Annotated in this window: 88 protein-coding genes and 1 pseudogene (1 of these 89 only partly in view); 42 read left to right on the top strand and 47 right to left on the bottom strand. The window is 74.0% G+C overall.

All coding sequences use genetic code 11. The features are described from left to right. Nucleotides 1-107: 107 nt before the first annotated feature. Together ACFVVU_RS01635 and ACFVVU_RS01630 are read right to left on the bottom strand one after the other, a co-directional pair. Complete coding sequence (locus ACFVVU_RS01635) at nt 108-1,889, bottom strand: sulfatase (RefSeq protein WP_387787633.1); 1,782 nt, start codon at nt 1,887-1,889, stop codon at nt 108-110. Next, the gene (locus ACFVVU_RS01630; RefSeq protein WP_387787631.1) at nt 1,886-2,524 is read right to left on the bottom strand and encodes a PadR family transcriptional regulator; all 639 of its coding nucleotides are present in this window, start codon (nt 2,522-2,524) and stop codon (nt 1,886-1,888) included. The genes ACFVVU_RS01635 and ACFVVU_RS01630 overlap by 4 nt, the downstream gene beginning before the upstream one ends. Before the next feature lie 86 nt (nt 2,525-2,610). Here ACFVVU_RS01630 and ACFVVU_RS01625 point away from each other — a divergent pair, with 86 nt between their 5' ends. Both ACFVVU_RS01625 and ACFVVU_RS01620 read left to right on the top strand, forming a co-directional pair. Then, nucleotides 2,611-3,582, top strand: a complete 972-nt coding sequence (locus ACFVVU_RS01625) for a formylglycine-generating enzyme family protein (RefSeq protein WP_387787629.1) — start codon at nt 2,611-2,613, stop codon at nt 3,580-3,582. A 302-nt stretch (nt 3,583-3,884) separates the two neighbouring features. Further along, entirely contained in the window at nt 3,885-4,187 is a 303-nt protein-coding gene (locus ACFVVU_RS01620) for a hypothetical protein (protein WP_387787627.1), read from the top strand. A 74-nt stretch (nt 4,188-4,261) separates the two neighbouring features. Here the strand turns inward: ACFVVU_RS01620 and ACFVVU_RS01615 are convergent, their stop codons facing one another. From ACFVVU_RS01615 to ACFVVU_RS01605, 3 genes are all read right to left on the bottom strand, one after another. Next, the gene (locus tag ACFVVU_RS01615; protein WP_380686035.1) at nt 4,262-5,302 is read right to left on the bottom strand and encodes a hypothetical protein; all 1,041 of its coding nucleotides are present in this window, start codon (nt 5,300-5,302) and stop codon (nt 4,262-4,264) included. Further along, nucleotides 5,302-5,817: an RNA polymerase sigma factor gene (locus ACFVVU_RS01610; RefSeq protein ID WP_380686045.1), complete on the bottom strand. Its 516-nt coding sequence runs from the start codon at nt 5,815-5,817 to the stop codon at nt 5,302-5,304. The genes ACFVVU_RS01615 and ACFVVU_RS01610 overlap by 1 nt, the downstream gene beginning before the upstream one ends. A 366-nt stretch (nt 5,818-6,183) precedes the next feature. Then, complete coding sequence (locus tag ACFVVU_RS01605) at nt 6,184-6,756, bottom strand: helix-turn-helix domain-containing protein (RefSeq protein WP_387787625.1); 573 nt, start codon at nt 6,754-6,756, stop codon at nt 6,184-6,186. A gap of 179 nt (nt 6,757-6,935) precedes the next feature. Here ACFVVU_RS01605 and ACFVVU_RS01600 point away from each other — a divergent pair, with 179 nt between their 5' ends. The 3 genes from ACFVVU_RS01600 (at nt 6,936) to secD (ending at nt 11,057) form a co-directional block, all read left to right on the top strand. Beyond that, entirely contained in the window at nt 6,936-7,925 is a 990-nt protein-coding gene (locus ACFVVU_RS01600) for an alpha/beta fold hydrolase (protein WP_387787623.1), read from the top strand. A 217-nt stretch (nt 7,926-8,142) separates the two neighbouring features. Next, nucleotides 8,143-8,547, top strand: a complete 405-nt coding sequence (locus ACFVVU_RS01595) for a hypothetical protein (protein ID WP_387787621.1) — start codon at nt 8,143-8,145, stop codon at nt 8,545-8,547. A gap of 149 nt (nt 8,548-8,696) precedes the next feature. Further along, entirely contained in the window at nt 8,697-11,057 is a 2,361-nt protein-coding gene (secD, locus tag ACFVVU_RS01590; RefSeq protein ID WP_387787619.1) for a protein translocase subunit SecD, read from the top strand. A 137-nt stretch (nt 11,058-11,194) separates the two neighbouring features. Here the strand turns inward: secD and ACFVVU_RS01585 are convergent, their stop codons facing one another. The 5 genes and pseudogenes from ACFVVU_RS01585 to ACFVVU_RS01565 form a co-directional block, all read right to left on the bottom strand. Next, on the bottom strand, nt 11,195-12,160 hold the full coding sequence (locus ACFVVU_RS01585; protein ID WP_387787616.1) for an alpha/beta fold hydrolase: 966 nt from the start codon (nt 12,158-12,160) through the stop codon (nt 11,195-11,197). Nucleotides 12,161-12,244: 84 nt separating this feature from the next. Then, the gene (locus ACFVVU_RS01580; protein WP_380684479.1) at nt 12,245-13,159 is read right to left on the bottom strand and encodes a DUF2797 domain-containing protein; all 915 of its coding nucleotides are present in this window, start codon (nt 13,157-13,159) and stop codon (nt 12,245-12,247) included. 188 nt (nt 13,160-13,347) lie between these two features. Continuing rightward, nucleotides 13,348-13,935: a rhodanese-like domain-containing protein gene (locus ACFVVU_RS01575; protein WP_380684480.1), complete on the bottom strand. Its 588-nt coding sequence runs from the start codon at nt 13,933-13,935 to the stop codon at nt 13,348-13,350. Nucleotides 13,936-13,983: 48 nt separating this feature from the next. Then, nucleotides 13,984-14,778, bottom strand: coding sequence for a TSUP family transporter (locus tag ACFVVU_RS01570; RefSeq protein WP_387787611.1), 795 nt, complete (start codon nt 14,776-14,778; stop codon nt 13,984-13,986). Nucleotides 14,779-14,937: 159 nt separating this feature from the next. After that, a pseudogene (locus tag ACFVVU_RS01565) lies at nt 14,938-15,141 on the bottom strand (MBL fold metallo-hydrolase); the annotation flags it as partial. 122 nt (nt 15,142-15,263) lie between these two features. Between ACFVVU_RS01565 and ACFVVU_RS01560 the strand changes: the two are divergent. The 4 genes from ACFVVU_RS01560 to ACFVVU_RS01545 all read left to right on the top strand — a co-directional run bounded on the left by ACFVVU_RS01560 (nt 15,264) and on the right by ACFVVU_RS01545 (nt 21,859). Continuing rightward, nucleotides 15,264-15,983: a hypothetical protein gene (locus ACFVVU_RS01560; protein WP_387787609.1), complete on the top strand. Its 720-nt coding sequence runs from the start codon at nt 15,264-15,266 to the stop codon at nt 15,981-15,983. A gap of 141 nt (nt 15,984-16,124) precedes the next feature. Beyond that, nucleotides 16,125-18,281, top strand: a complete 2,157-nt coding sequence (locus ACFVVU_RS01555; RefSeq protein ID WP_387787607.1) for a restriction endonuclease — start codon at nt 16,125-16,127, stop codon at nt 18,279-18,281. 202 nt (nt 18,282-18,483) lie between these two features. Next, the gene (locus tag ACFVVU_RS01550; RefSeq protein ID WP_387787605.1) at nt 18,484-19,254 is read left to right on the top strand and encodes an ABC transporter ATP-binding protein; all 771 of its coding nucleotides are present in this window, start codon (nt 18,484-18,486) and stop codon (nt 19,252-19,254) included. A 46-nt stretch (nt 19,255-19,300) separates the two neighbouring features. Next, the gene (locus tag ACFVVU_RS01545) at nt 19,301-21,859 is read left to right on the top strand and encodes an ABC transporter permease (RefSeq protein ID WP_387787602.1); all 2,559 of its coding nucleotides are present in this window, start codon (nt 19,301-19,303) and stop codon (nt 21,857-21,859) included. A 90-nt stretch (nt 21,860-21,949) separates the two neighbouring features. Here the strand turns inward: ACFVVU_RS01545 and ACFVVU_RS01540 are convergent, their stop codons facing one another. The 6 genes from ACFVVU_RS01540 to ACFVVU_RS01515 all read right to left on the bottom strand — a co-directional run bounded on the left by ACFVVU_RS01540 (nt 21,950) and on the right by ACFVVU_RS01515 (nt 28,253). Continuing rightward, nucleotides 21,950-22,597 (bottom strand): HNH endonuclease family protein, encoded by a 648-nt coding sequence (locus tag ACFVVU_RS01540; protein WP_380714803.1) that lies wholly within the window; start codon nt 22,595-22,597, stop codon nt 21,950-21,952. Between the two features lie 241 nt (nt 22,598-22,838). Further along, nucleotides 22,839-23,693: an iron uptake transporter permease EfeU gene (gene efeU, locus ACFVVU_RS01535; RefSeq protein ID WP_380689326.1), complete on the bottom strand. Its 855-nt coding sequence runs from the start codon at nt 23,691-23,693 to the stop codon at nt 22,839-22,841. 65 nt (nt 23,694-23,758) lie between these two features. Then, a complete protein-coding gene (efeB, locus tag ACFVVU_RS01530; protein WP_387787597.1) occupies nt 23,759-25,075 on the bottom strand; it encodes an iron uptake transporter deferrochelatase/peroxidase subunit in 1,317 nt (438 codons plus the stop codon). Between the two features lie 133 nt (nt 25,076-25,208). Beyond that, a complete protein-coding gene (gene efeO / locus ACFVVU_RS01525) occupies nt 25,209-26,348 on the bottom strand; it encodes an iron uptake system protein EfeO (RefSeq protein ID WP_387787594.1) in 1,140 nt (379 codons plus the stop codon). A 330-nt stretch (nt 26,349-26,678) separates the two neighbouring features. Beyond that, the gene (locus ACFVVU_RS01520) at nt 26,679-27,584 is read right to left on the bottom strand and encodes an ABC transporter ATP-binding protein (protein ID WP_387787592.1); all 906 of its coding nucleotides are present in this window, start codon (nt 27,582-27,584) and stop codon (nt 26,679-26,681) included. 231 nt (nt 27,585-27,815) lie between these two features. Next, on the bottom strand, nt 27,816-28,253 hold the full coding sequence (locus tag ACFVVU_RS01515; RefSeq protein ID WP_387787589.1) for a GNAT family N-acetyltransferase: 438 nt from the start codon (nt 28,251-28,253) through the stop codon (nt 27,816-27,818). A 163-nt stretch (nt 28,254-28,416) separates the two neighbouring features. Here ACFVVU_RS01515 and ACFVVU_RS01510 point away from each other — a divergent pair, with 163 nt between their 5' ends. Next, nucleotides 28,417-30,012, top strand: a complete 1,596-nt coding sequence (locus tag ACFVVU_RS01510; RefSeq protein WP_387787586.1) for a M4 family metallopeptidase — start codon at nt 28,417-28,419, stop codon at nt 30,010-30,012. A gap of 101 nt (nt 30,013-30,113) precedes the next feature. On the opposite strand, the gene ACFVVU_RS01505 is transcribed toward ACFVVU_RS01510, so the two are convergent. Then, nucleotides 30,114-31,076: a D-2-hydroxyacid dehydrogenase family protein gene (locus tag ACFVVU_RS01505; RefSeq protein ID WP_387787583.1), complete on the bottom strand. Its 963-nt coding sequence runs from the start codon at nt 31,074-31,076 to the stop codon at nt 30,114-30,116. A gap of 148 nt (nt 31,077-31,224) precedes the next feature. Here ACFVVU_RS01505 and ACFVVU_RS01500 point away from each other — a divergent pair, with 148 nt between their 5' ends. Next, complete coding sequence (locus ACFVVU_RS01500; RefSeq protein ID WP_380686961.1) at nt 31,225-31,851, top strand: dihydrofolate reductase family protein; 627 nt, start codon at nt 31,225-31,227, stop codon at nt 31,849-31,851. Between the two features lie 11 nt (nt 31,852-31,862). Here the strand turns inward: ACFVVU_RS01500 and ACFVVU_RS01495 are convergent, their stop codons facing one another. The 3 genes from ACFVVU_RS01495 to ACFVVU_RS01485 all read right to left on the bottom strand — a co-directional run bounded on the left by ACFVVU_RS01495 (nt 31,863) and on the right by ACFVVU_RS01485 (nt 34,652). Continuing rightward, on the bottom strand, nt 31,863-32,159 hold the full coding sequence (locus tag ACFVVU_RS01495; RefSeq protein WP_387787580.1) for a hypothetical protein: 297 nt from the start codon (nt 32,157-32,159) through the stop codon (nt 31,863-31,865). A 72-nt stretch (nt 32,160-32,231) separates the two neighbouring features. Beyond that, nucleotides 32,232-33,698 carry a glycerophosphodiester phosphodiesterase gene (locus tag ACFVVU_RS01490; protein ID WP_387787578.1) on the bottom strand — a complete coding sequence of 489 codons (1,467 nt, stop codon included), beginning with the start codon at nt 33,696-33,698 and terminating at the stop codon, nt 32,232-32,234. Between the two features lie 195 nt (nt 33,699-33,893). Next, the gene (locus ACFVVU_RS01485) at nt 33,894-34,652 is read right to left on the bottom strand and encodes a phosphotransferase family protein (protein ID WP_387787575.1); all 759 of its coding nucleotides are present in this window, start codon (nt 34,650-34,652) and stop codon (nt 33,894-33,896) included. Nucleotides 34,653-35,050: 398 nt separating this feature from the next. Between ACFVVU_RS01485 and ACFVVU_RS01480 the strand changes: the two genes are divergently transcribed. Next, a complete protein-coding gene (locus ACFVVU_RS01480; protein WP_387787572.1) occupies nt 35,051-35,839 on the top strand; it encodes an SDR family oxidoreductase in 789 nt (262 codons plus the stop codon). Here the strand turns inward: ACFVVU_RS01480 and ACFVVU_RS01475 are convergent. From ACFVVU_RS01475 to ACFVVU_RS01465, 3 genes are all read right to left on the bottom strand, one after another. Beyond that, nucleotides 35,796-36,482, bottom strand: coding sequence for a class I SAM-dependent methyltransferase (locus ACFVVU_RS01475; RefSeq protein ID WP_387787570.1), 687 nt, complete (start codon nt 36,480-36,482; stop codon nt 35,796-35,798). The two genes, ACFVVU_RS01480 and ACFVVU_RS01475, sit on opposite strands and share 44 nt — an antisense overlap. A gap of 92 nt (nt 36,483-36,574) precedes the next feature. Then, nucleotides 36,575-36,814, bottom strand: coding sequence for a hypothetical protein (locus ACFVVU_RS01470; protein ID WP_380686952.1), 240 nt, complete (start codon nt 36,812-36,814; stop codon nt 36,575-36,577). A gap of 153 nt (nt 36,815-36,967) precedes the next feature. After that, nucleotides 36,968-37,924, bottom strand: coding sequence for a hypothetical protein (locus tag ACFVVU_RS01465; protein ID WP_387787567.1), 957 nt, complete (start codon nt 37,922-37,924; stop codon nt 36,968-36,970). A 404-nt stretch (nt 37,925-38,328) separates the two neighbouring features. Between ACFVVU_RS01465 and ACFVVU_RS01460 the strand changes: the two genes are divergently transcribed. Further along, nucleotides 38,329-38,754 (top strand): NUDIX domain-containing protein, encoded by a 426-nt coding sequence (locus ACFVVU_RS01460; protein ID WP_387787564.1) that lies wholly within the window; start codon nt 38,329-38,331, stop codon nt 38,752-38,754. Nucleotides 38,755-38,882: 128 nt separating this feature from the next. Here ACFVVU_RS01460 and ACFVVU_RS01455 read toward each other — a convergent pair whose 3' ends face one another. Next, nucleotides 38,883-39,461, bottom strand: a complete 579-nt coding sequence (locus tag ACFVVU_RS01455) for a GNAT family N-acetyltransferase (protein WP_380685517.1) — start codon at nt 39,459-39,461, stop codon at nt 38,883-38,885. 265 nt (nt 39,462-39,726) lie between these two features. Between ACFVVU_RS01455 and aroA the strand changes: the two genes are divergently transcribed. From aroA to ACFVVU_RS01410, 9 genes are all read left to right on the top strand, one after another. Further along, nucleotides 39,727-40,971: a 3-phosphoshikimate 1-carboxyvinyltransferase gene (gene aroA, locus ACFVVU_RS01450; protein ID WP_387787561.1), complete on the top strand. Its 1,245-nt coding sequence runs from the start codon at nt 39,727-39,729 to the stop codon at nt 40,969-40,971. Between the two features lie 403 nt (nt 40,972-41,374). Then, a complete protein-coding gene (locus ACFVVU_RS01445) occupies nt 41,375-43,102 on the top strand; it encodes a hypothetical protein (protein WP_387787558.1) in 1,728 nt (575 codons plus the stop codon). 451 nt (nt 43,103-43,553) lie between these two features. Next, nucleotides 43,554-43,811, top strand: a complete 258-nt coding sequence (locus tag ACFVVU_RS01440) for a DUF6879 family protein (RefSeq protein ID WP_380685527.1) — start codon at nt 43,554-43,556, stop codon at nt 43,809-43,811. Between the two features lie 20 nt (nt 43,812-43,831). Beyond that, the gene (locus ACFVVU_RS01435) at nt 43,832-44,680 is read left to right on the top strand and encodes a helix-turn-helix domain-containing protein (RefSeq protein ID WP_380685529.1); all 849 of its coding nucleotides are present in this window, start codon (nt 43,832-43,834) and stop codon (nt 44,678-44,680) included. Nucleotides 44,681-44,777: 97 nt separating this feature from the next. After that, nucleotides 44,778-45,050: a hypothetical protein gene (locus ACFVVU_RS01430; protein WP_387787554.1), complete on the top strand. Its 273-nt coding sequence runs from the start codon at nt 44,778-44,780 to the stop codon at nt 45,048-45,050. 190 nt (nt 45,051-45,240) lie between these two features. Beyond that, nucleotides 45,241-45,666 carry a hypothetical protein gene (locus tag ACFVVU_RS01425; protein ID WP_380685531.1) on the top strand — a complete coding sequence of 142 codons (426 nt, stop codon included), beginning with the start codon at nt 45,241-45,243 and terminating at the stop codon, nt 45,664-45,666. After that, nucleotides 45,663-46,319: a hypothetical protein gene (locus ACFVVU_RS01420; protein ID WP_387787551.1), complete on the top strand. Its 657-nt coding sequence runs from the start codon at nt 45,663-45,665 to the stop codon at nt 46,317-46,319. Before ACFVVU_RS01425 ends, ACFVVU_RS01420 begins: the two co-directional genes overlap by 4 nt. Next, the gene (locus ACFVVU_RS01415) at nt 46,283-47,125 is read left to right on the top strand and encodes a hypothetical protein (protein ID WP_387787549.1); all 843 of its coding nucleotides are present in this window, start codon (nt 46,283-46,285) and stop codon (nt 47,123-47,125) included. The genes ACFVVU_RS01420 and ACFVVU_RS01415 overlap by 37 nt, the downstream gene beginning before the upstream one ends. Then, nucleotides 47,122-48,192, top strand: a complete 1,071-nt coding sequence (locus ACFVVU_RS01410; protein WP_387787546.1) for a GNAT family N-acetyltransferase — start codon at nt 47,122-47,124, stop codon at nt 48,190-48,192. Before ACFVVU_RS01415 ends, ACFVVU_RS01410 begins: the two co-directional genes overlap by 4 nt. A 71-nt stretch (nt 48,193-48,263) precedes the next feature. Here the strand turns inward: ACFVVU_RS01410 and ACFVVU_RS01405 are convergent, their stop codons facing one another. After that, on the bottom strand, nt 48,264-49,217 hold the full coding sequence (locus ACFVVU_RS01405; protein WP_387787543.1) for a GNAT family N-acetyltransferase: 954 nt from the start codon (nt 49,215-49,217) through the stop codon (nt 48,264-48,266). Between the two features lie 136 nt (nt 49,218-49,353). Between ACFVVU_RS01405 and ACFVVU_RS01400 the strand changes: the two genes are divergently transcribed. After that, nucleotides 49,354-50,718, top strand: a complete 1,365-nt coding sequence (locus ACFVVU_RS01400; protein WP_387787541.1) for a BTAD domain-containing putative transcriptional regulator — start codon at nt 49,354-49,356, stop codon at nt 50,716-50,718. A 73-nt stretch (nt 50,719-50,791) separates the two neighbouring features. Here the strand turns inward: ACFVVU_RS01400 and ACFVVU_RS01395 are convergent, their stop codons facing one another. The 3 genes from ACFVVU_RS01395 to ACFVVU_RS01385 all read right to left on the bottom strand — a co-directional run bounded on the left by ACFVVU_RS01395 (nt 50,792) and on the right by ACFVVU_RS01385 (nt 53,776). Then, nucleotides 50,792-51,586 (bottom strand): TetR family transcriptional regulator, encoded by a 795-nt coding sequence (locus ACFVVU_RS01395; RefSeq protein ID WP_387787538.1) that lies wholly within the window; start codon nt 51,584-51,586, stop codon nt 50,792-50,794. 79 nt (nt 51,587-51,665) lie between these two features. After that, nucleotides 51,666-52,814, bottom strand: coding sequence for an oxidoreductase (locus tag ACFVVU_RS01390; RefSeq protein WP_387787535.1), 1,149 nt, complete (start codon nt 52,812-52,814; stop codon nt 51,666-51,668). After that, nucleotides 52,808-53,776: a ScbA/BarX family gamma-butyrolactone biosynthesis protein gene (locus tag ACFVVU_RS01385; protein ID WP_387787532.1), complete on the bottom strand. Its 969-nt coding sequence runs from the start codon at nt 53,774-53,776 to the stop codon at nt 52,808-52,810. Before ACFVVU_RS01385 ends, ACFVVU_RS01390 begins: the two co-directional genes overlap by 7 nt. A 225-nt stretch (nt 53,777-54,001) precedes the next feature. Here ACFVVU_RS01385 and ACFVVU_RS01380 point away from each other — a divergent pair, with 225 nt between their 5' ends. Next, a complete protein-coding gene (locus ACFVVU_RS01380; RefSeq protein ID WP_387787530.1) occupies nt 54,002-54,733 on the top strand; it encodes a ScbR family autoregulator-binding transcription factor in 732 nt (243 codons plus the stop codon). Nucleotides 54,734-54,808: 75 nt separating this feature from the next. Here ACFVVU_RS01380 and ACFVVU_RS01375 read toward each other — a convergent pair whose 3' ends face one another. Next, nucleotides 54,809-56,014 (bottom strand): MFS transporter, encoded by a 1,206-nt coding sequence (locus ACFVVU_RS01375; protein WP_387787527.1) that lies wholly within the window; start codon nt 56,012-56,014, stop codon nt 54,809-54,811. A gap of 142 nt (nt 56,015-56,156) precedes the next feature. Here ACFVVU_RS01375 and ACFVVU_RS01370 point away from each other — a divergent pair, with 142 nt between their 5' ends. Then, a complete protein-coding gene (locus tag ACFVVU_RS01370; RefSeq protein WP_387787525.1) occupies nt 56,157-56,489 on the top strand; it encodes an ArsR/SmtB family transcription factor in 333 nt (110 codons plus the stop codon). Between the two features lie 83 nt (nt 56,490-56,572). Here the strand turns inward: ACFVVU_RS01370 and ACFVVU_RS01365 are convergent, their stop codons facing one another. Then, entirely contained in the window at nt 56,573-57,211 is a 639-nt protein-coding gene (locus ACFVVU_RS01365; RefSeq protein ID WP_387787522.1) for a TetR/AcrR family transcriptional regulator, read from the bottom strand. A gap of 195 nt (nt 57,212-57,406) precedes the next feature. Here ACFVVU_RS01365 and ACFVVU_RS01360 point away from each other — a divergent pair, with 195 nt between their 5' ends. Beyond that, nucleotides 57,407-58,165, top strand: coding sequence for an SDR family oxidoreductase (locus ACFVVU_RS01360; protein ID WP_387787519.1), 759 nt, complete (start codon nt 57,407-57,409; stop codon nt 58,163-58,165). A gap of 15 nt (nt 58,166-58,180) precedes the next feature. On the opposite strand, the gene ACFVVU_RS01355 is transcribed toward ACFVVU_RS01360, so the two are convergent. Next, nucleotides 58,181-59,047, bottom strand: coding sequence for an NAD(P)H-binding protein (locus ACFVVU_RS01355; RefSeq protein WP_387787516.1), 867 nt, complete (start codon nt 59,045-59,047; stop codon nt 58,181-58,183). A 109-nt stretch (nt 59,048-59,156) separates the two neighbouring features. On the opposite strand from ACFVVU_RS01355, the gene ACFVVU_RS01350 reads away from it, so the two are divergent. Beyond that, nucleotides 59,157-59,585 carry a winged helix-turn-helix transcriptional regulator gene (locus ACFVVU_RS01350; RefSeq protein WP_380684423.1) on the top strand — a complete coding sequence of 143 codons (429 nt, stop codon included), beginning with the start codon at nt 59,157-59,159 and terminating at the stop codon, nt 59,583-59,585. A gap of 7 nt (nt 59,586-59,592) precedes the next feature. Here ACFVVU_RS01350 and ACFVVU_RS01345 read toward each other — a convergent pair whose 3' ends face one another. The 3 genes from ACFVVU_RS01345 to ACFVVU_RS01335 form a co-directional block, all read right to left on the bottom strand. Then, on the bottom strand, nt 59,593-60,909 hold the full coding sequence (locus ACFVVU_RS01345) for an alpha/beta hydrolase family protein (RefSeq protein WP_387787514.1): 1,317 nt from the start codon (nt 60,907-60,909) through the stop codon (nt 59,593-59,595). Nucleotides 60,910-61,193: 284 nt separating this feature from the next. Further along, complete coding sequence (locus ACFVVU_RS01340) at nt 61,194-62,405, bottom strand: acyl-CoA dehydrogenase family protein (protein WP_387787512.1); 1,212 nt, start codon at nt 62,403-62,405, stop codon at nt 61,194-61,196. Nucleotides 62,406-62,408: 3 nt separating this feature from the next. After that, complete coding sequence (locus ACFVVU_RS01335) at nt 62,409-63,458, bottom strand: phosphotransferase family protein (protein WP_387787510.1); 1,050 nt, start codon at nt 63,456-63,458, stop codon at nt 62,409-62,411. A gap of 176 nt (nt 63,459-63,634) precedes the next feature. Here ACFVVU_RS01335 and ACFVVU_RS01330 point away from each other — a divergent pair, with 176 nt between their 5' ends. After that, entirely contained in the window at nt 63,635-64,732 is a 1,098-nt protein-coding gene (locus ACFVVU_RS01330; protein WP_380689122.1) for a hypothetical protein, read from the top strand. Between the two features lie 144 nt (nt 64,733-64,876). On the opposite strand, the gene ACFVVU_RS01325 is transcribed toward ACFVVU_RS01330, so the two are convergent. Beyond that, nucleotides 64,877-65,293, bottom strand: coding sequence for a VOC family protein (locus tag ACFVVU_RS01325; RefSeq protein WP_380683902.1), 417 nt, complete (start codon nt 65,291-65,293; stop codon nt 64,877-64,879). A gap of 10 nt (nt 65,294-65,303) precedes the next feature. Continuing rightward, nucleotides 65,304-65,753: a helix-turn-helix transcriptional regulator gene (locus tag ACFVVU_RS01320; RefSeq protein WP_380683914.1), complete on the bottom strand. Its 450-nt coding sequence runs from the start codon at nt 65,751-65,753 to the stop codon at nt 65,304-65,306. A gap of 61 nt (nt 65,754-65,814) precedes the next feature. Between ACFVVU_RS01320 and ACFVVU_RS01315 the strand changes: the two genes are divergently transcribed. Then, on the top strand, nt 65,815-66,324 hold the full coding sequence (locus ACFVVU_RS01315; protein ID WP_380683903.1) for a DUF2199 domain-containing protein: 510 nt from the start codon (nt 65,815-65,817) through the stop codon (nt 66,322-66,324). A gap of 36 nt (nt 66,325-66,360) precedes the next feature. Here the strand turns inward: ACFVVU_RS01315 and ACFVVU_RS01310 are convergent, their stop codons facing one another. Further along, complete coding sequence (locus ACFVVU_RS01310; protein ID WP_387787506.1) at nt 66,361-67,260, bottom strand: Gfo/Idh/MocA family protein; 900 nt, start codon at nt 67,258-67,260, stop codon at nt 66,361-66,363. Nucleotides 67,261-67,411: 151 nt separating this feature from the next. Next, nucleotides 67,412-68,119, bottom strand: coding sequence for a DedA family protein (locus ACFVVU_RS01305; RefSeq protein WP_387787731.1), 708 nt, complete (start codon nt 68,117-68,119; stop codon nt 67,412-67,414). Between the two features lie 619 nt (nt 68,120-68,738). Here ACFVVU_RS01305 and ACFVVU_RS01300 point away from each other — a divergent pair. Further along, nucleotides 68,739-73,721 (top strand): RHS repeat-associated core domain-containing protein, encoded by a 4,983-nt coding sequence (locus ACFVVU_RS01300; RefSeq protein WP_387787504.1) that lies wholly within the window; start codon nt 68,739-68,741, stop codon nt 73,719-73,721. A 30-nt stretch (nt 73,722-73,751) separates the two neighbouring features. Continuing rightward, entirely contained in the window at nt 73,752-73,928 is a 177-nt protein-coding gene (locus ACFVVU_RS01295) for a hypothetical protein (RefSeq protein WP_387787501.1), read from the top strand. Nucleotides 73,929-74,131: 203 nt separating this feature from the next. Here ACFVVU_RS01295 and ACFVVU_RS01290 read toward each other — a convergent pair whose 3' ends face one another. Both ACFVVU_RS01290 and ACFVVU_RS01285 read right to left on the bottom strand, forming a co-directional pair. Further along, entirely contained in the window at nt 74,132-74,968 is an 837-nt protein-coding gene (locus tag ACFVVU_RS01290) for a class I SAM-dependent methyltransferase (protein WP_387787499.1), read from the bottom strand. 123 nt (nt 74,969-75,091) lie between these two features. After that, nucleotides 75,092-75,985, bottom strand: coding sequence for a spermidine synthase (locus ACFVVU_RS01285; RefSeq protein ID WP_380687655.1), 894 nt, complete (start codon nt 75,983-75,985; stop codon nt 75,092-75,094). A 106-nt stretch (nt 75,986-76,091) separates the two neighbouring features. Between ACFVVU_RS01285 and ACFVVU_RS01280 the strand changes: the two genes are divergently transcribed. After that, nucleotides 76,092-77,051, top strand: a complete 960-nt coding sequence (locus ACFVVU_RS01280; protein ID WP_380687658.1) for an alpha/beta hydrolase — start codon at nt 76,092-76,094, stop codon at nt 77,049-77,051. A 150-nt stretch (nt 77,052-77,201) separates the two neighbouring features. Further along, nucleotides 77,202-78,635, top strand: a complete 1,434-nt coding sequence (locus ACFVVU_RS01275; RefSeq protein WP_387787495.1) for a selenium-binding protein SBP56-related protein — start codon at nt 77,202-77,204, stop codon at nt 78,633-78,635. A 48-nt stretch (nt 78,636-78,683) separates the two neighbouring features. On the opposite strand, the gene ACFVVU_RS01270 is transcribed toward ACFVVU_RS01275, so the two are convergent. The 4 genes from ACFVVU_RS01270 to ACFVVU_RS01255 all read right to left on the bottom strand — a co-directional run bounded on the left by ACFVVU_RS01270 (nt 78,684) and on the right by ACFVVU_RS01255 (nt 82,515). Beyond that, nucleotides 78,684-79,997, bottom strand: a complete 1,314-nt coding sequence (locus tag ACFVVU_RS01270; protein WP_387787493.1) for a globin domain-containing protein — start codon at nt 79,995-79,997, stop codon at nt 78,684-78,686. Nucleotides 79,998-80,361: 364 nt separating this feature from the next. Beyond that, nucleotides 80,362-80,916 (bottom strand): DUF6114 domain-containing protein, encoded by a 555-nt coding sequence (locus tag ACFVVU_RS01265; RefSeq protein ID WP_387787490.1) that lies wholly within the window; start codon nt 80,914-80,916, stop codon nt 80,362-80,364. Between the two features lie 2 nt (nt 80,917-80,918). Then, on the bottom strand, nt 80,919-81,572 hold the full coding sequence (locus ACFVVU_RS01260; RefSeq protein ID WP_380689610.1) for a DUF6230 family protein: 654 nt from the start codon (nt 81,570-81,572) through the stop codon (nt 80,919-80,921). A gap of 232 nt (nt 81,573-81,804) precedes the next feature. Further along, complete coding sequence (locus ACFVVU_RS01255) at nt 81,805-82,515, bottom strand: TetR/AcrR family transcriptional regulator (protein WP_387787487.1); 711 nt, start codon at nt 82,513-82,515, stop codon at nt 81,805-81,807. Nucleotides 82,516-82,991: 476 nt separating this feature from the next. Here ACFVVU_RS01255 and ACFVVU_RS01250 point away from each other — a divergent pair, with 476 nt between their 5' ends. The 5 genes from ACFVVU_RS01250 (at nt 82,992) to ACFVVU_RS01230 (ending at nt 87,942) form a co-directional block, all read left to right on the top strand. Next, complete coding sequence (locus ACFVVU_RS01250) at nt 82,992-83,684, top strand: Tat pathway signal sequence domain protein (RefSeq protein WP_380689614.1); 693 nt, start codon at nt 82,992-82,994, stop codon at nt 83,682-83,684. A 164-nt stretch (nt 83,685-83,848) separates the two neighbouring features. Then, complete coding sequence (locus tag ACFVVU_RS01245) at nt 83,849-84,721, top strand: AAA family ATPase (RefSeq protein WP_387787484.1); 873 nt, start codon at nt 83,849-83,851, stop codon at nt 84,719-84,721. Beyond that, complete coding sequence (locus ACFVVU_RS01240) at nt 84,718-86,274, top strand: VWA domain-containing protein (protein ID WP_387787481.1); 1,557 nt, start codon at nt 84,718-84,720, stop codon at nt 86,272-86,274. The genes ACFVVU_RS01245 and ACFVVU_RS01240 overlap by 4 nt, the downstream gene beginning before the upstream one ends. A gap of 68 nt (nt 86,275-86,342) precedes the next feature. After that, nucleotides 86,343-86,825, top strand: a complete 483-nt coding sequence (locus tag ACFVVU_RS01235; protein ID WP_380683735.1) for a hypothetical protein — start codon at nt 86,343-86,345, stop codon at nt 86,823-86,825. Nucleotides 86,826-87,042: 217 nt separating this feature from the next. Next, nucleotides 87,043-87,942, top strand: coding sequence for an aminoglycoside phosphotransferase family protein (locus ACFVVU_RS01230; protein ID WP_387787478.1), 900 nt, complete (start codon nt 87,043-87,045; stop codon nt 87,940-87,942). A gap of 33 nt (nt 87,943-87,975) precedes the next feature. Here the strand turns inward: ACFVVU_RS01230 and ACFVVU_RS01225 are convergent, their stop codons facing one another. The 3 genes from ACFVVU_RS01225 to ACFVVU_RS01215 form a co-directional block, all read right to left on the bottom strand. Then, nucleotides 87,976-88,971: an alpha/beta fold hydrolase gene (locus tag ACFVVU_RS01225; RefSeq protein ID WP_387787475.1), complete on the bottom strand. Its 996-nt coding sequence runs from the start codon at nt 88,969-88,971 to the stop codon at nt 87,976-87,978. 95 nt (nt 88,972-89,066) lie between these two features. Further along, nucleotides 89,067-89,285 carry a hypothetical protein gene (locus tag ACFVVU_RS01220; RefSeq protein WP_380683732.1) on the bottom strand — a complete coding sequence of 73 codons (219 nt, stop codon included), beginning with the start codon at nt 89,283-89,285 and terminating at the stop codon, nt 89,067-89,069. Nucleotides 89,286-89,295: 10 nt separating this feature from the next. Beyond that, nucleotides 89,296-90,600, bottom strand: a complete 1,305-nt coding sequence (locus ACFVVU_RS01215) for an MFS transporter (RefSeq protein ID WP_387787473.1) — start codon at nt 90,598-90,600, stop codon at nt 89,296-89,298. A 265-nt stretch (nt 90,601-90,865) separates the two neighbouring features. Here ACFVVU_RS01215 and ACFVVU_RS01210 point away from each other — a divergent pair, with 265 nt between their 5' ends. The 4 genes from ACFVVU_RS01210 to ACFVVU_RS01195 all read left to right on the top strand — a co-directional run. After that, a complete protein-coding gene (locus ACFVVU_RS01210; protein ID WP_380683730.1) occupies nt 90,866-92,350 on the top strand; it encodes a D-alanyl-D-alanine carboxypeptidase family protein in 1,485 nt (494 codons plus the stop codon). A 33-nt stretch (nt 92,351-92,383) separates the two neighbouring features. Next, nucleotides 92,384-92,827 carry a PPOX class F420-dependent oxidoreductase gene (locus tag ACFVVU_RS01205; RefSeq protein ID WP_380683729.1) on the top strand — a complete coding sequence of 148 codons (444 nt, stop codon included), beginning with the start codon at nt 92,384-92,386 and terminating at the stop codon, nt 92,825-92,827. A 316-nt stretch (nt 92,828-93,143) separates the two neighbouring features. Continuing rightward, nucleotides 93,144-95,441, top strand: a complete 2,298-nt coding sequence (locus tag ACFVVU_RS01200; RefSeq protein WP_387787470.1) for a lamin tail domain-containing protein — start codon at nt 93,144-93,146, stop codon at nt 95,439-95,441. 201 nt (nt 95,442-95,642) lie between these two features. Then, on the top strand, nt 95,643-97,497 hold the 5' portion of the coding sequence (locus ACFVVU_RS01195; RefSeq protein WP_387787728.1) for a TerD family protein. Its footprint extends 245 nt past the window's final position; only the first 1,855 of its 2,100 coding nucleotides appear in the window; the start codon lies at nt 95,643-95,645; the stop codon falls past the right edge of the window.

Genomic DNA, 97,497 nt, shown 5'->3' with positions numbered 1-97,497 from the left:
CCGCCGCTTTGACCGGGGTGTCCGTGCGCCGCTCGGGGGGGTGCCGCGGGACGGCCACCCGGGGGGCGCGCCCCCCCCCCCCGCCGGGGGGGGGCGCCGCTCCCCGGCTACGCGCCGCCCGCGCCCGGCAGCGCGGCCAGCGTTCCGGCCAGGGCGTGCAGGTCCGCCGCGCCCACCGAGGGGCCCATGGCGGCGAGCCGGAACGGGGACATCCCGCCCAGCATCGCCCGCAGGCCGGGGTTGGCCAGCATCGGCAGCCGTTCCAGGACGACCTCGCGCGCCCCCTCGTCCGCCAGCAGCGCGCGCAGCGGGGTGTGCACCGAGAGCGGGCCGGCGGGGAACTCCTCCGGCGCGGGCAGCGGCTCGCCGGCCGCGAGCGCCTGCGGCCGCTGGGCGCGGACCAGCAGGTGCTCGGCGGTGACCGGCCCCTCGGCGGGCAGGCCGAGCCGTTCGAACTGGTCGGCGGGCGCGTCGCTCTCCCGCAGCGCCTCGGTGAGCAGCGCCGCCATCCGCAGCTCCAGCTCGTCGTCGACCAGCGGGTGCTCCTGCTCCGGATCCGTCCCCAGGTCGAACAGCAGGGTGCCGAAGGCGTACGGGTTGCCCCAGGAGGTGGCCGGCATCCGCAGCACCGGCACGCCCTTGGTGAACGGCAGCGGACCGGCCAGGGTGGCGCCGGCCAGCTCCTGCGGGGTGAAGTGGCCGCGCATGTGGGTGGGCATCAGGGTGTGCTCGTACAGCGGCCGGTTGGACGCGTCCTTGCTGGCACGCATGTAGACGTGGCGGCCGTCGGTGATGCTGACGTGCCCGCCGAAGACGCCGAACAGGCCGTGCGGGCGGACCGGGGCGTCGCGGGCGACCGTGTCCACGAGCGGACGGCCCTGCATGTCGGCGGTGCGCGGCACGTCGAAGTACTCCAGCACGGTCGGCCCGAGGTCGACGGTCTGGACGAGGGAGTCGCGCCGACCGGTGGCCCGGCTGCGCGGGTCCCAGACGAACAGCGGGGTGTGGATGTTCTCGTCGTACCAGGGCTGGATGTTCTTGCCCCACCAGCCGCGCTCGCCGAGCAGCAGGCCGTGGTCGGTGCAGACGATCAGCAGGGTGTCTTCCCACAGGCCGTGCTCGTCGAAGGCGTCCAGGACGCGGCCGAGCGAGTCGTCGCACATGGTGAGCAGCGCGGCGTACTCGTTGCGGGCGTGCTCGACGGCCTCCGGGCTCTCGGTGACCCGCTTGTAGTCGGGCCAGTCGAAGTGCGGGCCGTCCCAGTCGTGCGGGTAGTGCTTCTTGTGCTCGGCGTAGGAGTAGAACGGCTCGTGCGGGTCGAAGCACTCGATCTGCAGGAACCAGCGGTCCTGCTCGCGGTTGGTGGCGATGAACTCCAGCCCGGCGTCGAAGGTGCGGGTCTGCGGGTGGTCGGCGACGTCGGCCAGGTACTGGCGGTTGACCCAGTCCTGGCGCCACATCGGACCCTCGCGCCAGGAGAGCGTGTCAGGGATCTCCGGGTCGGCGACGTGGCCCTTCCACTTGTCGCCCTCCTGGCCGCGGAAGAACTCGTAGCTGTCGTAGCGGTTGTGGTAGGTGGCGCCGCCGTCCTCCCAGTAGTGCTGGTGGTCGGTGACCAGGTGGGTGTAGACGCCCGCCTTGCTCAGCAGGTCGGGGACGGAGTCGTCGAAGGGCTCCAGCGGGCCCCAGGAGCGGTGCAGGAAGTTGTACCGGCCGGTGTGCATCTCGCGGCGGGCCGGCATGCAGGGCATGGAGCCGCCGTAGCAGTTGTCGAAGGTCGCGGCGCGGGCGGCGAGGCGGGCGAAGTTCGGTGCGACGGTCCAGTCGCAGCCGTAGGGCGGCAGGAACCGCCGGTTGAGGCTGTCGAACATGACCAGGACGGCTTTCACCGGGGCGTCTCCTCGGGAGCGGAGGGGTTGGTGGTGGGGCTGGTGGTGGGGTCGGCGGTGGGGTCGGCGGTGGGAATGGTTCCGTCGACGAGCAGCCCGCGGACGTGCTCCAGCCAGTCGAGCCAGGCGTCGACGGCGGAGGTGCCGTACGCGTGGGTGAGTTCGCGGATCATCCGCAGCCGCCGGACGTCCGTCTCCTGCGTGTCCTCCGGGAACTGCAGGGAGCGGTCCCGGGGGCGCATCACCGCCACCTGGCGGCGGCGGTATTCGAGCTCGGTGTCGATCAGCGGGACGAGCTGCTCCGGTGCCAGCTGGGCGGAGAAGTAGAACCGGGCCATGAAGTCGGGGTCCTGGAAGCGGCTGGTCGGTTCGTACGGCGAGCGGGCCTCGCGGACCAGCTCGGCCCGCCCGGCGTCGGTCAGCCGGTAGACCTTGGCGTCCGGACGGCCGTCGCGCGGGTCGGTCTCGTAGACCACCCAGCCCTGCTCGGCCATCCGCTTGAGCAGCCGGTAGATCTGGCTCGGGTGGGCGTTCGAGCGGACGAACTGCCCCTCCCCCGCCAGCCACTGCTTGAGGTCCCACCCGCTGCGCGGATGGATGGCCAGCAGGCCCAGCAGGACGTGGTCGAACTTCACCGGTGCCCTCTCCCCGGCTCCCGCCGGTTCCTCGAACGTCGCTAGGTGCATTCTCACCTAGGTGCAAAGTGCTATAGCTTGGGCCCATGAGTCAACCCCCCGCCGCACGCGCCTGCTGCATGCCGTCGGCCCCGGCCGGCCCCGGACCCGCCCCCGCGCCGCTCCTGCCGCCCCCGTCACGCCCGCCGGCCGGGCGCCCGGAGCACCCCGAAGTGGCGCTGCCCGGAGGGGTGTTCGCGATGGGGGACGCCTTCGGCGAGGGCTATCCGGCGGACGGCGAGACCCCCGTGCACGAGGTGGAGCTGGAGCCGTTCACCATCGACACCGCACCGGTCACCACCGCCCGCTTCGCCGCCTTCGTCGAGGCCACCGGCCACCGCACCGACGCCGAGCTGGCCGGCTCCTCCGCCGTCTTCCACCTGTTCGTCCTCGCCGACCCCGCCGACGTGCTCGGCCGCTCCGCCGCCGCACCCTGGTGGATCGAGGTGCGCGGCGCCGACTGGCGCCACCCGTTCGGCCCGCTCGGCGACGCCGAGGACCTCCTCGACCACCCCGTGGTGCACATCAGCCACCGCGACGCGCTCGCCTACTGCCACTGGGCCGGACGCCGGCTGCCCAGCGAGGCCGAGTGGGAGTACGCCGCCCGCGGACCGCTGACCGGCGCCCGCTACGCCTGGGGCGACGAGCTGCGCCCGGGCGGCGCGCACCGCTGCCGGATCTGGCAGGGCCGCTTCCCCGACCTGCCGACCGGCGAGGACGGCTGGTTCGCGACCGCACCGGTGGGCAGCTACCCGCCGAACGGCTTCGGCCTGGCGGACGTGGCCGGAAACGTCTGGGAGTGGTGCGCCGACCGCTTCGATCCCGGCTACTACGCCCGCTCGCCACGCTTCGACCCGCGCGGGCCGGACGAGGACCACAGCGGGACCCGGCGGGTGCTGCGCGGCGGGTCGTACCTGTGCCACGACTCCTACTGCAACCGCTACCGGGTGGCCGCGCGCACCGGCAACACCCCCGAGTCCACCAGCGGCAACTGCGGCTTCCGCACGGTGGCCTGCTGAACCGGAGGGCGCCTCCTCGAACGCCCGCACCCGGCGCGCGGGTTCGACACGCACGCCCCGCTCCTTCGACTCTTCGTCAGGATCGGTGCTGAGTCCCCGGATTTCGCGCTACCGTGGTCCCCGCCGAAAAGGAGTGTGCATATGCCCGAGGTCCAGGCCTGCTCCGGATGCGGTGGGTCCGGGGGGACCCAGAAGACCGAAGCCACGGTCGAACGGGACGAGGAAGGGAGCATGGTGCCGAAGATCCACGTCTTCTGGTCGCCGTGCGGTCGGTGCCACGGATCCGGGACGGTGATCGTCGGATGAGGTTGGTCTTCGAGTGCGTCGAGTGCGGCAGCCACTACCTGCCGCCGGAGGCGATGGCGTACCCGGACGGGCCCGCCTCGCCGGTCTGGTGCACCTGGTGCCAGGCCGCCAAGCACGCGGCAGGCGTCCGGGAGGACCCGCTACTGGCCCGCCTCGCCCTGGCGACCGCCCGGGCGGCACACGCCAGAACGGCCGCCGAGGAGCCCGCCGCCCCCCGCAGCGACGTCCGCCCCTCGCGCCCACCGGTGTCACGCCGTGCCCGCTCCGGCCCGGGCGCGCTGCGCAGCAAGCTGGCCTAGGCCGTTCCCGGGACCGCCGTCGTGCGGCTCCCCGGCCGGGGCCCTTCCGACGGGCCCCGGCCGCGTGCGCGCGGTCAGACCCTCGTCACGTCGCGCGTCCCGGTTCCCGGCCGGACGATGTAGATCCCGGACCCGGGCAGCGTCTCGCGCGAATCCTCCCTGAGCCGGTCGACGCTGATCTCGGCCGGCCATCGCGTGCGGAACTCCGACCAGCGCACTCCCGCGAGGTCGACCCTGGTGAGGTCGGCGGTGCTCAGATCAGCCGTGGTGAAATCGTCCAGGACTTCGGAAAGGAATTCCAGGTCGAGGTTCTCCGGTTCACCGATCCCGAGCAGTTCGCCGACGTGAACGGCCAGCGCCCGCGTGAGGTACTCCACCTCCCGCACGGCACGGGGCAGATCGCCGCCGCGCACCGCGTACATGAACACCTGGCAGGCCCGCAGGAACTCCGCGACAGCCGGGTGATCGGCGCTCCTCACCCGCTGGTCGATCGTCGCCGCCATTTCCCGGACGAGGATCTGCCCGATGACTCCCGCCTGGTCGATCGCGGGGTAGTGGGACTCCAGCAGCGCGACGATCTCGTGCGCCATGTCCCGCAGCTCCCACGCGAGAGCGGCCCGGCCGTCCAACTCGTGGGCGATTCCCCGGGCGATGCCCTGGGCGACAAACGCGGCCCGCTTCAACGGCATCCGGTGGTACCGGCCGAAGCCGAGACCGTGGGTGAGGTCCTGCGCCAGCACCACCGTGCGGATGAGCAGGTCGGCGAGGATCGCCGAGGTGACCAGCGGATGCTCCCGGAGCACGAGCCGCTGCTCGGGCCCGATCAGCTCGAACCGCTGGTGCATCAGACCGACGTCGTACAGGGGTGCGGCGGCCTCCTCGAAGTCGGTCCTGGCGGTGCTCCGGGAGGTGATGGACGCGAGCCCGGCTTCGACGTCCAGCACCGCGTCCAGGCTCTCGGTGAGGTCCTTGTGCTGGGCGCAGATCATCACCTCCCGCAGCCCGGCCTCCACGTCGAGATGATCGCCGAGCCCGTCCAGGAAGGTCTTCCGCAGATCCTTGAGCCGGCCCGAGAACTCACGGTTCGGGCGTCCAGGGACAGACTCCTCGCCCATCACTCCCCCTCCCTCTCGGTCATCCTTCTGGAGACGGTCAGGCGCGCTTTGAAGAGGCTGGCCCTGACCGCCGTCGGCTTCATTCCCAGCTCGGCCGCGATTTCCGTCGGGGAATATTCGTCCAGCGTCCAGGCCATGACCTGACGCTGGCGGGGAGGCAGACCGCTCAGCAGGTTCAGAATGTCCTGCTGCCGCTCCCATTCCATCGCTTCGTCCGGCGCCGGCAACAAGGAGGTCGGCTCGAAATCGAGGTCCTCGATGCTCTCCTCGACGCGGCTGAAGGCGCGCACCAGCTCGCGGGACGCGACCCTGCGGCACCATGCCTCCGGCGACTGGATGCGGTCCCACCGCGCGTACGCCTTGACCATCGTGTCCTGGGCCAGCTCTGCGGCCAGGGGTGCCGGAGCCCCCTGCCACATCAGGAACGCCACCAGTCTGCGGAGGCACGTACGGTAGAAGTACGCGAACTCCTCGCTCCGGGGGCTCGTTCCGCCACCGCTGTCGGGGGCCGGCAGACGTCCGAGGGACGCCGCCGAGACGGCCTCCCCGTCTGGGCCGGTCTCACTCACGCGCGCCGCGACCCCGCTTCTCCTTCGCCACCGGCAACCCCGGACCGCCGTCGTCGGCGTCGGCGTCGCACGTGCGAAGCGCGAGGACGACAACAACGGGAGGGGGCGGGGAGGAGCGGGGACCGCTCCGCCGACGAGGCCATAACCGCCCCACGAGGGTGATCGACGCCCCCACCAACCCCAGCACTGCCACCACGACCGAGCCCGTGACGGGATCCACCGGCACTCCTCCGCTGTCGTTCAACATTTCTACGACTAAGAGTCCAGGGACGGCAGAAGCGTTAACTACTCGGAGGATCCTTCTGCTCCGCGCTACCGGGCTCCGCGGCCGAGGGCCCGGGTGAGTGGGCGTAGGCGCTCTCCCTGCGGCCCGAACATGATCAGGTACTCGACCGGTCCGCCGGGTCCGGCGTTCGCGACTCCGTGGGCGGTGCGGGTGTCGAACTCGGCCACCTCCCCGGCGCTCAGGACGAGGTCCTGCTCACCGAGCGCCAGCCACAGCCGCCCGTACAGGACACACAGCCATTCGTACCCGTCGTGGGAGACCTGGCGCGGCCGTGCCGGCGGGGCGTCGACGGCGGGCAGGACGTGCTTGTGGGCGTGCAGGCCTCCCACGTACCGGGTCAACGGCAGCACCACCTTGCCGCCGTCGGGACGCTGCGGCATCGGGGTACGCGGTCCGGCCGCGGCGACGGGTGCGGTGCCGGCCAGCTCGTCCAGGGAGCTGCCGTACACCTTCGCGAGCCGCAGCAGCACCTCCAGGGTCGGCTTGCGCCGGCCGGTCTCGATCCGCGACAGCGTGCTGAGCGAGATGCCGGTCGTGCGGCTGACGTCGGTGAGCGTGGCGCCGCGCCGCTCGCGCGCGGTCCGCAGCCGAGGACCCATGGCCGCCAGTGTGTCGGCCGTGCCGTCGTCCGTCACCGTCGCCCCGCTCCCTCCGGCCGTGCCGCTTCCACCGCCCTGTCCTGCCAGTTTGCCAGAATGACAAAGCCCCTCGCGTCGGACGGTCGCGGCACCGCAGGATCGGTGCGTCACCGCGGCCGCCCGTGAACCGAGGAGAATCCATGCACCAGCCCACGCCGTCCGCCGATCTGCGCCACCGCACCGTCGAGGCCCCCGCCGGGCGCCTGCACCTGGTCGAACAGGGCACCGGACCGCTGGTCCTGCTCGTCCACGGCTTCCCCGAGTCCTGGTACTCCTGGCGCCGCCAGCTTCCGGCCCTCGCCGCGGCGGGGTACCGGGCGGTCGCACTCGACGTGCGCGGCTACGGCCGCTCCTCCAGGCCGGCCGCGACGGACGCCTACCGGATGCTCGACCTGGTGGCGGACAACGTCGCGCTGGTGCGCGCCCTGGGCGAGGAGCAGGCGGTGGTCGTCGGGCACGACTGGGGCTCCAACATCGCGGCGGCCTCCGTCCTGCTGCACCCCGAGGTCTTCCGCGCCGTCGCACTGCTGAGCGTCCCCTACGCGCCGCCCGGCGGCCCCCGCCCCACCGACCTCTTCGCGCGGATGGGCGGCGACCACGAGTTCTACGTCTCGTACTTCCAGGAGCCCGGCCGGGCCGAGGCGGAGATGGAGCCCGACCTCCGGGGCTGGCTCGCGGGTTTCTACGCGGCCATGTCCGCCGACACCATGCCCACCCCGGGCGAGCCCGACCCCCACTTCGTGACCCGCGACGGCGGCCGGCTGCGCGACCGCTTCCCCGGCGGCGGGCTGCCCGCCTGGCTGACCGAGGACGACCTCGACGTCTACGCCGGGGAGTTCGAGCGCACCGGCATGACCGGCGCCCTCAACCGCTACCGCGCCATGGACCGCGACTGGGAGGACCTCGCGCAGTACCGCGGCGCCCCGATCAAGCAGCCGTCCCTGTTCATCGGCGGCGCCCTGGACGCCTCCACCACCTGGATGGCCGACGCGATCGAGGCCTTCCCGACCACCCTCCCCGGCCTGACCTCCACCCACATCCTGGACGGCTGCGGCCACTGGATCCAGCAGGAGCGCCCCGAGGAGGTGAACCGCCTGCTGACCTCCTGGCTCGCCTCCCTCCAGCACTGAACCGTCTTCCCGTCCCGTTCGGCCGGCACCGGGAAGAGCGACCTGGCCTCCTCGGCAACGGCCATGGGCGGTGCGGCGGTGGCGGCCGGAGCGTGCCCCCGGACCCGGCCGGACCGCTCTTGCGGCCCGCACCTGCCCGCGCGGCGGTGGAGTCGCCTAGAGTGAGAGGTTCTTGCGGGCGGGGCCGGGTGACGGCGCGAGCGGGGAGGGGGCCGGAGTGGAGCGACGTGTGTGTCGGGCCGCGGCGGCCGCGCTGTCCTGCGCGTTCCTCGCGGCCTGGGCCGTCTGTCAGGTCCTCCTCGGTACGGCGACGGGCCCGGCGCAGCCGGCGCCTGACGCGCCGCCGGCCGTCGCCGCCGTGCGGCTGGGCCCGCCGGCTGCGGAGGTGCGGCGCGCCGCGGACCGTCCCGGCTTCGACGTCGCCCTGCGGCGGGCGGCCGCCGCCGAGCCCGGTGTCCGGCTGCCCGTGCTCCCGCCGGTCGCGCTCCCGCCCGCCCGGACGGACGTGCCCCGGCCCCGGCCCGGGGTGTACGCCCCGGGGCCGCGCCAGGAGCGGGCCCCGCCGTCCGGCCACTACGACCCCCGCCACACCCGCGGTCCCCCCTCCACCCGGTCCAGCTGACGTTCCACCGCGCCCGCCGACCCCGGGTGCCGCGGCCTGCCCGCGGCCCGGGGCGTTGCCGGCGGCGCGCCGTTCCCTTGCGTCCGCCCGTCCCGGGTGCGGCGTCCTCCGCGGACGCCCGGCTCCCGCGGACCGCCCGTGGAGTACCCATGTCTACTCGCCGTGCCACGTTCTGGCGCGCGCTCGTCGCGCTCGCCGTCGTCGGTGTCTCGCTCTACGTCGCCCTGACCACCCCGCCCCGCCTCGGTCTCGACCTGCGCGGCGGCACCCGGATCGTCCTGGAGACCCAGGACTCGCCCACCGTCCGCGCCGACGCGGACGCCACCGACCGCGCGCTGGAGGTGCTGCGCCGCCGGGTCGACGGCCTCGGCGTCGCCGAACCCTCGCTCGCCCGCGCCGGGGAGCGGCGCATCGTCGTCGAACTCCCCGGCGTCCAGGACCCCCGCGAGGCCGCCGGGGTCATCGGCCGCACCGCGCAGCTCACCTTCCACCCCGTCACCGCGACCGCCGACGGCCCGGCCGGGCCCCCCGCGGCCGACGGCTCCCGGGTCCTCGCCGATCCCGGCCTGCCCGGCGGCCACCTGCGGCTGGGCCCGCCGGCGCTGACCGGTGACGGCGTCAAGGACGCCTCGGCCGTCCTCGACACCCGGACGGGAGCCGGCTGGAGCATCGACCTCTCCTTCCGCGGCTCGGCCGGCGACGCCTGGGCCCGGCTCACCGGGGAGGCGGCGTGCGCCTCCCCGGCCGACCCCGCCCGCCGGGTCGCCATCGTGCTCGACGACCGCGTCCTGTCCGCCCCCGGCGTCCAGAACAGCGTGCCCTGCGGGCAGGGGATCACCGGCGGTTCGACGCAGATCACCGGCGGCTTCTCGGCCGACGAGGCCCGCGACCTCGCCGCCCTGGTGAAGGGCGGCGCGCTGCCCGTCCCGGTGACGGTGATCGAGCAGAGCACCGTCGGCCCCACCCTCGGCGCCGAGGCGATCCGGGCCAGCGCCCTGGCCGCGGCCATCGGCCTGCTCTGCACCGCGGCCTTCATCATCGCCGTGTACCGCCTGCTCGGGGCGCTGGCCACCGTCGCGCTCGCCCTCTACGGACTGATCTCGTACGCCGCCGTGGTCGCACTCGGCGCGACTCTCACCCTGCCCGGGCTGGCCGGCTTCGTGCTCGCCATCGGCATGGCGGTGGACGCCAACGTGCTGGTCTTCGAGCGGGCCAGGGAGGAGTACACCGCGCCCCGGGCGGCCGGCCGCGGCCGGGAACGCGACCTGCGGCGCCCGCTCCGCGTCGGGTTCGCGAAGGCCTGGAGCGCGGTGGCCGACTCCAATGTGACGACGCTGCTCGCCGCCGGGCTGCTCTTCGTATTCGCCACCGGCCCGGTCAAGGGCTTCGGGGTGACGCTCTCGATCGGCGTGCTGGCCTCGATGTTCTCGGCCATGCTGATCACCCGGCTGCTCGCCGAGTGGGCGGTGCGCCGGCCGGCCGTCACCCGACGGCCCACCCTCACCGGCATGGCCACCGTCGGCCGGCTCCGGACCCGGCTGACCCGGCGCCCGCCCCGGCTGATGCGCCACCGCCGGCGCTGGCTGGGCGCCTGCGCCGGCCTGCTGCTGCTCGCCCTGGCCGGGATCGGCGGACGCGGCCTGGACTTCGGCGTCGAGTTCACCGGCGGCCGGGTGGCGCAGTACACCGCCGCGCAGCGGGTCGACGCGGACGCCGCCCGCGCGGCGGTGGTCGGCGCCGGGTTCCCCCAGGCCGTGGTGCAGACCACCGGCGACACCGGCGTGTCCGTCCGCACCAAGGAGACCGGCGACGACCAGCAGCAGCGCATCCGTCAGGCGCTCACCGGCGTCACCGGCGAACTGTCCGTGGAGCGCGACGAGCTGATCGGGCCGAGCCTCGGCAACGAGCTGCGCGGCTACGCGCTGGCCGCGCTCGGGCTCGCGGTCGCAGCCCAGCTGCTCTACCTCACGATCCGCTTCCGGTGGACCTTCGCGGCCGCCGCGGTGATCGCAATGACGCAGGACCTGCTGCTCGTCCTCGGCCTCTTCGCCTGGCTGGGCAGGCCGGTGGACAGCGTCTTCCTCGCCGCGCTGCTCACCATCGTCGGGTACTCGGTCAACGACACGGTGGTCGTCCTGGACCGGCTGCGCGAGCTGCGCCGCACCGGGACGAAGGCGAGCTGGGCGGAGCTCGCGGACCGCGCCGTGGCACAGACCCTCCCCCGCACGGTGAACACCGGCATGGGGGCGCTGTTCGTCCTGGTGGCCCTGGCGGTGCTCGGCGGCGACTCGCTCGCCGACTTCTCGGTGGCGCTGCTGGCCGGGATCCTGGTGGGAACGGCGTCGACGGTGTTCACCGCGATGCCGGTGGTCGTGCTGCTCCAGGGACGGTTCCCGGACCGGCCGCGGGAAGGCCGGCAGACCCGCGAGGCCGGGGAGACGCGGGAGGCGCGGACGCCGCACACGGTCGGCGCGGCAGGGGCGCGCGACCACAACGGCGCGGTGGTCTGAGCGACACGCGATCCGCTCCCGGGCTCCGGTCCGGGAGCGGTGCCGCGGCCGGTCCGACTCCTGGGCGGCCGGGGCCTCCCCGCGAGCGTGGGGGCAGCCGTCGAGGGTCTCCCGTGGGGGCGTACCGCGGCCCCCGCTCAGGCGGCCGCCGCGTCCGCGGTGTCGGCGAGGAAACGGGCGAGGTGGTCGGCGACGGCCTCCGGGGCGTCCTCCGGGCTGTAGTGGCCGGCGCCCGGGAGTTCGACCACCCGGCCGGCCGGGAAGGCCTCCCGGAACAGCGGCAGGAAGTGGCGGGCGTTCAGTGTCCGGTCGGCGGCGCCCCACAGGGCCAGCGCCGGGACGGCCGCCAGCGCGGCGCGGGCCGCCGCGTCGGGCTGCTCGAAGCGGTGGGCGCCGGTGGCGAAGCCCTTCGCCCAGCCGATCGCGCCGATGCTCTCGGCCGCGGTCGGGAACGGCGCGCCGTACGCGCGCAGCCAGGTGTCGGTGGCGAGGGCGGGGTTCTCGAAGCCGTTGAGCCTGAGCGTGCTCAGGATGGTGACGTCGAGGGAGCCGAGCACCGGGTCCAGCGTGCCGTCGGCGTGCGCCCTGGCGATCCAGCGGAACCACGGGGAGTCGGCGGCGTTGGCGGCCAGCGCGTCGCCGAGGCCGGGCTGCCCGAACGGGGTGGGCCCGTTGACACTGACCACCCGGGCGATCAGCTCGGGCCGGCGGGCCGCGAGGCCCATGCCGACGGGCCCGCCGAAGTCGTGCCCGACGAGGGTGATCCGGCGCAGACCGAGGTCCAGGACGAGCGCCTCCAGGTTGTCGACGTGGTTCTGCAGCCAGTAGCCGCGGTCGGCGGGCGTCGCGCTCTTGCCGAACCCCATGTGGTCCGGGACGACGACCCGGTGGGCCGGTGCGAGGCGGCGCACGACGTCCCGGAAGAGGTAGCCCCAGGTGGGCTCGCCGTGCAGGCAGAGGACGACCGGGCCGGCGCCCTCGTCGACGTAGTGCATCGGGAAGCCCGGGGCGGTGCTGAAGTGCGGGCGGTAGGGGAACGTGCCGTCGAAGGTCTCGTGGGCGTCGATCACGGCGGGCCTCTCGCGCGGGCAGTGGAAAGCCATGCGGTAGCGAAGTGCAACCAGGCAGGGTCGAGCCTAGGCGCGCCGGTTTTCATACGCAACTACCGAGGTCGACGGCCCGCCGGCTCAGAACAGCGCCTCCTGGGTGTCCGGCTCGGCCGGGCGGACCCGCTCGCTCAGCGTCAGGCCCGAGGCCGGCCGCCCGGGCGCCGGGGCGAGCGTCCAGCCGGTCAGCAGCCGGCTGTCCAGGAGCAGCGGCGCGGCGCCGGCCGGCTGGTCGAGCAGCAGGTGCCGGCCGATCGGCGGGCGCAGCCGCCCGGCCAGCACCGCGCCGTCCGCCAGTCCCTCGACCGCGTGGTAGACGTCGGGGGCGCCGCCGGTCAGCCCGAAGACCCCGACGTGGTCGGTGACCGGGTGGTCCGCCAGCAGTTCGACGCCGTGCCCGCGCAGCAGCTCGTGCGCCCGGTCCCGGGCGGCGGTGAGCAGCGCGCGGCGGTGGTCCGCGTCACCGTGGTCCCACCAGTGGTCCACCTTCACCCGGCTCTTGAACCGCTCCCGGGCCAACCCCGAGGCGGCCACGGTCAGTTCGGCCCGGCGGACGGCAGGCAGCGCGCCCCGGGCGGCGAACGTCCAGGCGAGCGCGCCCTGTTCGAGCAGACGGCTGGTACCGCGCTGCTCGGCGGTCAGCCCGACCTTGAGCAGCCCCTCGCCGAACCAGGCGAGGTACAGCCGGTAGGTGCGGCCGTCGTCGAGGATCTGGTCCCGGGCCAGCGCCAGCCCGCGGTCCACGCTCTGACAGGAGGCGCACTGCACGGCGGCGCCGTCGGGCGCGATCACGGAGTGGTGCGGGCAGGGCGTGCGCTCGTCCTGCCCCTCCAGCCACGCTCCGATGCAACGGCGCGGGCCGCCGACCAGCCAGCCGACCTCCACCCCGGGCACCACCTCGCGCTCGTGCACCCGCCGCCCGTGCACCGCGCTCAGCACGGCCCGCCCGTCCCGCCAGCCCAACCCGGTGGACATCCAGCCGCCCGCCACGCTCACCCGCCACCTCACCGCACACCGTCCGAACCCCCGAGGCTACCCTCGGCCACCGACAGCCGGGAAAGTCCTGCCTCCGCCGGCGGGTGGGTGCGCGGGACGGGCAGGCCGGGACGGGCCGGGAACGGCTCCGCCGCCGACGGGGGGTCGGCGGCGGAGCGACGGAGCAGCGGCGCGGGGCGCGGGTGCGGTCAGCGGGCCCCGGTGAGGGTGGCGAGGGTCGCTTCGAGGTCCGCCACCTGGCCGGGGCGGGGGCGGTTGTACGGGAGGCGGGAGAGCAGGGAGCCCATCGCGCAGGTGTTGGTCACGGCCGAGAAGACCAGGCCCGCGCCGACCGCCGCCGAGACCCAGCGGGCACCGGGCCGGACGAGGTCGACGACCACACCGGCCAGCACCAGCCCGCCGGCCGCGAAGCGGACCTGCCGGTCCATCGCCCACGGCGCCCGCACCGGGGCGCCCTCGGGCCGCTGCACCTCGTGTCCGGCGGCCGCCCAGGCGCTGGTGCCGCCGACCAGCGTGGCAGCCGGGATGCCGGCCGCGGCCAGTGCCTCGCAGGCCCGGCCCGAACGGTTGCCGGAGGCGCAGACGACGAGCAGTTCGCCGCGCTCGGCGACCGTGCGCAGGGCCGGGAGGGCGAGGTCGAGCTGGTCGAGCGGGATGTTCAGGGCGCCGGGGACGTGACCGGCGGCGTACTCGCCCGGGCTGCGGACGTCGACGACGGTGAGGGCGGCCAGGCGGGGGTGCGCCTGGGCCGGGGTGAGCTCGGTGAGGGCGGCCATGGAGGCTCCTTGCGGTAGGGGAAAAAGGGGGAAGGAGGTGGTCGGGGGTCAGAGCAGGGCGTCGGCGCCCATCACGGCCGCGACGCCGAGCAGCAGGACGGCGAAGGTCCGCTGGAGGACGGCCCCGGAGAGGCGGGCGGCGAGCCGCTTGCCGTCCCAGGCGCCGAGTACCGCGGCGGCGGTGAACGGGGCGATCACCGCCCAGTCGAGTCCGGCCGCGCCGCCGCCGCGGGTGACGAGCGAGGCGGAGGCGTTGACGGCGATCACCGGGAGGCTGGTGCCGACGGCGGCCTCCATCGAGAGCCCGACCGCGCCGACCAGTGCCGGCACGGCCAGGAAGCCGCCGCCCACGCCGAGCAGGCCGGTCAGCGCGCCGAGTCCGGCCCCGGAGGCGGCCGCCCGCCCGGGGCGGGCACCAGCGGGCACCGGTCCGGGCGACGCAGCCGGTCCGTCGCCCGTCGCCGGTCCGTCGGACGCAGCCGGACGGGGCGGGCGCAGCATGCGGACGGCGGCGAGCGCCGCGACCAGGGCGAAGGCCGCGGTGAGCAGGCTCTGCGGCAGCCTGGCGGCGGCCGCGCCGGTGAGGGCGGCCGGCAGCAGACCGGCGGCGGCGAACGCGAGGGCGGTGCGCCAGCGGATGGTGCCGGCCCGCGTGTGGGCAACGATCGCCGAGATCGAGGTGGCGAGCACGATCAGCAGGGCGGCGGTGGTGGCGGCGGCCGGGGAGAGTCCGAGCAGGTAGATCAGTGCGGGGACGGCCAGGATGCCGCCACCTCCGCCGAGCCCGCCGAGGACCAGTCCGACGACCGCGCCGGCGGCGAGTGCCAGCAGCAGGGTGGTCATCGGCACCACCCCGGGAGGTGGGGGCGGGCCGGGCGGGGGGCGGCCGGTATTCGGGCGGCCGGGGCGGGGCGGGGGTGGTGGTGCATGGTGGTGCTCCTGCGAGGGGGTATTGCCGTGCCGGGAGGGCGGTGCCGTGCCGTGCCGGGAGGGCGGTCAGGCGGTGGCGACGGCCCGCAGGGTGAGACCGGCGACGCGGTCGACGTCGAAGTCGTCGCCGTCGTGGACCAGCACCCGCCGGTGGGAGACGGCGGCGTCGGCGGGGACGAGGTGGTGCGCGCCGGTGATCCGGGCGAGTTCGAGGCCGCCGGTGACGTAGCCGCGGTTGCCGAGGCCCTCGATCTCCAGGGTGTCGACGAAGAACACGTGCCTCTCCTTCTCTGGGCTTTTTACCCCCAGGGGTATCCACCGGACACTGTCGACTGTAGCAGAGATACCCCCAGGGGCATCGCTGGGAGAAGTCCGCCCGACCGGCTACCGTCCTGCGCATGACCACCACGGACCCCACCACGCCGCCCGGCGACCCGACCCCCGACGACCTGGCCGACGTGCTCCGGCTCGCCGTGGACACCCTGCGCGCGGCCCCCGCCGACGCCGACTGGTCCCGCCCGGCCGGCGGCGTCGACTGGGACTGCTGGACCACCGTCGAACACCTCGCGGACGACCTGCTCGCCTACGCCGCCCAGCTCGGCCCGGCCGAGCCGCCGCGCGACCGCTACGTGCCCTTCGTCGCCCGGCGCCCCTTCCCCGGCGGGCCGAACAGCTTCGCCTTCGCCCGTCGCGAGGACGGCCCGGACGGACTGCTGGAGGTCCTGGAGGCGAGCGGCGGGCTGATGGTCGCGATCGCCCGGGCCAGGACCCCCGAGGTCCGCGCCTTCCACCCCTGGGGGCTCGCCGACCCGGCGGGGTTCGTCGCGATGAGCCTGGTGGAGACGCTGGTGCACGTGCACGACGTCGCGGAGGGACTCGGCCTGCCCTGGGAGCCGCCGGCCGACGTCTGCCGCCGCACCCTCGCCCGGCTCTTCCCCGACGTGGCGCCGGACGTGGCGCCCGGCGCCGCATCCGCCCCCGCCACCCCCGCCGCCCCCTGCGCCGAGCCCTGGCCGGCCCTGCTCTGGGCCACCGGCCGCACCGCGGCGCCCGGCCGCCCGCGCCGCACCGAGTGGCGCTGGTACGCGGACGCGCGGGAGCCGGCCACCGCCCCCTGACGCCCGCTCACCCCCGCCGACGCCGCAGGTCGCCGGGGCTTTGCGCACGCCCCCGGTACACGTTCTATTGTGGCGGGCGCGGCGGCGGCGCGGCCGGGAGCCGGGCGCCGCGGCGGACCGGTGTGGAACGAAGGGGTGGACGTGGCGGGGCGGCGGAACAACGGGGTGCTGGCGGTCTGGGCGGAGACGCAGCGGCAGGAGCAGCGCCGGGAGGAGGCCCGGTGGCGCGCCCAGGCCGCCGAGCAGAACCGGCGGGAGCGGGAGCAGCGCGAGGCTCAGAAGGCCGCGGCCCGCACCGAGCGCGAGGCGCAGAAGGCGTACCAGCAGGACCGGGAGGCCCAGGCGGCCCGGCGGACGGCCGAACTGGACGCCCGGGTGGAGGAGTTGCGCGGCCTGCTGACGACCGGCGCGGGCGCGGCGGCGTTCCGGGCGCAGAGCCTGCTGGCCCCGCGCCCGGTGCCGCCGTTCGAGCCGGGCCGGCTCGGCGAGCCGGTGCCGATGCCGGACCAGGCCCGCTACCAGGTGCCGCCGCCGGACCCGGTGCAGGCCCGCAACCCCGGGGTGTGGCAGCAGTACGAGCAGTACGTGGCGCAGGCGCGGGCCCGGTTCGAGCAGGACTGGTACGCGGCGCAGGCGGCGGAGGCGGACCGGCAGCGGCGGTTGGCCGAGTACCACGGGCAGTACCTGGAGTGGGTGGCCCGGTTCCGCCGGGAGGACGAGCAACGGGCCGCCCGGACCGAGGAGTTGCTGCGCCGGCTGCGGTCCGGCGAGGCGGAGGCGGTGCAGGAGTACTTCACCGCCGTGCTGTACGCCTCGGCGGGCTGGCCGGAGGGCTTCCCGCGACAGCTGGTGGCGGCCTGGGAGGCGTCCAGCCGCCAGCTGGTGGTGAACTGGGAGCTGCCGGGCCCGGACGTGGTCCCGGCGACCGCCCGGGTGCGGTACGTGAAGTCCGACGACCGGGAGGCCGAGGTGGCCCGCCCGGCGACGGAGCGCAAGGCGCTGTACCGGGAGGTGCTGGCGCAGACCGCGCTGCGGGTGGTGGCCGAGCTGTACCGGGCGGACGGGGACGGGCTGCTGGCCTCGGTGGTGCTGAACGGCTTCGTGCGCGGCATCGACCCGGCCACCGGCCGGGAGGCGGAGCGGTTCCTCACCACGGTGACGGTCGACCGGGGCGAGTTCGCCGGGCTGGCGCTGGACCGGGTGGCGGCCGTGGAGTGCTTCCAGGGCCTGGGCGGCGTGCTGTCGGCGCGCCCCGAGCGACTGGACGAGGTGCGGCCGGACCGGCTGCCGGAGACGGTCGGCGGCAGTGTGGCCGGGCAGGGCGGCGAGGACGACCCGGACCTCTTCGAGATGGACCCGATCGAGTTCGAGGAGCTGATCGCCGAGCTGTTCCGGCTGCGCGGCTTCCGGGTGATGACCACGGCGCGCAGCGGTGACGTCGGGGTGGACGTGGTCGCCGAGGACCTCGATCCGGTGACCGGCGGACGGATCGTCATCCAGGCCAAGCGCTACCGCTCGACGGTCTCCCCCACCGCGGTGCGCGACCTCGACTCGACTGTGCGCCACCACGGCGCGATCAAGGGCATCCTGGTGACCACCGCGGGCTTCGGGCCGGGCTCCTACGAGTACATCCGCAACAAGCCGCTGAGCCTGGTGAGCGGGCCGGAGCTGGTGGAGCTGCTGGCGGAGCAGGGCCTGCGCGGACGCCTGGGCGAGCGGACGAACGGCGCCGGTCACCGCGTGCCGGGGGCCTCGCCCGCCGGGGACCCGCCCGAGCAGGGCGCGGCCACCGCACTGGCGCTGTCCTGGCGCAGCCGCACGGCCGGCGGGGACGCCGTCGAGCTGGACGTCTCGGCGTTCCTGTGCGCCAACGGCCGGGTGCTGGACGACGAGCACTTCGTGTTCTTCAACAACCCGCAGGACCCGGCCGGCGCGGTGCGGCTGCACCCCACCCGCTCGGTGCCGGGCGAGCCGGTGCGCCGCGCCGAGCTCACCCTGGAGCCGGGGCGGCTGGCGCCGGGCGTGGACGAGGTGGTGGTGGCGGTGTCCACCGAGGAGGAGGAGCCGCCGGTGCTGCCGCTCGGGTACGTGCACGGGCTGACGGTGGCAGGCGCGTTCGGCCCGGACACCGACGGCCCCGCCGAGTGGGCGGCCGAGACCGGCGGGGTGTCGCAGAGCGCGATGGTCCTCGGCTCCTTCCAACGGCGCGGTGGCGTCTGGCGGTTCACGCCGGGCGGGACGCCGGTGGAGGACGGGCTGGCCGGACTCGCGGTGCGCTGGGGCGTCGCGATCGAGTAGTTGCCGCACGGTGCCTCAGGGTCGGAGGTCATACCTGAGGATGAGAAGCACCCCCGCCGGACCGCCGGTACGGCGGGGGGAGGCCGTACCCGGGGGCGACAAAACGGGCACGGGCCGGTTGGAAGAATGTAAAGGGAAGGCAATCTTCCGATATTCCTACTCGCGCCTCGTGCCTCGTACCTCGCACCTCCAAGGAGCCCTCGTGACGATGTCCGCAACCGCCGTCCGTACCGGCCGGGCGGCCGCCCGCGCCACCGGCCTGAACAAGGTCTACGGGGAGGGCGAGACCCGCGTCGTCGCCCTCGACAACGTCAGCGTCACCTTCCCCCAGGGCGAGTTCACCGCGATCATGGGCCCCTCCGGCTCCGGCAAGTCCACCCTCATGCACTGCATGGCCGGCCTGGACACCGTCTCCTCCGGCTCCTCCACCATCGGCGACACCGAACTCGTCGGCCTCAAGGACAAGCAGCTCACCCAGCTGCGCCGGGACCACATCGGCTTCATCTTCCAGGCCTTCAACCTGCTGCCCACCCTCACCGCCCTGGAGAACATCACCCTCCCGATGGACATCGCCGGCCGCAAGGCCGACAAGCAGTGGCTCGACCGGGTCGTGGAGACCGTCGGCCTCTCCGGCCGCCTCTCGCACCGCCCCAGCCAGCTCTCCGGCGGCCAGCAGCAGCGCGTCGCCTGCGCCCGCGCCCTCGCCGGAAAGCCCGACATCATCTTCGCCGACGAACCGACCGGCAACCTCGACTCCCGCTCCGGCGCCGAGATCCTCTCCTTCCTGCGCAACTCCGTACGCGAACTCGGCCAGACCGTCGTCATGGTCACCCACGACCCCGTCGCCGCCTCCTACGCCGACCGCGTCGTCTTCCTCGCCGACGGCCGCATCGTCGACGAACTGGCGAACCCCACCGCCGACACCGTCCTGGACCGCATGCGCCGCTTCGACGCCAAGGGCCGCACCAGCTGACGCCCCGCGTCCGCCACCCGACCCTCCGCACACTCCAGGACACCCCATGTACCGCACCGCACTGCGCAATGTGCTGGCCCACAAGGGCCGACTGCTGATGACGGCGCTCGCCGTGCTCCTCGGCACCGCCTTCGTGGCCGGCACCCTCGTCTTCACCGACACCTTCGGCAACGCCATGCGCTCCCAGAGCGCCAAGAGCTACTCCGACATCGCCGTCACCGTCAACGACCGCGCCGCGGTCAGCAAGGGCTACGACCACGGCACCAAGGCCTCCGACGGCCCCTCCCTCACCGAGGACACCCGCAAGGCGATCGCCGCGCTGCCCGGCGCCGCCGAGGCCCGCGGCGTGGTCAGCGGCTTCGCCGGGATCGCCGACCGCAAGGGCGCGCTGATCGGCAACGGCTTCTCCACCACCGGCACCAACTACGTCCCGGGCGCCGACGGCACCGACCCCCGCTTCCCGCTGGTCGACGGCCGGGGCCCGCGCACCGCCGACGAGGTGGCGCTGGACGCCAAGACCGCCGAGAAGGGCGGCTTCAAGGTCGGCGACACCGTGCGCGTCGCCGTCAACGGCCCGGTCATGGAGCTGAAGCTCACCGGCACCGTGACCACCAACGACCCGCGGGTGATCTCCGGCGGCTCGCTCGCCGCCTTCGACACCGCCACCGCCCAGCAGCTCTACCTGGCCCCGGGCCGGTTCGCCGAGATCGACGTCAAGGGCAAGCCGGGCGCGGACGACACCGCGCTGCTCGCCGCCGTCAAGCAGGCCCTGCCCGCCTCCGAGGACGTCGAGGCCCGCACCGGCCGGGAGCTGGCCGACGAGCAGGACCGGATGATCGAGGCGGGCACCAAGGGCATGTCCACCGCGCTGCTGATGTTCGCCGCCATCGCGCTCTTCGTCGGCATCTTCATCATCGCCAACACCTTCACCATGCTCGTCGCCCAGCGCACCAAGGAACTCGCCCTGCTGCGCGCCGTCGGTGCCAGCCGCAAGCAGATCACCCTCTCCGTCCTGGCCGAGGCCCTGCTGGTCGGCCTGACCGCCTCGATCGGCGGTCTGCTCGCCGGCATCGGCATCGCCGCCGGTCTGCAGGCCGTGATCGGCTCGCTGGACACCGGTATGCCCACCGGCCCGCTGGTGATCGCCCCGTCCACGGTGATCGCCTCGCTCCTCGTCGGCACCCTGGTCACCGTGCTGGCCGCCTGGCTGCCCTCGCTGCGCGCCTCCCGGATCGCCCCGATCGCCGCGATGAGCTCGGCCGAGCAGCCCGCCACCCAGAAGTCCCTGCTGGTGCGGAACATCATCGGTCTGTTCTTCGCCGCGATCGGCGTCGCCGGACTGCTCGGCGGCGCCGCCGCCAAGTCGGTCAACGTGGTGGGGCTCGGCTCGGGCGCGCTGATGATCGGCGTCTTCGTGCTCACCCCGCTGCTGTCCCGCCCGGTGATCGCGCTGTTCGCCCCGGTGCTGCGCAAGCTGTTCGGCACGCCCGGCAAGCTGGCCCGCGAGAACGCCGTGCGCAACCCGCGCCGCACCGCCGCCACCGCCTCCGCCCTCACCATCGGCGTCACCCTGATCACCGCGCTGACCGTGGTCGGCGCCTCGGTGAACAAGGCCGTCGACGAGGCCACCGCGAGCGACCTCAAGGCCGACTACGCGGTCGCCATGGAGAACTTCTCCATGCTCTCCCCCGAGGTCGCCGACCAGATCGCCAAGGTCCCCGGCGTCACCGCGACGAGCGTCCTGCGCGAGGTCTCCGTGAAGGCCGTCGCCGACGGCGACACCTCCCTGCTCACCGCCGTCGACGCCGCGACCTTCGACCAGCTGGTCGACCTCAAGGTCACCGCCGGTGCGGCCGACGCCCTCAAGCAGGGCAAGCTGATCTCCACCACCGGCTATGCCGAGCGCAACGACCTCACGGTCGGCTCGACCCTCGACATCACCTACCCCGACGGCGCCCGCGGCACCCTGACGGTCGGCGCCCTGATCGAGAGCAACAGCCTGGTCGCCGGGCTGGTCGCTCCGAACCAGCTGGTCGGCCCGCACGCCGCCGCCGGCTCCGGCCTGGAGAAGGTCCTGGTCAAGGGCTCCGACGGCGCGACCCCCGAGCTGAAGCAGGCGCTGCGCGACGCGACCGGTGGCAACCCGCTGATCACCGTCAAGGGCGAGAAGGACATCAAGGCCGAGAACAGCCAGATGGTGACGGCCGTGCTGAACATCATGTACGGACTGCTGGGCATGTCCGTGGTGGTCGCGGTCCTGGGCGTCATCAACACCATGGCGATGTCGGTCTTCGAACGCCGCCGGGAGATCGGCATGCTGCGGGCGGTCGGCCTCGACCGGCGCGGCATCGGCCGGATGGTCCGGCTGGAGTCGCTGATGATCGCGCTGTTCGGCGGTGTGGTGGGCGTGCTCCTGGGCATCGTCACCGCGTGGGCCGGCACCCGGACCCTGGCGGACACGTTCAAGAACATCACCATGGTGGTGCCGCCGGGGAAGATCGCCTTCTTCCTGGCCACCGCCGCGGTGATCGGCCTGCTGGCCGCGCTCTGGCCGGCCCGCCGGGCCGCCCGGATGGACATCCTGGGCGCGATCAAGAGCCAGTAGCGCCCGCCCCGCCCCCGTCACACCGCACCGCCCGCCGGGATCGCTCCCGGCGGGCGGTGCGGTCGTTCCAGGCCGTGGACGAACGTTTCCTCAGCAGCCGTTGAGGATCGAGGAGAGGGCGTTCTTCTCCGCGCTGTCGACGGAGAGGCCGTAGTAGTACTTGACCTGCACCCAGGCACGGGCGTAGGTGCAGCGGTAGGAGGCCTGCGGCAGCCAGTTGGCCGGGTCCTGGTCGCCCTTGGAGCGGTTGGAGCTCGCCGAGACGGCGACCAGCTGCGGGCGGGTCAGGTCGTTGGCGAAGGCCTGGCGCTGGGCGGTGGTCCAGGCCCAGGCGCCGGAGCGCCAGGCCTCGGCGAGCGGCACCAGGTGGTCGATGTCGAAGCCCGACGCGCCCGTGGTGGTCACGTTGTCGTAGACCGAGACCCAACTGCCGCTGACAGCAGCACAGTTGGCGTCGGTAACGACGTTGCTGCCGTCGCGCTTGAGGACCGTCTCACGGGTGTTGCAGGTGCCTGAGATGGTGATCCAGTGCGGGAAGAGCGCGCGGTCGTAGGTGGTGGTGTGGGACTCCGCGGCCACCGCGATCGCGGCGAGGTAGCCGCGGGCGGTGGCGGCGGAGATCGGCGTCGGCAGGGCGGCCTGGGCGGTGCCCGCGCCGGTCAGCAGGGTGGTGAGGGCGAGCAGCAGGGCACCGAAGGCGGCGGCCAGGGCGCGGCGGGGCGCGGCTATCGCGGACATGCGGGGACTCCTGGGTCGAGGAGGGCAGGGGAAAGCCCCCGGGCGGGAACCTGCCCGGGCTGCCCACCAGGATGGGGGCGGCCGGGTTTACGCGGGTAGATCCAGGAGGTGAACTTCTTGACCGGCTGCCAGGTACAGCGGCTGCCGACACGCCGGGAACGCCGAACGCCCCGTCCGGCGGGTGGCCGGACGGGGCGCTCTGGGGTCCTACGCGGGTGCGCCGATGGCGCGAAGTGTTCGCTCAGGCGGCCGACTTCGCCGCACTGGGCTTCGGGGCGGCCGGCTTGGCCGGGCCGCCGCCCGCGGTGCCGACCAGGAAGGCGGTCAGCACCGGGCCCAGGTACGCCTCCCAGACGGCCAGCTGGAAGACCGTCGGATCCGGCTGGAAGTTGAACACGCCCTTGAGCAGGGTGCCGTACCAGCTGTCCTTCGGGATGGTGCTGCTGATGTCGAAGGCCACCTTGTCCAGGCCGCCGAGCCAGCCGGCCTCCTGGAGGTCGTGCACGCCGTAGGCGAGCACACCGGCGGCGACCACGACCAGCATGGCGCCGGTCCAGGTGAAGAACTTGGCCAGGTTGATCTTCAGCGCGCCGCGGTAGAAGAGCCAGCCCAGCACCACCGAGGTCAGCAGACCGAGCGCCGCACCGATGATCGGGTTGTAGCCGTCCGAGGTGGCCTGCACCGCGGTCCAGATGAACAGCGCGGTCTCCAGGCCTTCCCGGCCCACCGCCAGGAAGGCGGTCAGCACCAGGGCGCCGGTGCCCATCGCGAGCGCCGCGTCCAGCTTGCCGTGCAGCTCGGTCTTCAGGTGCCGCGCCGTGCGGCGCATCCAGAACACCATCCAGGTGACCAGACCGACGGCGATGACCGACAGCGTGCCGCCCAGAGCCTCCTGGGCCTCGAAGCTGAGCTGGGTGGAGCCGAACTGCAGCACGGCGCCGAAGGCCAGGCTGAGCGCGATGGCCACACCGATGCCGGCCCAGACCGGGGGCAGCCGGTCCTTGCGGCCGGTCTTGACCAGATAGGCGATGAGGATGCAGACGACCAGGCTGGCTTCGAGTCCTTCGCGCAGGCCGATCAGGTAGTTGGCGAACACGCTGGCTCCCTGGGAGGTGAAGAGGGTGATACGGGCGAGACGGGTGGGGGGTCGGCCTCGGGGCCTCAGCCGAAGAGGGCCTGGCCCCACCACTCGCCGGGCTTGCGGACGCCCGCGGGGCAGGCGAAGTGGGCCGAACCGACGTGCTGGATGTACTCGTTCAGCGCGTCGGAGGCCGCGAGCCGCTGCTGGAGCGGGACGAACGCCTTGCGGGAGTCCCGCTGGTAGGCCAGGAAGAACAGGCCCGCGTCCAGCCGGCCGAGGCCGTCGGTGCCATCGGTGAAGGAGAAGCCGCGGCGCAGGATCATCAGGCCGTCGTTGGAGTCCGGGTGGGCCAGCCGGACGTGCGAGTCCTGCGGCATGGCCTTGAGGTCCGGGGCGTCGTGCTCCTTGGTCCGCCCGTACGGCGCGCCCTCGCCCTTGGTGCGGCCGAAGACGTCCTCCTGCTCCTTGAGCGGGGCGCGGTCCCAGGTCTCGATGTGCATCCGGATCCGGCGGGCGACCAGGTAGGAACCGCCGGTCATCCACTCCGGGCCCTCGCCGGGGGCGACCCAGACGTGGTCGGCCAGCTTGGCCGTGTCGGTGCCGGCGATGTTGTGGGTGCCGTCCTTGAACCCCATCATGTTGCGCGGGGTCTGGGCGTCCGGGGTGGTCGAGGAGGTCTTGCCGAACCCCAGCTGCGACCAGCGGATGTTGACGGTGCCCATGCCGATCCGGGCCAGGTTGCGGATCGCGTGCACGGCGACCTGGGGGTCGTCGGCGCAGGCCTGGACGCACAGGTCGCCGCCGCTGCGCTGCGGATCGAGGTTGTCGCCCTTGAACTTGGGCAGGTCGATCAAGGCCTCGGGCCGCTTGGCCTGGAGGCCGAAGCGGTCCACGCCGTCCTTCTCGAACAGGCTCGGGCCGAAGCCGATGGTGAGGGTCAGCCGGGAGGCCGGCAGGCCCAGGGCCTCGCCGGTGTCGTCCGGCGGCGCCTCCGGCAGGCCGCTGGCCGCGCCGCTGCCGACCTCGCGGCCACCGGTCATCGCGGCGGCGGCCTTGGTCCACTCCTTCAGCATCTTGACCAGCGACTCGCGGGTGGCGGTCGCGGAGACGTCGAAGGCGGCGAAGTGCAGCCGGTCCTGGACGGGGGTGGCGATGCCGGACTGGTGGTCGCCGTAGAAGGGGATGTCGGCGGTGGCCGCGGCCGGGGCGGCCGGGCCGTCGTCGTCCTGACGGGTCGCGGCGGCCACCGAGCCGACGCCGGCCGCGCCCAGCGCGACCCCGGCACCGGCCCAGCCGATCACGGCGCGGCGGCTGACCGCGGTGCGGCTCGCGGTGTCGGCGGCGGTGGCGTCGTTGCCGGACGGCGTCCCGTTCTGCTGCTGGTTCTCGGCGTCCATCGGCGGGCGGGCCCTTCTCTGTGCTGGACTCACGGACGCCGTGACGGCCACGGGGCCGCCACGGCGGAGTGCGGGGGGTGGTGCGCGGTGCGGTGCCCGGCGCGCGCCGCTGGCGGGCGCCGGGCGGCGGGTGCTACTTCACGACCACCGCGGCGGCCAGCTTCGACAGCGGCTCGGCCAGCGCGTTGACAGCGTCGGAGAAGGTCTTGCGCTCGGCGTCGGTGACCTTGTCGTAGGAGGTGTAGGTGCCGTCGGGCTGCTTGAACTTGGCGAGCAGGGTCTCGATGGCGGCGAACTCGGAGTCCAGCGTCTTGGCGAGCTCGGCGTCCTTCTCGGCGGCGACCGGCTTCAGCAGCTCGTAGGCCTTCTTGGCGCCCTCGACGTTGGCGACGAAGTCGGCCAGGTCGGTGTGGCTGTAGCGGTCCTCCTCGCCGGTGACCTTGTTGGTGGCGACCTCGTCCAGCAGCTCCTTGGCACCGTTGGCCATGCTGGTCGCGGTGATCTCCGCCTCGGGGATCTTCTTCTGCCAGTCCTTCAGGTCGGCGACCAGCTGGTCGGCGAGCTTCTTCTCGGCGTCACCGATGGTGCCGTCGGCCCAGAGCGACTTCTCCAGCTTGTGCCAGCCGGTCCACTCCTGGCCCGGCTCCAGCTTGTCCTCGCGGGTGTCGGTCTTCGGGTCGACGTCACCGAAGCTCTCGGCGACCGGCTCGGTGCGCTCCCAGCCGGTGCGCGAGGGCGCGTAGAGGGACTTGGCCTTGGCCAGGTCGCCGGCGTTGATCGCGGCGGCGAAGGCCTCGACGGCCGGGATGGTGGCGTCGGCCTGCTCCTGGGCGTACTTGCGGTAGGCGTCGACGGCCGCGGTCAGCCGCGGGTCGGCCGGGGCGGCCGAGCCGCCGTCACCGGTGACGGTGATCTTCTGGCGGATGCCGTCGCCGACCATGCCCGGCTTGCAGGCGACCTCGTAGGTGCCGGCCTTGATCTCGGCGTTGATGGTCGTCTTGGTGCCCGGGCCGATGTTCTCGCGCTCGGTGACGATCTTGTCGCCGGCCGCGTAGACGTAGACCTCGGTGACCTTCGAGCCCTTGTTGGAGATGTCGAACGCCACGTGACCGGCCGGGAAGCTGGTCTTCGAGAGCTCGCAGGCGCTGTCGGTGGCGTTCACCGCGACGGCGTCGGCTGCGGCCTTGTCGTCCTTCTTCGAGCAGCCGGCCAGTACGGCGGTCGCCACGGCGAGGGTGAGCAACGTGGCTGCGGTGGAACGACGGGCGGGCATGCGGGCTCCAGCGGTCGGGGCAGGGCGAATCAGGGCAGGGCTCAGCGCGGGCGACCGGGAGGGCGTCATCCGCACCGTCCCGGCCACTTAGCTAAGGCATACCTTAGGGATATCAGATTTTGCCGTCTACACCGGGGTCGGTCACGAAACGGTGCAGGTGGGAGCGGGCCGACGGAGCCCCGGCCGTCCGTCCGCCGACGAGTTCCGGCCACCGGGGGCGCACCGGGTCGTGGCCAAGAGGGCAAAGAAGTGGTAAAGGGGCGCGCACCGGCGGTGCGCGCCCCCTCTCGAACCTCGCTCGGGCTTCGGAGCCCGTCCGGGTCCCGGGTCTCAGACCTCCGGGGTGCGACGGGCGGCGGCCCGGGCGGTCCAGCGGCCCTCGTGCCGGGTGATCCGGATCGGGTGCCCGAAGGTGGCGCTCACCAGCTCGGTGGTCATCACCTCGTCCACCGGCCCGGCCGCGACCGTCTCCCCGCCGCGCAGCAGCAGCGCGTGCGTGGTGGACTCCGGCAGCTCCTCCAGGTGGTGGGTGACCAGCACGCTGGCCAGCTCCGGGTGCTGGTGACGCAGCAGGTCCAGGCTGTCCAGCAGCAGCTCGCGGGCAGTCAGGTCGAGCCCGGTGGCGGGCTCGTCGAGCAGCAGCAGCCGCGGGCTGGGCATCAGCGCGCGGGCGATCAGCGCCCGGCCGCGCTCCCCCTGCGAGAGCGTGGTCCACGCGGACTCCGCGGTCGCCGCCATGCCGAGGGTCTCGATCAGCCGCTCGGCCCGGTCCAGCTCCTCCGGGGCGGGCTTGCGGTGCAGGTCCGGCTCGATGGTGTTGGTCACGCCGGTGAGCACCACCTCGCGCACGGTCAGCGGCGAGCGCAGCGGGTGGCGGGGGTTGACGTGGCCGAGATGCGCGCGCAGCTCGCGGATGTCGACCCGGCCGAGCCGGCGGCCGAGCACGTCCACCTCGCCGCGGGTGGGGTGGGAGACCGCGCCGAGCAGGGCGAGCAGGGTGGACTTGCCGGCGCCGTTGGGGCCGAGCAGCGCCCAGTGCTCGCCGGGCCGGATGGCGAGGTCGATCCCGCGCAGCAGATGGCGCCCGTCGCGGACGACGTCGACGGCCCGGGCGCGCAGCAGCGGCAGCGGGTCCACGCCGGCGGCGGGGGTCGTGGCGGCGGCCTGGGCCGTGTCGGCCGGGGCCGGGACCGGGGCGGCCGAGTCGGACGAGGTGCGCGGGTCGGACGTGCTCATGCGGCGGGCCTCCTACGGGTCCGGTGCCGGGCAGGGTCACGGAGACGGCGCCGCACCGGACGGGCCGGCGCCGACCGTCCGCGTGCAGAGTACAACCGTTCGCCCGGACGGCGGTCCGGGCGTCCGAGCGGTGGACACCGGCTCGCGCCGGAGCGCCGGGCACCGTCGGAGCGTCGGGCGGCGCCGGAGCGTCGGGCACCGTCGGGCGCCGAGCTCCGAGCGGCGGGCCGTTCAGAGCGCGAGCAGCCCCGCGTCCGTGGGCCGGAAGCCGCAGGCGTCGAGGTAGTAGGCGCGCAGGTGCGGCTCGAAGTCGACGTGCAGCCAGTCGCAGCCGGCCGCACGGGCGTTCTCGGCGGCGACCGCGACCAGCCGGGTGCCGGTGCCGCCGCGCCGGACGGCCGGGTCGACGGCGGTGTCCAGCAGGAAGGCGTGGACGCCGCCGTCCCAGAGGACGTTGACAAAACCGAGCAGCGGACCGTCCGGGGCCGGGCGGGCGCAGACCCAGCCGAGGCTGTGCCGCTCCAGCCGGGCGCGCCAGGGCTCGGGGGTGCCGTCGGCCTCGGACGCGGGGTGACCGAAGGCGGCGGCGTGCAGGGCGTCGAGCTCACGGTCCGTGAACTCGCCCCGCCAGTGGAGGTCGAGGGGCGGGAGGGGCTGGGGGTTCGTCATGGCAGGAGCGTAAGCAGGCTGCTCACGAGCCGTCACTCTTGATCAGTACAGGACACAACTTGGCAAAGTTCTGACGCCGCCTCTAGCTCTGACTGACTGATCACCGTCAATCTCATCGCAGCCCTCATCCCCGCACCACGCAACACCCCCGACTGGAGTCAGAGTGAGCCCCTCCTCCTCTTCTCGCCGCCGCCTCGCGGCCGGAGCCATAGCCGCCACCGCCGCCCTCGTCGCGGCCACCGTCACCGCCGGCACCGCCTCGGCCGCCCCCGCCGGCCGTGACGCCGCCATCGCGCAGGCCCGGGCCAACGTCGCCCGCAACGCCGCGGTCTTCGGCTTCGGCGACGGCCAGGACCTCGTCGTCAAGGACGTCGTGCTCGACGCCGACGGCAGCCGGCACGTCCGCTTCGACCGCACCTACCTCGGCCTGCCCGTGGTCGGCGGCGACCTGGTGGTCCACCAGGACGCCCGCGGCCGGCTCAAGGACTCCTCGCGCGCGGCCGCCCACGACGCCGCCGTGAAGACGATCGTCCCCAAGGTCCCCGCCCAGCTCACCGCCGGTCGCGCGCTGGCGGCCGCCCCCGGCATCGGTGACGCCGGCAGCAGCCCCGAGCTGGTCGTCTGGGCCGCCGACGGCACCCCGCGGCTGGCCTGGCGCACCACCGTCCAGGGCACCGGCGACCACGGGCAGCCCGCCGGCCGGGTCGTGGTCACCGACGCCGACAGCGGCGAGCAGATCGAGGCCTACGACTCCGAGCACCAGGCCTCCGGCACCGGTCACTCCGAGTACACCGGCGACATCGCCATCGACACCACCGCGCAGAGCGGCGGCGGCTACGCGCTGATCGACCCGCTGCGCGGCCACACCACCAAGGACGCCCGCAACCTCTCCGCGAGCGCGATCAACGCCGGCTCCGGCACCCTCTACACCGACGCCGACAACGTCTGGGGCGACGGGAAGAAGTTCTCCACCGACCGCGCCACCGCCGCCGTCGACGCCCACGCCAACACCGCCTGGACGTACGACTACTACAAGAACACCTTCAACCGCAGCGGCATCAAGAACGACGGCAAGGGCGCCACCGTCTTCGTGCACGTCGGCACCAAGTGGGACAACGCCCAGTGGTCCGACAGCTGCTTCTGCATGATGACCGGCGACGGCGACGGCGTCACCGACCCCGAGCAGGTCGACCTCGACACCATGGGCCACGAGATGACCCACGGCGTCACCAGCGCCACCGCCAACCTCCGCTACAGCGGCGAGTCCGGCGGCCTCAACGAGGCCACCTCGGACATCTTCGGCACCATGGTCGAGTGGTACGCCAACAACCCGGTCGACACCGGCGACTACCTGTTCAGCGACCAGTCCACCCCGCCGTGGCTGCGCCGCTTCGACAAGCCCTCGCTGGACGGCAGCTCCGCCGACTGCTGGAGCCGCAAGGTCGGCCAGCTCGACGTGCACAACTCCTCCGGCGTCGGCAACCACTGGTTCTACCTGGCCAGCGAGGGCAGCGGCGCCAAGACCGTCAACGGCGTCGGTTACAACAGCCCGACCTGCAACGGCTCGACGGTCGCCGGCATCGGCAACCAGAAGGTCGCGAAGATCTGGTACCGCGCGCTGACCGTCTACATGACGTCCACCACGGACTACAAGGGCGCGCGCACCGCGTCCCTGAACGCCGCCAAGGACCTCTACGGCGCCAACAGCACCGAGTACAACGCGGTCGCCGCCGCGTGGAGCGCCGTCTCGGTCTCCTGACGCCCGCTCGCGCCGCGGCCCGTCGCCCGCCCCTTCACGGAGGGGGCGGGCGACGGACCCTCGGCGGTCGGCGTCAGCCGTCAGCCGTCAGCCGTCAGCCGTCAGCCGCCCAGGACGCGGACGGGCGAGCCGGCCAGGAACGCCGCGATGTCCTCCACCGCCTCGCCGTAGTAGCGGCGGTAGTTGTCCCGCGACACGTACCCCAGGTGCGGCGTGGCCAGCAGCCGGGGCGCGCTGCGCATCGGATGGCCGGCCGGCAGCGGCTCCCGGTCGAACACGTCCACCGCAGCCCCCGCGATCCGGCCCCGCGCGAGCGCCGCCAGCAACGCGTCCTGGTCGACGATCGCCGCCCGCGAGGTGTTGACCAGGTACGCCTCCGGTTTCATCAGCGCCAGCTCCGGCGCCCCCAGCAGCCCGCGGCTGCGCTCGCCGAGCGCCAGGTGCACGGAGACGAAGTCGCTCCCGCTCAGCAGCTCCGGCAGGGACCCGGCCCGGTCCACCCCCACCTCCGCCGCCCGCTCGTCGGTGAGGTTCGGACTCCACGCCACCACGTCCATCTCGAACGCCAGCCCCACCCGGGCCACCCGGGCACCGATCTTGCCGAGACCCAGCAGACCCAGCCGGCGCCCCGCCAGATCGGCGCCCACCGTGCTCTGCCACGGCCCGCCGGTGCGCAGCGCCGTGCTCTCCTCCACCAGCCCCCGGGCCAGCCCCAGCAGCAGTGCCCAGGTCAGCTCCACGGGCGGCGTCGAGGAGCTGGCCGTCCCGCAGACCGTCACCCCGTGCGCGCGGGCCGCCGCGTGGTCGATCACGGAGTTGCGCATCCCCGAGGCGACCAGCAGCCGCAGCCGGGGCAGCCGGGCGAACACCGAGGCCGGGAAGGGGATCCGCTCGCGCAGCGTGACCACGATGTCGAAGTCGGCGACCGCCGCGACGAGTTCGTCCTCGGAGGCGGGATGCTCGCGGAACGCCACCACCTCCACCCGGTCGGAGACCGGCGACCAGTCCACGATCGTGGTGGCGACACCCTGGAAGTCGTCGAGTACGGCGCAGCGAAGTCTCATGCCCCGCACTCTTCCAGACCCGCCCGGGCGCCGGACGACCGGCGTGGGCCCGCCCGGGCGCCGGACGACCGGCGTGGCGCACCGGCGGCGCGGGCGGCCGTCTGGGATCTTGGACCCCGGGGGCGGCATCCGACCGGGGAGACCCTTCATGGCCAAGCTCGTCCTGACCACCTTCCTGACCCTCGACGGCGTGATGCAGGCGCCCGGCGGACCGGACGAGGACCGCGAGGACGGCTTCGCCCACGGCGGCTGGCTGTTCCCGTTCGCCGACGACGAGGAGTTCGGCGCCCTGATGGACGGCGTGCTCGGCCGGGCCGGTGCCTTCCTGCTCGGCCGCCGGACGTACGACATCTTCGCGGGCTACTGGCCGAAGGTCACCGACCCGGCGGACCCGATCGCCGCCCCGCTCAACGCGCTGCCCAAGTACGTCGCCTCCACCACCCTGGGCGAGCCCGCCTGGTACAACACCACCGTGCTGACCGGCGCCGCCCCCGGCGGCCTGGTCGCCGAGGTGACCGCGCTCAAGGAGCGGCTGGGCGACACCGAGATCCAGATCCACGGCAGCGGCGCCCTCGCCCGGGTCCTGATGCCGCACGAGGTGATCGACGAGTACCACCTGGTCACCGCGCCGGTCCGGCTCGGCACCGGCCACCGCCTCTTCCCCGAGGCGGGCCCGCCCACCGCCTTCCGCCTCACCGGCACCCGCACCACCCCGTCCGGCATCACGGCGCACACCTACCGTCCGACGGGGCCGGCGCGGTTCGGGACGTTGTAGGGGCGCGTGCGTCAGGGGCCGCTGGTGTCCTTGCGCCGGAACCGCCGGCCGGTGGGGGCCTTCGGTTCGGGCGGGGGTGGGGCGGACGGGTCGAGCAGGGCGTTCAGCAGCCGCAGGTTGCGGTCGTCGAGGGCCGCGAGGGCCCGCCTGATCGCGGCCAGATCGCCGCTGCGGGTCGCGTGGACCGCCTGGAAGGCCTGTTCGACGTCGGCCTTCAGACCGATGCGGTCGAGGTGGAAGAGGAAGGCGGCGACGCCCTCGGCCCGCTGACCGCGGCAGAAGCCGTTGCGGTTGTCGACGCCCGCCACCCCGGTTCGGGGGTACCGCCCGCCCGGTCACCGGGCGGGACCGGGCGGGCGGTGGGCCCGAGCCGTAGGCGGCTACGGGCGAGCGGAGAGCCAGCCGGCCAGCTCGGCCGGGCGGTTGGTGATGATGCCGTCGACGCCGGCGGCGTCCAGGGCCTTCCAGCGGGCGGCCGAGTCGACGGTCCAGACGTTGACCGCGACGCCCGCCGCGTGCAGGGCCGCGATCACCCCGGGGCGGGCCGCGAGGGCGGCATCGGCGGGGTTGTAGGCGGACAGGCCGAGGTCGCGGGCGACCGCCACCGGGTCGGGGTCCAGGTCACCGCGCAGCAGGGCGAGCGGCAGGTCGGGGGCGAGTTCGCGGGTGTAGCGCAGGGCGTCGACCTCGAAGCTCTGGACCAGGACGCGGCCGGTCATGCCGTGGTCGCGGATGTCCTTGACGATGCGGGCGACCTCGTCGCGGGTGTGCGGGCCCTTGATCTCCAGCAGCAGGCTGCCGCCGCGGGTGCGCAGGTCGTCCAGCTGGGCGGCGAGGCTCGGCACCCGCGCACCGGCCGTCGTCGGGGCGAACCAGGAGCCGGCGTCCAGGCCGTCCAGCTGGGCGGCCGTCAGATCGCGGATGCGGCCGCTGCCGTTGGTGGTGCGGTTCACCGTGTCGTCGTGCAGGACGTACGGCACGCCGTCGCGGCTGGGCTGGACGTCGTTCTCGATCCAGTCGGCGCCGGCCCGCCGGGCGACCTCGTCGGAGAGGAGGGTGTTCTCGGGCGCGGCCGAGGAGGCACCACGGTGGGCGAACACGGTGAGCGGCGCGCCCGGTTGGCGGACGAAGGCGCCGGGGGCGAGGGCGGTCACCTTGAGGTCGTCGAAGGAGACCTGGGCGCCGTTGACGATCAGGGCCTGGCCGCCGTCGGCGCTGCGGGCGACCTGCGTGGTGCGCATCACCTCCCGGCCGTCGAACAGCCAGCGGGCCGTGGTGCCGTGCACCTCGGCGGCGATGCGCACATCGCGCCCGGTTCCGGCGGCGGTCGCGGCGGAGCCGGTGTTGGTGACGTTCCAGGTGTTGGCGGGGGTGCGCTGGGCGAACTCCAGGCCGTTGGCGGCGGTGGTGGTGGAGCGCATGGTGGCGATCGACCAGGGGGTGGTGCCGTCGGCGGGCACGTCGAGCCCGAGCGCCGCCCAGCGGGCGCCGTCGACGACGGTGTCGAAGCGGGCGGTGGCCTCGATGCGGAAGTCGGTGAGGTGGCGGCCGAAGGTGATGCGGGTCTGCTGGTTCCAGTCGGTGGAGGCGCCGACGAGGCGGCCGTTCTCCACCTTCCAGGCGCCCTCGACGGCGTTCCAGCCGGCGGGGAGGCCGGGGCCGTTGAAGCCCTCGTCGACGACGACCTCACCGGGCGCGGGGGCCGCAGGGGCGGCGGAGGTTGCGGAGGCCGCGTGGGGGGTGGTCAGTGCGACGGTGGTGACGCCCAGGACGGACGCGAGCAGCGCGGCGAGCAGGCCGGTGCGGCCGTTCTTCGGGGCGGAGGTCGACGGGTGACTCTTTGTCATGTGCGGAAAGGTATTCGATCACGGCCCGAGCGGGAAACCGCCGACCGGCCGTCACCTTCGCTCCGCCGGAGGTCCGTCGACAGGGATGTGTACGCGGGCCGGCAGCCCGTGCTCGCGAAACGCCTGACGGCGGACGGCTTCGAGCTGCTGGAGGGCGCGGCACTGCTCGCCCAGGTGCGCCGCTCCGTGGACCCGCTACTCGACGTCACCCTTCAGTTGGGCTCTCAGCACGTCGACCTCGCAGCCCGGCAAAGCGGGGTCGAACCCGTTCTCGGCCAGCCAGCGGACCACCAGCAGGCTCCGCAACGACCACCACGCCCGGATCAGTTCGAGGTCGACGTCGGCGTCGGCGCCGTAGCCGGTGAGGACGTCACCGAGGCGCTCCGGGTGCCCGAGGGTCAACGTGGCGAGGTCGTAGTGGGCGTCGCCCGGGGCCGCCTCCGACCAGTCGATCACGCCGGTGACCTCGTCACCGTTCACGAACACGTGGGCGACCTGCAGATCCCCGTGGATGAACGCGGGTCTCCACGGGCGCAGCGCAACCTCGGCGATCCGACGATTGCCCGCGACGAGCCCGGCGGGCAGCGCATCGTTCGCGAGGAGCCACTCGCACTCGGCGTTCAGCCGCGCCGCCACCTCGTCCACGCCCCGCCCCGGCCACGGCGGCAACGGCGCATCGTGCAACCGCCGCACGGTCGCCCCCGCGGCCCGCCACGCCGCCGCCGAAGCCCCCGACACCTCCCCCAGCCGCCCCAGCGCCACCCCGGGAACAGCCCCGATCGCGAGCACGGGCGGCTTCCGCCAGAGCACGGGCGGCGTCGGAATCGGCGCCCTGCCCATCGCCTCCACCTCGACATCGGTACGCGCCTGATCGGCGTCGACCTTGAGAAACACCTCGCCGACGCGAAGCGTGGCCCGTTCACGATGCGCGACGACTACCTCGATTTCCTCCACGCCGCCCATTATTGCCAACTGGCCACCCCCGTCAGCGGATTTAAGCCCGGCCACCCACGAGGCCTCCTCCCACCCGCCGCCGCTCCCCGGTCCCCTGGGGAGCAGCGGCGGAGCCATCAACAGCCATGGCCGAGGTCGGAACCATCCCCGCGTGTGCGGGGAGCAGCGGCCGTGAGCCGCGGGTCCAGGGGGCGGTGGGGCGGGATTCTGCAACTTGTCGAGATCCGGGCATTTCCGGCTTCGGGGTGCCTCGTGGTGGGTGCGGGAGCACCCGGTCCAACGTGCTGCACAGGAAGTCGGCCGGTCCGACTTCCCGTGCAGCACTGGGCGGGAAGCTTGCGTGGAGGCAGCGTAAAGGGTTTGACGGCCTGCCATCTCCGAGCGGACGATCGCTTGTCATGACGATCGGCGGCGAATCCCCGCGCTCCCCCAGCTCCAGGCCCGTGGCGTTGGTCACCGGTGTCGGGCGGACGGTGGGGATCGGGGCCGGGGTGGCGAGGCGGCTTGCCGGGGCCGGGTGGGATGTGGCTTTCACCTACTGGACGCCCTATGACCGGCGGATGGCCTGGGGCGAAGAGGCCGGGGCCGCCGAGGCGGTCGGGCGGGCGCTCGCGGACGAGGGTGCGGCGAGTGTCGCGGTGGAGGCCGATCTGGCTGAACCGGACGCTCCGGCGCGGGTGTTCGACGAGGTGGAGAGGCGGCTCGGTGGTGTGACGGCGTTGGTGCTGTGTCACTGCGAGTCGGTGGACTCGGGGCTGCTCGACACCACGGTGGAGAGCTTCGACCGCCACTTCGCGGTCAATGCGCGGGCGAGTTGGCTGCTGATCCGGGAGTACGGGCGTCGGTTCGCCGGGCCGGCGGGCAGTGGACGGATCGTCGCGCTCACCAGCGACCACACGGCGGGCAACCTGCCCTACGGGGCGAGCAAGGGGGCGCTCGACCGGATCACACTCGCCGCAGCGCGCGAGCTGGCCCAGCTGGGGGTGAGCGCCAATGTGGTCAACCCCGGCCCGGTGGACACGGGTTGGATGACCGAGGAGGTGCGGACGGCGGTCGTCGGCCACACGCCGCTCGGCCGGCTCGGCACGCCCGAGGACACCGCGAACCTCGTCGCCTTCCTCTGCTCGCCGCAGGGTCAGTGGGTCAACGGTCAGCTCCTGCTGAGCAACGGCGGCTTCGCGAGCTGAGCGGGCGGGCGGGCGGCGGGCCGTCGGCGGCGAGGACCAGGACGGTCCAGTGCACGTCGGTGCGGCCGTGCAGGTCGGGGCGTTCGGTGTGCAGCAGGGGGTGCAGACCGTGGGCCCGGGCGAGGGCGAGGGTTTCGTCGGCCGGGGCGTCGTACATCCGGCGGTCCGGCGGGACGGGGCCGTGGCGCACGGAGAGGAAGAGGCGGCCGGCGGGGGCGAGCAGGCCGGCCAGCGCGGCCATTGCCGACGGGCGTTCGTCCGGGGGCAGGTGCATCCAGACGGCGGTCAGCAGGACGACGTCGAAGCGGATGCCCTCGGCGCCGAGGCGGGGCAGGGCGGGCAGGGCGTCGTCCACCCAGCGGACACCGCTGCCGGCGTGCAGCCGCTCGCCGATCCGGCGCAGCTCGGCGGTGGGTTCGGCGGCGACCACCCGGTGACCGAGGGCGGCCAACGCGGCGGCGTCGCGGCCGCTGCCGGCGCCGACGTCGAGGACGTCGCAGGGCCGGGTCGGGATCAGGTACAGGGCCTCGCGGTGGACGTCGGCGAAGGTGACGGCTTCGTACTGCGCCGCCAGCTCTTCGGCCGCCGCGCCGTAGCCGGTGGTGCCCACCGGACGGTCCGCGCCCGGTTCCCCCGTCGCCATCGCTCCCCCTCCGCCGTCCGGCGTCAACCGGGCCCGCCGGAACTGTCAACAGGCCGTGCCAACGCTACCCCGGATGGCCGTCACGCTTGCGGTCAGGCCTCGCCCGGGTGCCAGGTGGGCCACTCCCACGGGCGGTCCTCCCACTGGACGCGGGCCGGGTCGCGCGGGTCGAGGTCGGGGAACAGCTGGTGGATCCGCGGTTCGAACTCCTCCGGGCCCAGCGGCTCCCAGCCGTGGCCCTCGAAGTGGACCAGCCGGTAGCGGCTGTCGGTGCGGAACTCGGCGACCTTGACCTGGGGCTGCGCCGTGCCGGACGGGCTGTTGGTTTCCATGTGCCCAGCATGTGGCGGACCTCCGGGGAGCGCACCCGGGGTACGGCAGGCAGCGTACGGCCGGGGGCGTGAGGAGGGGCGGTCGCGCCCCGGGGCGCTCTTCCGGGTCATGTCCCGCCGTCGGCGCGCTCGTTGAGTACGGCGAGCGGGGCCCTACGGCGGCCCCGGACCGGCCCCGTTCCCGTACGACCGGGCGTCGGCGACGGGTGAGCCGCCGGGGAGCCGGAGCAGGCGATGGCAGGAGGACGAGGACATGAGCGGGCAATCGACGGGCGGCGGCGCGGCGGCAACCGGCGGTCCGCCGCCGAATGGCGGAGTGCCGACCGGTGGTCCGCCGCCGCCGCGCGGACCGGTGGTGGGCGGACCGACGGCGGCGGGCCGGGCGCGGCCGACGGGTCCGGGGGGCTCGGCCGGTCCGGCCGGTCCGGGGGTGACGAAGCCGTCCGGCGTCGTGCAGTGGCAGTGGCCGGCCCACGCGTGGCAGCCTCCGCCGGTGCCGGCCCCGCCGACGAACCCCAGCGAGCCGCCGCCCTGGGAGGCGATGGCCGAAGCGGCCGCCGAGAAGGCCCGGCAGCGACGACGCCGGGGGTGGATGGCGGGCTCGGCCGGGATCGTCGCCGGGCTGGCGGTGGTGCTGGCGATGTGTGGCCCCGGGCCGGGCGAGGAGTCGTCCGGGGTGCTGGCCTTCCCGGGGCCCTCGGCGCCCCCGCCGCTCCCGCCGTCCCCGGTCGCCTCGGCGGCGATCGACCGGCTGCCGGTGCCCGCGCCGTCCCCGCTGCCGCCGCCGACGACCACCAGCGGCGAGGGCGCGCGAGCCGCCGCCACGGCCAGTGCGGCAGCGGCGGCGAGTGCGGCGGCCGGTGCGGCGGCCGAGGCGGCGGAGGACGAGCCGCAGACGGCGGCCGTGCCCCGGGCCGACGGCGGGGATCGCGCCGGGTCGCCGCGACCGAAGCCGAGCCGTTCGCCGCGCCCGGCGCCCAGCCGGACGGCGGGCGCCCCGTCCTCCGGTCCCGCCCCGGCGTCCACACCGGCGCCGGGCGCCGCGCCCGCGCCCTCCACTGCCGTGAGCGCCGCCGCGGCGGGCGTGGCGCCCGGCGCGGGGGCGGGCACGATCTGCGATCAGGCGGAGCGGTTCGGCCGTTGGGCGGCCGGTTCCGAGCAGGCCCGCCTCTGCCGCAGCATCTACCACTGAGCGGCGGACGACTCCCGTGGACCGACGGCGGCCTCCGGCAGCGGTCGGCCGTCGATCTCGGCCGCCCGCCGCTCCCCCGGCAGCCAGGGCCGCTACGGGAAGGGCCGCATCGAGCAGGGCGCGCCCGATTCGTACGGGTTCGGCGAGGCCCCGCGCACGAGGCCCACGTCACCGGAGCCCAGTGGGCCGCCGCCCGGGACGCACCGTCGGAGCCCTCGGCGAGGACGATGCCCACCGGCCCGCCGGAGCGGAGGCCCTGCGCACACGACCGCCCGCAGACCCGCGCGAACCCGCGTGATCGGCGACTGGAACAATCACGACCATGTTCGAGCACGAAACACCGGAGACCGATCCCGCACCGCTCACCGTCGTGGCCGCCGCCGTGGTCGAGGAGGGCCGGCTGCTGGTCGTCAGCAAGAAGACGGCGCCGGACGTCTTCTACCTCCCGGGCGGCAAGCCGGACGCCGGGGAGGAGCCGCTCACGGCGCTGACCCGCGAGCTGGCCGAGGAACTCGGCGCGGCCCCCGTCGCACCGCGCCACCTCGCCGACATCGAGGCGGTCGCGGCGCTGGAGGGCGTCCCGATGCGGATGACCGTGTTCGAGGCCGGGCTGGACCGTACGCCCGCCCCCGCCGCGGAGCTCGCCGACCTGCGCTGGACGGACTGCCTCGACCCGGCCCTGCGACTGGCCCCCGCCGTCCGCGACCACCTGGTCCCGCTGCTGCGCGAGCGCGGCCTGCTGCCGTAGCCGGTCCGGGGCTGATCCCCTGGCCGGCCGCGGAGGCGGTCCGCCCACCGGGGGGGCGGACCCTCCGGGCCGTCACCCACCACCCGACACCGCCGACACCGCCGCCGTCGCCGCAGCTACAGCCACCGTTACCGGCCGGTGGTGAGCCCCTTGATCAGCTTCTCGAACCGCAGGTCGGGGCGGAGCGGGATGCCGAAGCGCTCGTCGCCGTACGGGAACGGCGTGTACTGGCCGGTGCGGAGGAAGCCGCGGCGCTCGTACCAGGCGATCAGCTCGGCACGCTGCTCGATCACGGTCATCTCCATCTCCACCGCGCCCCACTCCTCGGCCGCGTACCGCTCGGCCCGGGCGAGCAGGGCCCGCCCGAGGCCCCCGCCCTGGCGGCCGGGGCGCACCGAGAACATGCCGAAGTAGGCGTGCTCGCCCCGGCGTTCCAGCTGGCAGCAGGCGAGCAGGTCGCCGTCCAGCTCGGCGATCAGCACCACGCCGTCGGGGTGGGTGACGGCCGCGGTGACGCCCTCGGTGTCGGTGCGCTGGCCCTCCAGCAGGTGGGCCTCGGTGGTCCAGCCGACGCGGCTGGCGTCGCCCCGGTAGGCGGACTCGACCAGGGCGAGCAGGGCCGGCACGTCGGCGGTGGTCGCGGTGCGGAAGGCGAGGCGGTCGGTGCTGACGGCCTCGGCGGCCGATCGGGTGCTGCTCTCGGGCACGGGGCCTCTTCTCGGGCGGGCCCGGGCCGGGACCCGGGCGGGGCGGGCGGCCGTTCGGGCCGGTCCCCCGCATCGTGCCACAACCGCCCGGGGCCCCGACCTGCCCTGACGCCCGCCCCGCTCCCACCAGCGTCCGCCGGCTCCACCGTCACCGTCCGGCGAATCGTCCAGCAACCGGACGACCCCCCGCACCCCGCACCGCCTCCGGCAGGATGGCCGGGACGACCCCGTCCCTCCCCCCTCGCCCACTCACCCCGGAGGCACCATGACGACCGTCGAGATCCCCGGCTCCAAGTCGGTGACCGCGCGGGCGCTGTTCCTCGCCGCCGCCGCCGACGGCACCACCACCCTGCACCGGCCGCTGCGCTCCGACGACACCGAGGGTTTCGCCGAGGGCCTTGACGCGCTCGGCTACACGCTCACCCGCGAGCCGGACCGGTGGACGGTCGAGGGCCGCCCGCAGGGCCCGGCCCGGGACGCCGAGGTGTTCTGCCGCGACGGCGCGACCACCGCCCGTTTCCTGCCCGTGCTCGCCGCGGCCGGGCGCGGCTCCTTCCGCTTCGACGCCTCCGCCCAGATGCGGCGCCGCCCGCTCGGTCCGCTGACCGAGGCGCTGCGCACCCTGGGCGTCGACCTGCGGCACGAGCAGGCCGAGGGCCACCACCCGCTGCGGATCACCGCCGACGGGGTGCGGGGCGGCGAGCTGAGCCTGGACGCGAGCCTGTCCTCGCAGTACCTCACCGCGCTGCTGCTGCTCGGCCCGCTCACCGAGCAGGGCCTGCGGATCACCGTCACCGACCTGGTCTCGGCGCCGTACGTGGAGATCACCGTCGCCATGATGCGGGCCTTCGGCGCCACGGTGACGCGCACCGGCCGGGTCTTCGAGGTCGCGCCCGGCGGCTACCGCGCCACCGCCTACCCGGTCGAGCCGGACGCCTCGACGGCGAGTTACTTCTTCGCTGCCGCCGCGCTCACCGGCCGGGAGCTGACCGTCCCGGGGCTCGGCAAGGACGCGCTCCAGGGCGACCTGCGGTTCGTCGACGTGCTGGCCCGGATGGGCGCACGGGTGGAGGTCGGCGCGGACCGGGTCACCGTCCAGGGCCCCCGGGACGGCCGGCTGTCGGGTCTGACCGTCGACATGCGCGACATCTCCGACACCATGCCGACGCTCGCCGCCCTCGCCCCGTTCGCGGACGGGCCGGTGCGGATCGAGAACGTGGCCAACACCCGGGTCAAGGAGTGCGACCGGCTGGACGCCTGCGCCGGGAACCTCCGCCGGCTCGGCATCGAGGTCGCCACCGGCGACGACTGGATCGAGATCCGGCCGGGCGTCCCGCGCGGCACCGCGCTCGACTCCCACGGCGACCACCGGATCGTCATGTCGTTCTCCGTCACCGCCCTGCGCACGCCCGGCATCACCTTCGACGACCCCGGTTGTGTGCGCAAGACCTTCCCCGAGTTCCACGAGGTGTTCGGGCGGCTGCGCGAGGAGTGGGCGACGACCGGCTGACCACGGCGCAAGGGCGCGACGGTGCGGGGGCGCCGGGCCGGGCGCCCCCGCACGGCTCGCGCGCCCAGGCCGCACGCCCTGCCGCACGCCCGGCGCCGTGGCCTCGGCCGCCCATCCACCCGAGCAGGACAGGAGAGGGGCAACCGTCCGGGCGAACTGTCCCGGCACGTAAGTAGGGGTGGTTCATGGATCGCCTCCCCCCGCAGGGCTGGACGGGAGTTGCGACGTGGTTCTGGTCAGGCAGAGGTCAATTCGGGACAGAGCGCAAAGACAGCGGGGTTCGTGCAGCAGGGGTTGCTTACTGTCGGTCAGGCTGCCGGCATTCCCCGGCGGGACATGTGGCCTCGAAGGATCCCGGCGGCGCCCGGCAACAGCCCGAACCGACTGCGCTTCTTCTGCCCGCATGCGTGAAAGCAAAGGTAGGGAGTACTTACCCGTGCCCTCTGTGTTGCACTACGAGATCGTCACGGATCCGACACCGCTTCAAGTCTCGCGTCCCGGGGCGCCGTCCGTGGGGACGGTGTACATCGTCGTCTCGAACACAAGCCTCTCCGAGGTGAAGATCGAACACGTTGATGTGCTGATTCCGGTCGGCACCGGCAGCGACGACCTGACGGACGACGTGTCGGCGATCAACGCGAGTGTCACCGGGACCTACGAGAAGCCGGCGGGTACAGCACCGAGCTTCGTCTGGCACAGCGGGGGACGCTTCCGGTTCGCCTTCACCTCGGGAAAGCGGGTGAAGCTGCCAGGGCAGGAGTCCTTCGTCCTGAAACTGGAGGACATCCCCGTTTCCGACCAGGCCGGGTTGGTTGTCATCTCGCTGAACGAGAAGGCGGCGACCAGCGGCTCGTCCATGAACCGCTATCCCTTCATCACCAACCTCGCGCTGGTGAAGCAGAGGCCACTGGTCCCGCAGAACCTCCGCGCGGAGAGCGCCTTGGTGGGCGCCGGCGACGACGTCGTCCTGCGCTGGGACGGCCCGGACAGCCTCACCTACTGGATCCGCTACCCGGATGGGCTTTCGGAGCCCGTCCCCCCGCCGGCCCGGCCCGTTCCCGTGCCGTTCGGGGCTTACGAGCACACCCCCTCCCGTGCCCTGACACGGGGCACCACCTACACCCTCGTGGCCGGTACGGCCGACAGCAACGGGCAGGTTGAGGAGGGGTACTTCCTCACCACCACCGTCCACGCGGTCGTCCCCGAGTTCGAGAGCGGAGCGCGGGCCCCGTGGGTCGAGGGGACGACCGATCAGGGCCGGGTCACATTCACCGAGGACGGCGTGAGGGTCGACGATGACAACGGCGTCCGGGGGACGGTTGCGGCCGGGACCGCCGATGTCGACAAGGTGAGGACCGAAAAGGTCGGAGGGCGGGGCACCGACTCCGGCTGGATCGACTTCCCGGACGCGGGTATCGCCGTTCACCACGGCTCCGGCCAGGACCTCGGTGCTGTCGCCGCCAAGCGCGTCAGCGCTGAGGGCGTGAACACCGAGTGGGTCCAAGGCCGCGACGCCACGGACGGCCGGATCGAGTTCCCCCCGTCCGGCATCAACGTCCGAAGCAACGGCGGCCAGGACTGGGGCACCATCGCCGCCGACACGGCCGACGTGAAGGGCGTGAACACCCAGTGGGTCCAAGGCCGCGACGCCACGGACGGCCGGATCGAGTTCCCCCCGTCCGGCATCAACGTCCGTAGCAACGGCGGCCAGGACTGGGGCACCATCGCCGCCGACACGGCCGACGTGAAGGGCGTGAACACCCAGTGGGTCGAGGGACCGAACGGTACGAAGAGCCGCCTCGCCTTCACCGACACGGGCGTGAAGATCACCGACCCTGACGGCCACCGCGGCACCATCGTGGCGGGCGAGACCAACGTCCGCAGCGTTGTCACCCCCTGGGTCTCGGGGCCCCAGCCCGGCGCGGGATGGATCGCGTTCCGGGTGGAAGGCGTGGACGTGATGCGGGACAGCGAGGTCTCCTTCGGTACGATCCGAGCCGCCGAGTTCGAGGAGAAGGACGGCGGGACCGGACGGCCCCTGCACCGGAGGCTCCCCCCGTACGCGTGGCCCCCGAAGTCGGACAAGCAGAAGCCCTCCACCTCCAGCAACCTGCGTGAGGATCCCGAGTAGGCGCTCAGCCTCGTTCGGCCGTCCGTGGGGCCCGCGTCTCCGGCTCGCACACGAGTGCGGCAGAGACGTGGGCCCCACGCCGAACGGCAAGGTCATGCCGTGGGACCACTGCTCACCGGCAACGACGTGAGGGACCTGGGAGTTCAAGCACGCCTCGCGGTGGACGATCGTCCGCGCGACGCCGCAGGGCCTCGTCCGAGGGCCCGGCGGCCCGGGTCTCGCGGCATGAGTTCCTGCGGCGTCGCGACGAGGCCGAGCGGCAGCACCAGGCCGCACCCCCAGCCGATGGCACCAAGCCCCGCCCCTCGTCGTGACCGGACATCCCTCTCCGCCTCATATCTGGCGGTGCATCAGACGTGGAAAGTCCTGACAGGGGGAGCCTCCTGGGCGGAGTATGAGCACCGGTTCAGGTCTGCAACTGAGCGCAACCGGCTCGACACGGGAGGATCAGATGGCACTACGGTTCGTTGCGAAGGACGAGAAGTCGGGGGATCACGGCTCTCCCGCTGCCTCTGATCTTCTGCTGCCCGGAAACGACTTCTGGCTGTTCGACGGCAAGATCGTCCAGTTCAACATCTTCGACGGCGATGGCCGATGGGTGCACACGGATCAGAGTGACGATCCCGCTGTGGCGCGGAACTGCGCAGCGGCTTTCGACGCCGTGTGGGAGCGTGCTGTCCCTCACGAGGCATTCAGCATCGCCGAGTAGTCACCGCAGCCGGCCAGTTCATGTCCTCTTCTCCTCTCTCCAGTGCCCAAGCCGCACGGAAGGCGCTCGCCGATCAGCTCGACCGGATCCGGCGGGACGCCGGACTTTCAGGGCTTGAACTGGCCGCGCGGTGTGGGTGGCACAAGTCCAAGTCATCCCGCATCGCCCGCGGCCTGACGGTTCCCTCCGACAGCGACATCCGTGCTTGGTGCACGGCGTGCGGGTCTGCGGAGAAGGCATCGGACTTGATCGCAGCGTCGCGTACCGCCGAGTCGATGTACACGCAGTGGCGAGACCTCCACCGCGACGGCATGAGGCGGGTGCATCAGAAGACGCTGCCGCTCTACCAGCGGACACGAAAGTTCAAGGTGTACGCCTCCAACGTCATGCCGGGGATGACGCAGACGGCCCCGTACGCAACCGGGCTGCTCCGTTCGATCACGACCTTCCAGGGCACCCCGGACGACGTGGAGGACGCGGTGAAGGCCCGGCTGAAGCGATCCCGTGTCCTGCACGATGCCGGCCATCAGTTCGCCCTGATCCTGGAAGAGGCCGTTCTCTACTACGGTGTCTGCGACGACGAAGCCCTTGCTGGGCAGCTTGACCACTTGCTCGGGATCTCCTCCCTCCCGAACGTTTCGGTCGGAGTCGTCCCGATTCGGGCTCGTCGAACCGTCTGGCCACTCGAAGCGTTCTACGCCTTCGACGAGAGCCTCGTGGCAGTCGAGACTTTGACGGCGGAGATCAACGTCACCGCTCCTGGCGAGATTCGCACATACCTTCGCGCCTTCGCCGAGCTGGCCAAGATCGCCGTTCACGGTACCGAAGCCCGAAGTCGAATCGCCAAGGCCCGCAGCGCTCTCGGGTGAACCTGTGCAACCGCGTGCAACTTCCTGGCACCGTCTGTAGCCGCCTCCCTACGGTCTATCACGCACCCCCGCCGCCACGGCGAAGGAGGACAGACCGATGACGAGACGCACCGCCCCCCGGGTGAACCGAGAAGTCGTGACCGAGCCCTCGGCGTCCGATTTCCCGCTGGACGACTACCGAGCGGCCAACGCGGCCGATCGCGCACCCTCCGTGGAACGCTTTCCAGGGCGACCTGGTTCGGCGCCGCACCAACGGCTGACGGGCACCGTCGCGCAGACCCCGAGCGAGCTCGCCAACCATGCCTGGGTGACCCGGAACAGCTCCAGCGACCCCTGCCCGGGGCTGGTCCTCCTCGCGCTGTCGCGCTGATAGCGCTGATCGCCTCCGGCCGCTTCTACTGACTTCGGCTCGTCAGTAACCACCAACCGCGCCCTCGGGCGCCCCATGAGCCCCCGGCTCGTCGGAACGGGCCCTCCGCCGAGCCCGGGCCGCACCACCCCGCACCACTGCTCGCCCACTCCCGGGCGAGCAGAGCCAACCCGATTGATTGGAGAGGCGCATGAACACCCCCACCCTCAAGTCCGGCGTCGAGCTGGACGAGCTGGGCAAGTTCTTCACGATCGCCGCGCACCGGATCGACGCGGGCCAGACCGCGCCGGAGATGTTCTCCGCCGCCATCGACTCCGCGTGGCACACCCTCCTCGCGGACCCCGCCGCACACCACACGTTCGCGCTCCAGCACGCCGGCCGCACGCTGGACCACGTCGAGATGAACGGTCACGGGCCCATCGCGTGGGTGGCCGCGTACGAGGACGCGTACGGGCCGCTGCCGGAGATCTGGTTCACGAACGCCGACGGCACCGTGAACACCGAAGCCCTCACGCGGTACCGGGAGAACGGGACCGTCACCGCCGAGTGGGACTGCGGCCCCAAGCCCGGCCCCGGCGACGGCGACGACCTGACCCCGGCGGCGTCCTACCTGTGATCACCACACCAGTCGACGGAGCGTCCCGGCCGACCGCCGGGGCGCTCCGCCTCGCCGAAGCCCGGACGGAGAACCCGCTCGGCGTCGACACCAACGGCTACCTCGCCGGGCTGCACGAGCACTGCCCGTTCCTCAGGCCGTCCACCCGGCGCGGCATGACCGGATGGACCGTCTACGAGATCACCCCGGGCAGCCACCGGTACGCCGTGGAGGCCGAGTTGTTCTACGCCGGGGTCCAGGCCGCGGAATGGGTCCGGCCGCTGATGGGCCGACCGTACGGTGTTCTCGCGTGCGAGAACGTGGTGCTGCTCGGGCACTGCGAAGGCGCGGACCACTGCGAACTGCTGACCTGGCCCCACTGGGCGCTGAAGAACCTCTACGCCCAAGTCGGGATCATGTTCGGCAAGTTCGCCCAGGGCGCCGTCGAGACCGGCCGGCGCGGGCAGAGCATCCCGCCGCCGCCGTTCTCGTTCCTCCCGGTACGGGCGGGCGTGCGGCCGTTGGACCCGAAGTTCCTGGAGACCACGCCCGACCTCGCGACGGCGCTGTCCGTGGCGGTCGATGACGGTCGGGACGTCTTCGAGCACATCCCTTGCGAGTGGAAGGCAGTACGAGAATGGGCGAGTTCACTTCCGTTGCCGCAGCCGCGCTGAAGGCCGCGGAGGCAGCCTGCGGACCGGTCGACCTGGAGGAGATCAGCGACCGGCGGGGCTCGGCGGTCTGGAAGGCCAGTGGTCCGCGCGGGGCGGTGAGCATCAAGCTCGGCACCGGCGAGGCCATCGAGGTCACCAGCCGCGAAGCCTCCGTGCTGGACCAGCTCCCCGGCTACACCGTGACCACCGGGCGCTTCGCCAACGGCGTCTGGTACGTCACCCCGTGGCTGGCCGGACCGTCCACCTGGGACGTCTTCCGGCCCCTGCGCAAGAAGGACGAGGGCAGGGACGACGCCCTGGCCGCCGCAGTCGACCTGTGCTGCGCCGTGGCCGACCTGCACCACGCCGGGTGGGTGCACGGGGACCTCCAACCGCAGCACGGCATCCACACCGAGCACGGCGTCCGGCTCCTCGACTTCGCCTGGTCCCGGCGACTCGCCGACACACCCTGGTCGAGGTTCGACGGCACGATGATCCACCTCACCGCGCCCGAACTGGCCGCCCGGATCATCAACGGCCCCCAGCCCGTCCGAACGACCCAGCCAACCGACGTCTACGCCCTCGCCGCAACCCTGTGGACCTGCGCCACCGGTGCCTGGCCGCTGGACTACGAGGCCGGCGGACTCGCCAAGGACGCCCCGGTGGAGGCGAAACGCAAGGCCATCGCCCACCGTGCCGTCCCGATGGCCACCGCGACGCCCTGGCCCGCCCTCCAGGCCCGGCTGCGCTACGTCCTGCTGGCCGCCCCCGACGACCGGCCCACCGCCACCGAACTCGTCAAGCTCATCGAAGCGGTAGACGGGTGATCGAGCTACGGGAGCTGGTTCCCGGCGACGCCGAGGCCCTGCTGCGGATCTACAGCGCGGAGGCGACCAGGTACCTGGGCCGGGCACCGATGGATGCCGCCGAAGCCCGCTACTACGCCCAAAGCGCCGCCGCCCACGCAGCCCAGAACCCCCGCACGCTGTACATGCTCGGCCTCACCGTGGACGGCGACCTCGTGGGCATCGTCAAGCTGCACTGTGACCGCCCCGCCGCCACTATCAGCTACATCCTGCGCCCCGACGCCTGGGGCCGGGGCTACGCCACCGAAGGGGTTCACAAGATCCTCGCCCTGGCGTTCGGCCGCCTCGGCCTGCCGGAGGTCCACGCCAAGCACCACCCTGACAACCCGGCCTCCGGCCGCGTCCTCCTCAAAGCGGGATTCGTCCCGGCCGGCGAGCACACCGGCTGCCCGACGTACGTCGTCCGGCCCTCGCGAACGGTCGGCGGCTCCCGTCTCGAACTCGCGCCCCCGACCCACAGGGACACTCCCATGAGTGCGCCTTCCCCGGTGACCAGAACCTCCTCGACGGCGCCTTCGACCGCGTCCAGGCGCTCGCCAACGGCTGATCCCCCGGCACGGGTGCTCCCCGCATCGGCCCGGGCGGGCGCGGAGTCGTCTCCGCGCCCGCCCGGGCGCTCGCGAACCCGTGCGCCGTCGCCGGTTCGGGGGATTGCGACCGGGCTTCCGGGACGGACCGGGTGGCCGGGGAATCCATGGCCCGGAAGGGCGCCTACCGGTTGTGCGCCCTCGGAAGGGAGAACAGTCATGCGTCGTCGGATCGCCGTGGCCGGGATGCTGGCCGCCGCCGGAGCGCTCGCGCTCGCCATGCCCGCGCAGGCGGCCACGGGGGTGCTGGTGGTGAACGGCGTGGCACAGCAGAACCCGGCATCGGGGTGTTACCCGACCCTCTCACCCGTGGTCATCGAGAACCTCACGAACGCGACGGTCGACGTCTACTCCGCGCCGAACTGCCGCGGGGTGGTGACGCGGGAGGTGGCTGCCGGGATGTCCGCGGCGACGGTCGGGTTCAGCTACCTCGTCAACTGACGCCGACCTGGCGGGTGTCCGGCCGGGCGCGGAGTCGTTTCCGGGCCCGGCCGGGCCCGGCGGTACGGGGGTCAGACCGGGAGGACCAGTTCCCAGGTGTCCACGGCGAAGTGGGTCGACATCCCGTGGGCCTCGTAAAGGGCGAGGGCCCCGGTGGCGTTGGCGGTGTCGACGCCGAGGGCGACCCGCTCATGGCCGAGGGCCGCGTAGTGGCCGAAGAAGTGGCGCAGCAGGTAGCCGCCGAGGCCGCGGCCCCGGGCGGTGGGCAGGACGCCCAGGCGGTCCGCCCAGCCCTCGCCGGCGCGGTTGTCGCGGGTGCGGAGCACGGCCACGTCGCCGACGCCCTCCAGTGCGGCGATCCAGGTCAGCGACCAGTCGAGGCGGTCGCCGTCGATGTCCTCCCACCACTGCTCGAAGGTGCGCGGCCGGAAGTCGAAGTCCCCGGCGAAGGTCTCCTGTTGCAGCCGGTGGGCGGTGCGGCGGTCCTCCTCCCGGCGGCAGTCGCGCAGGGTGATGCCGGGCGGCGGCGCGGGGACGGGGTCGGCCTGGGCGTCCACCCGGCGCGCCATCACGTGGTAGCGGCGCACGCGCTCCCAGCCGCGCTCCCGGAGCGCGCCGGTGTCGAGCGTGGGCCGGGTGTTCAACAGCAGGTGCAGGACGGCGCGGGAGGCGCCGTTGGCCACCGCCCGTTCCACCGCCCGGCGCTCCATCAGCGTGAACAGGTACTGCGCGCCGGCCTGGTACTCGGGCAGGACGTACTGGTCGAGGTCGACCCGCTCCCCGCCGGACCGGTCCCGGACGAGGCCGTAGCCGACCAGCTCCTCGCCGTCGGCGAGCAGCCAGGAGTCGTCGCGGAGGTCGACACCCGGGTGGGCCAGGTCCGCCTCGACCTCGTGCAGTTCGGTCTCGGCCCGGCCGATCTCCAGCAGGTCCACCCGGTTGAGCAGGTCACGGACGGCCGGCGCGTCGCCGGGCACGGCGCGCCGCACGGCCAGGCCGGCGGGCGGGAGGTGGGTCGTGGTCATCCTGGCGGTTCTCCTGATCGGGGGCGGTGGCCGACGGGCCGTCCGGACAGGCTGCCCCACCCGGCGTGCAAGATGCGTGCAATCGGCGCGTACGCTGCACCGGACCGTGGAGCGGGTACGACGGAGAGGGCGGCGGATGGCCGGTCGGGGATGGTGGTTCGGCGTGCTGGGGCCGCTCGCGGTGCACCACGACGGGCGGGCGCTGCCGCTGGGCGGCGCCCGGCAGCGCACGGTGCTCGCCACACTGCTGGTGGCGCACGGGCGGTCGGTCCCGGTGGCGAGCCTGGTCGACAGCGTGTGGAACGGCCGGGAGCCGGCCAGCGCGGTCAACACGCTGCAGAGCTACGTCTCCCGGCTGCGCACCCTCCTGGGCGACGCCCCGGGCGGCTCCGACGGTCCCGCGCCGCGGCTGCTCGGCACGGCCGGCGGCTACCGCCTCGACCTCGGCCCGGCCGAGGGGGCGGCCGCGGACGCGGATGAGGACGCGGTCGACGTCCACCGCTTCGAGCGGCTGGCGGCCGACGGCCGGGCGAGGCTGGCCGACGGCGACGCGCACGGCGCGCACGCACGGCTCGTCGAGGCGCTCGGCCTGTGGCGAGGGCCGGCCCTCGCGGACCTGCGCGAGGTGCCGCCGCTGCAGGCGGAGGCCGTCCGCCTGGAGGACCTCCGGCTGGCCGCCGTGGAGTCGGCGGCCGAGGCCGAACTCGCCTGCGGGCGCCCGGCGGCGGCCGTCGATCGGCTGTGGCGGGCGGCGGCCGAGCACCCGCTGCGCGAAGGCCCGCAGGCCCTGCTGATGAGCGCGCTGTACCGCACCGGGCGGCAGGCGGAGGCGCTGGCGCTCTACGGCCGGACCAGGCGGCGGCTGGTCGACGAGCTCGGCGTCGAACCGGGCGCCGGCCTCACCGCCGTCCACCGGGCCATCCTCCGCCAGGAGTTGTTGCCACCGTTGCCACCGTTGCCGCCGGACCGGGAGACCGGAGCCGCGCCGGACGCCGCCGGACACCTCTCCGGGCCCCTCGGCGGGCCGTTCGTACCGCACCGCTTCGAGGTGCCGGAGCGGCTGGAGGCGCCGGGCTTCCTGCTGCGCCCGATCACCATCCGCGACCTGGCGCAGGACCACGCGTTGGTGACCGGTTCCCGGGAGCAGCTCCGGGAGCAGTTCGGCAGCGCCTGGGACTGGCCCCCGCCGGACCTCACCGAGGAGCAGGACCTCGTCCAGCTCGCCTGGCACCAACAGGAGTTCACCCGACGGACGTCCTTCGCCCTGGCGGTGGTGTCGCCGGGCGACGGGCGTCTGCTCGGCTGCGTCCACCTCGACCCGCCGGGCGACCGGCGCAACGACGCCGATCTGTTCTTCTGGACCGGTGAGGGCCCCGGATCCGCCCTGGACCGCGAGCTGTCCACCGCCCTCGACCACTGGCTCACCACCCGCTGGCCCTGGCGGCGGGTCGCCCGGCCCGGCCGCACCGACCCCTGGCCGCCTGCGCCACCGCGCCTCTGAGCGGACGTCGGCGGCCGGACGGCACGGGCGGCACGGGCGGCGGCGGGTCGGGGGCGGGTCGGGGTTGGTCCGGTCAAGCGGACTGCACGGACTGCCCGGTCCGCCTGGACGGCGGCGACGGCACGGACGGCGCAGTCGCCAAGGGCGGCACGGACGCGACGGACGGCACGGCGCCGACGAACGGCCGGTCGCGGTCGGCGCCGGTCAGCGCCTCCAGCAGCAGCCGCCAGGCCGCGTCGTACGCCCCCGGTCCGGCGGCCTCCGGCGGGCCGAAGCAGACGTGCGGGGCGCCGTGCAGCACGGCCAGCAGCAGCTGGGCGACCAGCTCGGGCGGCCGGGGCGCCATGCTGCCCTCGCCCTGGGCCCGGCGGATCAGGGTCACCAGGCCGCGCTGCACGGCATCGAAGATGTCCGGCCCCGCCTGCGCCGACGTGGACGCCGACGTGGACGCCGACGTGGGCGAGGACGCGGACGACGCGGGAGCCGGGGCCGGGGCGGGCCGCAGCGGATGCGGCTGCGCCGGCTCCGGGATGTCGGTGGCCAGCCGCAGCGCCGCCCGCAGCCGGACGTCCTCCCTCAGCCGGTGCGCCAGGTCCAGCACCAGCCCCTCCAGTACGACGGCCGCCTCGGTGCCCGGGACGTCACGGGCCAGCCGCATCTCCTCCCAGACCTGGTGCGACTGCGACATCAGCGCGCCGGCGAGCGCGCGCTTGGACGCGAAGTGCCCGTACAGCGCGCCCTTGGTCATACCGGTCCGCTGCGCCACCGCGTTGAGGGTGGCGCGACTGTATCCCTGGGCGGAAAACTCCTCGGCCGCGGCGTCCAGCACCTTCTCCCTGGTCCGCTGTGCCCGCTCCTGCTTCATCATGTGCCCTCCCTGGGGAAGAACATACCTTTCTGAACGAATGTTCTCAGTGGCGGCCCCGCGCACGCCGGTTCCCCGCACATCAGGCGGGATCCGATCGGTGACCGGCCGCCATCGGGTCGGCGGCGAGGACCGTCCCGGCGTAGGCGCGCGCCGCGGCGTCGGTGTCCAGGGTGCGGTGCACCGCCACCGCCGTCGCGTCCCGCCACGCACGCTGCAGCACCGAGGCCGGGTCCTGCGCGCCGACCCCGCCCGCGAGGAACAGGGCGTCCACCGCCTCCCGGCAGAGCGCGGCGGCGGTGGTGGCGTCGCGGCGGTTCTCGGCCACCGCCAGTGCGCTCACCTCGCCGCGGTCGGCCCGGGCGGCGGCGGCGTCCAGCAGCAGCCCGGCCATCCGGACCTTGGTGGACGCCCCGGAGAGCACGGTGTGCGCGGCCGGGTGCGGAACCGCCGCGCGCCGGGCCCCGGCCGTCCACTCGCGCAGTGCCGCGCGGGCGATGCCGAGCAGCGGGGCGGCGAAGACCAGCGCCGCGACCATCGGGTACGGCACGGTGTGGCAGCGGGCCGCGCCCTGCTGCGGGACGAGCAGCGTGTCCAGGACGAGGGTGCGGTGCTCGGGCACCTGGACCGCCTCGGCGGTGACCGAGGTGCTGCCGCTGGCGCGCAGGCCGGCGGAGTGCCAGGTGTCCAGGACCGTCAGCTCGGCCCGGGGCACCGCGAGGACGCGGTGCTCGCGGGCGGATCCGCTGCCCGTCCAGGCGGCCAGCAGGATCCACTCGGCGTGGTCGGCGCCGCTCGCCAGCCGCCACAGGCCGTCCAACTGCCAGCCGTCGCCGCGACGTTCGGCCCGGCCCTGGGGCGGGACCACCGAGGCCGCGATCCGCACGTCCGGCCCGCCGCCCCACAGCTCGCGCTGTCCCGCGGGCGGGAGGTAGGCGGCCAGCCGGCCGTGCGAGCCGTAGAGCGCGGCGCACCAGGCCGCGCCCGCACAGGATTCGGCGAGCTCGGCGACGGCGGTCACGAACGGGCCGAACTCCCCCGCGGTGCCGCCCCAGCGGACCGGTACGAAGTGGCGGGGGAAGCCCGCGCTCCGGATCCCGGCGGCGACCTGCTCGGTGAGCCGCCGTTCGGCCTCCGCCGACGCGGCGTCCCGCCGGGCCAGGACGGCGAGTTCGGCGACGGCGCGGGCGTTCAGCGGGCCGGTGCCGCCGCCGTCCGGGCGGTTCAGCACGGCGCCCCCGGGCGGCGCAGCCGGGCCTCGGCGATCGGACGGCCGTCCTGGAGGGCGCGCACCCGCACGACCCCCTCCGGGGCGGGCGCGGCGAGCACGGCGATCGGCGAGCCCGGCTCCCCGAAGGCGAGGAACTCTGCGTCGAGGCCCCGGAGTTCGCGGTCCGCCGCGGCGCCCGGGGTGATCACGGCGACGGCCTGCCGGAAGGCCTCCACCAGCACCATGCCCGGCACGTGGTCCACCGCGTGGTCGAAGAGCACGGGGTGGTGTTCGAACGGCCGCAGCCACCAACGGCCGGCGCGCTCCGGATCGGCGGCGAGCAGCACGTCCTCCGGGCGCGTCTGCCCGGCCCGGGCGGCGTCCAGTGGCAGCGGGGCGGGCGGCGGTTGCTCCGGGGCGCCGGCGGCCTCGGCGGACCGTTGCCGGACGACCGCGTAGCGCTCGGGCCCCAGCACCTCCCAGCGCAGCCGGACGCGGCCGACCGGTCGTCGGCCGGCCCAGGCGACGCCCTCCAGGGCGAACCGCTCCCGGCCGGGCGAGGGCCGCCGCGGAGCGAGGAGCCGGCAGTCCAGGTCGAGGCCGACGTCCAGGCCGTCCGGAGCGGCCGGGGGCAGCGGCCGGTCGAGGTCGACGGCAAGGCCGTGGAGGACGAAGGGATGTCCGTAGGTGCTGCCGTGGAAGCGGTGGGCCAGGTGGATCGCGGTCTGGCGGACGGTCTCGGCGAGCAGCACCGGGTCGGCGCCCGGGCCGTCCCGGCGGCCGAGGTGGTGGTCGCGGCTCCAGCGTGCCGCGACGGCGAAGCGCCCCTCCCCCAGCCGCGCCGAGTCGGTCAGCAGGACCTCGGCGTCCGCCGCCTTGTGCACCGCCTCGCGCGGTAGGTGCCGGTCGAAGCGTAAGCCCCGCCACCCTTCCCGGAGCTCCGGCCGGTGCTGCGCGGACACAACCGATGACAGAACATTCATGATTTCTCCCTCCCCCACGGTCGCGGAGGCCGCAGCGGGCCCGCTACATTGCGGTGCCCCGACCGGTGCGACGGCTCAGGAACATACCTTCTGGAAGGTTTACCGTCGAGCCGGAGTTTCCCGCCACCATGTCCAAATCACCCTGACCAAGGCCGAGTTGAGAACGCCCGCCCCCCGGGGCCCCACCCCGACTCCCCCATACCCCCCACCCCCGAGGAGCCGACCATGCCCGAGCCCGACCCGGCCGCCCCGTTCCGGGTGCGGCCCATCGTCACCCGGCGGGGCCCCGATCCCAAACAGGACCGGGCGGCCCGCACCAAGCTGTTGGTGCTCACCGCCGCCGCCGAGCTGTTCGCGGCCCGGGGCTTCCGCCACACCGCGGTGAAGGATGTGGCGGAGCGGGTGGAGATGACCAAGGGCGCCGTCTACTTCCACTTCCCGACCAAGGAGGCCCTGGCGGTGGCCGTGGTCGAGCAGCATTACGCGCGCTGGCCGGCGCTGCTGACGGAGGTCACCGCCGAGGGCCACGGGCCGCTGGAGACCGCGGCGCGCCTGCTGGCGGGGGCGGCGACGGCCTTCCGGGACGACATCGTCGTCCAGGCGGGCGCCCGGCTGCAGATCGAACGGCCGCAGATCGACGCCGAGTTGCCGACGCCCTACGTGGACTGGACCCAGCTGCTGGCCACCCTGCTGGTCCGCGCCGAGGAGGCGGGCGAGCTGCGCGCGGGGGTCTCCCCGCAGGCGGCGGCGCGCTCGCTGGTGGCCGCGTTCTTCGGCACCCAGCACATCTCGGACGTCCTGCACGAGCGGACCGACGTCGTCGAACGCTGGTCGGAGACGGCCGAGTTGCTGTTCCGGGCGATCGGCGCGGCCCCGGCGGCCCCGGTCGTCCCGGCAGTCCCGGCAGTCCCGGCGGCTCCGACGGCTCCGACGGCCCCGACGACGCCGGTGTCGTGACCGCCGCTCCGTGAGCCCCGGCCGCGCGACGCGGGCCCACCGGAGTCACCGGCGGGCCCGCACCGTCCACCCGGGCTACCGCACCGCCACCCGGGACCGCTTCGCGGCGGGCGCCGCGACAGGCCCGACCCCGGCCGCGCCGGGCCCCGCGCCCCGCGTGGTGGCCCAGGCCGTGGCGGCGGCCACCAGGGTGAGCACGGTCGCCGCGAGCGGGAACCAGCGCCCGCCGAACAGGGCGATCGCGGCGCTGCCGACGCCGCCGCCCGCTGCCGTGCCCAGGTAGAGGGCGCTGCTGTTGAGCGAGATCAGCAGCTGGGCGTTGCCCGGGTCCAGCGAGGCGAGCCGGTGCGGCAGGGCGACCGAGACCGCCCACCCGGCCAGCGGGGTGACCACCGCGTAGGCGAGCGCACCGGCCATCGAGCGCCCGGCCCAGGGCAGCGCGGCGAACGCGCCCGCCGCCACCGTGCTGCCGACCAGCAGCACCCGCCGGACACCGACCCGGTCCACCAGCCGCCCGCCCAGCCAGCTGCCCGCCACCGAGGCGACACCCGAGACCAGCAGCACCAGGCTCAATCGCTCCGCCCGCCCGCCGGTGGCCGGGGCGACCGCGGTGGCCAGGTAGATGTAGACGGACTGGAAGGCGAGGAAGAACACCAGGGTGGTCAAGGCGGCGCCGAGCACCCGCCGGTCGCGCAGCGGCGCCAGCCGGTCCCGCAGACCGGGTGCGGCGGCCGGCACCGGCAGCTCTCGCAGCAGCAGCGCCAGCCCGGCCAGGGCGGCCGCGCTCAGCACCGTCACCAGCCACATCGTCAGCCGCCAGTCGGTGCGCCCGACCCAGGTGCCGAGCGGCACGCCGAGCGCGGTGGCGACCGTCATGCCGCCGAGCACGGTGGCCAGCGCCCGGCCGCGCCGCTCGGGGGCGACCAGGGTGGTGGCGACGGCGTTCGCGGTCGGGGTGTAGAGCGCGGCGCCCGCGGCGGCCAGCACCCGGGTGGCCAGCAGTGCCTCGTACGAGGGGGCGAGGGCGCTGAGCGCGTTGGCGACACCGAAGACGGTGAGCGCGGTGAGCAGCAGGCGGCGGCGCGGCCAGCGGGCGGTGAGGGCGGCGAGCGGCGGGGCGAGCAGCGCGTAGCCGAGGGCGAAGACGGTCACCAGCTGGCCGGCGGCGGTGACCGAGACGCCGAGGTCGTCGGCGACCGGGCCGAGGATGCCGGCGGTGACCATGGTGTCGGTGCCGACGGCGAAGGTGCCGAGGGCGAGCAGGAGCAGGCGGACGGGCACGTCGATCCCCCCAAGGAGCGGACATTGTTGGACGTGAGGGCAACAGTTGGATGCTCGCCAAACAGTACGGATTGGTGGATGATTGTCAAACCGTTCCGTTCGCGCACCAACCCCGCGCCCGATCCCGAGGAGGCCGCCTGCCATGTCCGACGACGAGCGGCTGCCCCAGCCCGCCCCTGCCGAGATCGACCTGGTCACCGTGCTGCACGCGCTCGGCGACCCGGTCCGGATGCGGCTGCTGACCAGCTACGCGGACGGCGCCGAGCACTCCTGCGACCCCCGCCACCTCGGCCTGGAACACCTGCACAAGTCGACCGTCTCGCACCACATGCGGGTGCTCCGCGAGGCCGGCGTCACCACCACCCGGGTCGCCGGGCGCAACCGGTACGTCTCGCTGCGCCGCGCCGACCTCGACGCGCGCTTCCCCGGCCTGCTGGACGCCCTGCTCGCCGCCGCCCCGGACCCGGAACGCTGAACGGCGGCGCCGTCCGGACCCCCGCGAACTCGTCGCGCGGCCCGGACGGCACCGCCGCCAGGAGGGGCCGGCCGGCCCCTCGATCAGCGCGCCGCGCCCGGCGCCCCCAGCATCCGGAGCACCAGCTCGCCGTAGCGACGGCCGAGTTCCTGCGGCGTCTCGCTGCTGCGGTCGGTGTACCAGCGGGACACGTCGATGCCCAGCGAGGTGACCGCGCGGGCGGCCGTACGCACCTCGGCGACCTCGAAGGCGCCGGCCGTCACGCCCGCCTCGATCAGCGCGCTGACCTCGCGCTCGATGTCCAGGCGCAGCGCCGCGACCACCCCGTAGGCGTCCTGCGGGAGCGCGTGCAGCTCGTAGTTGACCACCCGGCCGACCGTCCGCGCCCGGGCGTGCCAGGTGGTGAACTCCTCGACCAGGCACCGCATCCGGGTCACCGGGTCGCCCTCGCCGGCCGCCGCCGTCCGGACCAGTTCGAGCGTCGCGGCGTGCCCGGCCCGGCTGATCTCGGCCAGCAGGGCCGCCTTGGACGGGTAGTGGATGTACAGCGCGGCCGGGCTCATCCCGGCGGCGGTGGCGATGTCCCGGGTGGTGGTGGCGTGGAAGCCGCGCTCGGCGAAGGACTCCACGGCGGCCTGGAGCAGCCGGTACGCCGCCTCCGGGCGGGCGTCGGCGCCGCCGGGCAGGGTGGGCCAGAGGTCGGCGATGGGCGTGCTGGTCATGGCGCCATCCTCGCAGATCGGTCGTCCGGGCAGGCGTACGGGCGTTCGGCCCGCGGGCCGCCGCGGGCTGTTGACAGGGTCCCGCACCGCCACCATGCTGAGCAAGCGCTTAGTCAGCACAGCCAGCTCAGCCAGCACAGGCAGCTCAGTCGGGATCAATCGGGATCAGTCGGGATCAGTCGGGAAAGGACCCCCGTGGTGAACTCCTTCAAGGGCCGGGTGGCCGTCGTCACCGGATCGAGCCGGGGCATCGGGCTCGGCATCGCACGCGAGCTGATCGCCCGGGGGGCGAAGGTCTGCCTGACCGCCCGAACCCCGGAACCGCTCGCCGAGGCGGTCCGGGACCTCGGCGGCCCGGAGGTGGCCATCGGTGTCGCCGGCCGCGCCGACGACCCGGCCCACCAGGAGGAGGCCGTCACCCGCACCCTGGAGTCGTTCGGCCGGCTCGACCACCTGGTCAACAACACCGGCATCAACCCCGTCCACGGCCCGGTGCTGACCGTCGACGAGGCCGCCGCCGCCAAGATCCTCGCCGTCAACGTGCTCGCCCCGCTGGCCTGGACCCGCCGCGCGCACGCCGCCTGGATGGGCGGGCACGGCGGCTCGGTGGTCAACGTCGCCTCCGTCGCCGGGATCCGCGCCTCGCTCGGCATCGGCATGTACGGGGTCTCCAAGGCCGCCCTGATCCGGCTCACCGCCGAACTCGCCGCAGAGCTGGGCGGCCAGGGCATCCGGGTCAACGCCGTCGCCCCCGCCGTGGTCAAGACGAAGTTCGCCGAGGCCCTGTACGAGGGCCGCGAGGAGCAGGTCGCCGCCGCCTACCCGCTGGGCCGGCTCGGCGTGCCCGAGGACGTCGCGGGCGCCGTCGCCTTCCTGCTCTCCCCCGACGCCGCGTGGATCACCGGCCAGACCGTGGTGGTGGACGGCGGCGTGACCCTCGGCGGCGGCCTCTGACCGACGACCGGGGGGTCACCAGGCGGCGTCGGCGCCGGCGGTGATGACGTCCAGGGCCGGGCGCGGGGCGCGGCCGAGCAGCGTGGCGAGGTCGCCGGGCCCGCCCGGTCCGGCCAGGAAGCCGTGGGCGATCGCCGAGCAGGTGCCCGCGACCATCGGGACCTGGAAGGCCTCGGCGCCGGAGGCCGCGACCGCCGCCCGCGCGCCGGCGAGGGTGCCCGGGCGGTACTCGACCGTGCGGCCGGTGCTCCGGGTGAGCGCGGCGGCGATCTCGGCACCGCCCACCGCCTCCTCGCCGACCAGCTCGTAGACCCGGCCCGCGTGCCCGGCCGGTGCCAGGGCCACCTCGGCCGCGACCTCGGCGAGGTCCGCCCGGGCCACCGCCGCGAGCCGGCCGTCGCCCAGCGGGGCGGTGATCACGCCGTCGGCGTCCGGCCGGGCCAGGAAGCCGAGGAGTTCCGCGTACAGGCCGTTGCGCAGGACCGTCCAGCGCAGCGTGGCCGACGCGCGCAGCCGCCGCTCGGTCCAGCGGTGGGCGAGCGCGTAGGCGAGGTGGTCGCCGTCGCCGGAGAGGCTGGTGTAAACGACGTGCTCGACGCCCGCGCGTTCGGCCGCCTCGATCGCGGCCCGGTGCCGGGCGATCACCACGTCGTCCTCGCCGTAGCCGGCCGAGATCAGCAGCAGCGTTCGCACGCCGGCGAAGGCCGCGTCCAGCGTCTCCGGCCGGTCGAAGTCCACCGCCCGCACCGGGACGCCGGTCCTCGGCGCCCGCTCCGGTGTACGGCTGCCCGCCAGCACGCCGTCCGGGCCACCGGGCCGGGCGGCCAGCCGCTCCAGCACCAGCGATCCGAGACCGCCGTTGACACCCGTGACCAGCAGCATGATTCCTCCAGGAACAGGGCGCGGGGAGTCGGTACCGGGCCGCCGCCCTGCTCAGCGGCCCGGGGACCATCCTGGGTACCCTGGCCGTCCGGCATAAGGAGGCACTTCGATGTCAGTGGGGCACACCGCGGTAACCACCCCGGCCGCCGCCGACCGTCCGGTGGTCTGGTGCGAGGACGGCGTGGACTGCGGCATCCGCGACCTGCTGAACCGGCTCGGCGACCGCTGGTCGGTCCTGGTGCTGGTCGAACTCGCCCAGGGGGTGCGGCGCTTCCGCGAGCTGCAACGCGCCGTGCCGGGGATCTCGCAGCGGATGCTGACCCTCACGGTGCGCCGCCTGGAACGCGACGGCCTGCTCACCCGCACCGTGCACCCGACGATCCCGCCGCAGGTGGAGTACGAGCTGACTCCGCTCGGGCACAGCCTGACCCACCTGGTGCGGGCGATGGCCGACTGGTCCTACGACCACCACGACGCGATCGCCGACTCCCGGCGGGCCTGGGACGCGGCCAACCCCGAGTCGGAGCTCGCGAGGTAACGGTGCGTCAGCATTCGTAGCGGATCTCCGGGAAGCGCGGCGAGGGCCCGTCCAGCAGGTGGTCGTCGTGGCCGCGCAGCCAGCGGTCGAAGAAGGAGCCGACGTAGGCGCGGGTGGCGAGCACCGCCCGCTCCGGCCGGACGTCGCCGATGTCGCCGCGCACGGCCTCCTGCGGCACCGCGCCCTGGCGGGCGAGCTGCGGCAGCAGCGCCTGCGCGTCGGTGTACGAGCCGTGCCGGGAGCGGAGCAGGGTGACGTCCGCCTTCCAGCCGCGGGTGTGCTGCCAGAAGGCGGCCCAGCCGGGTTGGGCGGTGTAGGGGCCGGAGTCCGCGTTCTCGGTGCCCATCAGCAGGAACGGGCGGTCCAGGCCGTCCTCGGCGACGCTGCTCAGCTGCACCCCGGTGCCGTCGGGGCCGGGGTAGTGCAGCTGGCCGTCCAGGTTCACGCCGGCCTTGATCCGGGGGTCGTCGTGCATCGTCTGGGCGGCGGTGAGGCCGCCGGCGGAGTGGCCGGCCATACCGATCCGGTCGAGGTCCAGCGAGCCGGCCAGGGCCGCCGGGAGCCGGCCGTCGGTGCGCAGCGCGGCCAGCTCGTCCAGGACGAAGCGGGTGTCGGCGACCCGGACGGCCTGCGCCTTGCGGAGCAGCGCCCCGATGTCCAGGCCGGGCTGGGCGGCCAGCGCGGGGAACACCGAGGTGGCCAGGCGCCCGTCCGGGAAGGCCACCTCGGAGGCCTCGTAGGGGTGGTCGACGGTGACCACGACGTAGCCGCGCGAGGCGAGGTCCTCGACCAGGCCGGTCCCCCAGGTGCGGGGGTCGCCGAGCCCGGCGGACCAGAGCACCACCGGGCGCGGTCCGGCGCCGAGCAGCGGCGGGGCGTCGGGGCGGGCGTGGGTGCGGACCCACGTCCAGTCGGTGCGATCCGGCAGCGCGCCGTAGTTGAAGACGGCAGCGCCCTGCGGACCACCGAAGTGCCGGCCGGCGCGCGGCACCATGTAGGGCGCGCGCTCCCTCTCGTGCGCCGGTCGGGTGGCCGGGTACCAGAGGCTGATCATCAGCTCGCGGGGGTGCCCCGGCTGCCAGGGGTCCTCCCGGCCGGTGTCGACGAGGCGCAGCGCGGTGGTGCCGACCGGATAGGGGCCGGTGGGCCGCGGCAGGGCGGCCCGGGCCAGGCCCCGGCGCTCCGCGACGGCCGGGGCGGCGGAGGCCGGCACGGCCGTCGCCCCGGCCGCGCCCAGTACCGTGGTCGCCGCCAGGGCGACGGCGACGCCCCTGCGCAGGCCCCGCAGGCCCCGTGTGTCCTGTCCCCGGCCGCGCTCGCCCATGGTCCCCGCCTCCCCGTCCTTCGGTGCGACGGCCCGCCGCCCACCGGCCGGCCCGTACGGCGAAGGTACGGGCCGGACCGGTGCTCGGACGTCATACCGCAGTGCCAACCCACCGGGTGCTACCCGGGTATGACCCGGCCGGTGGTGTCGGACCCGGGCGCCACCCGGGCGCCGGGAGCCGAGCCGTGACGGGGGCCCAGCCGTGACGGGGGCCCAGCCGTGACGGGGCTTCGACGGCGGTCGCAGGGCTTCAGCAGTGGCAGGGCTTCAGCGGTGGCGGGCGTTCAGCGATGGCGGCGCAGCTCGTGCCGGGCCAGCGAGCGCTTGTGCACCTCGTCCGGCCCGTCCGCCAGCCGGATCGTGCGGCTGAACGCCCACAGCGCGGCGAGCGGGGTGTCCTGGCTGACGCCGGCCGCGCCGTGCGCCTGGACGGCCTTGTCCAGAATCCATTCGACGGTGCGGGGGGTGGCGATCTTGATGGCCTGGATCTCGGTGTGCGCGCCCCGGTTGCCGACGGTGTCCATCAGCCAGGCGGTCTTGAGAACCAGCAGCCGCAGCTGCTCGATGCGGACCCGGGATTCGGCGATCCAGTCCTGGATCACGCCCTGGTCGGCGAGCGGCGCGCCGAACGCCGTGCGGTCCAGGACGCGCCGGCAGGTCAGCTCCAGCGCGCGCTCGGCGATGCCGATCAGCCGCATGCAGTGGTGGATCCGGCCCGGGCCGAGCCGGGCCTGGGCGATGGCGAAGCCGGAGCCCTCCTCGCCGATCAGGTTCCCCGCCGGGACCCGGACGTCCTCGAAGGTGATCTCGGCGTGGCCGCCGTGGTCGGCGTCGTCGTAGCCGAACACGGTCATGCCGCGCCGCACGGCCACCCCGGGGGTGTCGCGCGGCACCAGGATCATGCTCTGCTGCCGGTGCTTCTCCGCCCCGGGGTCGGTCTTGCCCATCACGATGAGGATCCGGCAGTCCGGGTTCATCGCGCCGCTGATGTACCACTTGCGGCCGTTGACCACGTACTCGTCGCCGTCCCGCTCGATCCGTGTGGCGATGTTGGCGGCGTCGGAGGAGGCGACCTCGGGTTCGGTCATCGCGAAGGCGGAGCGGATCCGGGCGTCCAGCAGCGGTTCCAGCCAGCGTTCGCGCTGCTCGGCGCTGCCGAACTCGGCGAGCAGCTCCATGTTCCCGGTGTCGGGGGCGGCGCAGTTGAGGGCGGGCGGGGCGAGGTGCGGGCTGCGGCCGGTGATCTCGGCGAGCGGGGCGTACTGGAGGTTGGTCAGCCCGGCGCCGTGCTCGCCCGGCAGGAAGAGGTTCCACAGCCCCTGTCTGCGCGCCTCGACCCTGAGGTCGGCGATCACCGCCGGCACCTCCCAGACGGGCCGCGCGGGGTCGGCGAGCTGGGCGGCCAGCACCGGTTCGGCGGGGTGGACGTGCCGCTCCATGAACGCGGTGAGCCGCTCGCGCAGTTCGAGGGTGCGCCGGTCGTAGGCGAAGTCCATCGGTCAGTGTCCCTTCAGCGTGGTGAGGCCGTGCTCGACGAGGAGCGGCGCCATGGTGGCGGCGCGTTCGAAACCGGCTCCGAGGGTGCGGCCCTGGCGGTAGCGGTAGTGGATGCCCTCGGCGACGACGGCGAGCTTGTAGCAGGCGAAGGCGACGTACCAGTCGAGCGCGGCGGCGTCCCGGCCGGTCGACTCGGCGTAGCGGGCGACGAGTTCGGCACTGCGCGGGAAGCCGGGGGCGGTCGCGGCGGAGGGGATGAGGCCGCCGCCGACGCCGGCCAGCTCGGTGTACATCACCAGCAGCCCGACGTCGGTGAGCGGGTCGCCGAGCGTGGACATCTCCCAGTCCAGGACGGCGACGACGGCGTCCCGTCCGTCGCGCTCGGCGACCAGCACGTTGTCCAGCCGGTAGTCGCCGTGCACCAGCGCCGGCGCCGGGGAGTCCGGCCGGGTGGCGGCGAGCAGTTGGTGCAGCCGGTCGATCCCGGGCAGCCCGCGGCATCGCGAGGCGTCCAACTGGGCCGACCAGCGCCGCAGTTGCCGTTCCAGATAGCCCTCAGGCCGGCCGAAGTCGGCAAGCCCGACGGCTGCCGGATCGATCCGGTGCAGGGCGGCGAGGGTGTCCACCAGGACCTCGCCGATGCCGCGCACCCGGCGCTCGCCGAGCGCGGCGAGGGCGTCGGCCTCCCGGTGCACGGTGCCGGGCACGTACGCCATCAGGTACCAGGGCGCGCCGAGCACCTCCGTCCCGGGGTCGAGGTGGACGGTGGCGGGCACCGGCACGCCGGTGTCGCGCAGCGCGGTCATCACCCGGTACTCGCGGCCCATGTCGTGCGCGGTGGCGAGCACGTGCCCGAGCGGGGGCCGGCGCAGCACCCAGACGGTGGCGCCGTCGGTGAGCCGGTAGCTGAGGTTGGAGCGGCCGCCCTCGATCAGCTCGGCGCGCAGCGGGCCGGCGACGGTGCCGGGGAGCTCGCGGTCGAGGTGCGCACGCAGCCGCTCCAGGTCCGGCCCGGGCGGGGCGACGGGGGGCTCCGGCAGGGTCTCGGCCACGGGCACTCTCCATTCGTCGACCGGCGGCGCCGTCGTTGACTAAGCGCTTGCTTAGCATTCAGCCGACGGCGGCGCCCTGTCAATCCCCGCCGACACCTCGCGGCGGCTCCCGAAGCCTCCCGGTGCCCGCCCGGCCTCGCACCCGCCCTCCCTGACGGACCGCCACAATGGGCGCCATGAGGTTGATCCACACCGTCGCCGGCGTGCTGCTCCTGCTGCTCGTCATCGCCAGCATCCTGCGCACGCTCGTCGTCCCGCGCGGCCTGTACTCCTCCCTGGTGCACGGCCTGTGGCGGGGCCTGCGAACGGCGCTGCGGCTCGCCGCCGCACCGTTCGGCACCTACCAGGCGCAGGACCGGGCGCAGACCTGGCTGGCCCCGCTGATGCTCACCGGCATGCTGGCGGTCTGGCTCGGCGGCATGCTCGTCGCCTACACGCTGCTGCTGCACGGCACCTCGCAGCTGGACTGGGACGTCTCCATCCGCGAGGCGGGTTCCAGTCTCTTCACCCTCGGCTTCGCCAGCGGCGAGCGGCTGCGCCTGTCGCTGATCGACTTCCTCGCCGCCGCCAGCGGCCCCCTGGTGATCGCCCTGCAGATCGCCTACCTGCCGACCCTCTACGCCGCCTACAACCGGCGCGAGCTGGAGGTCACCCTGCTGCAGTCCCGGGCCGGCGAGCCCGCCTGGGGTCCCGAGCTCCTGGCCCGGCAGTCCCTGGTGGACACCGAGACCGCCCTCCCCCAGCTCTACCGGGACTGGGAACGGCTGGCCGCCGACATCGGCGAGAGCCACTCCAACTACCCCGTGCTGATCTCCTTCCGCTCCCCGCGGGCCAACCGCAGCTGGGTGGTCGGGCTGATCGCCGTCATGGACGCCGCCGCCGTCCACCTCGCCGTCTGCCCGCGCACCGCCCCGCCGGAGGCCCGGCTGGTGCTGCGCGCCGGGTTCACCGCGCTGCGCGACATCGGCCGGTCGCTGCGCGTGGACTTCGACGACGACCCGTCCCCGGAGGCGCCGATCCGCCTGAGTTTCACCGAGTTCGACGCCGCCGTGGCCATGCTCGCCGCCGCCGGCTTCCCGCACGAGCGGCCCGCCGCCGAGGCCTGGCCGCACTTCCACGGCTGGCGGGTCAACTACGAGGCGCTCGCCTACGAGCTGGCCCGCCGCAGCGACGCCGTGCCCGCGCTGTGGACCGGCCCGCGGGACTTCCGGGCCCCGGCCATCCCCCCGGCCCGCCCCGCCGACCGCCGCCCCGCGGCCGGGCCGGGGAAGTGAGCACGCTCGCACGCACGAGCACGGCGCGCCCGAGAACACGGCGCACGCACGAACACGGCGCCGCACGAACACGGCGCGCGCACGAGCGCGGCCACCGGTGATCGGGGGTGATCATCGGTGGCCGCGCGGCGGAGCCGTCGTGGACTACTTGGCCCGGCGCTGGGTGAAGCGCAGCATGTTGCCGGCCGGGTCGCGGAAGGCGCAGTCGCGCACGCCGTACGGCTGGTCGATCGGCTCCTGGAGCACCTCGCCGCCCGCCGAACGGATCCGCTCGAAGGTCGCGTCGCAGTCCTCGGTGGCGAAGATGACCGCCCGCAGCAGGCCCTTGGCCAGCAGCTCCGCCATCGCCTTACGGTCGGCCGGCGAGGCGTTCGGGTCCGCCAGCGGCGGCTCCAGCACGATGTCCACGTCGGGCTGCGACGGGGCGCCGACCGTCACCCAGCGCATGTTCTCGAAGCCCACGTCGTTGCGGACCTCCAGGCCCAGCACGTCGCGGTAGAAGGCGAGCGCCTTGTCGTGGTCGTCGACGGCGATGAAGCACTGTGAAAGCTCGATGTCCATGGGCCACACGCTACGGGTGGGGCGGGAGTTCCGCTTCTCCGTTCCTGACCGGTGTCCGGTCCCGGCCCGCGTTCCTGACCGGTCGTGTGTAGAGCTTGGCGTAACACGCCGGGATCGCGGCGCCCTCCTCGTGGCCGCGCGCCCGGTAGGCGCTCGGACTCTCGCCGACCAGCTCGGTGAACCGCGAGCTGAACGAGCCCAGCGAGGTGCAGCCCACCTCGAAGCAGACCTCGGTGACCGACAGGTCCCCGCGCCGCAGCAGCGCCTTGGCCCGCTCGATCCGGCGGGTCATGAGGTAGCTGTACGGCGTCTCCCCGAACGCCGCGCGGAAGCTGCGCGAGAAGTGCCCCGGTGACATCAGCGCGACCCGCGCCAGCGCCGGTACGTCCAGCGGCAGCGCGTAGTCGCGGTCCATCGCGTCACGGGCCCGGCGCAGCCGGGCGAGGTCCTCCAGATTCACCCCTCCACCCTCCCACGAGGCGGTGACAGCGCCCCCCACCGCCTCGTTTATGCTCTGCGCCATGCCGACGACCGAACACTCCTTCGCCTGCGCGTGCTGCCAGGGGCAGCACGAAGGCCCGCCGCGCTCCTACGGCTCCCCGGCCCCGGTGAGCTGGAAGCCGAAGTACGCCCGGCGCAAGGACAGCGGGCTCACCGCGGACCAGTGCGTGATCAAGGACCGGGAGTTCTACGTCCACGGCCTGATCGAGATCCCGGTGCGGGACGGCGGCGAGCCGTTCTCCTGGGGCGTCTGGGTGTCGCTGAGCGAGACGAACTTCGCGCGGATGCACGAGCTGTGGGAGGACCCGGCCCGGGAGCAGGAGCCGCCGTACTTCGGCTGGCTGACGACCGAGCTGCCGGTCTACCCGCAGTCCACGCTGCTGCTCAAGACCCATGTCCGCACCCGGGCGGTCGGCCTGCGCCCGCTGATCGAACTGGAGCCGACCGACCACCCGCTCGCCGTCGAGCAGCGCGAGGGCATCACCGAGGACCGGGTGCGGGAGTTCGCGGAGCTGCTGCTGCGCGGCTGACGGCGGGCGGGTGGTCGGTCGGCGCTGGTCGGGCGGTCAGACCGCGACGGTGGCACCGGTGGCCAGCGAGCGCTCGGCGGCGGCCAGGATCTCGACCGTGCGCAGGCCGAACGCGGCCGAGCAGGGGTGCGGCTCGCCGGTGCGGGCGGCGGTCGTCAGGGCGTCCAGGGCGCGGTGGAAGGCCGCGACCGGCCCCTCCCCGCGCTCCGGCAGCCGGACGGTGCCGGACCGCCCGCGCAGCTCCATCCCGGTGCCGCCGCCGGCGACCGGGGCGGTCAGGCTCAGCGCGAGGGTGCTGGAGGCGTCGCCGACGTGGCGCAGCACCAGGTGGACGGTGTCCAGCGGGCCGGACACGGCGGTGACCGAGACGGCGTCGCCGATCACCGGGAGCAGCACCGAGAGCGCGTGCGGGCCGACGTCCCAGAGCGCGCCCTTCTCCTTGCGCCACGCCGAGGCCGCGTAGGGGCTGGTGGAGTCGGGGGCGAACACCGAGCCGAGCCAGTCCGAGCGGCCGGTGAACCAGCCGCCGACGGCCGCCTGCTCCTCGATCCAGGGCAGCTGGTCGCCGCCGAAGCGGACGGTGAAGAAGACCACCGAGGCGACGCCGTTCGCGGCGGTGGCCTCGACCACCCGGCGGGCGTCGGGGACGGTGAGCGCCACCGGCTTGTCGAGCAGCAGGTGGCAGCCGGCCTCGGCGGCGCGCACCGCGAGGTCGGCCTGCACGGTCGGCGGCAGCGCGATGGAGACGGCGTCGACCTCGTCGAGCAGCCGGTCGAGGTCGGCATGGCCGGGGACGCCGTACTGGGCGCCGAGCTCGGCGGCCGCCTCGGGGCGGCGGCCCCAGACGCCCGCGAACTCGACGCCGGGGTGGTCCGCGAGGACGGGCGCGTGCACCCGCCCCGCCCAGGTGCCGGTGCCCAGGAGTCCGATCCGCATGCTGTTTCCCACTTCTCCGTCGTGTTCGGGTGTCGTGTTCGGGTGTCGCCTCACGCGAACGCCGCCGCCGCCGGAAGACGTCCGGCGACGGCGGGCGTGGGGCGTGGTGGTCCGGGTGGACCGGGGCTGGACCCGGGAGGGTCCGGGTCGGTCAGTCCGCGGCGGGCGCGGTGATCGTCGGGGTGGCGGGCGACCCGGCCTGCGTCCGCTGCGCTTCCTCCGCCTCCTGCGCCGCCGCGTCCTCGGCCTCGTGCTCCTTGGCGGTCTTCGCCGCCCGGCGCTTCATCAGCCAGGCCGACAGCGCACCGCCGGCCGCGGCGACCAGCAGGCCGATCCAGGAGAACTTCGAGAGCCACTGCTCGGCGACCTTGCCGACCTGGTAGACCAGCAGGGTGGTACCGCCGGCCCAGACGACGCCGCCCAGGACGTTGGCGATCAGGAACTTCCAGTACGGCATCTTCAGCGCGCCGGCGAGCGGCCCGGCGAAGATGCGCAGCAGGGCGATGAAGCGGCCGAAGAAGACCGCCCACATGCCCCACTTGTGGAAGGAGCGTTCGGCGGTGGCCAGGTGGCTGGGGCCGAAGTGCTTGGGGAACTTCCGTCCGAGCTTCTCGAACAGCGGCTTGCCGCCCTTGCGGCCGATCGAGTAGCCGATCGAGTCACCGATGATCGCGCCGAGGATGGCGGCGACCGCCACCCAGATCGGGCTGACCACGCCGCGCGCGGACAGCAGGGCGGCGGAGACCAGGGCGATCTCCCCGGGAAGCGGGATCCCCAGCGACTCCAGTCCGATGATCAGTGCAACCAGGGCGTACACCGCGCCCGGTGGTACGCCTTCGATCCAGGCGTCGATGTGCAGCAAGGCCAGTACCTCCGTGGCAGGACGGGACCCGCGGCGGCCCCGGCCGGGCCCCGTCCAGGTCCCCGCGGCGCGCACGCCGGTCCCGACGTCGTCTCGAATGGCGGCACCAGGCCGCTCCCCGAAGTGCAGCCTAACGTGCCGGGCGGCCCGTCCCCCTGGCCGATCACCCCTGCTTAGGACGTACGGACCGGCTCCCCGGTTCCGGGCGCCCGCCCGCCGCCGCGAGCCGTTCGCGCCGTCCTCGCCGTCCGTGCGACTGCGTAGAACACCGCTGCCGGCCGCGGTCCAGGGCCGCGCGCCACGCCTCGGCCGGCCCGCCAGGGATGCCGGCCGCCAGGACAGCGAGGGCCGTGGCGAGCAGTCCAGAACGCCAGGCATGCCACGACGTATTCGTACAAGGATGACCCGGGGTGGAAATACCGCATGATGCATATCGGCGCCATAATTCGACCTTAAACTGTCCATAATGACTCATTTGGCGCATGAAGGAGCATGGCCACGGGGAATATTTGGTGCATTCGCGGAGGAAGTGATCTGGCGATCTAGTCATCGGTCGGGAAGTTCTGCTATTTCTTCTGCTTCCTCCGGCACCGGAGGCGTCAATAAGGAGTAGCAATTGCGCGTCCTTAGTTCCCGAACACGCCCGATGTGGCGGACCGCCGCGATCGTGGCCCTTGCCATGGCGGCGGAGACCGCGACCGTGGTGATGGCGACGGGCCAGGTCATGGCCGCCCCGGTCAGGTCCGGCGCCCTGCCTTCCGCCACTGCCAACACGGCCCCGGCGACACCCCTGTCCTGGGCGGTCTCACCAGAGTCCGTGCACGGTCCCAGCGGCGTCCACTACACCACCAGCGCCACGCCGACATTACGGGCGAAGGCGGTCGACGCCGATGGTGGAACGTACCAGGCCCAGTTCGAAATAACGGCCGATCCGGCGTTCAACGACACCACCTATTCCTACACCGTCAATTCGGCATCCACCGCATCGGGTGTGAACGCGCTGTACACGGTGCCGACGAACCGGGCACTGCCGGACGGCAAACACCTGCGGCTGCGTACCCGGGCTTTCGACGGTACCGACTACAGCGACTGGACCGCGTACACGCCGTTCGTGGTCGACACCACCCGTCCGGCGGCCGCGACCGTGTCGTGCGCCGGCTACGGCGCCGGCACCTGGACCGCCCCGCAGTCCGGCGGCGCGGTCTGCACCCTGGACACCACCAGCGCCGACGGCCAGGGATACGCCTGGGGAATGGACGACGAGGGCACCCCGGAGCGGCTGTACGACACCACCGACGGCACCGGCGGCGACCCGCTCCAGCTGACCGTCGACCCGGCGGCCGGCTGGCACACGCTCTACGTCCGGTCCATCGACGCGGCGGGGAACCTGACGTCCGCCGCCACCGCGTACAGCTTCGGGATCGGAGCCGACGGAGCCGCGCTGCTGACGCCCTCCGAGGGTGACCGCCCGGCCCGTACGGTCACGTTGACCGCGATCGGCCGCACGTCCTACACCGGCGCCACCTACGAGTACCGCCTGGGCGACACCGACAGCTGGAAGACCGTTCCGGCCGGTGACGTGACCGTGGCCTCCAACGGAGGCGCCGTCAGTTGGCCGGTGGCGGTCACCTCCGGCCAGCCTGCCGCGCTCACCTGGAACCTGACCGGCACCCTCCCGAAGGACAGCACGGTCCAGATCCGGGCCCGCTTCACCGACGGCACGAACACCGGCTACAGCCAGACGACCAGTGTGATCGTCGACCGCAACGCCGGCACCGCCCCCCTACAGGGCGTCGGTCCGGGCAGCCTGAACTCGCTCACCGGCGACTACACCCTGTCGGGTGCCGACGTGTCGGTCTTCGGGCTGGCCGTCAACCGCACGGCGTCCTCGCGCCGGCCCGCCGCCGGCGGTGCTCAGGAGGGACAGGTCGCGATCTTCGGGCCCGAGTGGACAGCGGGCACCACCGCCGCGGTCACCGCCTCCGCCTGGTCCTACGTCCAGCAGACCTCGGCGACCTCCGTCGCGGTCGTGCGCCCCGAGGGTGTCCAGGTCAACTTCACCGCCGCGGCGGGCGGTGCCTGGGTACCGGAGACGGGTGCCGAGAGCCTCTCCCTCACCGGCTCCCTCACCGGCTCCTTCACCCTGAAGGACACCGAGGGCGTCACCTCCACGTTCAGCAAGGTGGACGCCTCGTCCACGGTCTGGAACGCCTCCACCAGCTACCGTCCCACCGGTGAGTCGACCACCACGGTCGTTTCGGAGACGGTCGTGTCGGGGTCCACCACGCTCGCCAGGCCGAAGTACGTCATCGCGCCCAGCACCGCCGTCACCAACGCTGCCTGCCAGGCCGCACCGGCGACGGCGGGCTGCCGGGTGCTCGAGTACGTCTACGCCACCGGCACCACCGCCACCTCGGGCACCCCGGGCGACTACCTCGGCCGGGTCTCCCAGATCAAGCTGTGGGCGACCGACCCGGGGGCGAGCGCCGCCACCGCCACCGCGGTGGTCCAGTACGCCTACGACACCGCCGGACGGCTGAGCGCCTCCTGGGACCCCCGCCTGACGACCCCGCTCAAGGCGGCCTACACCTACGACAGCGCCGGACGCGTCACCACCCTGACCACCGCCGGTGAACTGCCCTGGACGTTCACCTACGGCACCGTGGGCAGCGGCGGCCTCTCCGGCCCGGGCATGCTGCTCGGCGTCTCGCGCCCCACCCTGACGCCTGGCACGACCGCGACCGTCAACGGCACCGCCACCAGCAGCGTCGTCTACGGTGTCCCGCTGACCGGCGCCAAGGCGCCGCTGCAGATGGGTGCCGCGGACGTACGCGCCTGGAACCAGAAGGACGTGCCCGCCACCGGCACGGCGTTCTTCCCCGCCGACCAGGTGCCCGCGTCCGCCAACGGCGCCGACCTCAACGCCGGTGACTACACCAGGGCGACCATCCTCTACACCAACGCCTCCGGACGTCTGGTGAACAGCGCCGAGCCCGGCGGCCACGTCTCCACCACCCAGTACGACCGGTTCGGCAACACCGTCCGCACCCTCGGCGCCTCCAACCGCTCCCTCGCGCTCGGGCTCACCCCGGCCGACATCGCGGCCCAGGCGGAGCTCGGCATCGCCGGTCTGAGCAGCGCCGAACGGGCCGAGCTCCTCGGCTCGTACAACTACTACAACGGCAAGGGCACCCGGCTCCTGGAGGAGTTCGGTCCCCTGCACACGGTCGAGCTGACCAAGGACTTCAAGAGCGGCACCACCGTGCTGGCCCCGGCCGGCAGCACCGTCGCGGCGCGGTCCTGGAAGGTCAACGAGTACGACGTCGAGCGGCCCACCGACGGCAGCGCCACGGTCCAGGACCAGCTCACCACCACCACCTCGGGCCTGCGGGTCAACGGCTACGACTCGCTGCTCACCGACAAGCGGGTCACCTACACCCAGTACGACTGGGCGAAGGGTCTGCCCAAGCTGGTGACCCAGGACTCCGGCGGCCTCTCGCTGACCACCGGCACCGTGTACGACGCCCAGGGCCGCGTCATCGCCGTCCAGCTGCCGGGCAGCACCGGTGGCGACGCCGCCGCCAAGGTCACCGTCTACTGGGACGGCTCCGGCACCACCTCCGACTGGTGCAAGGGGCGCCCCGAGTGGGCCGGTCTGATCTGCTGGACCGGGCCCGCGGGTGACATCACCGGCGGCGGCAGCAACCCGAACGCCCTGGTCGACTCGACCATCACCTACAACCGCTACGGCAAGGCGCTGACCACGGTGGACACCTCCGGCAGCGCGAACCGCACCACCGCGATCACCTACGACGCCGCGGACCGGGTCGTCACCACCAAGATCACCGGCAACCAGGGCCAGGCGGTCCCCGAGGTCACCCAGACCTACGACCCGCAGACCGGCCGCCTGCTCACCTCGGCCTCCACCCTGGGCGGAACCATCACCCACGGTTACGACAAGCTCGGCCGCCAGGTCTCGTACACCGACGCGGACGGCGCCACCACGAACACCAGCTACGACGCGCTCGACCGCCCGCTGGTGATCTCCGACAGCGTCCCGTCCACCGTCACCTACAGCTACGACACCACGAAGGAGCCGCGCGGCGTCCCGGTCGGCCTCACCGACTCGGTGGCCGGCGCCTTCACCGCCACCTACACTCCCGACGGCGCCCTGGCCACCGAGAAGCTTCCCGGCGGCTACACCCTGACCCGCAAGCAGGACCCGAGCGGCGCCACCGTCGGCCGGACCTACACCCGGGACAGTGACGGCGCGGTCATGCTCGCCGACAGCATCGTCCAGTCCGTCCACGGACAGGTGACCACCCACAGCTCCAGCAACGGCGTCGGCTCCGTCCAGCGCTACGCCTACGACGGCGCGGGCCGGCTGTCCGAGGTCAAGGACACCACCGGCGGTGTCTGCACGCTGCGCACCTACACCCTGGACAAGCGCGCCAACCGCGTCGCCCAGTCCACGGCCACGGGTGCCGCCGGTGCGGCCTGCCCCACCAGCGGGGCCACGACCAACCACACCTACGACAGCGCCGACCGCCTGACCGACACCGGGTACGCCTACGACGCGTTCGGCCGCACCACCACGCTGCCCGGCACCACCAACGCCTACTTCACCAACGACCTGGTCCAGCAGCAGACCACCGGGGCCAAGCGCACCACCTGGACCCTGGACTCCAACCAGCGGTTCCGCACCGCCAAGGCCGAGACCAACGCCTCCGGCACCTGGAGCACCGACGCGACCAGCGTCAACCACTACTCCGCGGACAACGACACGCCGCGGTGGATCACCGAGGACGCCGCCGGGAACACCACCCGCAACGTCTCGGGCCTGGGCTCCGGCGTGGAGGCGACCACCACGGCCACCGGTTCGCCCGTCCTGCTGTTCACCAACATCCACGGTGACGTGAACCTGCGGGTGCCGCTCGCGACCGGCAGCACGCCCACCGCCACCGACACCGACGAGTTCGGCAACCTCAAGCCCGGGGCCGCCGGCGGCCGGTACGGCTACCTCGGTGCCTACCAGCGCTCCACCTCGACCCCGGCGGGCGTGACCCTCATGGGCGCGCGCCTCTACAACCCCGCCACCGGCCGGTTCCTCTCGACGGACCCCGTCCACGGCGGCAACGCCAACGCCTACGAGTACTGCTTCGGAGACCCCGTCAACTGCACTGACCTCGACGGCCGCTGGAGCGCGTCCAAGACCCGGTACTACTCCTGGGGCAGCGTCTCGGGCCGGTACTGGTCCCCGTCCTCCTGGACAGGGACCGGCTGGGGCGGGGCCACCGCCACCGCCAACTTCAACAGGCTCTGGACCTGGCGCATCGGCAACTACGGCTGGTACAGCTACCTCATCATCGGTGGCATCACCGCCCTCGTCTCCGCCCTCGCCCCGCCGGCGGCCCCGGCCGCCATCGTGATCGGCGCCGTCGTCTCCATGTACTGGGGCACCATCCAACTGATCGCCAACTGGGCCTCCAACACCGGCAGGTGCCTGGGAATCGGATCGGGAGCGGCGATCTACCACCGCTACTACGTCCCGATGTACGCCACCGGCGCCTACGGCATTCCGTACCGCCGCAACTGCTGACCCACCCCGTCCACCACAGTGAGGACCGACATGAACCGGTACCGAGCGCTCTCCAACGCCTGCTTCGCCACGGCCCTGACCGTGGCCGTCATCGCCGTGGCCGGCTCGTTCCTGTCCGGGCGAGCGTACGGGGCTCCCGGTTTCTGGACCGCCACCGGTTTCGCGCTCGTCGCATGGGGCGCCGAGCGCCGTGCGAACCGATCCTGACGGGGTGGCCGGACAGGGAGCGCCTCTGCACCTCGTGGCGTTTCCCGCATCCTGGCGAGAGGCCCATCTTCATGTGACGGCCGGGATTGGCCCGGCCGTTGGTTCCGTGCAGGGCCACCGTCCCAGAGCGAACGTGCACAATCTCCTGAACTCCGGCCGGCCGGAAGCCGCGATGCTCCACCGGGGTGGGTGCTGCTGCTCGTCTATGCCGCTTCGGGGCCTTCGGCGAAGTTCAGGACCGTGACCGAGGGGCGGTGGGCGGCCAGCCAGGGGGCGGTCAGGGCCAGGGGCAGGAGGGCGCCGAGGAGACCGCGTCCGCCCGTCGGGCGGACGTCGCGGACGGCCGTCACCGCCGGGCTCGCGGTGCGGAGCTTGTCGCGTTCGCCGGCGTCCATCGCCCAGGGCATGGCGGGCACCTGGTAGGCGGCGGTACGCATCTTCCCGCTCATGGTGAGCCGTGCGAACCAGCGCGGTACGGCGTCCACGACCATGGAGCCGCCGGGGAACCGGTCCGCGCAGCCCGCGATCAGGGCTTTCACCTGGGCCGGGGGGAGGTACATGCACAGGCCCTGCGTAGTGACCAGGACCGCACGGTCGTGGTCCACCTCGTCGGCCCACCGCAGGTCGGTGGCGTCGGCGGCCAGATAGCGCCGCCGCGGGCCGGGCGGGAGGAGGCGCTCGCGCAGGGCCACCATCTCGGGGAGGTCCACGGTGAGCCAGTGGGCGCGGCCGTTGTCGACGCGCCAGTACTGCGTCTCCAGGCCCTCGCCCAGGCAGACCACCGTGCCGCGTGGCTCCCGGGCCAGGAAGTCCGCCACTTCACGGTCGAAGCAGGCCACCCGCAGCGCCTGGAACTGGGACTGGGAGCCGCTCGTGCCGAACCGCTCGGCGAACGGGTAGTCGATCCGCTCGACCAGGTCCACCGCCTTCGGGTCACGGAGCACGGCATCGGGCCGGCGGGCTTCGACGGCACGCTGCCAGAGCGTCCACAGCGCCGTCTCGGGCACCGCCGACAGCTCCGGCCGCTCCACGCTGCTCATCTCTCGCTCGCTTCCTCGGACGTGGCGGGCGTCCCCCGCGCGGACCCGCCGATTCTGACACCGGGGGCCGTGCGGACGGCGGTGCGCACGGTTCGGCGCGCCGGGACGCCCGGGGCCCGTCGCTCAGCCGACGCTGAAGGCGCCGTCCGGTGGCGGCGGGGAGTCGGTGGCGGTGGCGTCGGTGACCGGCGCGGTACGGGCGGTGAAGGCCGCGAGGTCGGCGCCCTCGGTGAGCCGGGCCGGGAAGACGTCCCCGGCGAGGCGACGGCCGAGGTCCGCGACCGGCAGCGGGGCGGCCGAGCCGACCAGCAGGATGTTGCCGTACCGGCGCCCGCGCAGCACCGGCGCCTCGGCGATCAGGCAGACCTGCGGGAAGACGGCGCGCAGCGTCGCCGCCTGGGCGCGGGCGAAGGCGAGCGGCGGGCCGTCGGCGAGGTTCGCGGCGTAGCAGCCGCCCGGGCGCAGCACGGCCGCCGCCGACCGCAGGAACTCCACCGAGGTGAGGTGTCCGGGGGTGCGCGACCCGTGGAAGACGTCGGCGACGACGAGGTCCAGCGAGCCGGGAGCGGCCTGCGCGGCGGCCGCGAGCGCGGCGCGGGCGTCCCCCACCTCGGCGGTGATGTCGACGCCGGGCCCCTGCCACGGCAGGTGCTGCTCGACCAGGGCGAGCAGCGGGCCGTCCACCTCCACCACGCGCTGGCGCGAGCCGGGCCGGGTGGCGGCCAGGTAGCGGGGCACGGTCAGCGCGCCGCCGCCCAGGTGGAGGGCGTGCAGCGGGCGGCCGGGCTCGGCGAGCACGTCGACGAGGTGGCCGAGGCGCCGGGTGTACTCGAACTCCAGGTGGGTCGGGTCACCGAGGTCGACGTAGGACTGCGGGGTGTCGTCGAGGGTCAGCAGCCAGCCGCCGTCGTGGTCGATGTCGGGGAGGAGCTTCGCCTGCCCGAGGTCGGTGCGCCGCGCCACCGGCAGGGGTTCGCCGGCCGGGGACGGGGTGGGTGGTTCGGGCATCTCGGGCATGTCCGCAGCATAGGCGCCCGGCCCGAGTCGCCGTCACGCCGGAGGCTACCGGCCGGTATCGTCGTGCTACCCCGAGATTCCGAGCAGAGAGTGGGTGCCCGTGGCCATGGAGTTCCGCGAAGACATCCTCGGCGCCCCCTACGAGGCCGCCGAGCTGCCGCTGCGGCCGGACGACGAGGGCGAGGTCTCGGCGACCCTGGTGCGCCGGCTCGTCCCCGGCTCGCAGCAGGCCGTGCTGTACATCCACGGCTACAACGACTACTGGTTCCAGACCCACCTCGCCGACCACTACACCGCGGCCGGCTTCTCCTTCTACGCGCTCGACCTGCGCAAGTACGGGCGCTCGCTGCGCCCGCACCAGTCACCGAACTTCGTGCGCGACCTCGCGACGTACGACGAGGAGCTGGACGAGGCGGTGCGGATCATCCGGCAGCTGGACGGGCACACCCGGCTGCTGGTCAACGGCCACTCCACCGGCGGGCTGATCGCCGCCCTGTGGGCCGGGCGCCGCACCGGGCGGGGCCTGGTCGACGGCCTGTTCCTCAACAGCCCGTTCCTCTCCATGCCGGCCGCACCCGCCGTCCGCACCCTCGGCGCCCCGGCGCTGGACGCGATCGGCCGCCTGGCGCCCACCCGGGTGCTGCCCTCCGCGCTCAACCCGCACTACGTGCACAGCCTGCACCGCGACTTCCGCGGCGAGTGGGACTTCGACCTGAGGCTCAAGCCGGCCGAGGGCGTGCCGCTGTTCGCCGGCTGGCTGGCCGCCGTCCAGCGCGGCCACCGGGAGCTGCGGCGCGGGCTCGGCATCGACGTGCCGGTGCTGCTGATGGCCTCCACCGCGTCCATCTCCACCACCCGCTGGCACGCCGCCCTGCACCACGCGGACGCGGTGCTGCGCGCCGACGACATCGCGGCCGCCGGTCCGCACCTGGGCCGCCATGTGACGATCGTGCGGATCAAGGGCGGCATGCACGACCTCGTGCTGTCCGCGGAGACGGCCCGCACCCGGGTGTTCGCCGAGCTCGACCGCTGGCTCGGGGCGTACTTCCCACTCCCGGTGAGCTGAACCGTCCGCACCGCCGCGGCCGGGCCGGGGGCGCGCCGCCCCCGGCCCCCCACCCGCTCCCCGTGCGCCTGCTGTGCGCCCGCGGGTCTGTGGAAGGCTACCCGGGCCCCTGTCACTTCCCTTGCCGAACAGGCGAGTTGAGGAGCCAGCATGCCGCATGGACACGGCCCGCAGGACGACCGGCACTCCGGCCACAGCGATCCCTCCCTGTACCGCACGCCCGCCGAGGCGATCGCCGCGCCACCGGAGAAGCTCGCCTACGTGGCGGGCTTCGACCGGTCGGCGCAGCGGCCGGACGCGCTGATCACCGTCGACACCGATCCGGAGTCGGCGAGCTACGGGCGTGTACTCAACTTCACCGACATGCCCGGGGTCGGCGACGAGCTGCACCACTTCGGCTGGAACGCCTGTTCCAGCGCGCTCGCGCACGCCGGCCACCACGACGCCGAGCGGCGCTACCTGCTGCTGCCGGGCCTGCGCTCCTCACGGCTGCACGTCCTGGACACCCGGCCGGACCCGGTGCGCCCGGCACTGGTGAAGACGGTGACGCCGGAGGAGCTGGCGGCCAGAGCCGGCTACTCGCGCCCGCACACCCTGCACTGCGGACCGGACGGCGTCTTCCTGTCCTGCCTGGGCGCGGCGGCCGGCGGCGACGGCCCCGGCGGGGTCGCGCTGCTCGACCACACCACCTTCGACGTGCTGCGCCCCTGGGAGACCGAGCGCGGCCCGCAGAACTTCGCCTACGACGTGTGGTGGCACCTGGGCACCAACGTGGGGGTCACCAGTGAGTGGGGCACGCCGTGGATGGTCGAGGACGGCGTGGTGCCGGAGCTGCTGCTGGGCCGCAAGTACGGGCACGCGCTGCACTTCTGGGAGCTGGACTCCGGGCGGCACCTGCAGCGGATCGACCTGGGCGACCAGTACCAGATGGTGCTGGAGCTGCGCCCGGCCCACGACCCGCAGGCCGAGTGGGGGTTCGCGGGGGTGGTCACCAACGTCGAGGACCTCTCGGCCTCGGTCTGGCTCTGGTACCGGGACGGCGAGGCGTTCACCGCGCGCAAGGTGATCGAGATCCCCGCCGAGCCGGCCAAGGCCGAGGACCTGCCGCCGGTCCTGCAGCCGTTCGGCGCGGTGCCGCCGCTGGTCACCGACATCAACCTGTCGGTCGACGACCGCTGGCTGTACGTCTCCGCCTGGGGCACGGGCGAGCTGCTGCAGTACGACGTTTCGGACCCGTTCCATCCACGCCTGACCGCCTCCGTGCGGCTCGGCGGGGTGACCGCCCGCACGCCCCACCCGGCCGAGCCGGACCGCCCGTTGAGCGGCGCGCCGCAGATGGTCGAGATCAGCCGGGACGGTCGGCGGGTGTACCTCACCAACTCGCTGTACGGGTCCTGGGACGACCAGTTCTACCCGGACGGCATCGAGCCGTGGATCGTCAAGCTGGACGCCGACCCGGAGCAGGGCGGGCTCACCGTGGATCCGCGGTTCTTCCCGCACGGCGAGGAGTTCCGCGGGCTGCGGGTGCACCAGACGCACCTGGCGGGCGGGGACGCCTCCTCGGACTCCTACTGCTACCGGTAGGTCGCGGCCGCGGCCGGCGGGTTCCGGGGTGTCGGCCCGGCGGCGCGCTCAGAGGCGGCTGAGCACCGGGTCGTGGTGGATCCGGGTGGACGGCAGGCCGGAGGCGACCAGCCGGGTGCGGACCTCGTCGACCAGGCCCGCCGGGCCGCTGACGCAGGCCAGGTGCTGGGACCAGTCACCGGCCCGGCTGACCGCCTCGGCCAGCCGGCCGCCCGGGCCCGCGGGGCCGTCGGCGGCGTCGTCGGCGACCGGGACCAGCTCCAACCAGGGCTTGCGGCCGCCGAGTTCGGCGAGGGCCGGCCAGTCGTAGAGGTCGGCCCTGGCCCGGGCCCCGACGAACAGGTGGACCCGGCGACCGCGTGGGCGGTGCTCCACCAGCTCCTCGACGATCGCCTTCATCGGGGCGAGCCCGGTGCCTCCGGCGACCAGCAGGAGGTCCCGGGTGTCGTCCTGCGGCATCAGCGTGCCGCGCGGCGGGCCGAGCCGCAGCCGGTCGCCGACCGCGGTGTGCTCCACCAGCGCCGCGCTCACCCCACCCGGCCCGGTACGGCGGACGTGGAACTCCAGCTCGTTGTCGGCGCGCGGCGCGTTGCCCATCGAGTACTGCCGCCAGGTGTGCGGCAGCGCCGGGTGCTCGACGCTCCCGTACTGCCCGGCCCGGTACGGGTACGGCTCGCCGGTGCGCACCCGCAGCACGGCGAGGTCGGCGCGGCGGCGCTCATGGCCGACCACCGTGGCGTGCCAGTACGGGGGCTCGGTGAGCGCCGACTCCGCGCCCGCCACCATCGACCGGACGGCGAAGCGCAGCATCCGCACCCAGGCGTCCTCCAGTTCGACGCTCCACCCCGCGCCGGCCCGGTACCGGAGCGCCTCGCAGAGCGCCTCCTCGAAGGCCTCGTAGTGGACCGGACGGACGCCCAGCTTGCGGTGGTCGCGGCCGAGCTGGGCGAGCGTGGCGGAGAGCCGGTCGGGGTCGTGCAGGTGCTCGATCAGGTACTCGAACATCCGCTCCAGATGGACCTGCTGGAACTCCATGGACTCCGGGAACAGCGCGCGCAGGAAGGGGCGGCGGCGGAACATGAACCTGTAGAGGTGGTCGATCAGATCGGCGAACGGGGTGACCAGACCGAGGCTGCCGAGGATCAGCCGCTGGTCGGCCGCGCCGTCCTGGCCCCTGGCGTACCCGTCGGCATCCTGGCCGGCCACGGGGCGGGGGCCGCCGTCGGGCGCGCCGCCCGGGCCGGCCGGCGCTGCGGCGAAGGACGGCGCCGGCGCCAGGATCTGCCGGCGCAGGCGCATGGCGTGGTGGCGCGCGATCAACCGGTCGTACTCGGTGGTGCCGATGGTGGTGTCCAGGTCCATGGAAGCGAAGCCTAATCACCTGTCAGACACCGTCCCGACGACGGTTGTTCACCGTTCGGACAGCCGACGGCCCGGCTTCGGGCAGGGGGTGGCCAAACCGTGGACAGGCCCAGTAAACGGCCCCGTGCGGCGCTCCGGACAGGGCCGGTGGTCCCTGGTCGACCGGGACCACCGGACCGGGTCGCGCCCCATGAAGAGGACTACCGGCCTGTCGACGAACCGGCAGGTGGCACGGCGCCCCGTCCCCGGCGCTCTCCCATCGCCGGGGACGGGGCCCTCTCTTTCGGATCACGCTGGGCGCGGAAGCGGGCCGGTCGCGGCGGCGCCGGACGCGGGGTCTGCGTCGGCGCCGGCCGCGACCGCCTCAGACGCCGGCCGGGTCTGCGGCCTTCCGACCGCTCTGGCCCCGGCGCAGCAGGCGGCGGCGCGGGGGCTGGTCGGGGAGCCAGCCGAAGGTGAGGCAGCTGCCGATCACGCCGCACAGCATGCCGATCAGGAAGCCCCCCAGGTTGGAGGTGAGCCAGCTGCCGAGCGACGCCAGCACGGCGAGGACCGAGTAGAACAGCCGCTGGGCCGGGTTGAACAGGACCAGCAGGCCGCAGAGGACCATCACCGTCGGAACGAGGTAGCCGGACAGCCCCTGGAGCCCGATGTGCAGGACGACGGGCAGCGGGGCGCGCAGGGTGAAGAGGATCTCCGCGCCGCCGAACAGGATCAGCACTCCGCCCCAGAACGGCCGCCGGCCCCGCCAGCCGCGCCAGGCGGGGCGGGTCCGGGCGGCGGTGGCCGGCGCGGCCTGGCCCTCGCCCGCGGCCCGGGCCAGTGGCTCGGGCCGGCCCTGTGGCTCGGCCTGGGCCAGTGGCTCGGGCACGGGCGTCGACTCGGGCACGGCCGCGGGCGTCGGCTCGGGTTCGGCCACCGTCAGCAGCCCTCGGAGCTGAAGCTCAGCCGCAGGTTGGGCAGTTTGAAGGCGCCGGCGGTGGTGGCGTAGTTGTGCTGCCGCAGGTTCTTGATCTTGACGGTGTCGGCCTGCTGCCCGAAGACGCCGGGCAGGCCCTTGACGCCGGCCTTGGTGAAGGTGCTCGCGTCGCCGCCGATCTCGATGTTGGTGAACTCGGCGTCGCCGGTGAGCAGGTCGGAGTCGGTGGTGAGGTCGGTGGCGGTCACCGGTGTCCCGGCGTCACCGGCCTTGATCAGCAGGTTGATGCCGCCGAGTTCGACGCTCTGGCAGAGCTTGGTGAGCGAGGCCTCCTTGATCGCGGAGACCGCGACCAGCACCTGCCCGCCGGTGTCCCCGGCGTTGGGGCTGTTCTCGATCATGCGGTCCAGGCTGCCGAACTGCTCGAATCCCTTGCCGTCCAGGCTGTCGGCGGTGACGGTGAACGCCATGCCGGAGATCTCGAACTGGGCGGCGAGCACGCCCTGCGCGGTCAGGGTCATCAGCACGGCGCCGGCCGCGACGGCCGGCACGGCCATCAGCGCGGTGCGCTTCAGCCGGACCCGGCCTCTGCGCTGCGCGGGCGCCGCCGCGGTGGTGCTCTCGGTGGTCGGGGCTGCGTCCTCGGACGTGGCCATGTGTGCTCCCTCGGGTGGTGGGGACGGGCAGTCACTGGCACGTTGCCCTGGCGCGGACAGCGTTCTGCGGCACGACCGGGAGGGACCGCCCCTCGGCAGCGGGGCGGACCGGTCGGGCCGCAATGGGTAACTGGGAAGCTACTGCCCGGTATTGAGGAGGTCAATACGGGTGCACGAAGGATCATCGTCCGCTTCTCCCGCCCGGTGGCCCGCCCTCCCCAAGAGACCGGCCCTACGGCATGACCTCCAGCTCCAGGCGGCGCGCCGCCTCGGCCGGTCCGAGGAAAGGGGCGAGGCAGAAAAGGCTCAAGGTCGGCAGCAGGTCCGGGAGTTCGGTGGTGCGACCGGCGCCGATGCGGCGCTGCAGGGCGCAGTAGACGCCGCCGACCACCGCGTCGACCATCGCCTCCGCCGCCACCCCGGCCGGGAGTTCGGGCACCTCGGCGAAGAACGCCCGGAACCGGGTGAGGAGTTGATCGCGCTCCCGGCGCCCGGCCGGGCCGACCGCGTCCAACTCGATCACCGCCATGGTCGCGAAGGCCGGCACCCCGGCCAGCAGCCCGAGCATCGCCCGCAGCGACTCGCGGATCCCGGCGCACCAGTCCGGCGCCGCCGCGAAGGCCGCCGCCATCCGCCGGACCACCACCCCGGTGCCGTAGCGGTGGGCGGCCAGGAAGGCATCCTCCTTGCCGGTGAACAGCTCGTAGAAGACCGGCCTGGTCACCCCGGCCGCGCGGCAGATGTCGCTGACCGTGGCACGCTGGTAGCCGTGCTGCGCCACGGTGAGCACCAGACCGTCGAGCAGCCGCTCGCGCTGGGTCGCGGCGACCACCCCCGGGGGCAACCGGCTCGGGCCGCGCTTGATCGACCGGGCCGGGTCGCGACCGGGGCGCGCGCCGGGCAGCAGGGCGGTTTCGGCGTTCCGACGGGTTTCCGGTCTCATCCGCCAACTCCTGTGCTTCTTCTTGACACTGACGCGACGTCCGGTTTACAACACTGGCGGGTTTCCAATTCGCGGCGGACGCCGCCGGAAGCCCGCACGCGTTCCGACTGCTCAGTATGGCGAACGCATGCCCGGCGGTGGCAGCCGCCGACGTGCACCCTGCACCGAACGCACCTTCCCGCCCCACCCTCGCTCCATCCGCGCACCATCCCGCCGTACTCAGCCGTACTCGACCGCGGCCGGCCCAGGCCGGCCGTGAGCGGTCGATCCGGGCCGTGCCGTACCCGCCGCACAGCGTCGTGCCGCCGGTACCGCCGCCCGTACGGGCGGGCCCGTGGCGCCGGGCCCGCCGAGTCGCCGTCCGCGGCTCCCCACCCCGCACCACCCCGTCGCGGTCACGCCGCGGCCGACGCCGCCGCGCGCACCCCCGCCGACCGCACGGCCCCCACCCGAATCGCCCGGAGAGGCACACCCTCATGCGCATCCGCCGTACCCTCGGAACCGCAGCCCTCGCCGCCGCCGCGATGCTGGCCGCCGGCACCGTCGCCCCCGCCCAGGCCGCCCCCGCCCAGGCCGCCGCCGTCGCCGTGCTCACCCACACCGCGCTCGCCGGACCGAACGTCTCCGTCGGCGACGTGCTGACCGCCGACCTGGTGGGCGGCACCACCGCCAACTTCTTCTCCAGCGCCACCGGAACGAGCGGCATCAAGTGCGCCACCTCCTCGTTCTCCGCGACCGTGCTCAGCAACCCGACCGCCCCGGGCACCGCCACCGAGGCGCTCAACACCCAGACCTTCGGCAACTGCACCTCGAACGTGATCGGCGTGACCGGGGTGAAGAGCATCACCGTCAACAACCTCGCCTACACCAACTCGGTCAGCGACGCCGCGGGCTTCCCGGTCTGGCTCAGCACGGGCTCCGGCGGCGGCCCGGTGCAGACCACCGTGGTGCTGAACACCATCCTCGGCCCCATCACCTGCGTCTACCAGAGCGCCGGCGGCCTCAACGGCACCACCAACAACGTCGGCCAGACCATCGGCTTCGCCAGCCAGGCGCTGCCGAAGTCCTCCGGCCCGAGCACCTGCTTCGCGACCGGCTACTTCACCGCCACCTACGGCCCGGTCCGCGACATCTCGGTGCCGGGGAACCCGGTCGTCTTCGTCAACTGACGACCCTGCGGCGCCGGTGACAGCACCCGGCCGGCGGCCCCGTGCCGCCGGCCGGGTTCCGGCCGCGCCGGGCACGGCCGCGTCCGAGGACGACCGGGACAGCGAAGTGACCCACCGGTAGGGTGCTGCCCACGGACACCGGACGACGGGGATGTGGGGCACGCATGGGCGCCGAGGGCACGCGGTTCTTCGAGTCGGTGGCCGACACGGCCGCCCGGCTGGCCGAGGCGGGCTACCTCGCCTCCACCGAGGTGGCGACCACCGTCTTCCTCGCCGACCGGCTCGGCAAGCCGCTGCTCGTCGAGGGACCGGCCGGCGTGGGCAAGACCGAACTGGCGAAGGCCGTCGCCGCCACCGGCCGCGCCCGACTCGTCCGGCTCCAGTGCTACGAGGGCATCGACGAGGCCCGCGCCCTCTACGAATGGAACCACGCCAAGCAGTTGCTGCGGATCACCGCCGGACGCGACCAGGGCTGGGACGCGGCCCGCACCGACATCTTCGGCGAGGAGTTCCTGCTCACCCGGCCGCTGCTGACCGCCATCCGCGGCGACGAGCCGACCGTGCTGCTCATCGACGAGATGGACAAGGCCGACGTCGAGGTCGAGGCCCTGTTGCTGGAAGTGCTCAGCGACTTCCAGGTCACCGTGCCCGAGCTGGGCACCATCACGGCGAGCCGCCGCCCGTTCGTCCTGCTCACCTCCAATGCCACCCGGGAGCTGTCCGAGGCGCTGCGCCGTCGCTGCCTGTTCCTCCACCTCGGCTACCCGGAGGCGGAGCTGGAGCGCCGGATCGTCCGGCAGCGGGTCCCCGGCCTGGACGCGGCGCTGGCCGAGTCACTGGTCCGGGTGGTCGGCGCGCTGCGGGCGATGGAGCTGCGCAAGGCCCCCTCGGTGGCCGAAACGGTCGACTGGGCCCGCACCCTGCTCGCCCTCGGCGCCGACACCCTCGACGAGACGGTCGTGCGCGCCACCCTCGGCGTGGTCCTCAAGCACCAGGACGACGTGCTGAAGGCCGCACGGAAGCTCACCCTCGCATGACCGTCCCCGCGCAGGCCGGCGACGGCGCCACGTCGGCTCCCGACGCGGTCGACCTCGCCGACCCTGCCGACCCCGGCGACCTCGCCGACCCTGCCGACCTCGCCGCCCGGCTGACCGGCTTCGTGCGCGCGCTGCGCACCCACGGCCTGCGGATCGGTCCCGCCGAGACGGTCGACGCCGCCGCCGTCCTGGACGTCCTCGGCCTCGCCGACCGCGAGCAGGTCAGGGCCGGGCTGGCCGCCGCCCTGCTCCGCTCGGACGGGCAGCGCGCGGTCTTCGACCCCGCCTTCGACCTCTTCTTCCCGCTCGGCGTCGGCGATCCGGAGGCCGTCCGCCGGGCCGCCGACCCGGCCCCGGCCGACCCGACGGCCCCGGCCGACCCGACGGCCCCGGTCCCGGCGTCCCCGGCCCCCGCGACCCCGGACCCCGGCGCGCTGCGCGAGGACCTCAGGGAGCGGATCGCGGCCGCCCTCGCCGCCGACGACCGGGCAGCCCAGGCCCGGCTCGCGGGCGAAGCGGTGGCCGCGTTCGGCCGGTACGGCACCGCCGGCGGCTCCGGCCGGCCCGGCGGTGACGGCTGGTCGGCCCACCAGGCCCTCGGCCGGCTCGCCCCCGAGACCCTGCTGGCGAGGGTGCTGGCGGCGCTGCGCGCGGGTGCCGACGGCACCGGCGGTCTCGACGACCACCTCCTCCCGGACGAGATCCGCCGCCGCATCCAGGACTTCCGCGCCATGGTCGCCACCGAGGCCCGGCGGCGGGCGGCCGAGGTGCGCGGCACCGAGCACGTCGCCGAACGCGCCGTCGCGCCCAGCCTCGACCGGATCGACTTCCTCGCGGCCGGCCGCGACCAGCTCGCCGAACTCAGGCGCACCGTGCACCCGTTGGCCCGGAAGCTGGCCACCCGGCTGGCCGCGCGCCGGCGCCGGGCGGCACGGGGGCACATCGACCTGCGCCGCACCCTGCGCCGCTCGCTGTCCACCGGCGGTGTCCCGCTGCGCCCGGCCCACCGGCTGCGCCGCCCGGCCCGCCCCGAGCTGGTCCTGCTCTGCGACGTGTCCGGCTCGGTGGCGGGCTTCTCCGACTTCACCCTGCTGCTGGTCCAGGCGATGCGCGACCAGTTCAGCAGGATCCGGGTGTTCGCCTTCGTCAACCGCACCGCCGAGGTGACGGACCTGCTCACCCGCGGTGGCGGCGACCCGGCCACCCTGGCCCGGCGGATCCTCACCGAGGCCAAGGTGACGGGCTACCACGGCAACAGCGACTACGGCTCGGCGCTGCGCGAGTTCGCCGACCGCCACCTGGACGCCGTGGGCCCGCGGACCAGCGTGCTGATCCTCGGCGACGCCCGCACCAACCACCGGGATCCCGACCTGCCCGCCCTCGGGCTCATCGCCGCCCGCGCCCACCGGGTCCACTGGCTCAACCCGGAACAGCCCGCGCTCTGGGGCACCGGTGACTCGGCCGCCCCCGCCTACGCCGGGGTGGTCGAGATGCACTGCTGCCGCAACGCCCGCCGGCTGGGCGAGTTCATCGCCCGCCTCCTCCCGGTCTGAGCGCCCGCGTGCCGACCGCAGCCGTCAACCCCTTCGACACGTCCGACGAGTTCGACGAGGGAGCCGCCATGGAGCCCGACGAGGTTCCCGACTGGTTCTGGGCGGCCCTGGAGGCGACCCGACCGCGGCTTTCCGCTCTGGAATCGTGGCTGGAGTCCCGGCCCCGGGAGGTCCTCGAAGCCTTCGCGCTCGCGTTCGAGGCCGCCGCGGACGCGCTGGCCGACTTCGCGGAAGGCGTGCGGGTGGACGGGTTCGGCTGGTCCGAGGACGACACCGAGGACCTGTGCCTGTGGATCGTCGGGCAGGGCCGCGGGCTCTGGGGCTCGGTGCTCACGGGGGAACGGTCGCTGGAGCAGGCCGCGCAGCTGTATCTGGGCCGTGTTCCGCCGCCCGCCGGCCGGCTCGTGCCGTGGGACGAGGAGGTCGCGAACCCGGAGCACCGGGGCTACCAGTCCCCCGGAACCATCGTCCACGGCGTCTACCGCACCCGTTTTGCCGAGGAGCTCGACGAACGGCTCGCCAACGAACCTCCGCGGGTTCACGAAGACTGAAGACGGTTCAGCGTGAGCCCGAGCGCTCGTCGCAGCTGTCTTCAGGGATGGATCCGTGGGTTCAGCGGACATGCCGGCTCGGCTTCCAGAAGCCGGGGCGCGAGGTTCCGTACCGGCTGACGCCGGTGGGAAAATCCGGTCGACAGGCGGGCCCGCGACACACTGTGATGGCCCCGACCGCCCGCCGCACGGGGCGGGCCGAATCCAGGAGCTGCTCTTGGCAACCGAGAGAATCGCGGACACCCGTCCCGCGATCGATGGCGCGCTGGTCAGGCGCCTGGTCGACACGCAGTTCCCGCAGTGGGCCGGGCTGCCCCTGGAGCTGCTCGACCCGGCCGGTTCGGACCATGTGATCCACCGGCTGGGCGAGGAGCTGTCCGTCCGGCTGCCCCGCCATTCCGGGGCCGTCGGGCAGGCCGAGAAGGAGTCCGAGTGGCTGCCCCGGCTCGCCCCGCATCTCCCCCTGGCCGTCCCGGTACCGGTCGGGGTGGGGAAGCCCGACTTCGGCTATCCATGGCCGTGGGCGGTGTCCCGCTGGCTGGACGGCGAGGTGGCGACCGTCGAGGCACTGGCCCATTCGTCCGAGGCCGCCGTCGAACTGGCCGGGTTCCTGATCGCCCTCCAGCAGTTCGAGCCCGAGGAGATCCCGGTCCGGGGCGCCCGCGCGGATCTCACCGTCCGGCCGCTGGTCGCACGGGACCGGGCGACGCGGGCCGCCATCGCGAAGGTCGACGGCACGTTCGACACCGCGGCCATGACCGAACTGTGGGACGCGGCGCTGAGCGCTCCCAGCTGGGATCGCCCTCCGGTCTGGTTCCACGGTGACTTCCACACCGGCAACCTGCTGACCGTCGACGGCCGCCTGAGCGCGGTCATCGACTTCGGCGGGCTCGGCATCGGCGACCCGGCCTGCGACCTGACGATCGCCTTCACCCTGATGTCGGCCGGGCCCCGGGCCGCCTTCCGCGCCGCGCTCGGCGTGGACGACGCCACCTGGATCCGGGGCCGCGGCTGGGCGCTGGCCACGGCCCTGAACGCCTACACCTCCTACGCCGCCGTCAACCCCCGGGTCGCCGCGCAGACCACCCGCCAGATCACCGAGGCCCTCATCGGCTAGGCAACCGGGACAGCGGCACACCGCTTCATGGCCTCAGCCGTCCAGGTGCCGCAGGAAGTCCAGCAGCGCGGCGGTGACCTCGGCCGGGCTCTCCTGCTGCGTCCAGTGCCCGACGCCCGGGAGGGTCAGGTGCCGGTGCAGCCTGGGCGCCAGGTGCTGCAGCAGCAGGTGCATCGCCTCCTCCGGGATCTGGGAGGTGACCATGTCCCGGTCCCCCTTCACGTAGAGGGCGGGGACCTCCACGGGCAGACCGTGGAGCCCGGCGAGCAGCTCGTTGTTCCGGTCGATGTTGCGGTACCAGTTGAGGCCGCCGGTGAAGGCCCGCTCGCCGTGCTCGGCGTAGTCGGCGACGAAGGCCTCGATGTCCGCCTCGGACAGCCAGTCGGGCAGCTTCTCCGGCTCGACGAGGCCGTCCAGCAGGGTCTGGCCCTCGCCGACCACCCAGGCCTGCGACCCCTCGCCGCGCGGGCCGTCGCCCGAGCCGGTGTGGAACAGCCGGCGGAACGTCGCGTGCGGGTCCCGGAGGAGTTCGGCGTCGGCGACGCCGGGGCGCTGGAAGTAGATCTGGTAGAAGCCGTCGCCGAACCGCTCCCTGGCCTGCTCCAGCGGCGGCAGGCCGAGAGTCGGCAGCGGCGGGACGCTGAGCCCGGCCACGCCGCGCACCAGGTCGGGGCGGAGGGTCGCGGTGGTCCAGGCGACCGGGGCGCCCCAGTCGTGGCCGACCAGCACCGCCCGCTCCTCGCCGAGCGCGCGGATCAGCGCGGTGACGTCGCCGACCAGGTGCAGCAGGGTGTACGCGTCGACCCGCTCGGGCTGCTCGCTGCGGGCGTAGCCGCGCTGGTCGACGGCGACCACCCGGTAGCCGGCCTCGGCGAGCGGCGCGAACTGGTGCCGCCAGGAGTACCAGCTCTCCGGGAAGCCGTGCAGCAGCAGGACCAGCGGCCCCTCCCCCTGCTCGGCGACGTGCAGCCGGACGCCGTTCGCCTCGACGTGACGGTGCGCGATCCGTCCGTATGCCTGTTTGGTCATGCGGGCCTCCTTGTCGACGACTCGTCAACCGTCGAACGGACCACGCCCGACCGTTCGTTCCCTCCGCTGTCCGCCGGGGCCGCCCGGGCCGGGGGTCAGTCGCGGCCGTCGCCCAGACGGTCCAGCAGAGCGGTGCCGAGGGCGAGCAGAACACCCAGCCCGATCATCACGAAGTAGCCCTCCGTCTGGTGGGCGGCGGGAACGAGGTAGCGGACGAAGCCGAACACCCGCAGGCCCCACAGGTGGTCGGCCAGCAGGCCGCTGATCCCGCCGACGACCAGGACGAAGCTCACGAAGCCGAGGAAGTTCTTCATGGCCACGACGTTAGGGAGCCGGGTCCGGGGCGGGATCCGACTTTCGGCGCGACCGGGCTCCACCAAAGTCGCGCGTGCGGAGCGCGGGTACCGACGCCAGCGCCGGGGCGGCGGCGAGGGCGAAGCAGAGCGGCAGCGGCAGGTGGCCGACCAGCAGGCCCACGGTCGCGCCGCCGGCGGCCGACCCGGCGTTGAAGGCGGTGTTCACCCAGGCGCCGGCGCGGGTGCGGGCGTCGGGGGCGACCGCCTCGTCCGCCACCAGGTAGGAGGTGGTGAGGGCGGGTGAGACGAAGAGCCCGGCGAGCGCGACGGCCGCGCCGAGCAGCAGCAGGTTCGGCGCGAGCCCGGCGGCGGCCAGCGCCAGGCCGAGACCGGCCGTGAACAGCGGCAGCCGGACGGCGTTCGGCAGCGGACGGTCCAGCGCTCCGAGCCCGAGGCCGCCGACCGCACTGCCGACCGAGAGCGCGGCCAGCACCCAGCCGACCGCCTCCGGCCGCCCCTGCCGCTCGGCGAAGGCGACCACCATGAGGTCCAGCGCGCCCAGCGCCAGCCCGGTCACGGCCGCCGCGAGCACCGCGCTGCGCAGTGCCCGCCCGCCGCCGAGCCGCCCGGCGCGCCGCCCTCGCCCACCGTCGGTCGCCCCGTCCGCACCGGCCTGCCGGCCCTCCCGGTCGCCGCCCCGGGGGTGCGGCGCCGCGAGCGGCGAGGCGACCAGCAGCAGGGCTCCGGTGAGCAGCAGGGCCGCGCCCGCGACGACGGCGCCGGCGGGGCCGACCAGCGGCAGCAGCAGGCCGACCAGCAGCGGTCCGCTGACGAAGAGCAGTTCCTCGGCGACACCGTCGAGGCTGAAGGCGCGGCGGAGCAGGTCCGGGTCGGGCAGCAGCCGGCGCCAGAGCGTGCGCATCACCGGGCCGAGCGGCGGGGTGCAGGCACCCGCGGCGACGACCAGCGCGGCGAGCGCCGCCGGTGCCGTGCCGGGCCGCGCGGTGGCGGCCACGGCGAGCAGCAGCGCACTGTACAGCGCGGCCATCGGCGGCAGCGCCCGCCGGGGGCCGTAGCGGTCGACCAGTGCGGCCCTGACCGGGGAGAGGAGGACGCTGGCGAGGCCGAACAGGGCCATCGCCGCGCCCGCGGCGGAGTAGGAGCCGGTGGCGTCGCGGACGGCGAGCAGCAGGGCGAGCGGGACCACGCCGTAGGACAGGCGGCCGAGCAGCGCCGCGCCGAAGGTGCGGCCGGCGTGCGGGGCGCGGAGCACGGCGCGGTAGCCGGGGCGTGCGGAGCGGGCGCGCGAAGGCGCGGAGGCGGAGGAGGGCATGGGAACGTTCCTCGGTGAGAACCGGGCGGCGGGCGGGGAACGCCCGGCGGCGCGCCGGAGGTGTGCGGGGACACCGGAGGACCGCGCCGACGGCAGTGCGGTCGGGGCGCGGTCGCGACGGGGTCGGCTACACACAGGGAACGAACATGGCCCGTACCGTACCAGCCCGGTCCGACCGAGCGGGGCCCGAGGACCGGACGACGGGCGGGGCCCGGACGGAGCAGCGGGCCGGGCGGGGCGGCGGTCGTCCGGGTACGTTCGCCGTGTGCAGCAGAGGCCACCCCATGTCAGCAGGCGCGCCCTGGCCGGGAGACCGGCGGCGGCCGGTGCGGTCGCCGCGCTGCTCCTCGCGGCCGGCGCACCCGCCGCCGCCACGGCGGCTCCCTCCCCCGCCCCCGCTCCCGCGGGCGTTCCCCGTGCGGCGCGGGACGCGGCGTCGGTGATCGGCGGCGAGCGGCTGGGGCGCCCGACCGTCCAGCTGGCGCCCCGCCCCGGGGCTCCGGAGCTGCCCGCCGGGCTGACCGGACGCTCCTGGCTGGTCGCCGACGCCGCGACCGGCGAGGTGTTGGCTGCGCGCGACGCGCACCTCCCGCTGCCGCCCGCCAGCACACTCAAGATGCTGTTCGCGGACACCGTGATGCCCAAGTTCGACCGCTCGCTGGAGCACCGGGTGACCTCGGCCGAGCTGGCCGGGGTGGGGGCGGGCAGCAGCCTGGTCGGGATCAAGGAGAACCTGTCCTACCGGGTCGAGGACCTCTGGCGCGGGGTCTTCCTCGCCTCCGGCAACGACGCCGTGCACGTCCTCTCGCACATGAACGGCGGGCTGGCGCACACGGTCGCGCAGATGCAGGAGCGGGCGATCGCCCTGCAGGCCCGGGACACCAGGGTGGTCTCCCCGGACGGCTACGACCAGGACGGCCAGGTCTCCTCGGCGTACGACCTGACGCTGTTCGCCCGGGCCGGGCTGCGCAACCCGGACTTCCGCGCCTACTGCGCGACCCGCACCGCGCTGTTCCCCGGCGGGCTCGATCTGACGACCGGGCAGCGGACCGCCTTCGACATCGCCAACACCGACCGGCTGCTGGGCAAGTACCCCGGACTGATCGGGGTGAAGAACGGTTACACCACCAACGCGGGCGCCACCTTCACCGGCGCGGCCGAACGCGGCGGCCGGACGCTGCTGGTGACCGTGATGCACCCGGAGCAGCAGTCCAAGGTGTACGACGAGGCGGCGGCACTGCTGGACTGGGGCTTCGCGGCGGCCGGGAAGGTCGAACCGGTCGGCACCCTGGTGGACGAGGAGCAGGAGGCCGGCGCGTCCGCCCCGGCCGTGGCGCCCGAGGAGCCGGCCACCGCGGTGCTGCCGCAGGCCGTCCGGGCGGCCGATCACGCGCTGGGTCCGGCCGGGTGGACGGCGGCGGTCCTCTGCGGTGCGCTGGCGCTCTGGGCGGCGGCCCGGATCCGCGTCCGCCGGCGGCCGCACGCGCGGACCGCCGGGGCCGTCCGGCCCCCGGTCCCGCTCGGCGCTCCCGTCGTACCCCCGCGCCCGCCGTACGCCCCGCACGTCACCGCCGCCCGGTACGGCACCGCCCCCCGGCGCGGCGCCGCCGACCGGCTCGGTGCCACCGCGGTCGGCGGGTCCACGGCGGTGGGCGTCGGCGGCCGTCGGCGGCTGGCCCGCCGGGCCCGGACCCTGGCCCGCTCGGCCCGCGCCCGGCTCACCTCGGGCGGCGCCCGACGGCCGTCGTGAGCGGGCCCCGGCCCGCGCCCTAGAATGCCCGGCATGAGCGCCGCCACCCCCCACCCCGACCCGCACCGGCAGAAGCGGCTCGAACGCCTCGTCAGCCTCTCCGCCGGGAGCTATCTGCTGGTCACCACCTTCAAGAAGGACGGCACCGCCGTACCGACGCCGGTGTGGGTGGTGCGCGACGGCGAGGCGCTCGGCATCTGGACCGTCGCCGACTCCTGGAAGGTCAAGCGGATCCGCAACCGCCCGGACGTCCTGGTCGGCCCCTGCGACGTGCGCGGCAATCCGACCGGCGAGTCCGTCCCGGCCTCCGCCGAGATCCTCGGGCCCGAGCGCACCGCCGCCTACCGGACGCTGCTGCGGCAGAAGTACGGCCTGGTCGGTGTTGTCACCCTGCTCGGCAGCCGGCTGCGGCGCGGCGAGCGCGGCACGGTCGGCGTCCGGCTCACCCTCACCGACGACGGGCCCGCCGAGGGCTGACCCACCGAGAGCCGATCCGCCGGCCACCGAAGGCCGATCCGCCGACCCGTGACGGCCGCGGGCGCCGTTCGCACCCGTCGCTCCGGGCACACTCACCACACCCGCCCCGTCCGGTACATGTCAGTCAAAACGTTCTTCCGTTGTACGCCTGGCCGTCCGCCAGAGCGCGCGGTATGGCAACGGTGACGCTGCTACAACACACAGCGCCCCACCAACATCCGTTCGCGCGTCAGGAGGACGCCCCATGCGGCGAACCGATCGAGTCCGGCTCCGTGCACTGGCGGTGGCATCGGCCGCCGCCGTCGTGGGAGCACTCATGGCCCTGCCGGCCGGCACCGCGAACGCGGTGTCGCCGGACATCGTGATCAGCCAGGTGTACGGCGGCGGCGGCAACTCCGGTGCCCCGTACGCCAATGACTTCATCGAGCTGTACAACCGCGGCACCGCGCCGGTCTCGGTCACCGGCTGGACCGTCCAGTACGCCTCGGCCGCCGGCTCGTCCTGGGCGAAGACCACGCTGTCGGGCACCATAGCCCCCGGCAAGTACTACCTGGTGCAGGAGGCGGCCGGCGCCGGGACCGGGGCCGCGCTGCCGGCGCCCGACGCCACCGGGACGATCGCCATGGGCGCCAACGCCGGCAAGGTCGCGCTGGTCACCAACGCCACCGCGCTGACCTGTTCCACCGGCTGCGCCACCCAGGCTGGGGTGAGGGACTTCGTCGGCTACGGCACGACCGCGAGCTCGGCCGAGGGCTCGCCGACCGGCAACCTCGCCAACGCCACCGCCGCGCTGCGGGTGGGCGGAGGCGCCACCGACACCGACAACAACGCGGCCGACTTCGCCGTCACCGCGCCCACCCCGCGCAACTCCTCCTCCACCGGCGGCGGGACGGGCGGCGGCACCCGCATCCACGACATCCAGGGCGCCGCCCGCACCTCCCCGCTGGCCGGCCAGGCGGTCAGCGCCGTCCCCGGTGTCGTCACGGCGGTCGGCCCGAGCGGCTACTGGTTCCAGGACCCGCAGCCCGACGCCGACCCGGCCACCAGCGAGGCGGTCTACGTCTACACCGCGGGCGCGCCCGGCGTGGCCGTCGGCGACTCGGTCAAGGTCGGCGGCACGGTGAGCGAGTTCCGCCCGGGCGGCACCGGCGGCACCACCAACCTCACCGTCACCGAGCTCACCGCGCCCACCACCAGCGTGCTCGCGCACAACGTCGCGCTGCCGGCCGCCACCGTGGTCGGCGCGGGCGGCCGGATCCCGCCCGCCTCGGTGATCTCCAGCGTCACCACGGGCGACGTCGAGACCGCCGGCGGCTTCCAGCCGGCCACCGACGGCCTGGACTTCTGGGAGTCCCTGGAGGGCATGCGGGTCCAGCTGAACAACGCCGCCGTGGTCGGCCCGACCAGCTCCTTCGGCGAGATCCCGGTCGTCCCGCAGGGCTCGACCACCCGCACCAACCGCGGCGGCATCCTGCTGCAGGCCACCGACGGCAACCCCGAGCGGGTGCTGCTGGACGACGTGCTCGCCCCGACGCCGGCCGCCAACGTGGGCGACACCCTCTCCGGCGCCACCGTCGGCGTGCTCGACTACTCCTTCGGCAACTTCAAGCTGCTGGTCACCGCGACCCCGACGGTCGCCTCCGGCGGCCTGACGGCCGAGACCACCGCCGCCCCGGCCGCCGGCGAGCTCGCCACGGCGACCTTCAACGTCGAGAACCTCGCCCCGAGCGACCCGCAGAGCAAGTTCGACGGCCTCGCCGCGGCCGTCGTCAACAACCTCCGCTCGCCCGACCTGGTCGCCCTGGAGGAGATCCAGGACAACTCCGGCGCGACCGACGACGGCGTGGTCGCCGCCGACCAGACCGTGGCCAAGCTGGTCGCCGCGATCAGCGCGGCCGGCGGCCCGGCCTACTCGTACCGTCAGATCAACCCGGTGAACGACCAGGACGGCGGCCAGCCCGGCGGCAACATCCGCCAGGTCTTCCTCTACCGCACCGATCGCGGCCTGAGCTTCACCGACCGCCCCGGCGCCGGCTCCACCACGGCCGACTCGGTCGTCAACAACGCCGGTACGCCCGCCCTCGCCTACTCCCCCGGCCGGATCGACCCGACCAACTCGGCGTTCAACTCCAGCCGCAAGCCGCTCGCGGGCGAGTTCCGCTGGAACGGCCGCCCGGTCTTCGTGATCGCCAACCACTTCAACTCCAAGGGCGGCGACCAGCCCCTCTTCGGCCGCTACCAGCAGCCGTCCCGCCCCTCCGAGACCCAGCGGCACGCGCAGGCCACCGTGGTGAAGTCCTTCACCGACCAGATCCTCGCCGTCGACCCGAACGCCGCGGTCATCGTCCTCGGCGACCTCAACGACTTCGAGTTCTCCCAGACCGCCGACCTGCTCACCGCGGGCGGCTCGCTGGTCGACCTCCCCCGCACCCTCCCCCTCGCCGAGCGCTACACCTACGTCTACGAGGGCAACTCCCAGGTGCTGGACCACATCCTGATCTCGCCCGCCCTCGCGGCGAAGGCGTACAGCTACGACATCGTCCACCTCAACAGCGAGTTCGCCACCCAGCTGAGCGACCACGACCCGCAGGTCGTCCGCGTCCCGCTGCCGTAGCACCTCCCCCGGTTCCACCCCTCCGCTGCCCCGGCGTCAGCTCCCCGACGCCGGGGCAGCGCCGTACCCCGAGGCCGGAACGGTCCGATTGCCTGCGTACAATCTCATCGCAATCCGATCACACCATCAGGTCACCACACATCGCGGCTGCGCCGGCGCCGACGGCACGGCCCGTTCCTCTGGGGGACATTCGTGCAGGAAATGGTCAAGGGCGCCAACGTCGGACTCGCGACGCTGAGCGAGAGCACCGACGCCGTCACGGTGATCCTGGGGTGGAGCAGCCCCGGGGGCGACGGGGACGCGGACGTCTCGGTGCTCCTCCTGACCGCCGACGGCAAGGTCCGGGGCAACGCCGACTTCTTCTTCTACAACAGCCCCACCGCCGAGGACGGCAGCGTCGAGCTGCTCGGCCAGAGCCCGACCGAGACCGGTACCGAGGACCGCATCCAGCTGGACCTCACCGCCGTCCCCGCCGACATCGAGCGTCTGGTGATCGCCGCGAGCCGGCCCAACCGCGCGCCCTTCGGTCAACTGGACGACCTCCGACTCGAACTGGCCGACCTCGGCGGCGAGCGGCTGCTCGGCTTCTCCATCACCGACGCCGACACGGAGAGCGCCTTCGTCTTCGGCGAGATCTACCGCCGCAACGAGGAGTGGAAGTTCCGCGCCGTCGGCCAGGGCTACGACACCGGACTCGCCGGGCTGGCCACCGACTTCGGCATCGAGATCGAGGACGACGAAACCGAGGACGTCGACAACGAGGACGTCGACAACGAGGGCATCGGCACCGAGGACGTCGAGGCGGAGGCCGCGGAGGCGGAAGCCGTCGGGACCGCGGCCGCCGGGAACGAGGCCGCCGGGAACGGGAGCGACGACAGCCGGGCCGAGGAGGACCGGGCCGCCCCGATGACCAAGCCGCCGCTGGACACCCCGGCCCCCGCGCCCGACACCGCGCCCGCCCCGGCCGCCGAGGACGCCCCCGCCCCCAAGCGCCTGCGCACGGCCAAGAAGAAGGTCACCCTCCCCAAGGCCGCCAAGCCCTCGCTCGCCGAGAACGACACCTGGCGCACCGCCCGCCTCTTCCCGGCCACCTCGCTGAAGAGCGACCGCGAGCGCGAGGTCCGCGCCACCTCCGTCCTGCTCTCCGTGATGGCCCAGGTGCCGGAGTTCGGCCGTCGCCTCACCGCCGCGTTCGGCGCGCCCGCCGGCCGCACCGAGACCTTCACCGAGGTCTCGCTCCCGCACGGGGAGACGCCGAAGCGGCCCGACGGCGTGATCCGCGTCGAGCGCGCCGGGCGGCTCTGGACTGCGCTCGTCGAGAGCAAGACCAACGGCAACCCGCTGAAGACCGAGCAGGTCCAGGACTACATGGACATCGCCGCCCGGCGCGGCTACGAGGCCGTCATCACCGTCTCCAACGACGTGGCCCTCGACGGGAGCCCGCTCGTCCAGGTCAAGATCGACGGCCGGCGCAAGCACAAGGTGCTGCTCGGCCACCTCTCCTGGGCCGAGGTCGCCTACCAGGCGAAGATGCTCATCCGGCACGAGGGCGTGGGCAACCCCGCGCACGCCTGGCTGCTCCAGGAGCTGCTGCACTACCTGCAGCACGAGAACTCGGGCTGCCACGGCTTCCAGAACATGGGCCCGGCCTGGGTCCCGGTCCGCAAGGCCATCGACGAGGAGACCCTCACCACCGGGGACGAGCGCGCCACCCAGGTGGTGGAGAGCTGGGAGCGGCTGATCCGCCAGGTCTGCTTCCAGCTCGGCGGCGAACTCGGCGTCAAGGTGCTGCCGGTCCAGCGGGCCCGGCGCGGCGAGGACGCCGGGGCGCGGCGGGCCGCGCTGGCCGACCGGCTCCGCGAGGACGGCCGGCTGAACGCGGAGATCCGGGTCGACGGTGCCGCCGGCACCATCGCCATCGCGGCCGACCTGCGGGTCGGCAAGCTGCGGACCTCGACCGAGATCCCGGCCCCCGAGCAGGGCTACCCGCTGAGCTGGGTCAAGCGGCTGGTCCGCCAGCTCGGCGAGGCCCCGGCCGACCTGCACGTCGAGACCC

Origin of the sequence: Kitasatospora sp. NPDC057965, assembly GCF_042887135.1 — a bacterium.
Taxonomy (GTDB): Bacteria; Actinomycetota; Actinomycetes; order Streptomycetales; family Streptomycetaceae; genus Kitasatospora.
The sequence above is the reverse complement of the archived record's forward strand: the minus strand, read 5'-3'. Positions and strand labels throughout refer to the sequence as shown.

Excerpts from the sequence above, each read along its gene's own strand:
- ACFVVU_RS01625 (WP_387787629.1), top strand. The coding sequence starts at position 2,611 with ATGAGTCAACCCCCCGCCGCACGCGCCTGCTGCATGCCGTCGGCCCCG.
- ACFVVU_RS01620 (WP_387787627.1), top strand. The coding sequence starts at position 3,885 with ATGAGGTTGGTCTTCGAGTGCGTCGAGTGCGGCAGCCACTACCTGCCG.
- ACFVVU_RS01615 (WP_380686035.1), bottom strand. The coding sequence starts at position 5,302 with ATGGGCGAGGAGTCTGTCCCTGGACGCCCGAACCGTGAGTTCTCGGGC.
- ACFVVU_RS01605 (WP_387787625.1), bottom strand. The coding sequence starts at position 6,756 with ATGGGTCCTCGGCTGCGGACCGCGCGCGAGCGGCGCGGCGCCACGCTC.
- ACFVVU_RS01600 (WP_387787623.1), top strand. The coding sequence starts at position 6,936 with ATGCACCAGCCCACGCCGTCCGCCGATCTGCGCCACCGCACCGTCGAG.
- secD (WP_387787619.1), top strand. The coding sequence starts at position 8,697 with ATGTCTACTCGCCGTGCCACGTTCTGGCGCGCGCTCGTCGCGCTCGCC.
- ACFVVU_RS01585 (WP_387787616.1), bottom strand. The coding sequence starts at position 12,160 with ATGGCTTTCCACTGCCCGCGCGAGAGGCCCGCCGTGATCGACGCCCAC.
- ACFVVU_RS01575 (WP_380684480.1), bottom strand. The coding sequence starts at position 13,935 with ATGGCCGCCCTCACCGAGCTCACCCCGGCCCAGGCGCACCCCCGCCTG.
- ACFVVU_RS01570 (WP_387787611.1), bottom strand. The coding sequence starts at position 14,778 with ATGACCACCCTGCTGCTGGCACTCGCCGCCGGCGCGGTCGTCGGACTG.
- ACFVVU_RS01560 (WP_387787609.1), top strand. The coding sequence starts at position 15,264 with ATGACCACCACGGACCCCACCACGCCGCCCGGCGACCCGACCCCCGAC.
- ACFVVU_RS01545 (WP_387787602.1), top strand. The coding sequence starts at position 19,301 with ATGTACCGCACCGCACTGCGCAATGTGCTGGCCCACAAGGGCCGACTG.
- ACFVVU_RS01540 (WP_380714803.1), bottom strand. The coding sequence starts at position 22,597 with ATGTCCGCGATAGCCGCGCCCCGCCGCGCCCTGGCCGCCGCCTTCGGT.
- efeB (WP_387787597.1), bottom strand. The coding sequence starts at position 25,075 with ATGGACGCCGAGAACCAGCAGCAGAACGGGACGCCGTCCGGCAACGAC.
- efeO (WP_387787594.1), bottom strand. The coding sequence starts at position 26,348 with ATGCCCGCCCGTCGTTCCACCGCAGCCACGTTGCTCACCCTCGCCGTG.
- ACFVVU_RS01520 (WP_387787592.1), bottom strand. The coding sequence starts at position 27,584 with ATGAGCACGTCCGACCCGCGCACCTCGTCCGACTCGGCCGCCCCGGTC.
- ACFVVU_RS01515 (WP_387787589.1), bottom strand. The coding sequence starts at position 28,253 with ATGACGAACCCCCAGCCCCTCCCGCCCCTCGACCTCCACTGGCGGGGC.
- ACFVVU_RS01505 (WP_387787583.1), bottom strand. The coding sequence starts at position 31,076 with ATGAGACTTCGCTGCGCCGTACTCGACGACTTCCAGGGTGTCGCCACC.
- ACFVVU_RS01500 (WP_380686961.1), top strand. The coding sequence starts at position 31,225 with ATGGCCAAGCTCGTCCTGACCACCTTCCTGACCCTCGACGGCGTGATG.
- ACFVVU_RS01490 (WP_387787578.1), bottom strand. The coding sequence starts at position 33,698 with ATGACAAAGAGTCACCCGTCGACCTCCGCCCCGAAGAACGGCCGCACC.
- ACFVVU_RS01480 (WP_387787572.1), top strand. The coding sequence starts at position 35,051 with ATGACGATCGGCGGCGAATCCCCGCGCTCCCCCAGCTCCAGGCCCGTG.
- ACFVVU_RS01475 (WP_387787570.1), bottom strand. The coding sequence starts at position 36,482 with ATGGCGACGGGGGAACCGGGCGCGGACCGTCCGGTGGGCACCACCGGC.
- ACFVVU_RS01470 (WP_380686952.1), bottom strand. The coding sequence starts at position 36,814 with ATGGAAACCAACAGCCCGTCCGGCACGGCGCAGCCCCAGGTCAAGGTC.
- ACFVVU_RS01460 (WP_387787564.1), top strand. The coding sequence starts at position 38,329 with ATGTTCGAGCACGAAACACCGGAGACCGATCCCGCACCGCTCACCGTC.
- aroA (WP_387787561.1), top strand. The coding sequence starts at position 39,727 with ATGACGACCGTCGAGATCCCCGGCTCCAAGTCGGTGACCGCGCGGGCG.
- ACFVVU_RS01445 (WP_387787558.1), top strand. The coding sequence starts at position 41,375 with ATGCGTGAAAGCAAAGGTAGGGAGTACTTACCCGTGCCCTCTGTGTTG.
- ACFVVU_RS01440 (WP_380685527.1), top strand. The coding sequence starts at position 43,554 with ATGGCACTACGGTTCGTTGCGAAGGACGAGAAGTCGGGGGATCACGGC.
- ACFVVU_RS01435 (WP_380685529.1), top strand. The coding sequence starts at position 43,832 with ATGTCCTCTTCTCCTCTCTCCAGTGCCCAAGCCGCACGGAAGGCGCTC.
- ACFVVU_RS01430 (WP_387787554.1), top strand. The coding sequence starts at position 44,778 with ATGACGAGACGCACCGCCCCCCGGGTGAACCGAGAAGTCGTGACCGAG.
- ACFVVU_RS01425 (WP_380685531.1), top strand. The coding sequence starts at position 45,241 with ATGAACACCCCCACCCTCAAGTCCGGCGTCGAGCTGGACGAGCTGGGC.
- ACFVVU_RS01415 (WP_387787549.1), top strand. The coding sequence starts at position 46,283 with ATGGGCGAGTTCACTTCCGTTGCCGCAGCCGCGCTGAAGGCCGCGGAG.
- ACFVVU_RS01405 (WP_387787543.1), bottom strand. The coding sequence starts at position 49,217 with ATGACCACGACCCACCTCCCGCCCGCCGGCCTGGCCGTGCGGCGCGCC.
- ACFVVU_RS01400 (WP_387787541.1), top strand. The coding sequence starts at position 49,354 with ATGGCCGGTCGGGGATGGTGGTTCGGCGTGCTGGGGCCGCTCGCGGTG.
- ACFVVU_RS01395 (WP_387787538.1), bottom strand. The coding sequence starts at position 51,586 with ATGATGAAGCAGGAGCGGGCACAGCGGACCAGGGAGAAGGTGCTGGAC.
- ACFVVU_RS01385 (WP_387787532.1), bottom strand. The coding sequence starts at position 53,776 with ATGAATGTTCTGTCATCGGTTGTGTCCGCGCAGCACCGGCCGGAGCTC.
- ACFVVU_RS01380 (WP_387787530.1), top strand. The coding sequence starts at position 54,002 with ATGCCCGAGCCCGACCCGGCCGCCCCGTTCCGGGTGCGGCCCATCGTC.
- ACFVVU_RS01370 (WP_387787525.1), top strand. The coding sequence starts at position 56,157 with ATGTCCGACGACGAGCGGCTGCCCCAGCCCGCCCCTGCCGAGATCGAC.
- ACFVVU_RS01365 (WP_387787522.1), bottom strand. The coding sequence starts at position 57,211 with ATGACCAGCACGCCCATCGCCGACCTCTGGCCCACCCTGCCCGGCGGC.
- ACFVVU_RS01355 (WP_387787516.1), bottom strand. The coding sequence starts at position 59,047 with ATGCTGCTGGTCACGGGTGTCAACGGCGGTCTCGGATCGCTGGTGCTG.
- ACFVVU_RS01350 (WP_380684423.1), top strand. The coding sequence starts at position 59,157 with ATGTCAGTGGGGCACACCGCGGTAACCACCCCGGCCGCCGCCGACCGT.
- ACFVVU_RS01345 (WP_387787514.1), bottom strand. The coding sequence starts at position 60,909 with ATGGGCGAGCGCGGCCGGGGACAGGACACACGGGGCCTGCGGGGCCTG.
- ACFVVU_RS01340 (WP_387787512.1), bottom strand. The coding sequence starts at position 62,405 with ATGGACTTCGCCTACGACCGGCGCACCCTCGAACTGCGCGAGCGGCTC.
- ACFVVU_RS01330 (WP_380689122.1), top strand. The coding sequence starts at position 63,635 with ATGAGGTTGATCCACACCGTCGCCGGCGTGCTGCTCCTGCTGCTCGTC.
- ACFVVU_RS01325 (WP_380683902.1), bottom strand. The coding sequence starts at position 65,293 with ATGGACATCGAGCTTTCACAGTGCTTCATCGCCGTCGACGACCACGAC.
- ACFVVU_RS01315 (WP_380683903.1), top strand. The coding sequence starts at position 65,815 with ATGCCGACGACCGAACACTCCTTCGCCTGCGCGTGCTGCCAGGGGCAG.
- ACFVVU_RS01310 (WP_387787506.1), bottom strand. The coding sequence starts at position 67,260 with ATGCGGATCGGACTCCTGGGCACCGGCACCTGGGCGGGGCGGGTGCAC.
- ACFVVU_RS01295 (WP_387787501.1), top strand. The coding sequence starts at position 73,752 with ATGAACCGGTACCGAGCGCTCTCCAACGCCTGCTTCGCCACGGCCCTG.
- ACFVVU_RS01290 (WP_387787499.1), bottom strand. The coding sequence starts at position 74,968 with ATGAGCAGCGTGGAGCGGCCGGAGCTGTCGGCGGTGCCCGAGACGGCG.
- ACFVVU_RS01285 (WP_380687655.1), bottom strand. The coding sequence starts at position 75,985 with ATGCCCGAGATGCCCGAACCACCCACCCCGTCCCCGGCCGGCGAACCC.
- ACFVVU_RS01280 (WP_380687658.1), top strand. The coding sequence starts at position 76,092 with ATGGAGTTCCGCGAAGACATCCTCGGCGCCCCCTACGAGGCCGCCGAG.
- ACFVVU_RS01275 (WP_387787495.1), top strand. The coding sequence starts at position 77,202 with ATGCCGCATGGACACGGCCCGCAGGACGACCGGCACTCCGGCCACAGC.
- ACFVVU_RS01270 (WP_387787493.1), bottom strand. The coding sequence starts at position 79,997 with ATGGACCTGGACACCACCATCGGCACCACCGAGTACGACCGGTTGATC.
- ACFVVU_RS01260 (WP_380689610.1), bottom strand. The coding sequence starts at position 81,572 with ATGGCCACGTCCGAGGACGCAGCCCCGACCACCGAGAGCACCACCGCG.
- ACFVVU_RS01255 (WP_387787487.1), bottom strand. The coding sequence starts at position 82,515 with ATGAGACCGGAAACCCGTCGGAACGCCGAAACCGCCCTGCTGCCCGGC.
- ACFVVU_RS01250 (WP_380689614.1), top strand. The coding sequence starts at position 82,992 with ATGCGCATCCGCCGTACCCTCGGAACCGCAGCCCTCGCCGCCGCCGCG.
- ACFVVU_RS01245 (WP_387787484.1), top strand. The coding sequence starts at position 83,849 with ATGGGCGCCGAGGGCACGCGGTTCTTCGAGTCGGTGGCCGACACGGCC.
- ACFVVU_RS01240 (WP_387787481.1), top strand. The coding sequence starts at position 84,718 with ATGACCGTCCCCGCGCAGGCCGGCGACGGCGCCACGTCGGCTCCCGAC.
- ACFVVU_RS01235 (WP_380683735.1), top strand. The coding sequence starts at position 86,343 with ATGGAGCCCGACGAGGTTCCCGACTGGTTCTGGGCGGCCCTGGAGGCG.
- ACFVVU_RS01225 (WP_387787475.1), bottom strand. The coding sequence starts at position 88,971 with ATGACCAAACAGGCATACGGACGGATCGCGCACCGTCACGTCGAGGCG.
- ACFVVU_RS01220 (WP_380683732.1), bottom strand. The coding sequence starts at position 89,285 with ATGAAGAACTTCCTCGGCTTCGTGAGCTTCGTCCTGGTCGTCGGCGGG.
- ACFVVU_RS01215 (WP_387787473.1), bottom strand. The coding sequence starts at position 90,600 with ATGCCCTCCTCCGCCTCCGCGCCTTCGCGCGCCCGCTCCGCACGCCCC.
- ACFVVU_RS01205 (WP_380683729.1), top strand. The coding sequence starts at position 92,384 with ATGAGCGCCGCCACCCCCCACCCCGACCCGCACCGGCAGAAGCGGCTC.
- ACFVVU_RS01200 (WP_387787470.1), top strand. The coding sequence starts at position 93,144 with ATGGCCCTGCCGGCCGGCACCGCGAACGCGGTGTCGCCGGACATCGTG.